We start from the raw sequence: 115343 nt of genomic DNA, 5'->3' as shown, positions 1-115343 counted from the left end.
GCCTGGGCAAATGGTCCGGGCCAGAGGTGGAGGCCGCCGCCGCCCTGACAGACCGCGTCCATGCAGAGGTTCTGAGTGCCTTCCCCGAGGCCGAGATCGTCGGTTTCCACGGTCAGACCCTGGCCCATGCGCCGCGCCTGCAAGGCACGCTTCAGGTGGGTAACGGTGCCGCCCTGGCCGAGGCGCTGGGGAAACCCGTGGTCTGGGATTTCCGCTCGGACGACGTCGCCTTGGGGGGGGAGGGCGCGCCGCTTGCGCCGTTTTTCCACTTTGCCTGCGCCAAATACATCGGCGCCAAGGCTCCGCTTTGCTTCCTGAACCTCGGCGGGGTGGGCAACCTCACTTATGTGGATCCGCGTTTTGATCGCCCCGAAGATTCTGGCGCGCTTTTGGCCTTCGACACCGGGCCCGCCAATGCGCCGCTCAACGATCTGCTACAGGTGCGGCAGGGGCTGCCGTTTGACAAGGATGGCGCGATTGCCCGCAAGGGAGAAGTCGAAGAAGGCGCGCTTGAGCTGTTCCTAGCCGAGCCCTTCTTTGCAAAGATGCCACCGAAATCCCTGGACCGGAACGATTTTGCCGAGATGGTCACATTGGTGGGCGAGCTGAGCGATGCAGACGCCGCCGCGACGCTGACGGCCATGTGTGCCGCCGCCGTTGCACAGGGGATGGAGCATTGCCCCGCGCCGCCCGAAATGGTGCTTGTCACCGGTGGCGGGCGCCACAACCCTGTGCTGATGGAGATGCTGCGCGTCTCGCTCGACTGCCCTGTGAAGCCGGTCGAGGATGTCGGCCTTGATGGCGACATGCTGGAGGCCCAGGCCTTTGCCCATCTGGCGGTGCGCGTCGCGCGGGGCATGCCGACCTCCTGTCCCGGCACCACAGGCGTGCAAGCCTGCGTGGGCGGCGGCGTGGTCAGCGTTCCGGGGGGTGGGGGAGTATAGCGCCGCTCTCATGCACCCGAATTGTTGAGCGGGTGCAAAGCGCATCGGGCCTTGAGCCTCTGCGCGGCGCTAGGTTCTTCATTTGCACTTGTAGGGAACGGTCTCCCAATACATGCGAGGGCGCAGAATGGGGACCGCCGAGGCGAGACAGACCTCTTCACCCTCCTTCAACAGGGGACGGCCACTGGAAGACTTTCTGAGGCGGGAAAGCTTGACCTTCGGCGCTTTTGGATCTTCCAACAGGCTGGCATGAACGGCCCAAACCCCGCCAAGTCTTCTGCTGACATGGTACTCCACTCCAACGATCCGGGCCTTGTGGAATTGCTCTGGAAAAGGTTCGTGCTCGCCCCACATGAGGACCGCCGCAAAGAAGGGAAGGAGCCAAGCGGATTTCGTGATTTTCCAAGGGTTCATTGGCGCGGAATATCAAACCCCGGCTCTGCCAGCTCGAAGCCTTCGAATTGAAAGCCCGGCGACACGGTGCAACTGACCAGCGTATAGTCGCCGGTCGTGCGCGCAGCCTGCCAGTGGCCCGTGGGCACGATCAGCTGCGGCGCGCCCTTGGTCAGATCTGGGGTCAGCAGGTGATCTGTCGCAGGGCCTTCATCCGTTGCAGACAGGGACAGTACCAGCGGTGCGCCCGCGTGAAAAAGCCAGATCTCGGCCGCATCGACCCGGTGCCAATGACTGGCCTCCCCGGCCTTCAGCAAGAAATAGATACAGGTGCCGGTGGGGCGACCTTCGTTTTCGGAAACCCAGGTCTGACGGTACCAGCCGCCCTCGGGGTGGGGCTGCAATCCCAGATGCTGGATAATCTCATCGGCTGTCACGGGGCCGTCTCCCATTTCATTTCGCCTCTTTGCGCTGGCAATCCCTGCCTTGCCGCATATGTTTGAGCCATGACACTGCACATCCCCTTTGACAACACCTACACGGCCCTTGGCTCGGTGTTCTACAGAAAGCAGGCGCCCGAGCCGGTCTCGCAGCCGCGCGTGCTCGCCTTCAATCACGATCTGGCGCAGCTCCTCGGCATCACGCCCGGTGATCTGCCTGAAATGGCCGAGGTCTTTGGCGGCAACCGTGTGCCGGAGGGGGCCGATCCGTTGGCGCAGCTATATGCGGGGCACCAGTTCGGCACGTTCAATCCGCAGCTTGGCGACGGGCGGGCGGTGCTTCTGGGAGAGGTCGTAGGGACCGACGGCATCCGCAGGGATATCCAGCTCAAGGGATCCGGGCGCACGCCTTATTCACGTCGGGGCGACGGGCGCGCCTGGATGGGGCCGGTGCTGCGGGAATACGTGGTATCCGAGGCGATGCATGCCCTTGGCATCCCGACTACGCGGGCTTTGGCGGCGGTGGAAACCGGCGATCCCGTCTGGCGCGAGGGCGCCATGCCGGGCGCGGTGCTGACGCGCGTTGCTGCCAGTCATCTGCGAGTCGGCACCTTTCAGATCTTTGCCGCGCGCGGAGAGCGTGAAGCACTGAAGCGGCTCACCCATTATGCCATTGAACGCCATTATCCGGGCGTTGATGGGCCGATGGGCCTGTTGCGCGCGGTGCGGGATGCGCAGGCGCGGCTGGTGGCGCAATGGATGTCGGTGGGCTTCATCCATGGAGTGATGAACACCGACAATTGCACAATTTCGGGCGAAACGATCGATTACGGTCCCTGCGCCTTCATGGATATCTACAACCCCAGCCAGGTGTTCAGTTCCATCGACCGCATGGGGCGCTATGCCTATGACAACCAGCCGGGAATCATCGTTTGGAATCTGGCCCAGCTGGCAACGGCCCTGATCCAGCAGCTTGAGGACCCGCAGGAAGCGGTTGAGGAAGCGACCGAGATCGTGCACGCCATGCCGGGGATGATTGAGCGGGAGTGGCTGTCGCGCTTTGCCGCCAAGATCGGGATCGCGAGGCCGCAGACCAGCGACATGACGCTGATCGAGGACCTACTGGAGCGCATGGCCGCGGGGCAGGCCGATTTCACCAATACCTTCCGGGCGCTTTCGGGCGAAGCCGCGCGCGATCAGTTCATCGATCCCGAGGCTTTTGACGGGTGGGCGGATGGCTGGCGCCAGCGCCTTGAGGCCGAGGAAAACCCCAAGACCCTCATGCAGCAGGTCAACCCGGCCTTCATCCCCCGCAACCACCGCATGGAAGAGATGATTGCGGCGGCGGTCAGCGGCAATATGGCACTCTTCGAGCGGATGAATACGGTTTTGTCACGGCCTTATGAGGACCAGCCGGAACACGCTGATCTGCAAAATCCTCCAAAGCCTGACGAAGTGGTTCCCGCAACCTTCTGTGGCACCTGAAAGCAGGCGCTCTCCCGCGCGGGATCGGCCTCCTGGCGTAGGCGCTCACCCCCTTGGGCCCGGCGCCGTGCTGTGCACGGCGTGCGCCCCGTCGGGGCGCCATGCCCAACGGGAGCGAGGGCATCTTCGATGCAAGCGCGACGGGCGGGAGGCTCTGACCCCAAGGATCAGGGGCGGTTGATCAGGAATACCCCTGCGGCCACCAGCGCCAGTGCAAGCCAGGCCTCGTATGTCAGCTGCTCGCCAAGTATCAGCCAGCCCATCAGTACGGCAAGAACGGGCGACAGGAAGCTGAAGGAAGCGACGGATCCGGCCTTGTAGATGGTAAAAAGCCAGAACCACAAAAGGTAGCCAAGGCTGGCAATGGCGATGGCCTGAAACAGAACGCCGGCGATATGGATCGCCTCCGGCGAGCGTAGCATCGGGCCGAAGAGTGGCGACAGCACCAACAGCAGGACGGCCGAGACCGCCAATTGGTAAACGAGCTGCGTTACGGCGGGCACCTGTGACAGCGGCGTTGCGCGCACGCAGAAGGCAATCCCGGCCCAGCACAGGGTCGATGCCAGCGCCAGCATGTCTCCCAGCACCGAGGCTCCGCTGGCGTCCCGGTCCAGCACTGCCAGCACCACGCCGCCCATAGCCAAAACAAGCCCGGCGATGCGAGGGCCGCTCAGCCGCTCTCCGGGTAGCCACAGATGTGCGGCCAGCGCCAACCAGACCGGCATCGAGTTGAAGATGATCGTCACCCGCGACACAGATGAGACGTCCAATGCCCAAAACAGGCAGATGAACTCGGCCGTGAACAGAAGGCCGACCACCAGACCCCATAAATGCGCCCTTTTCGGCAGGCCGCCATCTGGTCGGAGCCTGGGTTTGCGCAAAAAGACCCAAAGCAGGATCACCGCCAGCGCAATAAGCGACCGCAAACCTGCCTGAAACACCGGGCCAAAGCCGCCATTGGCGATCTTGATCACCACCTGGTTGAAGCCCAGAAGGGCGGCAAACCCCGTAAGCGCGAGGGCGCCCGCGGCGTCCATGGATCTCTTTTCTGTCATGGGCGCATCAGCGCCGAGCGGTATGGGACTGTCAAGCCTGACCTTTCGCCAAAATCCGCCTTCCGACGGGGACCCTCTTCGTTCTTGTCTTGCAGAGCCTGTCAAGGCGATGAAAACTGGCGAGGAAAGGAGTCTACATGCCCGAAACCACCCTGCGCGTTGCCAGCTACAACATTCAGAAATGCATCGGTCTGGACCTGCGCCGAAAGCCCCGGCGCATCCTGAATGTGCTGGAGGACATCGGCGCGCGGATCGTTCTGCTTCAGGAGGCTGACAAGCGCTTGCCGCCCCGGCCTGCTGCATTGCCGCATTTCGTGCTGAACGAGGCGGGTTGGCAGGATGTCGACTTGGGCGGGGCAGGCTCACTTGGCTGGCATGGCAATGCGGTGATTTGGAAAGGGCAGGGCATATCCTTGCGCGACAAGGGACACATTGACCTGCCGGGGCTTGAACCCCGCGGCGCGGTCTGGGCGGCTTTTGATACCCCCATTGGCCCTTTGCGGGTGGTCGGCGCCCATCTGGGGCTGACCGGGCGCGCCCGGCGCGCGCAGGTGCAGCATTTGGCACAACACATTGGAAACTGGACCGATATGCCCGTGGTCTGGGGAGGGGATTTCAACGAATGGTCGCGCAGTACGGTTCTGGATCGGCTGGCGCCGATGATGCGGTTCCTGCCGCCTGCGCCCAGTTTTCCGGCCCTGCGCCCCCTAGGCGCCCTGGACCGGATCGCCCATAGCGAAGGTCTGGAGGCGGTGCACACCGGGGTGCACAAGGCGCAGCCTGCCCAGATCGCCTCGGACCATCTGCCGGTCTGGGCGGACTTGCGGTGCGTCAGCTCGTCATTGGTTTCAGCAAAAGCAAAAGCCGCCACGCATACGCGCAACGGCTTTTGACAGATTTTGGGATAGAGGCTCAGCTGGAGCGGCGGCGCTGTCCGCTGCCCTGGCCTCCGCCCTGACCTTGGCCCTGACTCGGACCACCACGACCGCCGCCGCCGCGACGACGGCGATTGCCGCCGGGGCGTCCGCCGGGTTTGGCACCACCACCGGGACCGCCACGACGGCCTTTGGGCGCGGCTGGATCAGGGAGCACCTCCCAAGGGCGGCCCGAGGCCACGGGGATGGTGATCTTCATGGTTTTCTGGATCGCCTTCAACTCGTCCATCTCATCCGGTGCGCAGAAAGCGACGGCCTGACCATCCTTGCCGGCCCGCGCGGTGCGGCCGATCCGGTGCACATAGGCGTCCGGCACATTGGGCAGCTCGTAGTTGTAGACGTATTTCACATCCGGGATATCCAGACCCCGCGCGGCCACATCTGTTGCGACCAGAACCTTGATCTCACCAGACTTGAAGGCGGCCAATGCGCGCTCGCGCTGGCCCTGGCTCTTGTTGCCGTGAATGGCGGCAGCGGCAAAACCGGCCTTGTCCAGCACCCGCATCAGCTTTTCCATGCCATGTTTGGTACGACCAAAGACCAGGGTGCGCTCGTCCTTGTGGGCGGCGAGCAGCTCTTTCAGGAGGTTCAGCTTTTCCGCCTTTGCGATGAAGTGCACCGATTGGGTGACCTTGGCGGCGGGCTTGCCGGGAGGGGTCACCTCGATGCGCACCGGGCGCTTCAGGTAGGAATTTGCGATCTCGTTCATCTGTTTCGGCATGGTGGCCGAGAACAGCATGGTCTGGCGCTCTTCGGGCAGAAGGGCTGAGATCTTGCGCAGAGCATGGATAAAGCCCAGATCCAGCATCTGGTCGGCTTCATCCAGTACCAGGAAATCACAAGAGCCCAGGTCCAGAGCGTTGCGATCCAAGATATCGAGCAGGCGCCCGGGCGTTGCTACCAAGATGTCGGTGCCACGCGCAATGCGCTGGATCTGCGGATTGATCGAAACGCCCCCGACCACAAGACCGATCTTCATCGGCGAACCATCGGTCAGATCCCTGAGCGTGGCGGCGATCTGGTTGGCCAGTTCGCGCGTCGGTGCCAGAATGAGGCCGCGCACGGTCTTGGCTGCCGGTTTGCGGCCATATTCCTGCATGCGGGTGACCAGCGGAATGCCGAACGCTGCGGTCTTGCCGGTGCCGGTTTGCGCCAGGCCCAGCACGTCTTCGCCATTGAGGGCGTGCGGAATTGCGCGTGCCTGGATCGGGGTCGGGTCTTTCAGGCCCATGGCATCAAGGCGGGAGAGAAGCTGCTCGGGCAGCCCCATGGTGGAAAATTCAGTCAACTGTCGTCCTTTCGCGGCCCCTGCGACATGCAAAGAGCCCGTGCCGCGACCGCTGGAACCCTGTCCGGCGCGCGGTAGTGGTGGGGCAGGGACCTCGGGCAAGCTCTGGCCGAATGCCAGGCCGCTGGCCTCTGCAAACGCCCCACGCGTGATTTTGGGAACAACGGCATATCACTAGACGCCGGGATCAATCGCACCTCAGGTGCACCGGGCTGTCTCTGCTCACGCGGCAGGGAGGGATGCCTTGAGCTTCAGATGGAGGGCTTTACGGCAATTGTCAATGGCAGGCGAGGTGAAAGACGGGTGAATTGCCGGTTTGCGCGGGGATCGTCCTTCGTTACACAGGGGACCCAGTGAACAAAGAGGACCGCGATGCCAGAATCGATTATCGCCCGTTGCGAGGCCAAGGGCCTGCGCATGACCGGCCAGCGCCGCGTGATCGCGCGTGCGCTTCAGGACAGCGATGATCATCCTGACGTGGAAGAGCTTTATGCCCGTGCCAGCGCGCTGGATGCGGGGATATCCTTGGCGACGGTCTATCGCACGGTGAAGCTCTTTGAAGAGGCAGGTATCTTGGAGCGGCTCGAGTTCGGCGACGGGCGCGCACGTTACGAGGACGCTGACCGCGATCATCACGACCACCTCATTGACATCAACTCGGGCGAGGTGATCGAGTTCTGCGACCCCGAGATCGAGGCACTGCAGGAAAAGATTGCCGCCAAGCTGGGGTATCGTCTGAAAGGTCACAAGCTGGAGCTTTACGGGGTTCCCATCAAGAAACGCTGATCCTGAGCTGCAGGCCATGGGCGGGAATCAATCCTTGTGATGGTTAACATCACAACTTGTGGCTTTGACCTGCCATGAAACTGCTTGCTGTGGCGGCGAACTCTGGGCATGCCCATCCTGACCGCGCAATCCGTGCGGAGGGCTTTGGCAGAGGGCGCAGATGAACAACGTTCAGGGTATTCTCCTGGTGATCGGCGCCATGGCGGCCTTCACTCTTGAGGACATGTTCATAAAGAGCTTGTCCGAGCAGCTGCCGGTTGGGCAGATCCTGATCCTCCTGGGGATCGGGAGCGGGTCGGTTTTTGCCCTGCTGGCCAAATGGCAGGGTCATCAGATCCTGGCGCCGCGCGCCTGGAGACGGCTTCCGGTTCTGCGCGCCCTGTGCGAGGCGGTGGCAGCGGTGAGTTTTGCCAGTTCCCTTGCCCTTGTCGATATCTCGGTGGTGGCTGCGGTGTTTCAGGCCACGCCTTTGGTGATCACCATGGGGGCGGCTCTGTTCCTGGGGGAACAGGTTGGCTGGCGGCGCTGGAGTGCGATCCTGGTCGGTTTTGCCGGGGTATTGATGATCATTCGGCCGGGCCTCGCGGGTTTTGAACCGGCGGCTCTGCTGGTGCTGGTCTCGGTTGTCGCGGTCGCGGGGCGCGATCTGATGACGCGGGTGATGGACAGCGCGGTGCCGTCGACGGTGGTCAGCTTTCAGGCCTTTGCCGTGGTGATCCCTGCGGGCGCAATCCTTTTGTTGCTGACACCGGGTGATGCGCGCCTGCTGGTAGGCAATGAGTGGCTGATGATGCTGGGCGGCGTGATCTTTGGCGTTCTGGGCTACTACGGCATCGTCACGGCCATGCGGGTCGGAGATGCCTCGGCCGTCACGCCGTTTCGCTATTCGCGCCTGGTCTTTTCGATCCTGGTTGGGGTGGCCATGTTCAATGAACGTCCCGATGCCATGACCCTGGCCGGAGCAGCGCTGATCATCCTCTCCGGCCTCTACACGTTTATGCGCGAGCGGCGCCTTGCTCGCGCGGGTGTGCTCGCCAGCTGACCGGTCACGCGCGGGGGGCGCAAACTGTTGGCGCAAACAGCGAATTGTTAGCCCTAAAGGGGCGATTTTACGCACGTTAGCGATAACGAGACTGGTTTACATTCCTCTTCCGGCTGGTAAGACGCTGGCAACCAATTGCCACAGTCAGGAACCGACCGATGAGCACCATTATCGACATCCACGCCCGCGAAATCCTCGACAGCCGGGGTAACCCGACCGTCGAGGTCGACGTCATCCTCGAAGACGGCACCATGGGCCGCGCCGCCGTGCCCTCGGGCGCCTCGACCGGCGCCTATGAGGCGGTGGAAAAGCGCGATGGCGACAAGTCCCGCTACATGGGCAAGGGCGTGCTGGAAGCGGTGGCCGCCGTCAACGGTGAGATCGCGGAAGAGCTGGTCGGTTTCGACGCGACCGAGCAGGTTGCCATTGACAGCGCCATGATCGAGCTGGACGGCACCGACAACAAGGGCCGCCTTGGCGCAAACGCCATCCTCGGTGTTTCGCTCGCCGTGGCAAAGGCCGCTGCCGATTTCACCACCCAGCCGCTGTTCCGTTATGTGGGCGGCACCTCGGCGCGGGTTCTGCCGGTTCCGATGATGAACATCATCAATGGTGGCGAACATGCCGACAACCCGATCGACATCCAGGAATTCATGATCATGCCGGTCGCAGCGGAAAACATCCGCGACGCCGTGCGCATGGGTGCCGAGGTCTTCCACACATTGAAGAAAGAGCTGTCCGCGGCGGGCCTTTCCACCGGTATCGGTGACGAGGGCGGGTTTGCCCCCAATATCGGCTCTTCCCGCGAGGCGCTGGATTTCATCCTGAAGTCGGTTGAAAAGGCAGGCTATCGCCCCGGTGAGGACATCTATCTGGCGCTTGATTGCGCAGCCACAGAGTATTTCAAGGACGGTAAATATGTCCTGACCGGTGAGGGCAAGACGCTGACCTCCGAAGAAAACGTCGACTATCTGGCGGCGCTGGTTGCGGATTATCCGATCATTTCGATCGAGGACGGCATGTCCGAGGATGACTGGGACGGCTGGAAGCTTCTGACCGACAAGATCGGCGACAAGGTGCAGCTGGTGGGCGATGACCTGTTCGTGACCAACCCGGCGCGTCTGGCCGATGGGATTTCGCGCGGCGTTGCCAATTCGATGCTGGTGAAGGTGAACCAGATCGGCTCGCTCACTGAGACCCTGCGCGCGGTCGATATGGCGCATCGCGCCCGCTACACCAACGTGATGTCGCACCGCTCGGGCGAGACCGAGGATGCCACCATTGCCGATCTCGCCGTAGCCACCAACTGCGGCCAGATCAAGACCGGTTCCCTGGCGCGGTCTGACCGGCTGGCGAAATACAACCAGCTGATCCGTATCGAGGAAGTTCTGGGCGAAGTGGCCGAATATGCGGGCCGTTCGATCCTGAAGTAAGTCTCGGTTGACAGACTGCGAAAAGCCCCGTCATGTCTGGCGGGGCTTTTCCTTTTCCAAGGGGATGAGATCCTTTTGAAAGTCGCGCTTCTCTATCTTCTGTGCTGGCCCGTGCTGCGGGACTCTGTCTCGCGCCTATATTTCCTGGTTCAGCCCCACGGAGATCTGGCATTCGTCGATCTGCGCTATGCCGAACATCCCTGGAGCACCGCAGTCCATCTTGTTCCGGGAATCTTGTTCTTCCTGGTCGGCCCTCTTCAATTCTCGCCAGCTCTGCGCCGGCGGCGGCCAGCTCTTCACCGGGGCTTGGGAAAGCTGTTTATCGCAAGTGGCCTCGTCTCCAGTCTTGGTGTGATGCATATGGTGATCGTTTTTCCCGCATTGGGGGGACTTCTGACCCAAGGGGTCACCTACGCCATTTGCCTGTCGATGGTGGCGGCAATGATCCTCGCCTATCGCGCTGTTCGGCGCAGGGAGGTGATGCTACATATGCGCTGGATGCGGCTTGCCTTTGCCTTGGGGCTGACCGTCTCTACCGCGCGGATATATATCGCCCTGGCCGACGCGGTGTTTTCGCTGCCGTTCGAGCAGAGCTTTACCATCGCATCCGCCTTGGGATTGGGCACGAATTTGATCGTCGTTGCCTGTCTGGAACGCAGACCCAAGACGGTATCCAGATAGAACAGATGACCGTCTGGCGCTGGCGCGGTTTCCAGCCTGAAACGCCCCGTGCCATCTGGTGCGGGGCGTTTTTCTGGTCGGTCGCGACCGTCTTACGGGCAGGGGGCCTCGTAGTATGTGCCGTCCCCGCGGGCATAGGCGCAGGTGTTGGTCGCCTGGTTCTGGGCAACGATGGTGCCCGCAGCTGCGCCCGCGAGCGCCGCGATGATGCGCCAGTTCTTGTTGGCATCCAAGGCTTCGGCGGCGATCAGGCCTGCGGCGGCGCCTCCGGTGACACCCACGACGGTGCGCTGTTCGCTGGTGAGGTTATCGCAGGCCGTCAGCGTCATGAGGGCTGCGGCGGCAAAAGCGGTGATTTTGGTCTTCATCAGAGGTCTCCTGTAAGGTTCCTAGCAGGAGTATCGCTTCGAATATGAGGCTGTGATCTGTTCTAGATCAAAATGAGACAATACTTCTTCATTCGTACGGCGCGTTGCACTGGGTGCGGCTAAAGCTCCTTGCTCATCAGGACATATTTCAAGCGTGGCTTGAAGCGCGCACGGGCATAAAGACGCTGCGCCTGCTCGTTTTCCCGGTCGACCTCAAGGTGGATGGCCTTGATCCCGGCTTCGGCCAGGGTTTTCGGGAGTTCCGTCAGCACCTCGGTCGCGATGCCGCGCCCACGCACGGCGGGGCGGATGTAGATCTCGTCCACGAAACTGTCCATGCCGCCGAACTCCACCGACCAACTGAAGGTCACCACGATATAGCCGATGGGCGCGCGGGTGGGGCCGATGATGTAGACCGCCCCATAGGGAATCCCTTCGAGCAGCGGCGCGATGGCGGCCTCGCGTGCTGCGTCGGTCCGCTCGATACCTTCCTCTGCATGAAAGGCGGCTACCAGTGGCAGAAGCGCGCTCAGATGCTCGGGTTTGGCGAGGTGCAGTGCGGCGCTCATAGTTTGGCCAAACGCTCGGTTATGAGGGCAAAGAAGCCGTCGGCGTCCACATCGCCCATGAACATGGCATTGGGTTCGCGGTCGGTGACATCCCACCAGTCGGCCACGGTCATGCCAAGGGTCAGCTCGGACTGGGTTTCGATCTCCACGTTCACATGGCGGCCCGAGAAGAGTTCGGGCTTGAGCAGGTAGGCAATGACGCAAGGATCATGCAGCGGGCCGCCTTCGGAGCCGTACTTGGCCACATCGAAACGTTCGAAGAAATCCAGCATATCGGCGGTGAAATGGGCGGCGCGGGTATCCAGGGCGCGGATCGCCTCGACACGGGGGCGGGTGGCCAGCGCCTTGTGGGTGACATCGAGCGGCATCACCACCAGCGGCACGCCAGAGGTAAAGACCACCTTGGCCGCCTCTGGGTCCACGTAGATGTTGAACTCGGCGGCCGGGGTCACATTGCCCACCTCGAAATAGGCGCCGCCCATCAGCACGATTTCCTTGATGCGGGAGGCAATGTCGGGGGCCTTCTGAAGGGCGCTGGCGATATTGGTCAGCGGCCCCAGCGGGCACAGCGTGACCGTACCGGGTGCATGACGGCGTAGGCTGTGGATGATGAAATCGACCGCGTGCCCTTCGGTGAGTTGCAGCTCTGGCTCCCACAGTTCTGGCCCATCAAGGCCGGTCTTGCCGTGCACATGTTCGGCGGTGACCAAGGGACGGGACAGGGGGGCGTCGCACCCCGCATAAACGGGTATATCTGTGCGGCTCGCCACCTCGCAGATCATGCGGGCGTTCTTCTGGGTCAGCTCCAGGGGCACGTTGCCCGCTACGCAGGTAATGCCGAGTACTTCCAGTTCCTCGGGGGAGGCCAGTGCCAGCAGCAGGGCAACGGCGTCGTCCTGACCGGGATCCGTGTCGATGATGATCTTACGTGCAGTCATGAAAAGGGCTTTCCATATCTATGTTTCAGTCGCACTCAGGCGGGTTTGGCACGCTGGGCTTCCTTTTCGGCATCCCACAGCGCGTCCATTTCTTCAAGGCTGCTGTCTTCTGGGCGTTTGCCCATGGCGGCAAGGCGGGCCTCCACGCCTTCGAAACGGCGGATGAACTTGGCATTGGCGCGGCGAAGCGCCGCCTCGGGCTCGACCCCCAGATGGCGGCCCAGATTGGCCATGACGAACATCAGATCGCCAAATTCCTCTTCGACGGCATCCTGCGTCAGGCTATCGCGCGCCTCGACCAGTTCGGCGGCCTCTTCCTGGATTTTGTCGATCACATGGGAGGCGTCGGGCCAGTCGAACCCCACCCGCGCTGCGCGCTTTTGCAGCTTGTAGGCCCGCAACAGCGCAGGGAGGCCGATGGCGACGCCATCCAGCGTGCCTTTTTGCGCTTTTTCGGCGCGCTCGGCGGCCTTGATCGCCTCCCAGTCGCGGGTTTGCTGCTCTGGCGATTTGTCCCGCGATTCGTCGCCGAAGACATGGGGGTGCCGGCTGACCATCTTGTTGGACATGGTTGTGACCACGTCCTGAAAGGTGAAATGCCCGGCTTCCTCGGCCATCTGCGCGTGAAAGACCGACTGGAACAGCAGATCGCCCAGCTCTCCCTTCAGCTCATCCCAGGCTTCACGCTCGATCGCGTCGGCGACCTCATAGGCTTCTTCTATGGTATAGGGGGCGATGGTGCTGAAATCCTGCGCCACATCCCAGGGGCAGCCGCCCTCGGGATCGCGCAAGGCGCGCATGATCTGCAAAAGCCGTTCAATTCCGGCGGTTTCGTCGTGGATGAGGTCTGTTTCGGCCATTGCAGCTGCCCATTGATCGGTGTCAGATGCATCATCCCGAGTCTGACCAAGGAGTCCACCCCATGCCGGTCGTCAACCGCATCGCCGATTTCGCCCCCGAGATGACCGCATGGCGCCGCCATCTGCACCAGATCCCGGAACTGGCGCTGGACCTGCCGAAAACCGCCGCCTTTGTCGCCGAGCGGCTGCGCGAATTCGGCGTAGATGAGCTGCACGAAGGCATCGCCCAGACCGGTATGGTGGCAATCATCAATGGGCAGGGGCATGACGCGCCGGGCGCAAAAACCATCGGTCTGCGCGCCGATATGGACGCCCTGCCGATCCCCGAGGAAACCGGTGTCGATTATGTCTCTGGTCACGAAGGCAACATGCATGCCTGTGGCCATGACGGGCACACCACCATGCTATTGGGCGCGGCGAAATATCTGGCGGAGACGCGCAATTTTTCGGGCCGCGTCGCGCTGATCTTCCAGCCCGCCGAAGAGGCCATCGGAGGTGCTCGGATTATGGTCGAAGAAGGGATCATGGACCGCTTTGGCATCAATGAAGTCTATGCGCTGCACAATGCGCCGGGTTTGCCGGTAGGGGCCTTTCTGACCACGCCGGGGCCGATCATGGCGGCGGTCGATACCTTTCACATTTACATTCAGGGGCAGGGTGGCCATGGCGCCATGCCACACGAGACCCGCGATCCGGTGATGGCGGCCTGCGGCATTGCCCAGGCGATCCAGACTATCGTCAGCCGCAATCACTATGCGCTGCAGGATCTTGTGGTCTCGGTCACCCAGATCCACACCGGCACCGTGGACAACGAGATCCCCGATACTGCCTATATCAACGGCACCGTGCGGACCTTTGACCCGGAGGTGCAGAAGATGGTGATGCGCCGGATGGAGGAAATCGTGACAGGGCAGTCGGCCAGCTACGGCGTTGAGGCACGGCTGGATTATGAGGTTGGCTACCCGGCCACCATCAACGAGCCGATAAAGACCGATTTCGCTGCCGAAGTGGCGCGGGAAATCTCGGGCGCTGACAACGTGGAGGCCGAAGCCGGGCGCGAAATGGGCGCCGAGGACTTCTCTTATATGCTGGAGGCGCGCCCCGGCGCCTATCTGTTCCTTGGTCAGGGTGACACCGCCGGGCTGCATCATCCGAAGTATGATTTCAACGATGAGATCGCCCCCATCGGAGCCTCCTTCTTTGCCCGTCTGGTGGAGCGCGCGCAGCCGGTAAGTTGATATAAGCGTGGATAGGTGACAAGCCCGCGCCAGTGGGCTATTCCCGGCTAAAACAGGGTTAACAACAGCAGGGCAGGCCCGATGGCACTCGAAGACGCAAAGACCCAGGTGGACCAGGCCTTCACCCGCGAAGACCTGAAGGGCCTCAGTTTTGAGAACACATTCGGTGGTGCGCCGTCTTTTGCGCGTCGCCGCTACACCAAGGATCTGAGCGCTGCCGATATTGCCGTCACGGGCGTGCCCTTTGATCAGGCGGTGACCAACCGTCCTGGCACCCGCCTTGGCCCGCGCGCGATCCGCGAGGCGAGCCTTTTGCAAAGCCCCGATGCGCCTTATGGCTGGGGCTTTGATCCCCTGAGCGATCTGGCCATTGCGGATTATGGCGATCTGGCCTTTGACTATGCCAATGTGCCCGCCTTCCCGGAGACGCTGACCGCTCATATCAAGGGTATTCTGGACAGCGACACCGCCTCGGTCGCGCTGGGCGGCGATCACTACATCAGCTTTCCGATCCTGCGCGCCTATGCCGAGAAATACGGGCCGATATCGCTGTTGCATTTCGATGCCCATACCGACACCTGGGCGGATGACGATTTCACCCGCGTGGATCATGGCACCATGTTCTACAAGGCGGTGAAATCGGGGATCGTGGACCCAGCGACATCGGTGCAGGTGGGCATCCGCACCACCAACGAGGATACGCTGGGCGTCAATATCATCGACGCCCCGACCGTGCATGAGATCGGCCCGGTGGAAACCGCGCGGCGGATCAGGGAAATCCTCGGCGATCGTCCCACCTACCTGACCTTCGATATCGATTGCCTGGATCCCGCCTATGCGCCGGGCACCGGCACGCCGGTCTGGGGCGGGCTGACCTCGGCGCAGGCAGCGCGGATCCTGCGGGATATCGCCGGGATCAACATCAAGGGCGGCGATGTGGTGGAGGTCTCGCCTCCGTTTGACACCACCGGCGCCACGGCGATTGCAGGCGCTCATGTGGCGATGGAAATCATCTGCCTTCTGGGCTGGAACATGACAAACAGAAGTGGCTGAGCAGAGAATGGCTGAATTCAATCAACCGATCAGTGGCAACGATCTGGCGCGGTTCTCCGGGCCGAACACCTACATGCGCTTGCCGCAGGCGACCTCGCTTGCGGGCCTCGATGTGGCGGTTCTGGGCATTCCGATGGATATCGGCACCTCCTGGCGCTCGGGCACCCGGTTCGGGCCGAAACAGATCCGCGCCGAAAGCGCCATGCTGCGGCCCTATAACATGGCGACCGGGGCCGCCCCCTTTGACAGCCTGAATATCGCCGATATCGGCGATCTGGCGATCAATACCTTCTCGCTGAAGGACTCTCTGCGCATCATCCAGGACAGCTATGCGGCGATCCTCGGCGGCTCTGCCATTCCCGTTGCCATGGGCGGCGATCATTCGATCACCCTGCCGATCCTGCGGGCCATCGCGGCGAAGTACGGCCCCGTGGCCCTCGTTCACATTGACGCCCACGCCGATGTGAACGACGAGATGTTCGGGGAAAAGGAAACCCATGGTACCGTCTTCCGCCGCGCCCACGAGGAAGGCCTGATCGTGCCGGACAAGACCTATCAGATCGGCATTCGCGGCACCGGTTATTCGGCGCAGGACTTTGCGGAGGCGCAGTCCTGGGGGTTCCAGCACTTCCCGGCGCAGGAGCTGTGGGGGCGGCAGCTTCACAACATGGGTGCGGAAATTCGTCGCGATATCGGCAATAAGCCGGTCTATGTGACCTATGATATTGATAGTCTGGACCCGGCCTACGCACCGGGCACCGGCACGCCCGAAATCGGCGGGCTGACGACACCGCAAGCGCTCGAACTGATCCGTGCCCTCAAGGGCCTCAATATCGTGGGCTGCGATTTGGTTGAGGTGTCGCCGCCCTATGATCCTTCGGGCAATACCGCTCTGACGGCAGCGAACCTGCTTTATGAGATGATCTGTGTCTTGCCGGGTGTAACAACGAAATAGGCCAGCAAAGCGGAGCGCAGGGCGCTGCGGCTTACGTTGGCCGCAGGACTGCGCAGGGGCGTGAGGTTACATGGGACGGATGATGATGCTGGGATGGATCTTGCTGGCCGCCTTGGTTGTTGTGTTCGGCTTTATTCGACTAGCGCCGTCCGATCCGCTGGATTGGAATACCCAGCCGGAACTCTCGGAGGACAAGGAGTTTCGCGGCGGTGTCTTCCGCGTGGTGCGCACCGGGCCGGAAGGGCTTGAACGGTTCGATCGGATTGCAAGTAACGCGCCGCGCACCAAGTTGCTTGCTGGATCGGTCGACGACCAGATGGCAACCTATGTCACCCGTACCAAGCTGTTTGGGTTTCCTGATTACACCACGGCCCGGCAGGACGGTGAGTTCCTGAAGGTTTACGCGCGGCTCCGGTTTGGGCGATCGGATCTGGGGACCAACAAGGCGCGGATCGATGCGTGGCTGGCGCAGATGGATCTTGCCGCGGATACGGCCGATAACCATTAAGCCCCTCTTACGATGTGATGGCTCAGTCATGTTCTCCCGCCCGTCGCCCGCGCATCAGGGATGCGCTGCGCCCGTTGGGCCGGGCGCCGCGCTGTTGCGCGGCGAGGCGCGCCCTGCGCAAATGGCAGTGGTCTAGAGCCGCGGTAGCTTGGCGTCATTCCGGGAGTGCGGCAGGACCTCTTTGTCCAGGCTGGCAGAGGGGCAGCTTGATTGCACTTCGCGCCACATGGGCACGTTCAGCGACATCTGGCATTGCGCCATGAAGCTGCGCCCGTCCACGAAAAGGCAACGGAACTCCCCAAGCTCTACCCGCGTACCAGCCTTGTCGGTGCAATAGCAGTCGATCGTCTTGCCGCCGGGCCCGACAACATCTGCGAAGGCAGGCAGCCCAACGCAGAAAAAGGTGAAAAAAAGAACAGCTCTGGCATATTGCATGACCCTAGAATATCACAAGGAAAGTCCCGAACCAAAGCGTCCGTGGCTACCCCAACAGACTCAAGAAGCAAAGTAGGCCTTCCCCATGGTACCCGAAGATCGGCTGGAGCAAATCCTGCAACGCTTTCAATACCTTGAAGCAGCGATGGCCGATGGCGCCAGCGGCGGGGATATTGCGGCGCTAGCGCGGGAGTATTCCGAGCTGAAGCCCGTGGTTGAGCAGGTTGTCGCCTATCGCAAGCTCTTGTCGGATATGGCCGAAGCCGAAGCCATGTTGGCCGACCCCGACATGAAGGAACTTGCCGAGGAGGAATTGCCGACCCTGAAAGCGGCACTGCCCGAAGCCGAGCATGCGCTGCAGCTTTCACTGCTACCAAAAGACAAGGCCGACGCCCGCCCCGCCATTCTGGAAATCCGGCCCGGCACCGGCGGTGACGAGGCGGCGCTGTTTGCGGGTGATCTCTTGCGCATGTACCAGCGCTATGCCGAGGCGCGCGGCTGGAAGTTCGAGATCCTCGAGGAACAGGCCAGCGAACTTGGCGGCATCAAGGAGGTCACCGCCCACATCAAGGGCGATAATGTCTTTGCCAGGCTAAAGTATGAATCCGGTGTCCACCGCGTGCAGCGTGTGCCGGTGACCGAATCGGGCGGGCGTATTCATACATCGGCGGCCACCGTCGCTGTGTTGCCGGAAGCAGAAGACGTGGACATCACCATCGACCCCAATGACCTGCGCATCGATACCATGCGCTCGTCTGGCGCAGGCGGACAGCACGTCAACACCACCGACTCTGCCGTTCGGATCACGCACCTGCCGACCGGAACCGTCGTGACCTCCTCGGAGAAATCGCAGCACCGCAACCGCGAGATTGCCATGCAGGTGCTGCGCACGCGGCTTTACGATCTGGAGCGTCAGCGAATCGACAGCGAACGCTCGGCCAGCCGGGCAAGCCAGGTCGGTTCGGGCGATCGCTCTGAGCGCATCCGCACCTACAACTTCCCGCAAGGGCGCATGTCGGACCATCGCATCAACCTGACGCTCTATAAACTGGATCAGATCATGCAGGGCGATCTGGATGAGATCATTGATGCGCTGACGGCAGATGACCAGGCCCGCATGCTGGCCGAGATGGGCCAGTAGGGTGGAGCTGTCGGGCGGCACAGCAGCACAGGCCATGGCAGCGGCAGCAGCGCGGCTGCGGGCCGCAGGCGTGCCGGATCCCGCGCGTGATGCGCGTGTTCTCCTCGCTCATGCGGCCAAGATCGAAGCCAGCCGCGTGACCCTGATCGCCCCCGAAGAGCTGTCATCGGAGATTGCCGACCGCTACGAGCAGTTGATCTCCTTGCGCTGTATCCGGGTGCCGGTGTCGCATCTGATCGGAGAGCGGGAGTTCTATGGGCGCCGTTTTAAGGTTTCGGGTGACGTTCTGGATCCGCGGCCGGAGACTGAAATCTTGATAGAGGCAGCCTTGTCGCGCCCCTATGAACGGATCCTGGATCTGGGCACCGGCTCGGGCTGCATTCTCGTGACACTGCTGTCAGAACGGCCGGAGGCAACCGGGCTTGGCGTCGATCTCAGCGAAGCTGCCTGCCTTCAGGCCAGTGCCAACGCGGTTCTGCATGGGGTGGCCGACCGCGCAGATATCCGCCAGTCGGACTGGTTGACGGAGGTGTCGGGCGGGTTCGATCTGATCGTCTCCAATCCGCCCTACATTTCGCGCAGTGAAATGGACGACCTGTCGCCGGAGGTGCGCGATCATGAGCCGGAAATGGCATTGACCGATGGGGCTGACGGGCTCGAGGCTTACCGCAATATTCTGGCATCTGTAGTGCTGCATCTTGTGGAAGGGGGGCGCCTTCTGGTCGAAATAGGCCCCAAGCAGGGCGCTGCGGTGGCAGATCTCTTTCAGAAAGCTGGGCTGGGTCAGGTGCAGATCTTGCCGGATCTGGATGGTCGGGACAGGGTTGTCAGCGGTATTCGGCCGGTTTGATCCTGCTTGCACCAAAGAAATTCGTACTTTAGAAAGAAAAAGTGTCGAAAATCGCTGTGACCCTCTTGTACGGGGGCGCTTAAAATGGTTACTCAAACTGTCGCTGTCAGAGCGAGGCCAACGCCTCCCGGCGACATCAAGCCCAAAAAGTCGATGATCCGGCGCTAAGGCGCGCTCAATTGGGTCCACGACACATTAAATCAAGGCTGACGTTAGACATATGAGATCGTCAAAATCACGTTCGCGTTCCAAGTCGAACCGGAACCGCCCTGCCAATGGTGCCAATGTAGTCAACCGTGTGTTTGACAGCTCCGGCCCCGAAGGCAAGGTGCGCGGCACGCCGCAGCAGATCATCGACAAGTATAACCAGCTGGCGCGTGATGCCCAGCTGAGCAATGACCGTGTCGCTGCCGAAAACTTCCAGCAGCACGCCGAGCATTATCTGCGCCTTCTGAACGAAGCGCAGCGCGAGATCGAAGCGCGCCGCGAAGAGCAGGAACGCCAGAACCGCGAACGTCAGGCAGAGCGCGACCGCGAACGCGCAGAGCGCTTGGAGCGCCAGGAGCGGGAAGCGGCTGCAAAGGCCCAGGATCCGGCAGATGCGCCTCAGCCGGATGTGATCGATCCCCGGGAAAGCACCGGTCAGGATGCAGCTCAGGATCATGACAGCGGCCTAGTGGAAACGCCGGAAAGCAAGGATGAGACGGCTGAGCCTGCGCCCAAAAAGCCAGCGCGCAAGCCCCGTGCCCCGCGCAAGACGGCACCGAAGAAGGCATCTGACGATGCACAAGGTGATGAGGCGGCGTCGGGTGAGGCCAAGGAAGAAGGTTCGAAAAAGCCTGCGGCCAAAAAGCCCTCGCGCAGCCGGGCCAAGGCCAAACCTGAGGATACGGCAGAAGCGGCTGAGTGATCCGGCCAAGACACCAAGATCAAACCCCGGCAATTTGTCGGGGTTTTTGTTTTTCTGGCTACAACTAGGTGGTTTTATCCCGTGGGCTTCAAACTGCGGGCAAGGGCGCAGAAGGCTTCGAGGCTGACCTGTTCGGCGCGTTCGGTTGGCTGAATGCCTGCAGCAACCAGATGATCTTCGATGTCTGACGAAACCCCTTTGAGACTGGCGCGTAGCATTTTACGGCGCTGATTAAAGGCTGCGGCCACGACGCGCGACAGCGTGGCTGCATCGGCCGGGTAGCGCGGCTCGGGCAGGGCATCGAGATGCACCACGGCGCTGCTGACTTTGGGCGGAGGGGTAAAGGCGCCGGGCGGCAGCGACAGCACGATCCGCGCTTCGGCCCGCCATTGCGCCAGGATCGCCAGCCGTCCATAGGCCTTGGAGCCGGGCTGGGCCACGATGCGTTCTGCCACCTCGCGCTGAAACATCAGGGTGAGGCTTTGCCAGAAGGGCGGCCAGTCTTTTGGCGTGAGCCAGCGTACCAAAAGCTCGGTGCCAACGTTGTAAGGCAGGTTCGCCACCACACGTACGGGCGGCGTCAGGTATTCCAGTGGATCGATCTCAAGCGCATCGCCATTGATCACCTGCAGACGCTCCGGATAGGCCTCGGCGATCTCGGCAAGCGCGGGCAGGCAGCGGCTGTCTTTCTCCAGAGCCAGTACTCGGCGTGCGCCTTCAGCCAGCAAGCCACGGGTCAGGCCTCCGGGGCCGGGGCCGATCTCCAGCACATCACAGCCTGTCAGATCCCCGGCCTGTCGTGCGATCTTTGCGGTGAGGTTCAGGTCCAACAGGAAGTTCTGGCCCAGCGATTTGCGGGCCGATAGCTGATGCGTGGCAATCACGTCGCGCAAGGGGGGCAGGGTGTCGATCTGGCTCATGCCTCACCTATGCGGTGAAAGCCGGGGGCAAGGCAAGGGTCAGCGTGCATGAGGTGATGTCAGGCTGCACCAGAGGTTGCCATGCGATGCGCCATTTTTACCGCTTCGATCATGCTGGAAGGGTTGGCTTGGCCGGTTCCGGCAATATCAAAGGCGGTGCCATGATCTGGCGAAGTACGAATGAAAGGCAGGCCAAGGGTGACATTGACGCCCCGGTCGAAATCCAGCGTCTTGATCGGTATCAGCGCCTGATCGTGATACATGCAGATGGCGACATCATAGCGGGCGCGGGCGGCGGCGTGAAACAGCGTGTCAGCCGGATGCGGGCCGCTCAGGGTCATCTCCTGGCATTGCAGTTCTGCGATCAAGGGCGCAATCCACTCCAGCTCCTCTTGCCCCATGGCACCACCTTCGCCCGCATGGGGGTTTAGCCCGGCGATGGCGATGCGCGGATGAGCAATGCCGAATTGGCGACGCAGACCGTCGGCAGTGATGGCGATGGTCTCGCTCAAAAGGGTCGGCGTGAGCGCCTGTGGCACATCAGAGAGCGCAATATGGATCGTCGTCGGTACCACGCGCAGCTGTTCGCTCGCCAGCATCATCACAACGCGCTCGCGCCCAGAGAGATGAGCCAGAAACTCTGTGTGGCCGGGATAGGCAAAGCCCGCCCCGTCGATCAGTGCCTTTTTGTGGATCGGTGCGGTGCAGAGCGCAGCGGCAGCGCCGGAACGGACTAGGTCAACACCGGTTTCAATTGCAGAAATGACACCTTCGGCGTTTTTTGGGTCGGCAATCCCACTGCGGTCATGCCCTGCAAACTCCAGCTTCAGCACGGGCAGGGCATGGGGGCAGACGTTGCCGGCTTCGGACGGGGCTGCGATCTCCTGCCGGGGCACATTGGCGGGCAAGTGCCGTGGATCGCCGAGCCAGAGCATCGGTACTCTGTCTTTCAGTGCATCCCAGGCCTTGGCTGCGATTTCAGGACCAATCCCCGCCGGTTCACCACAGCTGATCGCGACCGGCGGCAGAGAGGTCATTTTTCATCGATGCGCGCGTCGGCACGCAACTGTTCAAGGTAGCTTGCAGACAGCGATTCAACCCGCTGCGCGGTCAAGGCATTGGCAACGGTCTCGCGGTTTTGGCCCTCACCCAGCTCCGCGGTGCGGCCGCACAGGCGCAACAGAACCAGCGTCTGGCCGTTGTTGCGTGTCACAGCGGTCGAAGTCTCGCCGGGATCGAGCTTTGCCAGCTCGATGGCGATATCTCGATCGATTTCGCCGGGAGCGAGGCTGACACGGTCCAGCACCGAGGGATCCTGCCCCTTTGCCACACCGTAAAGGTCGTCGCAGGTGTCTGTGCCCGCTATGATTTCCTGCGCTTTTGCAAGGGTTTCAGGGCTGCGCCCCCCTGGCAGGTAGTAGGCAGCGTATTCAATGGCGTCATAGCGCTGCGCGCGCCCTGCAACTTCGCGTAGCCCTCGCATCTGGAACAGGGCAACCGCCCCCTGCAGCGGCAGCGGCTCCGTGACCTCGCCGGTGTCGAGCGCCAGAACCACTTCCTGCAATTGCGGCGGCAGTTTTGTGATTGGCATCCAATTCAGTTCACCGCCATTTTCGCGGCTTTGGGCCGCAGAATACTGCGTTGCTGCCGCAGCAAAGGCGGCCCTGGTATTCAGTGCCGCAATCTGCTGGGCCAGATCCTCGACCTGGGGGGCGTTCTGTTCGTTGATCGGCAGGATGATCTCGGACAGAAGAACCTGCACGCTACCCGATCCGGCCTGTCCCATCGCGCGATCAATTTCTTCTTCGGTCGGGCGCGCCCGCGCCAGGAACCGCGCGCTGATCAAGTCGCGCCAGCCGATGCCGACGCGGGAAAAATCGCGCACCGTCTCGGGATCGATACCGTTTTCCTGTAAGGCGGACAGGAATTCGTTGAGCGACAGATTGGCGCGGCCAGCGAGCTCGGTCATCCCAGCTGTGACTTCATCCTCACTCGGGATGATCCCGGCTTCCTCCATTGCGGCCAGCTTCAGCCGGTCATTAATAAGCTCCTTGCGCGCCTCTTTCTCAAGGTCGCCAGGCACACGCATAACACCCATGAAGCGGGCGCGCTGTTCGAGCTCATAGTAAGTGATGGCGCTGTCATCAACGGTGATGGCGGGGGAAAACAGCCCCTGCGCCGCCGTCTGAGCAGGAGACAGGGCCAGGGCCGCACAAAGGGCGATCGCCGCGCACGAGCGGGCGGCAAGCCGCAGGGCGCGCCGGGTCAGAGGGGCCGGTGTCCGGAGGGTCAGGTATTGCTGCATGATCGCCTGTACTTCTTGTTGCCGCTGTTCACGGAGAACCCGTTCAACGCGATGGTAAACCCAAAATCGGTCGAAGGCTCAACACTTGTTGTCGATGTATAGCGTCGGTTGAGCGATACGTCGACGGTGATACACTCATTGCTGTACGCTAGGCCAACTCCTGCGCGCGTTGCGCGGGCATCGGAGATATCATAGCGCAGGCTGGCACTGGCGCGCCAGGCCGGGGAAATGTCGTAAGAGCCGTCAAACCAAACTTCGGAGGTCTCTTCGCTGCGCCCTTCTGCCGGGTCCGTGCCGAGCCAGAGGTAAGTGCTGGAAAGTGAGGCTTTCTCATGTCGCCAGTCACCGCGGAATTCGGCCTTTGAGAAGTTCAAAGATCCATTCAAAAGGCCTCGGGCGGTCAGGGAAAGACCATCGCTCAGCTTTAACTGGCCCGCCATCAGAACATCTGACGTGGTGCCACCTAGGCCGGACGTCTTGGTAAAGCGCGGGTCTGCCTTGTTTCGGAAAACCTGACCCAAGGTGGCAAAAGCCTGCCAGCCAGAGGTAGAGTAACGTGCCCAATTCAGCCCGTAGACCAGTGTCAGCCCTTCTTCGCGGGCGTCGATGGCGGGAAAGCGCGATAGCGCCAGCAGATTCCCCTGATCGAACTCGACGAAGTTGCTTTCGTCGGCGGGCACAGCATCGCCGGTCAGATCGCTCCAGCCAAGCTGCACGATTGGCTCAAGATAGTATTGCTGTCCTGACGCGCTGCGTTTGCTCATCGGAAGGCGCAGCGTTAGCGCACTGCGGGGCGCCAAACGAGTTTCGGAGTTGGCGAAATTGGCGTCATTGTAGACGGAAAACGCATCCGCTGCGGCACCGATCTGCCATTCGGCAACCAGACCGTTGGCAAAACGCCAGTTGCGTCGCCAGTCGATATCCGCGGTCAGCCGCGCCACATCGCGGCCCTGCGGCAGGGCGCCGGTGCTGGTCAGCTTCGATTTGCGCCGATGTCCATGGCCTTCGACGCTTAGCCGCATCTCGCCGCCGATGGATTGCGGGAAATATCGCCGTTGATAGGCGACATCTGCGATAGCCGAAGGGATGAGATCCTGATCCTCGCTATCGCGCAGGGTCTTGTAGTGATAGACGCCGCCCCGGAACATCACGTCGCGGCGCACCTTGGTCAGCGTCACCTCGGAGCGCAGGCGGTCGAGATCCGGAAGGCCATAGTCCGCCAGGTAGGCGTCATCCGAAACGGTCTTTAGATCAAAGCCAAGTTTCACATCACGCGGGAGCGTGAATTTCCCATCTGCAAAAAGATAGCCGCGGCTTTCGCCCGGATTGAGGTCATCACGGGTAAAGCCGCCTTCGAAGGTGATGCGCCCGCTGCGAAAGGCCTGCCGGTAGCGCGCACCCAGCGTGCGCGTCTTGCCAGACAGATAGGGCGTAAGCGTCAGGTCCTTGTGATCACCGATCCGGAAGAAATAGGGAACCTTGATCCCGGAGCCGAGGTTCGAGGTCGTGCGGATCGACGGGATGAGAAAGCCCGTCGCGCGCTCTAGTGTTGGATCTGGCAGACGAATACCCGGGAAATAGAACACGGGTACATCGTAAATCCTGAGTTGTGCATTCTCAAAATAGAGCTGTCGTGCCAGTTGATCATGGGTGACGCGCTCGGCCCGGATCTGCCACAGCGGCGGGCGCCCGTCTTCGCAGACGTGACAGGAGGTGACGGCTGTCTTGTAGAGCTGGGTGTAGCGCCCGCTGACCCGTGTCATCTGCACCGATGCCAGTTGCAGTTGCTGTTTGAAGACCATGCGGGCGCTGCTGAGAAGACCGTTCTGCAGATCCCGGTCCAGATCGGCCGCGCTGGCCAGGATGGTGACATCGCCGCCCTGGTCGATGCGGATTGGGCCTTCGATATTGAGCGTGCCGCTGGCCTGGTCATAGCTGATCTTATTAGCCCGCAGCCGCATATCACCCTGGAAGGCCTCGACATTGCCGGTCGCAATCAAAGTGCGCTGAGGCGTTATGTAAACGCGATCTGCCACCAGCATGGCCGGCGCGGCTGTCTCGTCGGGGGCAGGGGCAGTCTGCGCTTGTACCGGGGCGCCGAAGCCGAGCCAGGGCAGCAGCACTGATAGGAGTAGGGCGCGGCGCATGTTATCCGTCCTCGGCATGAAGCAGCAGTCCCATAGTCAGCATGATCGAAGCCACCGGGGGCGCCCAGGCGGCGAGGGCCACCGGAATCTGACCATTCTCGCCGAGAACCTGTGCAAAGTTGCGAATGAAATAAAGACCAAAGCCAAGCAGAACCGCCGTCAGGACCGCCAGTCCAGTTCCGCCGAAACGCGTATGCCGCATGGTGAAGGCCGCCCCAACAAGGACCATGGCCACCAGGAAGAACGGCCGGGCAAGCTCGGTCTGGAGCCACACTTCGTAGCGCTTTGTCGAAAAGCCCGCCGTGGCCATGTCGCGGATGGTTGAGGGAAGGTCATAGACTGAGATCCCGTCAGATGTGCCAAGGCTGTCCCGAATGCGGTCACTTGTCAGGGTTGTGGGCAGGATCAGCACGTCATGATCGGCGGAATTGCTCTCGGGGTTGAGGCCTGCGGCAAGAGGCCAGACCTTCGCTTGTCGCAAAACCCAGTCACTGCCCTGGAGCTTGGCGCTGTGGGCTATGATCTGACGGACCGGCCCCCCGTCTGGCGCATAATCGTGAATGGTGACATTCAATAGGGTGATGTTTGCAGCATCGTCCGCATCAATGCTGTCGGCCGTGTAGCCCGTTGCGTGAATGACGGACTGACCGTTGGCGCTGCCCTGGCGCAGCCACAGCCCTTCGCCCGAGAGCGACAAGGCAGAGGGGCCGCCATTGCGATAGGTGTCAGACAGGTTGCGGAATTGGTTGGTGGTCGCCGCTACAATCGGGTTGAGCGTGCTGACCGCAAGAACCCCGATCAGCGCTGCCACAAGCACTGGAGCGGCAAGGGCGCGAATTCCGGAGCGGCCTATGGCGCGGGTCACGACCAGCTCGCTGCTGCGCGCCAGCCCGACGAACAAAACGATGGTTGTCAGGATCATGATCAGCGGCAGAAATTCGCTGAATGCCGCCGGAGCGTTCAGCAGTGTCAGACCGATCAACTTGCCTGCGCCGAGGTCGAGACTGTCAAAGCGCCGGATCTGCTCGTTCAGGTCGATCAGGATCACGAGCGTCATGAGAACACCTGAAATTACCAGGAACCACTGGGCAAAGCGTTTGGCATAGTAGAGATCGAGTTTCATGCGCTGAGCCTTTTCCCGATGAACCGCAGGATGCCTTGGGCAAATCCAGGATTGGTCGCCAGCTGGAGGAATCCCACCCCTATGACAAGGCCTGTCAGCGCGGGTAGATAGATCAGCGGCCAAAGCGACGGGACCTTCAGAACAGGTTCAGAAACCACACCGCGCATGCCTTCGACAAGGATCAGAACCAGGAAGGCCAGAAGCGCCTGTCGCCACACGCCGAACCTTGAGAACGTTCCCAGCATCAAAGCGGCATAACCGATCAGGGATACGGCCACACAGATGACGGCGCGTGCAAACCTCAGGTGCAACTCTTCATTCTGAACGCCCGGGCTATAGCCGTCCCGCTCTGTGACCGCAGCCTGAGCGAACATCAACTCGCGCGTGGGAATGGCTCGGATGTTGCGGATAGGATTGTCGGCCTTCTGCGACAGGGAACTGATGTCATACGAAAAGTCCGAGAACACGGTGGTGGAAAGCTTTCGGTTGTTCTCGTTCAGCCTCTGGGCCATGCCGTCGACCATGATCAGATGGGCTTTTTCACCGTCGCGCAGCAGAAAGGCTCGTGCGCCGGTGTAGGTCACGGTCTGCTCCGGGTTGCGCCGGTCGGACAGGAAGACATCATGCAACGTGCCATCGGGGTCGATTTGGCGGATATAGAAGGTCACACCGTCTGCAGGGTGCAAAAAATTCCCTTCTGTCAGCAGCTTGGCAGTGACGTTTCGGGCGACCTCCCGTTCCCTGACCTGTAGCTGGCCAATTGAGGCGGGCAACAGAAAGTGTGTCAAAGCTGACATCATCAGCGCCGTGATCACACCAAAGGCCAGCGCCGGGCGAGCCATCTGCCAAGGGCTGGTTCCGGTCGCTCGCAGGACCGTCAGCTCGCTCTCGCTGTTGAGACGGTTTGTCACCCAGAGCGTTGCCGCAAATGCAGCCACCGGCAGAACCATCCGGATAAGGTTCGGAAGCCCGAGGGCGGTGAATTCCAGGAAAACGAGCGCCGATTGACCGTCACCAATCAGCCGGTCGAACAGGACGACGGCCCGGTTCAACCAGAAAACAGCCACAAGAATTAGCGCAAAGAAGCCGAAGAACAGCAGGTATTGCGACAGTACGTATCTGTCGTAGCGTGACACCCGATCCCCCCAGATCTTGCCATTGTCGTTTTGTCGCAGCTTAGAGGAATTGTCGGGCGGGGAAAACTGCAATCTGCTCCGTGCCCTGGCAATGCTGCTCTGCTCGCCGGGGCATGTGACCTGCGGGCTGGTAAAGCTGCGTTTCAAAAGGTAGCTGTTGCTGCAACACGCACAGACCGACAGGAGCTAATGTGATGAGCCGTCTGATTCCAATCCGTTTCGATGCCTATGAGAGCCAGCAACTGGCCGATGTAACCGGGCATGTGGTGGTTCTGGTGACACCCGACGGTGGTCTGGACCAGGCGGCACGTAGCGCCAATCGTCTGACGAAAGGCGCCATTGCCCGGCTGCTGGACGCTGAGGCGTTCACATCGGCCAAATCGGGGCAGGTCTTTACCTTGGCCTGGCCAGCAGGGCTGGCGGCAGAAGCGCTGCATGTGCTGGTGCTGCCGAAACGCGTGGATCAGACTGAGGCGCGCAAGGCCGGGGCGGAACTGGCCAAGCGGGCGGAAGGCAAAGCCCTGACCGTTATGGCGGGCAATATGAACCGGACCGCCGATCTTGCCATGGGGATTGCGCTCAGAGCCTATGGTTTTGACGTCCACAAGACCAGCTCCGAGAAAAGCGATCAGGGCAATGTGGTGATAGCCCACAAAAAGCCCGAAGAAACCGCAGCCGATTTCGCGCCGCTTCTGGCAGTCGCCGAAGGCGTGCATATGACGCGCGATCTGATCAATGAGCCTGCCAATGTGCTGAGCACCAGCGAATTCGCGGCCCGTATCGAGGGGCTACGCGATGTCGGTCTTGAGGTGGAAATCCTCGAAGAGGCGGACCTCGAAAAACTGGGCATGCACTGCCTTCTGTCCGTCGGGCAGGGCTCGGTCAGCCCCTCCAAGGTTGCCGTCATGCAGTGGAAGGGCGGTGCCAAGGATGCCGCTCCGCTTGCGCTGGTGGGCAAGGGCGTGGTCTTCGATACCGGAGGCATTTCGCTGAAACCGGCGGCCGGCATGGAGGACATGACCATGGATATGGGCGGCGCGGGCGTCGTAACCGGCACCATGAAGGCGCTGGCCCTGCGCAAGGCAAAGGCCAATGTCGTTGGGCTGGTTGGCCTTGTGGAGAACATGCCCTCGGGCAATGCCACGCGTCCAGGTGACGTGGTCAAGACCATGAAGGGAGACACGGTCGAGGTCATCAATACCGATGCCGAAGGCCGTCTGGTGCTGTGTGATGTGCTTTGGTACGCGCAGGAGCGTTTCAAACCGGCCGGGATCATCGATCTTGCCACCCTGACGGGGGCGATCATCATTGGCCTTGGGCACGAAAACGCCGGTGTGTTCTCCAACGATGACAAGTTCTGCGACAGCTTTTTGAAAGCTGCCGGTTCCGAGGACGAGGGCGCCTGGCGTATGCCCCTGGGCAAAGCCTATGACGACATGCTGAAATCGCGCATTGCGGATATGAAAAACGTGGGCGGACGCCCGGCTGGATCGATCACTGCTGCGCAGTTCCTGCAGCGCTTCATCCAGGACGGCATGCCGTGGATCCATCTGGACATTGCCGGCGTAGCCTCGGTCAAAAGTGACACCTCATACGCTCCGAAAGGCGCGACCGGCTGGGGTGTGATGGCGTTGAACCGTCTCGTGCAGGATCGGTTCGAGGCGGAATGAGCCTGCCATGGGGGCTGCCTTTTTTTACCACCTGACGCGCAGGCCGCTGCAGGAAACGCTACCGGTTCTGCTGGAAAAGGCCCGCGGCGCAGGATGGCGCATCGCGGTGCGCGGACGCGATCCTGAACGCATGGCCTGGCTGGATGAGCGGCTGTGGCTGGGCGGCGATGAGAGCTTTCTGCCGCATGGTCTGGCAGGTGGTCCCCATGATGCGCTGCAGCCGATCCTGCTGACAACAGCAGCCGAGGCTGCAAACATGCCGGTCTGCGTAATGGCCGTAGATGGGGCAGAGGTGACACCGGATGAGGTGCAGGCGCTTGAGCGTGTCTGCATCCTATTTGATGGAACCGATCCCGAAGCCGTGCAGCATGCGCGGGGGCAATGGAAAAAGCTCACCGATGCGGGCTGTTCGGCGCAATACTGGTCCGAGGAAAGCGGGCGCTGGGAAAAGAAGGCGGAGAAGTAGACCAGTGCTGCGCCGGCGCTCAGGAGGCTATGCCTCTGGTGGCATCGGGCCAGATCAGGAAGTCTGAATTGACGACCACTTCCGCAAAGTGCTCCACCGGCTTGCCGAATAGATATCCTTGCAGATACGTGACGCCGATGGCGTGTAGCAGTCGGGCTTGCTCGATGGTTTCGACCCCTTCAGCAACGGTATGCACACCAAAGCGTTGGGCGATCATCACACTGCCCTCGATGATGGCGCAGCGCTGGTCGTCGATCTGCTGGACAAAGGATTTGTCGATCTTGAGTGCTGAGATCGGCATCTCATGCAGGCGCGACAGGGATGAATAGCCCGTCCCAAAATCGTCAATATGGATTTCGATGCCGAGCGAATGCAGATCGTTCAACACTCCGATGATGGTATCCTGATTGCGCGCATCGAAAATGGTTTCGGTGACTTCCAGGATCAGCATGCTGGTGGGCAGGCGGTACTTTTCCAGGTAGCCAAGGATGAACTGTGCAAACCCCGGAACCACCAGCTGCCGGAGCGAGATGTTGAGTGCCAGCCTTATGGGCGAAGCGCGCCCCAGTTCCTCGACGTAGGAGGCGAGCGCGGTATCAACGACGAATTCGCCAATGTGGACGATTTCGCCGATGTCTTCGGCGACGGGAATGAATTCCTCCGGGCTGACACGTCCAAGGATCGGATTGTCCCAGCGCAACAGAACCTCATAGGAGTGGATCGAAAAGTCATGAGAATGCACCAGCGGCTGGAACGCCAGATGCATTTCCTTCGCGCGCAGGGCGTGTTTCAGGCGCTGGGCAATGATCAGGTTCCGCTCCTGCTCTGCCACGAGATCAGGCGTGTAAAGAAGCGTGCCGCCACGCCCCGTGCGCTTGATTTCTCCGGCGGCCAGATCGGCAGAGCGGATGGCCTCGCTGACCGTCACCGGGTGAGGTTTCGAAACGGATAGCCCGGCGCTGAAGCCCACAGACACCGTGCGGTTGGAAAAGCTGATCGGCTTTTCGACAATGGCCCGCAGTTGTTCTGTGTATTCTAGGCCGATATCGGCGCAGCGCTCTTCTGGCACGGCCAGCAGGCCGACAAATTCATCTCCGCCCCAGCGGCAGAAGGCCGAATACTCCGGTGCGGCAGCGGTCAGGCGTTCACCAATCTCGGCCAAAACACAATCGCCTGTTGCATGCCCCATCCCATCGTTGATCTGCTTGAACCTGTCGAGATCGATAAAGATCACGGCAAAAGCATATCCGTTGGGAATTCGACGTTGCTGTTCCTCGACCCACTGGATGATGCCGCGGCGATTGAAGAGCTGAGTGAGGCTGTCATGTTCGGCCAGCCGTTTCAGATCGCTGGTGCGCCTTTTGACCCGATCCTCCAGAGTCACGTTGAACTCGGTCAGAGCTTCCTGCTGTACCCGAAGATCATTAATCAGAGCGCTGTTCTTCAGCTCCAATTCAATTGAGTTGCGCAGCAGCTTGTGATTGCGCGTATGGGCCCCCAGCATGACGCCGCCAAACACGATGACCAGTATCGCGAGCACTGATTGCGGTACGGGCATGAGCATAAGCTCCACGGTGGTCACGGCCAAAAGCGCGCTGATATAAAACCGTCCACTCTTGATCATTGGGGCAAGCAAACCCGCGGCCCCAGAAGCCATGGCCGAGACGACAATGATCGCGAAATACATCAACTCGTTGTTGCCGCTGTGCAGCGCCATGTGCAGAAGACCGCCCCAGGTCAGGCTGCCAACGACAACCCCAGCGAAGTATCGGCGGGCTGCGCCAAGCGCCACTTTCGAATCAGGATCAGATTCGCTGGAGAGGTGCCGCGCATCGCGTTGTCCGATAACGGCCCGGATTGTCGATTGAAAGATCAAGAAGAGGATCAGCGCATCGACAACACCGGTGTCTGCGTCGTTCAGCCAGAACTTAAAGTAAAGACCCAGCCCGCAGGCCAAATTCACGATGATATTGGAGGTGTATCCCTCATAGGCATGGGTCAAAAGGCGGATTTCCACGGCGCGTTTCAGCCCATCGCAATGGTGACTGAAGGCGCTGGGATCTTTTGCACCGCCTTGGTTCTGTTTCGGACTGTTCTCCGACACCTCTATCAACCTTCGTACCAACCCCATCACCGAAGCAGCGCGTCTGGGCAAAAGGTAACCCTGCACTTTGCCAAGCAGACCGTGGCGCCGCACGCAGTCCCACCGCGCTGTTGTTTTCCGTGTTAATGGCCGTGGGTTATTTTTGTGTTGATATTCGGTTTTTTCGATATTGTGCCCTATGCGCGTCCCGACACCTCACTGCGTTAGCCGTAGTGGGCGACGGGTGTGCCGGCAATCGCGGCCATGTTCAAGAGTCCCCGTGCAGTGATCGACGGGCTGACAATATGAGCGCGGTTGCCCATGCCCATCAGGATGGGGCCGACCTCCAGCCCCCCGGACCGCATCTTGAGAATATTGCGCACGCCGCTGGCGGCATCCGCATGAGCAAAGACCAGTACATTTGCAGACCCGTCCAGACGCGAATTCGGGAAAATACGTGCCCTCAGGTCTGTATCCAGAGCGGTGTCGATGTTCATCTCGCCCTCGTAGACAAAGTCCCGGCGCTTGCCGTCCAAAATGTCGATGGCAGCTCGCAGCCGGGTGCCAGTGTCACAGTCGATATTGCCGAACTGCGATTGCGAGCAGAGTGCGATTTTCGGTTCAAGGCCAAAGCGCCGTACGTGCCGTGCGGCGCCGAGTACCGTCTGGGCAATCTGCTCGGGCGTGGGTTCGATCCGCACTTGGGTATCGGCTATGAATAGGGGGCCGTCTTCGAGGATCATCATCGACAGGGCGCCATGGGGGGCATAGGTGCCGCCACCCAAGACCTGGTTGACGTAGTTCAGATGCCAGCGGTATTCGCCAAAAGTGCCGCAGAGCAGGCTGTCCGCCTCGCCGCGCTGCACCATGATGGCGCCGATGGCCGTGGTGTTTGTCCGCATGATCGCCTTGGCCAGATCCGGGGTCACACCGCGGCGCTGCATGATGCGGTGATAGCTGTTCCAATAGTCATAGTAGCGCGGATCGTTCTCTGGGTTGACAATCTGAAGGTCGCTGCCGGGGCGGATGCGCAGGCCAAGCTTTTCGCAGCGGGCCTCGATCACATCGGGGCGTCCGATCAGGATCGGCGTCTCGGTGGTTTCTTCCAAAACCTCCTGGGCGGCGCGCAGGACACGCTCATCCTCCCCCTCGGCAAAGACAATGCGGCGGGCGGCGGCGCGGGCTGCTTCGAACACCGGTTTCATAAGCAGCGCCGATTTGAATACGGTCTGATTCAGCTTGGCGCGATAGGCCGCAAGATCAGCAATCGGACGGGTGGCGACCCCACTCTCCATGGCGGCGCGGGCCACGGCAGAAGAGACAACCCCCACAAGCCGCGGGTCAAACGGCTTGGGGATTAGGTAGTCGGCACCAAAGGTCAGTTGCTCACCCTGATAGGCGGCTGCCGCTTCGGCAGAGGTGGTTCTGCGGGCCAGCTCCGCAATGCCTTCGACGCAGGCGATCTGCATCTCGTCGTTGATCTCGGTTGCACCCACATCCAGCGCCCCGCGAAAGATGAACGGAAAACAGAGGACGTTATTCACCTGGTTCGGAAAATCGCTTCGGCCGGTTGCAATGATCGCGTCCGGGGCGATTTTGCGCGCCTCATCGGGCATGATTTCAGGGTTCGGATTCGCAAGCGCAAAGATGATCGGGCGCTTGCCCATCCTGGCCACATGGTCGGGTTTCAGAACATTCGGGCCGGAGAGGCCCAGGAACAGATCTGCGCCCTCGATCACGTCATCCAGAGTGCGCAGATCGCTGTCTTGCGCAAAGGCGGATTTCACCGGGTTCATGTCCTCGGTCCGCCCTTCGTAGACCAGCCCGTGCAGGTCGCAAAGCCAGATATTCTCGCGTTTCACTCCCAGCTTTACCAGCATGTTGAGGCAGGCAATACCTGCCGCGCCGCCGCCAGTCGAAACCACCTTGATGTCCTCAAACGCCTTGCCGGCCACATGCAGCGCGTTGCGTGCTGCGGCGCCAACGACGATGGCCGTGCCGTGCTGATCGTCATGGAAAACCGGGATGCCCATCCGCTCGCGGCAGAGCTTTTCAACAATGAAACAGTCGGGGGCCTTGATGTCTTCCAAGTTGATGGCGCCGAACGTGGGCTCCAACGCGCAGACCAGATCTGCCAGGCGCTCCGGGTCGCTCTCATTCAGCTCAAGATCGAAACAGTCGATCCCTGCGAACTTCTTGAACAGGACCGCCTTGCCCTCCATCACCGGTTTGGAGGCCAGCGGGCCGATATTGCCAAGCCCCAGAACCGCAGACCCGTTGCTGACGACGGCCACCAGGTTTCCGCGCGAAGTATAGCGCGCGGCATTCGCCGGATCTTCCTTTATCTCCAGGCAGGCCTCCGCAACCCCGGGGGAATAGGCCCGCGCCAGGTCACGTCCGTTTGCCATCGGCTTGGTCGCGCGGATCTCAAGCTTTCCGGGAAGGGGGAGTTCGTGGTATCGCAGCGCGGCGTCGCGCAGGTTGGGCGTATCGGACATGGGTCACTCCAGAACTGATAGTTTAGCGTTAAACTATATTTGACGTCAGGGAAACAGGGATTTCACTGACTTCGGTGTGATGGGCACATCCTTGCACATCCCTGGCAATCGGATCACTGTGCGAGCCAAAAGACGAAAAAGTCCGTGAGGGAGAGACGAATGGCCGAGACCATCGCCGAGATGCGCCTGCCGACAACAGAGCTGCGGGACGATATTCCATTCTATACCAAGGTTCTGGGGATGAAGCTGGATATGATTTACCCGGCGGATGATCCGCGGATCGGGGTCTTTTCCGGCCACGGTCTGCGCCTGAGGATCGAACGCGGCGCACCCGAGGGCCCTGGCACCCTGCGGATCCTGACCGATGACCCCGACGGGTTTGCGGAAGGCAATCGTACCCTGACGGCTCCGAATGGCACCAAGATCGAGATCGAGGAGCGCCACCCGCCGATGGTGATGCCCGAGACGGTACATTCCTTCGTGGTGCGCAGACTGAAAGATCAGGCGCCCTGGATCATCGGGCGGGCAGGCATGCATTACCGCGATCTGGTGCCGGATCGTCTGGGTGGCTCGAGCATCGCCAGCCATATCCGTATCCCCGATGGCGGCCCGGTGCCGGATATGGTGCATTTCCACCGGGTCGGCTTTCAGCTGATTTTCTGCATTCATGGTTGGGTCGATGTTGTCTATGAGGATCAGGGCGAGAAGATGCGCCTGACCGCTGGCGATTGCTTCATCCAGCCGCCCGAGATCCGCCACCGTGTGCTTGAGGCCAGCGACAACGTGCAGGTGATCGAGATCGGCGTTCCGGCGGAACATGTGACCGAAATCGATCACGAGATGACCCTGCCGACCCCCCATTATCGCCCGGACCGCGAATGGCAGGGGCAGCGTTTCGTCTACAATCAGGCCGCAGGCGCGGACTGGGTGCCATTCCGCTTGCCGGGGTTCATTTGCCGCGACACCACAATCAACGCAAACACCAAGGGCGTCGCTTCGGTCCAGGTGGTGCGCCCCGGCGACGGGGAGGGCGCGGGCAGTAGCCCTTGGGCCAGCCATGACACCGATATCCTGTTCACCTTCGTCATGTCCGGCAGCGTCACCCTGCACGGCGAGGGACGAGAGCCTTACGCTCTGGAAACCGGCGATGCCTTCGTGATACCTCCGGGCATGAAAACCCGCCTCAGCGATGCCTCCGGAGATCTGGAACTTCTGGAGGTCAGCCTGCCGGGGAGCTTCACCACAAGCCTGGAGACATCATGAGCCTGAAAGACGCTGCCACCGCCGTTCGTGAAAACGCCCATGCGCCCTATTCCAACTTCAAGGTGGGGGCCGCCATTCGCGCGGCCTCTGGCACGGTCTATGTGGGCTGTAACGTCGAAAACGCGGCCTATCCGGAGGGGACCTGCGCCGAAGCCGGCGCGATTGCCGCCATGGTGGCCGCGGGCGAAAAACAGCTGACCGAGGTCTATGTGATCGCCGATTGCCCCGATCCGGTGCCCCCGTGCGGGGGCTGTCGCCAGAAACTGGCGGAATTCGGGGCAGGGGATGTGCCTGTTACCATGGGCACCATGCAGGGGGCTGAGCGGCAAAGCACCATTACCGACTTGCTGCCCGGCGCCTTTCAGACCTGCCACATGGACGGGACCTGATCCCCTATGGATGCCCGTGCGATCAATGCTGCCCTGCGCCGGGGTGAAACCCCCAGTGACGCCGACCTCAGCTGGTTCGCCGAAGGGCTGGCCAGTGGCGCCGTCAGTGATGCCCAGGCCGGGGCCTTTGCCATGGCGGTCTGCCTGCGGGGCCTCAGCACCGAAGGGCGCCGTGCGCTGACGCTTGCCATGCGCGACAGCGGCGATGTTTTGACATGGGATCTGGACGGTCCAGTGCTGGACAAGCATTCCACAGGCGGGGTGGGGGATTGCGTCTCGCTGTTGCTGGCGCCTGCGCTGGCGGAATGCGGGGCCTATGTACCGATGATCTCGGGTCGCGGGCTGGGGCATACGGGCGGAACGCTCGACAAGATGGAAGCCATCCCAGGTGTCTCCACCAACGTCACTGAGGAGCGCTTGGAGGAGATGATGCGCGATGTGGGCTGCGCCATCGTGGGGGCCACATCGCAGATCGCGCCGGCGGACAAGCGGCTTTATGCGATCCGCGATGTGACGGCCACGGTCGAAAGCCTCGATCTGATCACCGCCTCGATCCTGTCGAAGAAACTGGCCGCCAGCCCCGATGCGCTGGTGCTGGACGTGAAACTCGGATCTGGCGCCTTCATGAAATCCATCGATGATGCGCGCGCGCTGGCACAGTCACTGGTCGATACCGCCAATGCGGCGGGCTGCCCCACATCGGCCTTGATTACCGACATGAACCAACCGCTGGCGCCCTCCCTGGGTAATGCGCTTGAGGTGGCCGAGGTCATGCGCGTTTTGACAGGCGAAACCTTCGGCCCCCTTGGGGAAATCACCGTTGCGCTGGGCGCGGTTCTGCTGGTGCAGGCCGGTTTGGCCACAACACAGGAGGCCGCCGTCGAGCGCCTGACCGCGATCCTGCGGGATGGCCGCGCCGCGCGCCGCTTCGAGGCCATGGTGGTCGCCATGGGCGGGCCAAGCGATTTTGCCACTGACTGGCGGCGTGTCCTGCCTGAGGCCAACGTCATCCGCGAGGTCGCCGCACCAAAGACGGGTTATATCAGCGCCATCGATGGAGAGGCGCTGGGCCTTGCCGTGGTGCGACTTGGCGGTGGGCGTATGGTGGAAAGCGATCCGGTCGATCCGTCGGTTGGTATGTCGGATATGCTCCGGCTCGGAGCCAAAGTGTCGCGTGGCACGCCACTGGCGCGCATCCATGCCGCCCGGGAAGAGGCTGCCGACCGCGCCGCCGCAGAGCTTGTTGCTGCGATCACCATTTCAGCTAAGGCCCCGGACTTCCCACCACTTGTCTACGAAAGGATCACCTGATGGCCCGCGCCTTTCTCGTTGTGATGGATTCCGTTGGCATTGGCGGTGCACCGGATGCGGAGCGCTTCTACAACGGTGACTTGCCGGATCTGGGTGCCAATACGCTGGCCCATATCGCCCAGGCCTGCGCCGAGGGGCGCGCTGAAGAGGGGCGGAGCGGGCCGCTGAACCTGCCCAACCTGAACCGGCTGGGCCTTGGTTCTGCCATGCGGCTGGCCTCATCCGTTCCCTTTCCTGGGCTTGATGCGACGCCCGAAGGTCTGTGGGGCTGCGCCGCCGAGGTCAGCCCCGGCAAGGACACCCCCTCGGGCCATTGGGAGCTGGCGGGCCTGCCGGTGCCCTGGAACTGGCATTTCTTCCCCGATACGGACCCGGCCTTTCCCGAAGATCTGAGCGATTTCGTGGCACAGGCGGCGGATGCACCGGGGATCCTCGGGAATTGTCATGCCTCGGGCACTGATATTATCGCGCGCCACGGGGCCGAGCATATGCAGACCGGAGCGCCGATCTGCTATACCTCAGCCGACAGCGTCTTTCAGATCGCCGCCCATGAGGAAACCTTCGGACTGGAGCGTCTGTTGGATCTGTGCCGCGTGGTGGCGCCGCGCCTTCATGAGATGAAAGTGGGCCGGGTGATCGCGCGGCCCTTTGTCGGCAAACCCGAGACGGGTTTCACGCGCACCACCAACCGGCGCGATTTCGCCATTGCGCCCCCGGCAAAGCTACTCACCAACTGGGTGCAGGAGGCAGGGCGCAAGGTTCATGCCATCGGCAAGATCGGTGATATCTTCACCATGAGCGGTATCGATACCCTCAAGAAGGGCAGCGATGCGGATCTGATGGGGCATCTGGCCGAAGCCATCGATACGGCCGAAGAGGGCAACCTCACCTTTGCCAATTTCGTGGAATTCGACAGTCTTTATGGCCACCGCCGCGATATCTCGGGCTATGCTCGCGCGCTCGAATGGTTCGACGGCGAGATCGGCAAGCTGCTGCCGGGTTTGCGCGATGGGGACGTCATGGTGCTGACGGCGGATCATGGCAACGATCCATCATGGCCGGGAACCGATCACACCCGTGAACAGGTGCCGGTTCTGGTTGCAGGCTCGGGGCAGGCGGGTAGCATTGGCGCCCGTGCCTTTGCAGATGTGGGCGTTTCGGTGGCCAGCCACCTTGGCGTATCCAGCGACGGGCCCGGGCGCAGCTTTCTGTGATCGCTTTGCCCTTCCGGCTTGCCTGTCCGGGGCAAGGGCGCATAAGAGGGAGCAACGATTTCTGCAGGAGAATGCCGTCATGTCCGAACATCTGACCGTTGTCGATCACCCGCTTGTGCAGCACAAGCTGACCCTGATGCGGGATAAGGGCACCTCGACGGCGGGCTTCCGCCGCCTTCTGCGCGAGATCACACAGCTCTTGGCCTATGAGATCACCCGCGAAATGCCGCTGACCACCACCACCATCGACACCCCGATGGAAGAGATGGAAGCGCCGATCCTGGCAGGCAAGAAATTGGCGCTGGTGTCGATCCTGCGGGCAGGAAACGGGATGCTGGATGGCGTGCTGGAACTGATCCCCTCGGCCCGCGTCGGCTTTGTGGGCCTTTACCGCGATGAAGAGACCCTGCAGCCGGTGCAATATTACTTCAAGGCCCCCGAAGGGCTGAAGGATCGTCTGGTGATCGCGGTCGACCCGATGCTGGCCACGGGTAATTCCTCGGCGGCGGCGATCGACCTCTTGAAGGAGGCTGGCGCAAACAATATCCGCTTCCTGTGTCTTCTGGCCGCGCCGGAAGGGGTCGCCCGCATGAAAGAGGCGCATCCGGATGTTCCGATCGTGACGGCTTCACTGGATCGTGAACTCAATGAAAAGGGCTATATCATGCCGGGCCTTGGCGATGCCGGTGACCGAATGTTCGGCACCAAGTAAGCATCTATCGGCGCCCGGAAGCTTCGGGCGCCGCTGCCGCATTCCCGGATGCTGTGAGGCGGCAACAATTTCCGGTATTGGCAGCAGATTGTCCCATGGCCGGGTTTACTCAAAATTCATTTTCAGGCATCGTGCGCCCATATGTTGTGGGGCTCAGTCATGAGAATAACAAGAATTGTCGCGCTCGCCATCATTGCAGGCACTTTGGGATTGCAGGGCGGATCACAAGGGGCCGAAGCCCAAACCCTGCGCGCGGCAGGTCCGCCGGCCGAAATTCCACCTGCGTCCTATAAGGGGAAGCAGTATGTCGACAGCCGAGGCTGTATTTTCATTCGCGCGGGCATCGACGGCAATGTGAACTGGGTGCCGCGCGTCACCCGCAGTCGCAAGCAATTGTGCGGCTATCAGCCTACCGTGGTTGAAGGGGCTACCAAACCCCGCACTCAAACCGCCCCCACATTCGAGGTGATTACCCTGCCGGGAGCGCAGCAGCCCGATGCCACCGATAATAAGGCTGCCGCCAGCGTCGCAACTGCTGCTTCCCGCCCGGCGCAGCCTCGGTCTGCACCGGCCGCAGCGCCAACTGCAGCCCCTTCTGTCGTGACAACGGCGAAACCGCGTCGCACGGCAAGCACGACAAGCGCTACCCCGGCCCGGGTGACCGCACCCGCGCCGCAAAGAGTGGTGAAACCTGCTCCGATCGTGACAGCGCCATCCCCTGTGATGGAAGAGGAGGCACCAGCGGCCGCAGGTTGCCCCGGTGCGTCGGCGCTCAGTCAGAAGTATATCAATTCAGGTCCGAATGTGCGCTGCGGCCCGCAGACGGAATCTCCCATTACCTACGGGCGCGACGACCGGAATTCATCCCTGCAACTGGCGCCCAACACCCGGATCCTGCCGACCCATGTTTATCAGGAGCGGCGCTACACCACGGATATCGAAATTCCTGAGGGTTATCGCGCGGTCTGGGACGATGATCGGCTGAATCCACATCGGGCCGAGCGCACAGCCGCACCTGCCGCAATCCGCCATCAGTCAATTGTTCCTCCGGGCTATGTGCTGGTGGAGCGGGACGATGATCGAATGAATGCCATGCGCGGGCGGGGGACGCCGGAAGGCGATGCCCAGATGGCCGAGATCTGGACAGACACTGTGCCGCGAAAACTGGTGCGCAGGCCGGTTGATCGACAGACTGTTCGTTTGAGCGGTGCAGCCGCGCAAAATCCTGCCGCAGATGCGCGCGGCCCCCTGGTCATGCGTCTTTCGACCCGCTCAGGGCCGACTACATCCGGACCTGAGGCTGATCCGTCGCCGCGTCGCTACGTGCGCGCGGCGACCTTTGCAGACGCGGAGGCTGCCCGCGCTGCCGCGCAGGTCCTTGCTCGGCGTACCGGACTGCCTGTGCGTCTTGGAACGGTCACTCGCAAAGGGCAAAGCTACAAGGTGGTTCTGGCGGGGCCGTTCGCGCAGGCTGGCGCCGGTGAAGCGGCGTTGGTGGCTGTTCGGGGGGCGGGATACCCAAAGGCACGGCTCAGCAAATAATACCCGCCGCGATGATCTAGCGGGTCAGCACCAGGGCACGGTTCTGGATTTCAATGCGGGACCAGCGTTGCAGGTAACCCATGCCCAGAAGCGATTTATCCATATCGCCACTGTTGACCCAGACCCGTACGCCCTCGTCAGTTATGCCCCCTAGCGACATTTCCTCCACCCAGGTGGAAGCGGTGCGCACCTCTCCGTTTGCGGTCTGCGCGCGCCCCAGGTAGGCGAGGTTGTCGGTATCGATCCCGGCGCGTTCAGCATCTGAACGGCTCAGCACGACTTGACTGGCGCCGGTATCCACGAGGAAATTCACCGGAGTTCCGTTGACCGATAGAGTAAGGTAGTAGTGTCCATCCGGCGCAAGAGGAACCTCGACACGGCCCTGATCCGTCATCACGCTTTGCTGGGGCATGACGGTCTGGCGTATGTCGCCCCAAAGCCCGTAGGCGGCAATGACACCCAGAAAGATGAAAGCCCAGATCGCAAGGGATTGAACGGTTTTGCCAAGTGACTGCCGGTTCTGCACAAAGACCCAGGATCCCACTGCCAGGAGCAGCAGAACCAGATAGATGATCCGTGCGGTGTCCATATTGCTCATGCTGGTGCCTCCTGATCCTTGATGTAGGAAGTCTGGTGCGGGTTCCTAGTCCCCTGGTCCTAGCCAGCGGCAAAACCAAAAGCGCGCAGGCCGTCTAGCACAAATTGCACCGACAGCGCCGCCAGCAGCATGCCCAGAAGGCGCGTGACCACATTGATGCCGGTCTTGCCCAAAAGCCGCTCCAGAACGCCGGAGACCATGAACATCACAAGCATCAGTGCCAGCACGGCGAGGACTATGCTCATCACCAGGGCGAACCCCTCGATCCCCGGTTTCTGACCTGCCAGCAGGATCACAGTTGCGATGGACCCCGGTCCGGCGATCAGCGGTATGGAAATGGGAAAGACGGACGGGTCCTCCACTTCGGTGGCTTCCTCGCCCTGGTTTTCGCGCCGTTTGGTGCGCCGTTCGAACAGCATATCAAGCGCGGTCAGGAACAGGAGGATCCCGCCTGCCACGCGAAAGGCGGGCATTGAAATGCCGACGAAGGCGAGAACCGCTTCGCCAAAGAGGGTAAAGAGCGCGAGAATGAAGGTCGCCGTGAGGGAGGCCCGGATCGCCACGCCGCGCCGCTCGCGCGGGGTCATGCCTTGCGTCAGCGCCAGAAAGATCGGGGTAAGGCCAATGGGGTCGATGATCACGAACAGCGTGACAAAGGAAGTGATCAGAAAGGCCGTGTCGATCATAGGGCCTCGGCCTTTTCCAGTTTCTCAAGGGCGCGCATCCAAAGGGTTTCAGCGCGCTCCAGCGCCTCGATCACCTCGGCGTGCTTGGCCTGCCAGACGCGGGCCTCGTCCTTTTTCTCTGCCTCATAAAGTTCCGGATCGGCCAGCTTGATGTCAAGCTTGTCCTTCATCTCGGTCAGCTTGTTGACGCGGTCCTCGGCTTTGCGCGCCTCTGAGCGCAGGGCCAGCATGGCATCGCGCGAGGGGCGTTTAGGCTTGGGTTTGGGCGCGGCGGCCTTGGGTGCCGGTTTTTCCTTTTCCAAGAGAAGCGCGCGGTAGGAGGGCAGATCCCCTTCATAGGGCGCAACCGTGCCTTTCGACACCAGCCAAAGCCGGTCGGCCACAAGGCTGAGCAGGTGCATATCGTGGCTCACCAGAACCACCGCGCCGGTGTAGGCGGTGAGCGCCTCAACGAGAGCCTCACGGCTTTCGATATCAAGATGGTTGGTCGGCTCGTCGAGGATCAGAAGGTGCGGTGCATCGAGCGTAGCCGAGAGTAGCGACAGGCGCGCCTTTTGCCCGCCTGAGAGGCGCCTGACCTCGGTGTCGGCTTGGTTTGCCCCCAGACCAAAGCCCGCAAGGCGGGCACGCAGCTTGGCTTGGCCTTCCTCGGGGCGTTCGCGCTGCAGGTGCTGAAGGGGCGTTTCGTCGATATAAAGCTCGTCTACCTGGTGCTGGGCAAAGAAGCCGATGCGGAGCTTGCCGGATCGGGTGATCTTGCCCGACATCGGCTTTAGCCGGTCCGACAAGAGCTTTGACAGGGTCGATTTGCCCTCACCGTTTTTGCCGAGTAGCGCGATGCGGTCGTCCTGATCGATGCGCAGGTTGAGCTGCGACAGGATCACCGTGTCTCCATAGCCGACCGATCCGCCCTCCATCGCGATGATCGGCGGTGACAGCTCTTCGGGTTCGGGAAAGGTGAAGACGGTGCGCGCGGCATCTTCGGGGGCGCGGATGGTCTCCATCTTTTCCAGCATCTTTACCCGGCTTTGCGCCTGTTTGGCCTTGCTAGCCTTGGCCTTGAACCGGTCGACAAAGGCCTGCAGATGGGCGCGCTGCGCCTCCTGCTTCTTGGCCGCCGCAGCCTGATTAGCGCGGTTGGCGGCGCGCTGACGGGCGAACTGGTCGTAGTTGCCGCCATAGTAGATCAGCCCGCGATCCTCCAGATGGAGGATGCCGCCGACCGAGCGGTTGAGCAGTTCGCGGTCATGGCTGATGATGATCACCGTATGGGGGTATTTCACCAGATAGGCCTCAAGCCAAAGCGCGCCTTCAAGGTCCAGATAGTTGGTCGGCTCATCCAGCAGCAAAAGATCGGGCTGAGAGAACAGCACCGCCGCCAGGGCCACCCGCATCCGCCAACCGCCGGAGAAATCGGCGCAGGGACGTTGTTGGGCGTCTTCGTCAAAGCCGAGACCTTTGAGGATCGAGGCGGCGCGCGCCTCAGCCGACCAGGCGTCGATATCGGCAAGGCGGGTCTGCACCTCAGCAATGCGGGTAGGGTCCGTCGCCGTTTCGGCCTCCGACATCAGGGCGGCGCGCTCGGTATCTGCCGCCAGAACCGTGTCGATCAGCGACACATCCGAGGCGGGTGCCTCCTGAGCAATCCCGCCGATCCGCGCCTTTGAAGGCAGGGTGATACTGCCCCCCTCAAGCGACAGCTCACCTTTGATCAGGCGAAAGAGCGTGGTCTTGCCAGTCCCGTTGCGCCCCACAAGGCCCACCTTGTGGCCGGTGGGAATGGTGGCGCTGGCCCCGTCAAAGAGGGGGCGGCCTTCGACCGAGTAGGTAATATCCTGAATGCGTAACATATCCGCGCTCATAACAGAGGCGTTGGGGGCAAACCAGCGCCATTAAACGCGGCGTTCCAACTGGTCCTCGCCGGGGGCGCGTGCTAGCTGGATCACATTGAGACAACTCATGCCGGTGATCTTCCCATGCGTCCTGCGCAAACCGCTCCTCATATCGTCACGCTGATCTTTGGCACCGCCCTGTCGGTGCTGTCGCTCAACATGTTCCTGCCGTCACTGGCGCGGATCGGAGAGGATTTTCAGGCCGACTATGGCCTCGTGAACCTGTCGATTGCGGGGTATCTGGCGATCTCGGCCGTGTTGCAACTGGTCATGGGGCCCTTGTCGGACCGGTTCGGGCGACGCCCGGTCATGCTGTGGTCGATCATGGTGTTCGTGCTTGCCTCCATAGGTTGCGCCACGGCGGAGTCGATCTGGGTCTTTCTTGGCTTCCGCCTGCTGCAGGGCGCGGTGGTGGCGGGGCAGGTGATCTCGCGCGCGGCGATCCGGGATATGCACAGCGCCGAAGAAGCCGCGAGCAAGCTGGGCTATGTCTCCATGGCGATGGCGCTGGCGCCGATGCTGGGGCCGATGCTGGGAGGCTTTCTGGAGATGGCCTTTGGCTGGCGAGCGGGCTTTGTACTTTACACGGTCCTGGGCCTTGGCATGCTGGCCCTGGCCTGGGGCGACTGGGGGGAAACAAACACCAACCGTTCGGCTACCTTTGGCGCACAGATACGGACCTACCCCGAGCTATTGGCCTCACGCCGGTTCTGGGGCTACAGCCTGTGTGTTGCTTTCTCGATTGGCGGGTTCTTTGCCTTCATCACAGGCGCACCCCTGGTTGCTGCTGCGTGGTTTGACCTGAGCCCCGCCATGGTGGGCCTTGGGATCGGGATCATAACCAGCGGTTTCATGGTCGGGAATTTCATCACCGGGCGCGTGGCGGGGCGGGTGCCGCTTTTGACCCTGATCATCGCAGGGCGTATCAGCGCAACCCTTGGCCCGCTGGGCGGTCTGATCCTTTTTGCGCTAGGGCAGGGGTCTGTTCCCGTCTTCTTTGGCTCGGCGATCCTTGTGGGGTTTGGCAATGGCCTTACGATCGCAAATGCCAGCGCGGGGTTGATGTCGGTGCGCCCTCATCTGGCGGGCAGTGCCTCGGGCTTGTCTGGGGCCTTGTCAGTGGCGCTTGGTGCGGTGATCACCTCTCTCACCGGCGCGCTGGTGGAGCCCGCGCTTGCCCCCTTTACGGGCATGGGGATCATCCTCTGCTCCAGCCTTATGGCCCTGTCTTCTGCGCTATATGTGCGCTGGGTGGACCTGCGCGAGCCTTTGCCGGACACCGTCTGAGCCCATCGGACCAGAAACGCCGGACCAAAGGCAACTCGGCCCTTCCCAAGCGCGCGCAGGCATGTTAGGCGGCGCGCCAGATATCCAGCGTGGGATATGCCCGCGCCCGCACTTTGAAATGGAGAACACCCGATGGCTCTGGAACGCACCTTTTCGATCATCAAGCCCGATGCAACCCGCCGCAACCTGACCGGCGCGATCAACGCCAAGTTCGAAGAAGCTGGCCTGCGCATCGTTGCTCAGAAACGCATCCACCTGACCAAAGAGCAGGCAGGCAAGTTCTACGAAGTGCACGCTGAGCGTCCCTTCTATGACGAGCTGTGCGAATTCATGTCCTCCGCGCCGATCGTTGCGCAGGTTCTGGAAGGCGAAGGCGCCATCGCGAAAAACCGCGAGATCATGGGCGCAACCAACCCCGCCGACGCGGCTCCCGGCACCATCCGTGCCGAATTCGCAGAATCGGTTGGCGAAAACTCCGTCCACGGCTCCGACGCACCAGAAACCGCAGCGGTTGAAATCGCATACTTCTTCTCCGGTCTGGAGCTGGTCGGCTAAGGCAGATCTTTCTTGACCCGAAGTTTGGGCCGTGCAGGGCAACCTGCGCGGCCTTTTTCTTTGTTTGGAAGGATCTGCTATCCCCGCCGGGGAATGACACCGATAACGTCCAGTTCGCGCTCCAGACGGGATAGGCCAGCCGTCTCGGTGGTGGCCATCACGTTCTCAGCCTTGATCTGATCGAACCGCTTGCGCAGGGCTTTTTTCTCTTCACCCTTGCAGTCGTTCCAGGGGCGACCTTGAAGGCCCATGACGAGCACGTAATAGCCAATGAAATGCGGACGGCTGCCTGCCTGCAAGAGCCGCGCATAGGCGGCATCGGCGCCCAGTTCCCGCAGTTCCTCGGCGGTATGTATCCCCGCGCGGGCAAATGCCTCTTCCGAAGCGGGGCCAAGATTGCGAATGGAAGAAATGGATGTGGACATAGGGAGAACATAAGCGCCTTCTGCGGCTGTGTCACGCTGGTTGCGCTGCGGAATTTCTCCGCGCGGTGATTGACAGTCACAAACCTCTGGATGACCGTGCCATGCGTTCTGGGAGGAACTGACGTGACAAGACATCCAACTGCCGAAGAGATTAAGAGTTTTGACCTGGCCAAACCGCCAGAGGGATTCGTCGAGGATCCTTTCCCATTCTACGATGCGCTTTTGGCCCATGCGCCAGTGTTGAAACAGCCTGACGGATCGGTGCTGTTGTGCCGCCACGAGGACCTTGACCGGGTTTATCGTGACACCACTTCGTTTTCCTCGGACAAGAAGGCCGCTTTTGGCCCCAAGTTCGGCGAGGGATCACCTTTGTTTGAACATCACACGACCTCTTTGGTGTTCTCGGATCCCCCGCTTCATACCCGCGTGCGCAAGATCATGACTTCGGCCCTGACCCCCCGCGCCATCGCCAAGATGGAGCCGGGTCTGGTCGAAACCGTGGATCATTTGCTGGACGCGATGTCGGGCCGGGCGGAGGTTGACCTGATCGAGGATTTCGCCTCAACAATTCCGATCCAGATCATCGGGAATCTTCTGGATGTCCCGATGGAAGAGCGCGGCCCCCTGCGGGACTGGTCCCTGGCCATCCTCGGTGCGCTGGAGCCATCGCTAAGTGTCGCTCAACTTGAGCGTGGGCATCGCGCGGTTGACGAGTTCAAGGCCTATCTGAAAGATCTGATCGCCCGTCGCCGGGCCAACCCGGGCGATCCAGAAACGGATGTTCTGACCCGGCTTATTCGGGGAGAGGGCGCCGACGCGCAGCTCAGCGAGGTCGAGCTCATTCAAAACTGTATTTTCATCTTGAACGCGGGCCATGAAACCACCACCAATCTGATCGGCAACGGTCTGGCCTTGCTACATGATCACCCTGATCAGTTGGTGCGGCTCTTGGCCGATCGCGATCTGATCAAACCGGCGATCGAGGAGATCCTGCGGGTGCGCTCTCCTAACCAGTTGGGCAACCGGGAAACCACGCGCATGGTCGAGATCGGCGGCATGACGATTCCGCGCGGCACCAACCTGCATCTGGTGATCGGCGCGGCCAACCGTGATCCGGAGGTTTTTGCCAACCCGGGCACCTTCGACATTGCGCGCAAGCCAAATCGGCACCTTGCCTTTGCGGGCGGGCCGCATGTCTGTGTCGGACTGACCCTCGCGCGCCTTGAGGGGAAGATTGCGATCGAACGGTTCCTGAAACGGTTTCCCGAATATGCTCTTCTTCCGGGCCGGGTGCCGGGGGGGCGCATTCGCTTTCTTGGATATGCTGCGCTGCCTGCACGCCTCCGCTGAACCGGCAAAACGTTTTCCAGCTACGCAAGGACGTTTCTTGAAAGGCGTATGCTGCCTATCCTTTTGAACGCGCCGCGGCGCCCCATGGATAGGAGTATTGCTGGCGGCAAACGGGTACTACAGAGATATCGGCATCCGGAAGGAATACGTCATGATCTACCCAGTGGTACTCGCAGGCCTGCAGGGCGAGGCGCAACCGACAGACAGCGCTCTGCCACCACATTTCTGCGCGGAGGCGGCAATCGAAAGCCGGTTTCAATCGGTATTGAGAGGTCTTGACCATCCGCTGTTTGCGGCACCAACTGTTGTCGCGTGCGAGGCCCACCGCTTTGTGGCAAGACAGCAGATGGACGCGGCTGGTGTGAGTGGGGATCTGATCATAGAACCGTGCCACACCAAGACAGCGGCCTTGCTGGCTGCGCTTGCCCTTCGGTTCCAACATGACCCCGAAGCTTTGTTGCTCATCCTGCCTGCACATCATGCCGAGGTCGAAGATGATGCGTTCCGTAGGGCCATGGAACAGGCGATGCCTGTTGCGTTCCGGGGCGACATGGTGCTGGTGACCGGGAACCAGAGCGGTCCATACGGTCATGTGCGCGCCTTGTCGCGCGTCCGCAGCGGTCAGCCCGTTCAGGCGTTGTTCTCCGTCGGCGTCTCTGAGATATCGCGTGACCCGCAGAGCTTTTGCAGTGCTGGCGTTTATCTGGTGCGTGCCGGGAGCCTGCTTGCCGCATTCAAACGCTACGCGCCACGGTTTTTGCAATCGACAAAACGGGCGGTCGCAGAAATGCGCGCGGGCGGTGGATTTCTGCGCCTTGCCTCAGAGGCCTATGGGCGCATCAACCCCGAGAGCTTTGAAACAGCGATCCTCACGCGCATGGAAACCGTGGTAGCGATCTGCGCGGATGTGGCTGCAGATGAACGAGCCATCTGGGAACGGGATCTGGCACTTGAGCAGCGCAACTGGGCTCTAGAGGGGCTGCAGGCATCTGCCAGTACCCTGGCCGCTTAACGTAGCGCGTGAATGCGCGCGGGGTTGAGCACAAAATAAAACGTATTCTGCCCGCGCCTTCGAGGTTCCGGCCTCCCCAGTCGGACAGCGCTACGGCAGAGCGGACCCCGCAGGGCCACAGAAGGTTGCTTTGCGGGGGATCGCGCTTCCAGACGGTTAGGCAAAGGTTTTAGAAGAGGCCGGCTTCCTTGGCAGTAAGTGCTGCCTGAGTGCGGTTTTTTGCGTCCAGCTTTTTACAAAGGGTGCGTACGTGGAGCTTGATGGTTACTTCCTGCAAGTCCAGCTCGCGCGCTATTTCCTTGTTCGAAAGTCCGCGGCACAAGCCGTCCAGCACCTCGAGCTCACGCGGACTGAGCCGTTCGGCGAGAGGATGCGTTGCAGATGTACTTTCTGCCCGCATCAGTTCTACCGGAGCGTAGACTTCCCCTGCGCTCATGAAACGAACGGCATTGAGGAGGGACTGGGCACCCATGGTCTTTGGAATAAAGCCGATGGCACCGGCGTCCAGGGCCGCCTTGGCAGTATTGGCAGGCGCGCTGCCGGATAGGATGCCGACCCCTTTTCCGCCGTTTGCCGAAAGCGCCTTTGCAAGACCATCAAGGCCCATCATCCCCGGCATCTGATAGTCGAGGAGAACAAGATCGAATGGCCCTTCGGATGAAATCAGGTCCATGGCGCCAGAAAGATCCGTCGCCAAAGAGACCTCAGCTCCGCCTTCATTTCTGAGATAGGCTGATATCGTTTCCCGGACCATGTCATGGTCATCTGCCAAAAGAATACGCATTTATTTCCTGAGTCTTGATTAGACGTCGAGTGCCCACGCTACCCCAAAAGGGTTTCATAAGTATCAACTTCTGAGTTTACTGCCTGAGCGGTCAATAGTTAAGTCGCTTCGCGATAGCTGGTTCATAAGCTTGGGAAGACAAAGGCAAAGATGTTTAAAATCAGAACGGTCCAGATGTCCACAACCCTAAAATGAAAGGTGTTCGTTTCCTCGACCTATCCGAAAGGATAGGAACATATCCGCAGGTGCTGGTGTCAAAAGGAGCCGCAACTGACATAGTGCGCGCTAACTGAACAGGTCTCAGTCACAAAGGAGTTTTCCATGATCCGTTTGAGTAGCCTTTTGTTTGCACTCGCCCTGCTGATGTGGCCCGGCGCCGCCCCCATTGCTCAGGCCGCGTCGGATGGCCCGGTTCTGCTGACAGTAGAGATCAAGGGGGATGATCCGCAGACGCTGGCCTTTACGCGCGCCGATCTTGCCGCATTGGGAGAGACGTCTTTTGAAACAGAGACAATCTGGACATCGGGCGTTCAGACCTTCACCGGCGTGTCCTTGCAGACGTTGGCCGCACATCTTGGTGTGAGCGAGGGTGTTCTCGAAGCGCGTGCGATCAATGACTATATGGTTGAGGTTCCGCTTGCAGATGCAGTCGAAGGTGGGCCGATTGTTGCCTATCTGCGTAACGGTCAGGAAATGTCGGTACGTTCAAAGGGCCCCCTTTGGCTCGTTTACCCTTACGACAGTAATCCTGCGTATAAGTCGGAAGCGGTCTACTCCCGAAGCATCTGGCAGTTGGAGCGGATCGACGTCCAACGGTAAGATGGAGGATCCGTGACACAGCAGACGGATTGGCGTTTTCCCCTGGCATCGCGCTGGGTTTTGGCGGCTGCACTAGTTGTGCTGCCGCTTTTGACGGTTCAGTCCGTTCGCCTGGGCCATCAGGTGCTTTTGCGGCTCGAAGGATTGTCGACTGCTGCCACTGACAACATGCAGTGGGTGATGTCCCAGGCCGAGGTGGAGCATCTGAAGCTTGAAGCTGCTGTGCACGCCGTTCGCGAGGGCGCCGATCTGCCCCACTTGCGCCGCAGGTTCGACATCTATTACAGCCGCATTGCGACGATCGTCGAAAGCCCTCTATTCGAGGAACTGCGTCAAAGCGCGACTGGCGGTGCTCTTTTGCGCGAGCTGAGTGGACGGCTGGATCGGATGGCTGAACTTATCGATGTCAGTGACGAACAGCTGTTGCAGAACATCCCTCTTGTCGAAACCGAACTGATCACCAACGGGGATGAGGTGCGCGAACTTGCGCTCTTCGGAGTCGTCATCCAGGTCGAGGGAACCAAGGCCAAGCGCCTGAAGCTGTTCAGTATATTGTCCCAGCTGGCCTGGGTTGTGCTGGGCCTTTTCGTTGTCCTTGCCATAACCGCGTTGATGCTCGCCCGGATGTACAGGCGGGGCCGCCTTCTCGCCGAAGACCGCAGCCGCGCCGCCTCTCGGATGGAGGCGATGATTGCCTCTTCGCTGGATGCAATTCTTGTGGTCGACCGTGAGGGCCGTATCCTAGCCTTTAACGGGGCTGCAGAAGCGATTTTTGGCTATAGCAGTGCTGAGGCGATCGGCCAGAAGATGCAAAACCTCATCATCCCGCCGCATTTGCGCGAGGCCCACGACCGGGGCATGAAGCGCTTTCTTGAAAGTGGTGAGACACGTGTCATCGGTGCCGGGCGCGTCCAGCTCGAAGGGCTGCGCAAGTCGGGCGAGGTCTTCCCGGTAGAGCTGTCCCTGTCCATCAGTCAGACAGGCCAGGATATGGTCTTTGTCAGCTTCCTGCGTGATATATCCGACCGCATGGCCGCCGAAGAAGAACTGCGCACGGCCCGCGATGATGCTCTGGCCGGCGAGCGGGCCAAGGCAAACCTCCTGACAGTCATGAGCCACGAAATGCGTACCCCTCTGACTGGCGTGCTTGGAGCAATCGACCTTTTGGAGGATACTGAGCCCAGTCATGAGCAGGCCCGCTACCTGCAGGCCATGCGTGTGTCCGGAGAGCTGCTGTTGCATCACGTCAACGATGTCTTGCAATTGTCGCGTCTGGAGGCAGGCGTCGATCCCGAGAAGATCCGCGTTTTCGATCTGCAAGAGCTGGTCGAAGGGCTTCTGGAGAGCCAGCAGGCCATGGCGCTTAGCCGCGGAATTGATCTGAGTCTCCATTGTAGCCTTGGCGCATCTTCCGTTGTGGCGGGGCGCCCGCGTGCCATCCAGCAGGCACTGCTTAACCTCATCGCCAATGCGCTGAAATTCACCAAGGAAGGCGCCGTCTCGGTTGATATCCAACGCATTGGTGAAACCCATCAGGTCGAATTCCAGGTCGCGGATACAGGCCCCGGTATTCCAGAGGAGGACCAGCAGCGCATTTTCGAAGACTTCACGATGCTGGATGCGAGCTACCGCCGCGGCAATGAGGGAACTGGGCTTGGCCTTGCGATCACCCGCCGGATCGTTCTGGCAATGGACGGTCAGATCTCCTGCGAAAGTGAAGTGGGGGAGGGCAGCCTGTTCACGATGTCTATTCCCTTGCCGATGGCCACCGCCCCGCTGGACATGCCCGATTCTGCTGCGCACCCGCAAAGCGGATCTAGTGCAGTTCTCATTGTAGAGGACAATGATATCAACCGCTTGTTGCTGGAACAGATGCTCGTGCAGCAGGGGCAGGATGTCACCTCTGCCGCCGGTGGCCTTGAGGCCGTCGAAGCGGCAGAGCAGGGCAGCTTCGACCTCATTCTGATGGACATCAGCATGCCCGAGGTCGACGGGATCGAGGCCATCCGCCGGATTCGCGAGCGCAAGCTGGCTGAAGGTACCGACATTGTGGCCCTGACGGCCCATGCAGCACCCGAAGATCATGCCCGCATCTTGAAAGCAGGCTTTGCCGAGGTCATCACCAAGCCCATCAGCAAGCGCGAACGGGCTGACCTGATCGCGCGCAGAGCAGGCAAGACACCAGCGTTGGCCGATGAGCCGACAAACGAGAATATCGTCCAGTTCTTCGAGGCTTTGGGGCCGGAACGCGCCCGCGGTTTCCTGGTGACTTTCTGTCAGGATGTTTAACGATTGCGCGCAGACCTGTCGACAGCCCCGGAATTGACAGCCGCCCTTCGGCAGGAAGCGCATCGCCTTGCAGGATCTGCGGCCGTTTTGGGGCTGACCAGATTCCGTGAGTTCATGCTGCAGATCGAAATGGCGGAAGAAAACGAAGTTCGCGATATGGAGTTGCTGGCAGAGATTTGGAGCGAAGCTGAGGGCTTTCTCTCGCTGCATATGTGTGCCTGAGAACCGCTTTTCCAAATCGTGGTGCAGCATGACGCTGGCGATATTCGGTTCTGAACACAAGGTGTTAGGGGATCATGTTACGCTTTTTGAACCGGGTTGAAAAAACCTTTGAACAGGTGCGATTTTCCTCTGGACGGCAGAGGTGCGAAATTCTATACCACGGCCACCGTTCCGGCGTAGCTCAGCGGTAGAGCAGTTGACTGTTAATCAATTGGTCGTAGGTTCGATCCCTACCGCCGGAGCCATAAAAAGCCCTTAAGTCGCAAAGACTTGAGGGCTTTTTTGTTTTTTGGGTCAGGGGCAGATTTTGGGTTTAGGGGCACTTTGGGGGCAGTTCTTCTCAACTGCTGGCGTGCCACCACAACTAGTCTCAATACTTCCTGGCTTTCACCGAAGTCGAAACTACCACCTTGCCTGAAGCCGGAAAATCGATAAGCTCAGTCGGGATAGTTATCTTTTCTTCTTCTTTTAGAACAAGGTGCTATGCAATGAAAGCTAGCTATGAGGACCTGCGGACTGTCAAACAGCTTGTGAACGAAACCCCCTTCCTGACTGAGCAAAAGCTCCGTTGGTATATCTTCAATGCGGAGACGAACGGGCTTCTCTTCGCGATCGTGAAAATCTCTAACCGGGTTTATATCGACCGCGTTGCATTTGCAGATTGGGTGGAAAGCCATCGAATGGCCCCAGCCAACAATTGAACTGAAGCGATCTACATTCCGTAGCAGCTTGAAGGGACAGCCCTGCCGAAAGGCAGGGTTGTTTCCTTTTGAAAGATAGGGCCACTCAGACGAGCGGCCCTTCGATTGGGAGGTCGCCTGATCGACCGAAGCCTGACAGGCGATACAGTTTTTTCGACAAAACGTCGAGGTATCTGCTCAACCAGGTGAGCATCTGTAGAGCTTATGTGTTGCCGCTCAAACCAAGGCTTATCGGCAATTTGTTTCTTGCTCAGTCATTCCTTTACGTTTGGTCAGTTCGAACTGGAAGCACGCCTCACTATTCCCAAGCCAGGTGCCCGCACCAACCGAGTGCCTGGCGGAAAGCTCGCCTTTCCATCCAAGAGGAATTTCGAACAAACGGAAAGGAAAGCCAGATGAACAAAAAACATCAACACTTTGACAGCCTAAGAGACGCGAAAGCTACACTAGCTCAACAAGTAGGTACGGTTGAGATTAGCTTTTTCAGGTCTCGTGAGAACCTCTCAATCTACCGCGTGCGACGGGCAGGAAGCACACACTTCTTCGGCAGCCTTTATGAAGGGCCGGACGACTATCTCTTTATCTGCTTACCAAACAGGCGTTAGGTCGAAGCTACGCGTCTATCTTGTTGCTTTTTTCAGAAGGTGTAAAAGCGCATCTTCTCCAACAGTGAAGCCGTTTTCCTGCGCGTATCGCCAGAACCGAGTCTTTGTTTCGGTTTTCACGCTGATATTTAGCTGCGCAGTTCTGTTGGTCGCACGAAGACTTCTGGCATCAAACGCCGCCATTCCCTTAACTTCACGTGAAGTAAATCCAACATCGTTGGCGATTTCTTGCATTTGGCGGTTAGAGGATTTGTTCTCGCGGCGTAACGGCTTCATTTCGGAAACTTTGTCCAATGGATCGCCATGCGCACCAAAGGTCTTAGGTCGTTCTCTACTCATGCCGCCGCCCTTTCCTGTTCTTGTATGGCTTCTGTAACCGCTCGTGCGAAGGCTTCGGCGTTTTCGATTGCCGCAGTTGGATTTGACGCCTCTCTTGGCGAAAGGTCATAAATCGTGCCACCCAGCTGCATTACCGCACGAAATGCCGCCCTTTCAGTCATCTCAACAGCTAAGCGAGGAACCCCAGCTTCATCCAGGTCTTTTTGAATATGTCTGAGGTCCTTTGACCTAATTGCGGGGTTTGTGCGGGTGAAAAATACCTTGTAAGGGATAACCCTCCTGAATGCTTTTTGCTCTCTTTCAATCAGGCCGATAACTCTAGAGGCTTGGTCAGCATCCAGTTGACTGCCTTGCATCGGGATCAAAACCAAGTCTGCCCTTCCAATTGCATATGAAACTGCCATGTTTGCAGAACCCTCTAGGTCCACGACTACGAACGCGCTTTCTTCAGATGCCCTGTCGATAGCATCGGTTATGGAGTTTTCATTCACGCCGGAAACAAGCTGCAAGTTCTTTGGGACATGCTTCTCGTCGCGACAGTACCAAGTGGACAATGGTTGATTTGGATCAGCATCAAGCAACGAAACGCTTGCGCCTCTGCGCGCCACTACTTGCGCGAAGACAACAGCTGAAGTGGATTTGCCGACACCGCCTTTTGAGTTTGCGAATACTACAACAGGCATCCTTTTTCTTTCTTTTTTCTTTTCATTTGACCATGTGAGCAATCAATTCTCCAAGACGGGAAGAAAAAAATCGTAAGATCGTCAGGTTTTCTGAACAGCCTAGGTGGCAAAATTGCACTACCTAGCAAGCAGCAATCAGATTTGTGGTAGATGCCTAGTGACTAACTAGGCACTAGCTTACCGGATGTATGATCTGTAGGCAGCCATGCCCCCCTAGCTGGATATTAGGCTCTCTGAGTTCGTGACACCGTAGACCTCGATACCCCCATGATGCGTCCAATTTCGGCGTTGCTGATCCCCTGGTTGCGCATCCTCAAAACTTCAGCTCGTTGGTGTTTTGTCAGTTTCGGCTTCCTTCCCAGTCGCCTCCCTTCTGCCTTTGCCCTGGCTCTGCCCTCTGCCGTACGTTCCGCAATCAAGGAACGTTCAAATTCAGCAAGGCCACCCAGTACTGTTAGTATCAAACGCCCCGTCGGAGTAGTTGTGTCGGCCCATGCGTCCGATATCGATTTTAGGGTTGCTCCTACTGTTTCTAGGTGATGGACGATTTCCAAAAGATCACGGGTTGATCTTGCCAGTCGATCCAATCGAGTAACAATCAACACGTCTCCTTCGCCCAAGGCTGCCAAAGCCCTTTGCAACTCTGGTCGATCGGATTTGGAACCGCTCTCCTTTTCGCTGAAAGTGAGTTCGCAGCCAAACTCGCCAAGCTGATCAAGCTGAGCGTTCAAGGCTTGGCCCGCTGTCGAGACGCGAGCATATCCGACTTTTTTCATCAGACAATTATGCACGTAACTTTTGCACGCGCCAAGCCTTTGTTTTAATTGAATACATTCATCCGTGCATAAGTGTTGATTTTTGCACGCTTGTAGAATGCCTATGTGCTTGGCCAACCGAAGCCAAATCGGGGCAAATAGTAGCTCTTGTACAGGTACTCTAGGTCCGCCTCCCATTCGGAAATGGCATCTGCAAGTCGTACTTTTCCACGACGCTTTGCATTACGCGTAAAGGCCGCAATTGCCTCTGCCAGTTTTTGCAGCCGAGCGGCACTATTTGGCTTACCCCATTGATCATAGTACTGGATACCGCCGTACAGTGGCAGCGTACCTTCTACCACACGATCAAGAATAGCCCGCCGAACGCCAACTGGCTGACCGTTGGTGCGTCCAACACGGTATTCCATATAAGCTAACATACCTACATCTGGCGCGTTCCCGATTTCGAATCCCCCTGTTCCCCTGTCGGCTTCTGTGCTGGGCCATTTGAAGTGATCCGGGTTTAGACGAATATACGGAAGCCTACGTTCCCACTCCTTTTCTACTGCCACAATGATACGTTTTGCGGCTTCGTGTTTGAAACGTTGTTCTGGGTCTCCTACGCGCTGCACATTCTGCACCCAAAGCGCGAACAGCCTTTCCAAGCTCGCTGTCGGAATCCCTTCGATGATGGATTTTTCTGCACCTAGTATGTTGGCGCGCCTCGGTTTCGGTACAGCAGCAGTAGTCGCTTTCTTCTTAGGAGTTTTGACCCGGCGCGATGCCTTACTAGCTTCCTTAGCTAGGTCTCGCTTTGCAGTTGTTTCTGGAAACTCTACGGTACCGCCGGACATCAGCACTTGAATACCATCCGGCGTCAGAGAAATAACTGCCTGAAGTTTCCTAGGATTTGCGGGCTTTGGCCGCCGTTCTTGCACAACCAAGCCAGCCTGTTTGAGATGAGCAAATGCTAGATCGAAATTTGCCTGAAAGGAGTTCTTGCTACCCACAGGGTTAGAAACGGAGAACCCGTTGGGCGGCACACCAAATGATTTTGCCACATCTTTGCGAAGTTCACGCCAAGCTGTGTGATCATGCCGGATATGCTTTAATATCGGCACTGCAAGCTCCTGAAAAGTGGGAACTTTGAATGAATTCACCGTATAACTCTCGCTTACTCTAAACGCTACAATATCGTCCTTGTCCTGGATTACTGCACGCTACTTCTTCAAGCGGCCAGCATTTTTCTTAAAATTGCATTGGTAGCATTCGGCTTGAATGTTGCTGATGTCATTTGAACCACCATGGTAAACTGGCACGATGTGTGCCTTGGTCCAGACATGCTTATAGCGCTTGTCGGGCCTTGCTGGTATCTCACACCATTCCCGCTTGCACTCAGCACATCGCGGAGACGCTGCTAGGAGGGTCTCCCACTCTTTCTTGGTGTGCGATCCGCCGTTCGCTTTGATGCGCTCTGCGCGCCGCTTGGCGCGCTCATTGCGGCAATCCATGCACCTGTTCCAAGAATTGAATCGCGTGCCACCGCATTTCGTACACGTTCTCACGCCCTATGCATCCGCTCAACGAGGTAGTGAAGCCCCAGCAGGGTCACGACGAGAAGACTTGAGATAATCCATACGTAAAGCCCCCAAGCAACGTATCCGGCTATGCTCAACAACGCTTGCGCCCAGGCCACAGAAGATTGCACGATCGTCATGTGGGCTTGGACAACACCAAAAACGTAAAGAACGATTGCCAGAGTTGCACAGTATCCAAAAAGGATGGCGAGGAACCGCCGTCTGGTGAGAGTTTCCTTGATTTCATCACCTTTGCGCACGGTTGTTAAAGTGGGCGCACGCCCTTTCATAACCTGGTCAAGATTCTCGTTCGAAAAGCTCGACACCGCTGCGAGCGCTGCGATGTAAAACCCGACAAGGATACCCATCAGCGCATTGATATCCCCAATCATCTTGTCTTTGTCGAACGACAGAAATTGATCCCCCCAGAACTGGTACCCACCGTAAGTCAATGCAAACAAAACTGTCGGATAAACCCATTGGTACCAATAGATGTCGGGGCTACGGAGGCGAAGGAACGAGAAGACCGTAAAGACCTTGGTGTGTTTTTGAAGAGCCATGTCAGTCGCCTACATTGTTGGCGACTTCGAGCATCTTCTGAATCATATCGTGCCGGAACGCCTCGTAGCGCTGCGTCAAAGGTGGATCAAAGTCGTTAACGATTTCGTTCTGAACAAAAGCCTGTTCGAGGATTTCATCACCATTGTGGTGGACCTCCGTACGTTTGATTTGTCCGTTAGCAGCTTTGATCCTTACGAAAATCTGCGTGTCGTCCGCGCCGCCGCGAAAACCTCCTAGGAAACCACCAATTCGACCGAAGATTGTGCGCGCTTGATCTTCCGAGACTCTCTTTTTCACTTCCCACCTGGCCTCATGGACAACCTCTTCGACGATTGGATCTTCATCCAAGCCGTCTTCATGGTTTTCTTCGTGGCTGATGAACTCGATGTCCTGAAGCGTACCCGTTCTCAGCGCTTCCCGGATCGTTCTGGACTGGTGCCCATCGATTTCAAAAACAGGTCGAAACCGCTTGGGATTACCATCGTCATCTTGCACTTCCTTCTCGTACAGGGCGCTTTTGCAAACCCAGGCTAAATGATCTTTGACTGAAGAAAGATAGATGCCAGGCACCTTCTCGATCATAATCAAGTGCCGACCATGCTGATCTGGTGTTTTCCTGATAAGGATGTGCGCGGCATAGTGCCCGCCTTCTTCCTCATCTTTTTCTATGTCACGCGTTTCAAGCTGACCTGCCCCCCGAAACTTCCCTCGTTCTGATGTAGAGTTTGCTCAACCTTTTGAAGGAGCAAACGAATGCGAAAGAGCCGTTTCACCGAGGCGCAGATCATCGGGATGATCAAGGAACAGGAAGCCGGGATGCCGACCGCAGAGGTGTGCCGCAAGCACGGCCTCAGCCAGGGCACCTTTTACAAATACAAGTCGAAGTATGGCGGCATGGAGGTTTCCGACGTCGCCAAGATGAGGTCGTTGGAAGACGAGAATGCCAAGCTAAAGCGGCTGCTGGCGGACACAATGCTGGACAATGTCGTGCTGAAGGATTTGCTGGGAAAGAGCTGACGACGCCAACTGAACGGCGGGATGCAGCGTTGAGGGCGATGCGGGATCATGACATCTCGCAGCGCCGAGCGTGCAGGCTCGTTGGCGTCGATCCCAAAACCGTCAGGCGCGAACGCCCGCCCGACAATCCTGAGATTCGCAAGGAGATGAAAGCGGTCGCGGCCAAGCGCCGCCGATTTGGCTACCGGCGGATCGGGGTGATGCTGGAGCGCAAGGGAATGATCATGAACCACAAGAAACTGTATCGGCTGTACACGGAGGAAAAGCTGGGCGTCAGGCGACGAAGGGGCCGCAAGCGGGCGCGCGGCTCACGGACGCCGATGCCGGGGGCGCCGAGACCGGGGGAACGCTGGTCTCTGGACTTCCTGTCCGACACGTTCGGGGCATCACGCCGGTTCCGTATTCTGGCGGTGAACGATGATTGCTGCCGCGAGAACCTTTGCCTGATGGCGGATACCAGCATCTCAGGTGCCCGTGTCGCGCGGGAACTGGATGCCCTGGTCCGGCTTTACGGCAAACCGGCCAGTATCGTCAGCGACAACGGCACAGAGTTCACTAGTCGAGCTATCCTGAAATGGGCGAACGACAACGGCGTGGACTGGCATTACATTGATCCGGGCAAGCCCCAGCAGAACGCCTTCATCGAGTCCTTCAACGGCAGTCTCCGGGACGAGTTGCTGAACGAAGAGATGTTCGACAGCTTGGAGGATGCGCGGCGAAAGCTGGCCCTCTGGCGCTACGACTACAACAACGTCAGGCCGCACTCATCGCTCGGAAACCAGACACCCGCAGAAGCGCGCCGGACGCTTGAGCAATTTGAGGGCTCCGCGTCCGGCGCGCTTGCCCAAACTGACGACGAAGAATATGAATACCAGACCCGCAAACTCTCGTTATGAATGAGGGAGCCCCGGGGGGCAGGTCATCCGCAACATCAAACTTACCGTCCCGTGGACGGAATGAAATTTCGATCTGCCGCTCTTTGTAATCCGCGTCCAGAACCTTTTGGCCACGAAAGACAGCGTACAGCGAAGTGAGACGTTGTTGTCCGTCAACAATGAGACGGGCAGCTGTGTTGTGCTGCTTGGTACCGACGCCAATTTGTTTCACGCCGGTTTCATTCGTGTTCTCCCAGAACAGAAAATACCCAACCGGAAATCCACGGTACATTGAATCAAACAGATCACGCACCTTGGCGTTCGACCATACGAATGGTCGCTGTATGTCGGGCAAAGCTATGTCGCCTAAATCAATGAAATGCAAAAGCCCGTCGAGGTCGTAATCGACCCGTTTGAAGCACGTCTTCAGTTCACTCACTGCCGGTCCTTTTTCTTAGTTTTGCGCTGGCAGGATCATAGATATAGCCCGCTATGGTTCGGTCCTTGATCCGTTCGACAGCTTCATCGATGATAAACATCGGTACTAGGAACCATTCACGCGGCGTTACCGGATGTCCGAAGCGGTCTTTTATTTCGACATCGAGCCGCGCGGATTCAAAAATTCGATGAATTAGATTTTCTAGCTTCGTCCTGTTTATGTTGTAGAGTTCATAAGTGGCAACGACCTCCACCTCCGCCATCAGGAAGGTTGGATCAAGCTTGGCATTCGCTATACGTTTTTCGACCGTTCCGCTCGTCACGCCGATTTTGTGAAGCACATCGCGATGTTCAGCGACGGTTGGGTGGTCAGATTTGCTGCGAAGTACATAGATCAATCCACTCGCCAAATCGTCGTCGTCAGTTTCCGATGAAAACAGAGGGCCAGGACCGCTAGGATCAGTAACAATCCGACTTGTTTCATCCTTGTATAGAGCTCTTTGCAGCGAGCGAAGCAGGATGTTGCTCTCTGTGCCATTTGAGTAAATCACACGCAGCCTGGCGTCTGTCTCTCCGTTTGGTGCTCGAATTTCTTCTCCAACCTCAGCGACATACAAGGTTTGACCGCTCAGGATGAAGAACTCACCTTTCTTAATGTCTGCTTTGAGGAACCCTGCTTGTTTTCGAATATTTCGGGTCGTGCGCACGCCCACATCCAAGTCGTTCTGAACCTCTGTGAACAAAGGCTTGAACTTGGCGAAATCTTCGCAGCGCTCTCGATTGGCAATTTCTTCAGCGGCCTTTTTCTCAGCCGTCGAACGAACATGCTTCAACTCGGTTATCGGTGGAGCTTCTAACTCTATGCCTAGCTCGGCCAAAAGCGCGTCATCATCCAGGTCTTCGGCATCGCGGGCGGGAGTAGGTGAATTACCAGATAACAGGCCAGTGGTATCCATTGGCTCAACCAACTCCCGGCACTCTTCAAGCTCTTTGATGCGATCCAACCGAACGGCATACAAGCGCTCAAAGATATCACGATCTTCGCCATGTTCAGGCAAGCGCCCATGTTCTTCGGAAAACCGTTGAATCTCTTCAAAACCCGCAATGATGCGTTCCTCGCGGGGTGTTCGACTAACAACTTTTTTTGCTTCGACCTCGACACCGAGTTCCGCCAACAGCGCGTCGTCTTCTTGCGTAAATTCTCTAGCCATTTGCGGCCTCCTGCTTCATGCGCGCGAGGTACGCCACGCCTTCAGCCATTTTCTTTTCCCAGGCATCCGGCGAAGTGATTGAGGGCAAACGGCCACGTTCTTGCTTGAACTTAACGGCCCTACGAGCCAAATCTCTCGCCTCTTCCGGAGTTAGTTGCACCTTCTTAGCCGATATCACCGCTGCGACTTGCTTCAAGCTTTCCTCGCTCATGGTTTTCGCCAAGATTGCATAAGCTTCGCCGAAAGGATTGATCCTATCGATCAAATCAATATCGAGCTCGCGAACATCCATTGCGAACTTTCGGACGCCATCGATCAATGCGGTGTTTCCAGTGGTCTCACCTTCTTCCGCAGTCGATAAGGCTACTTCCTTGGCCTTCTGCGTGAGATTCAAGGCGGCAATAGCATGCTGCCGGACGGCTTCCTGGTCTTCAGCGTCCAGTTCAGGGAATTTTGCACCAACGATCTTTCCCATACGAACCTGGGTAAGCTCTTCCGGCACTAACTCTTCATCAAAGAGGCCGCGCTCAATGGCAGTCTTATCTTGTACAAAAGCTGTGATGACTTCGTTCAAGTCTTCCTGGCAAATACGTTCGGCTTCTTTGCTCTTGGGTGCAGCAAGGCCCTTGATTTCGATTTGGAATTGTCCACTTTCCTCATTGAAACCAACGTTCTCCTTATCCGGATCGTACCCGCCTTCGCCATAATCGAACCCTTCGACAGGCCCGCTCGCTTTGGTTTTCGGAGTAAAGTTGAAACGGGGCGCAAGAACTTGCTCCATTAGCAAGCTGGCTGCGATGGCCTTCAACGTATCGTTCACCGCCTCTGTCACCGCCTCTTCAGCGGCGTCTGGCTCTGCAATAAGGTTAGTGAATCTTGCGCGGGTTTTGCCTTCAGCGTCACGGGTCGCGCGACCGATGATTTGCACGATCTCCGTGAGACTTGCCCTATAACCTACCGTCAATGCGTGTTCGCACCAAATCCAGTCGAAACCTTCCTTGGCCATACCCAGGGCGACGATGATATCAACGTGATCCCGATCATCCTTGTGCGCGGGGTCCTTGAGAGCCGCCGATACCTTGTCGCGCTTGGCCGCTTCATCATCCACTAGATCAGCGATTTTCAGCACGCGCCCTTCGGGCGTTTTGACAAGCTGAAAACCAGTTTCTGAGTCCGTGCCTTGCCAATCACCTAGAGCGTCAATGATGTGCTCCACCTCTCGGTGCTTATCCTTAGTGCTCTCGCGCGAATTTACATTCGGGATATGCACGATCGTTTTCTCGTTCGGATCAAGGACCTTCAGAATATCGTCGGCATAGGAACCCGAATAGAAGAAGTATCCAATATCGAGCGTTTTCAGGTATTTGTACCCATTCAGCTGCTCATAGTAGGTGTAGGTAATCGTGTCGAATTTGGCTTCGTTCTCAGGCAAAAGGATCGGCACGGCATCGCCCCGGAAATAGCTGCCGGTCATGGCCACGACATGCACCTTGTCGCGGGCGATGAACTCATTGAGCTGAGAGCCAAGAATGCTGTCTTCGCTGGCTGAGACGTGATGGAACTCGTCTACAGCGACCAAGCGGTTATCAAACGCTTCGACGCCAAGCTTCTCGACGGCAAAGCGGAAAGTGGCATGAGTGCAGACCAATACTTGGTCGCCACTCTCAAGGAACGCACCAACCGATTTGACTTTGCCACCATCCGTGCCGGGTGAGTTGCACAGGTTCCATTTTGGTTCGACGGTCCAGTCCGCCCAAAAGCCGAAATTGCTCAGTGGCTCGTCGTTGAAGCTCGATCCGATAGACTTCTCGGGCACCACTACGATCGCCTGTTTGAGCCCTTGGTTTTGCAGTTTGTCGAGCGCGATGAACATCAGCGCGCGGCTTTTGCCGGATGCAGGCGGCGACTTGATCAGAAGATACTGTTCGCCCCGCTTTTCATAGGCACGTTCCTGCATTGCCCGCATGCCCAGCTCGTTTGACTTGGTTGAGCTGCCGTTTTGGGCGTAGGTTACTGAAACTGAGGGAACATTTTTAGTCATTGAATATCCTTGCTATCGAAATGGGCCTCAAAGGCCGCGATCGACCCGTAGGTATCTTTGATCCGAGAAGAGGCTTGATGCATATACTGCTGTCCATCTTCAAGTTCCCAGCCGTGGGCTTCAAACATGATTTTGTAGCTGCCCCCAAAATGGGTTTTAGCGATGCGGGAAATTGCCTTGGCGTCACCGCCTGGTTCGTAGGTTGCGCCCATCAAGCCGCCCCCTTTTTTGTCATTTTCGTGTATAGCTCGAAGAGTTTCTCCAGCCGTTCGGTGTCGTTGCGGAAGCGGCGACCGATGTAGATACGTTCAAGCACCTCGTCGTTACGATCATGGGCGGCGCGTAAGTTGGCGGGCATCTTCTCCGGGTCGTACAGATCAGCGATGGTCGCGGGGAAATGCGCTTCACGCGCCAGAAGGATGTCCTCGGCGCAACGCTTTAAGTCTTCCTTGTTTTTCTCAGTGAGTTTTGGAACGGGAAAGGTATTCCAACCAAGAGTGTTAGAATAACTGAAGCGCATCTCCAATCGCACACAAACGGTTCCAATCCACACCCAGTGCAGGCGCGATGCAACTAATGCCATATTCCATAAAGGGGCGTCGTAAAGCGCGTATACCTTATTTGTTACAGTCTGACTGTCACTCAATAAACCACATGGGAGATACGGGCGGTTTTCTGACGAGATAGCAGCTATCGCAATAGTGTGAGATTTCCCAATGTTCATTTCTCTCATTTGGTGCGATCTAGTCGCCATGTCATTGGCGCTTTTGTCTCGGCTCGCAAGCCGCATAGCGCGAACACCCTCAACTCTCTCACGGATTGAAACAATTTCCATCGCTTCATCAAGGTGTTCATCCTCTATCCAGAGAACATATCTTCCCTTGCCCTGAATAAACTCTTCAGATCCATATATCCGGCGAATGAAGCGCTCGCGTTGTCTCTTATCAAGCCCCAACTGTTCCACCTCATCGAGGCGCAAAAGCAAATTACCACCATCGACAGGCTTATTACCGAAACTCATATCTGCAACTTGGGTAAGCGGCTTTCGGGATTTTTGGACGACAATATCAGCACCGGCAACCAAATAGGCGTTTATGTTTGTGGCCTCTCGGCTAACCGTTTCTCCATTTTCATTTAAAGAAAAGAGTTTTCTTTGTGGTCCCGAGTTATTGGATATCCCAACGATTACAACTGTGACACCAGCATTGTGACTAGCAAGGTTAGCCCATTTAAAACTGGTATGGGCAAACGCAATCTCGTGTTCAGATTGAAAAATTAAAGGCCACAAGATGGGAACTTGTTGTCCCTGGCATATCGAATTCGTGGAAACAAATGCGGCGACGCTCTTTGTATGCGTTCCAAAATCAGTTGCCTTCATGAACCAACCCGCAACATAATCAAGCGATTTCCAACTCTTGGTGCGCCCTTCAAAGATACGCTTCAGGTCTTCCTTTTGCTCCGCGGATTGCCATGTTGAGCCAAGGTAAGGTGGGTTCCCACATAAATAAGTCTCACCACCCTCGTTCTCGAAGTCGATCTGCGCCTGTTCGAGCGGCGACATAAATAGATCTTCGGCGTGGTGTTTTACTCCCGTTCCCGTAGGGGGACAGATGCTCAACCAATCAAGGCGCAGGGCATTACCGCAGGTAATCCAGTTCATGGCGTCCAGCGGCAGGAATTCTGCCAGAGCTTCCTTTTGGCCGCGATAGGTCACGTCACACTGATATTCAGCAATGATCAGCGCCAGCCGCGCGATTTCGGCGGGGAAATCGCGCAACTCGATGCCCCGGAAATTTGTCAGTGGAATTTCGGTCCGCCGTTCGGCCTCGCCACGACGTTCATTGATCTCAGCCTCAATCGCCCGCATTTCTTTGTACGCGATAACAAGGAAGTTTCCGGACCCACAGGCCGGGTCAAAAACCCTGATTTTGGACATGCGGTTGCGCAGATTGAGAAGCTTGCGAGGGTTGTCCCCCGCTTCCTCAAGTTTCTCACGCAAATCATCCAGGAAAAGCGGGTTCAGAACCTTCAGGATGTTCGGGACGGACGTGTAGTGCATTCCAAGTGCGCCGCGTTCCTCATCATCCGCAACCGCCTGGATCATCGAGCCGAAAATATCCGGGTTGATCTTGGTCCAGTCCAGACTGCCGATGTGTAGCAGGTAGGACCGTGCGATCTTGGAGAATTTTGGAACGTCCGTGCTGCCTGAAAACAGCCCACCGTTCACATATGGGAAAACGTTTGCCCAACGGGCAATATTCGCAGCGGCGCGATCCGCTGCCTTAGTGTTCATGGCACGAAACAGCTCACTGATCACCTCATGGGTGTTCGAGCTGTCCTTTTCGCTCATACGATTGATCGTGCCGGTGAACTGATCTGGTTCGTTGAAAATATCGGTATCTTCGGCAAAGAAGCAGAAAATCAGTCTGGCCATGAAGTGGTTCATGTCGTGGCGGCGAGCCTCTGTGCCCCATTCCGGATTGTCCTTCAGGAGCTCAACGTAAAGACGATTGAGGCGTCCGGTCGCCTTGATATCGAAGGCGCTTTCGCGGATTTGCTTGACCGTGCTGATCCCGGCCAAAGGCAGGAAGAAACCAAAGTGATCTGGGAAGTCTTTGAATGCGCAGGCAATCGTCTCTCCAGTTGCAAGGTCTTCAGCCTCAAGATCGGCACCATCAGTCGCCAGGACGAATTTCGCTTTGGCCTTGGCTGTAGCTGGGCTCGCTTTCAGCGCGGTTAGAGTTTGGGAAACCGTTTCATCATCACAGACTTTGAGATGGATGTTATTAGTCTGAAGAACGCCACCCAGGTCGGACTTATTAGATGAACCGGTGCGCAAACGTTTAATCGTTGTTGCCTTGTTTCCAAATGCCTCCAAGAAGGCATAGGGAAACTCGGCCTCGTCAAATGGCTGCTCGGCCAGGGCGGAAATTGCCTCTTCGATTTCAACGGCGTTCACTTGTTGCTTCCTCGATTTTCGTTCTTCGCAGATTGGGACTGCGTTGCTTGTGTGCGCTCAACATACTCCCGCATAAACTCCCGAAGTACCTGGGCCGCAGGTTTGTCCTGGGCTTTACAGGCTTCTACGAAGCTTTCTCGCAGCTCGCGCTGCACGCGTATGCGGAGACCGGCGTCTTTCATCCGCTGAAAGTGTACCCAATGGATACACATCTGTAAAATTCTTACTTGAGTTCCGCCCTTTCACAGGAAAGAAGGCCAAACTCATTTCTCAGCCGGTCGGACAGGTCTGATTCCTCTACGATCGAACCATCGGAGAGTTTCAACAGGAACAGATCATTGTGACCTGCGGCTTCCGTGTCGATCGGCGCATAGCCTGGCTTACACCGCCTGACTCGCTCCCTGAGACGCCTAAACGCCTCAAAGGTCCCCTTCTCACGAGCACCCTCCAGAACATAGTTGGAACAGCTCTTCTTGAAGATACATCGCTCCCGCAAGGATGTCGGGGCGACCCGCTGGTACAGCAGGATCGCCCAGATTATGGGATATCTCACTTGCGGAAGACGGCTACGGAGAAGGTCTTTTCGTAAGGGCTTGTCGCACCGAACCCGAAGCAGCCATTGGAACCAGGCACAACAGTGCTGTGGTTTTCTAGACCCACGAACTCCCACCCCGCGTTTGCCTCGGCAGAAATGACCGAGTCCAGACTGGAAGCGACGCCGGTCGTCGGGTCTTTCCGGTCTATCGGTGGCTCAAATGGTACGCACTTGTAGTCCATAAAAGAATCCTTCTTCTCGTATTGCGTGAGTACCCTTGCTGCTCATTCGCGTCAGGTCAACGTTGAATAGATCGGTAAAACGAAAATAGCCTCGGTGATGCGAGGCTATCTTCAGGAAGTCCATGACCTGAACAAACAATTGGTCACGTTAGGTCTTATTATACCCAAAAGACCAAAAAAACGAAAGCTCCCAGTTGGGAGCTTTCTTGATTATTGCAGATTAGTTATCGTCAACCGTTGTAATTGCAATAGCCGGGCTTGCCGCACCGCTTGCGATTGCCTCAGTTGCTTGCGTCGCTGCAATTGCAGTAACCGCTCCGTAACCAGTACCAGCACTAGATGCCGCTGAGAAGTTTGTTAGGTTAACTTCAATTCCGTACTCACTGGCACCACCGATTGTCGTAATTTTCGCTGGAACGTTGGCAATTGAAAGTACGTCAGTCGCAGAAGCAAATGAAGCGCCAGCTACATCCAAAGATGAGCTCTTCAGCACGACATGAGCAACTTCACCATTTTCAATCAAAGCGTTGTTGCCGGCAGCGTCGGCTGCGAAGCTTACAGGAACGGTAACTGTGTTTGAAACGAGGTTTGCGACATCGTAAACGATTGTCATGCTCGCTTCGAGTGTTCCCGGAGTTTCACCAGCAGCAGCAGTACCATCTAGTGTAATCGTGTTAACTGATACAGTAGAAGATGCTGCGGCCGCGTTGTTTAACAGGCTTGACGCCGTATCTACGGCTGTCATTCCGAACTCCAAAGTAAATGTACGAGGACCCATTTGAACAACAGCTTCATCCAGCTCACCGTGAGGTCCATCTGCGGTGTAATCCCAGCCATCTGCATCCATCGTAAACGCTGCCGTCGAAACGGTGAAGTTATGGGCCGTTACATACTCATCTTCGTCAAGACGTTTGTCGTTATCCCCGTCGAACCAGGCCAGCGGCACAAAGTCAAAACCGTTAGGAACGTCGTAGAAGGTAACGTCTTCAATTGTCGTGTCGCTTGCTTGGCGAGACGATTTGAAAGTCGTCACGTATGCAGGCTTCTCAGGAATTGTTGTGTCAAACAGGCCAACCGTAATTTTGCTTGTGCCTGACGTAAAACCTGTCACGCCATCGAAAACGCTAGACTGCACTTCAAGAGCCACGTCACCGACGTTCGAGCTGTCCACGTTCTTTGAGATCGTCTGAAATGCTGGCAAGCCAAGGAACGAGATCGCTGTAGCATTTTCAGCTGCTGAAGACGACGGCAAACCCAGGTTCAGAGTAGGAAGCGAAAACCCACCGGATGTTACGATTACTGGCTGCATTGGCACGTTCCCGGCACCCGCAGCACCCATTACTTCGGTGTCTACCGAACCGGCACCACCACCGAGGTCAGCATCACCAAGAACAAGCACGGAATTGCCTTCATGAGCAAACAGCTGGCCGCTTGCCTCAAGATCATCAAGAATGTCCTCAACCGGAATACCTACTGTCGTTGAAGACAGCTCTAGAGTAGAAAAGTGTACGATGGCTGTCTCATATTCACCCACCGCTGGCTTTTGAAGTGAATAGCGCGAGCCATTTGTCTGATCGAAGAAATCTACTGTTTTAGTAGAGTTCGCGCCGATGCGGTTGTTTGGTTCATAAATCGTGACGCGCGTCCCAAAATAGTTCGTCGCATCTTCTACAAGTTCAATCTTTTCAACTACGCCATTGAGCGAGAGTTGGGCGTTGGCAGAAAAGCCAACAAATGCCGTAGATACAGCAATAGCGGCAGTCGCCAAAATTTTCATTTTGTTTTTCATTATTACTCCCTGGGAAATTAGTTGTTGATAATGTTGAAGCCGCCCAAAGAGTCTGACGAGTCATCACACGCCGTCAGAGAAAAGCTGGCAACAACAATAGCAGACAATGCAATTATTGTTTTTATTGATTTCATTGGTATATACCTTTCATTTAAAATTTGCTTAATTCAAATTTTGAGGCATTATATTCCATTTATTGAATTGATAAAAGAATTTATTGAATTTTGTGAGAACTAGCAAAGCCTTATACAGCGCTGACTTATGGAACAGCATTGATGAAAGACGCGAGAAATTAGGGATCAATGTCTCGGATTTCTGTAGGAAAGCAAGGATAAGCCGGGTTGCTTATTACAACCAGCGCAATGGTGGTGGCATGCACCCTCAAACCAAGAGAAAGCTGGAGAACTTATTGGACAGGCTAGAGAACCGACTTGAAACTCCTGAGATCGACTGAGCTCATCGAGTCATCGCTCTGGTTCGTGTTCAGTTTCCTGCGTGCGCTCATATAGGATTTCATAGTAGTCCCGCACCGTTTCGTTGCGCAGACCCTTTGACGCCTTGCGGCGCTCTGAATCCAACGTTTCTTCCCACGCGCGAGCCAACTGCTCCTTCTCGTCCTCGGCGAGGTCAGATCGCCAGATTTCCTCTTCTGTAAGCTGTGTCACGATTGACTGACGCTCACGCCACAGCTCCATTCCACGTTTCCGGCGCTGCTCGCGATGGCCTATCTGGGCGATCGCTTCATTGTATTCGGCTTCGGATGCACCAAGCCGCGCGTGAAGCTCCAGCTCGTCATGTTGGTTGATTTCCCACTGATTTCTCAGACGTTCCAACTTGCGGTGCGCACGCGGCATAGACTTTGCCGCCTCATTGGCTTCTTTGCGTCCCTTGGTTCGGAAACCAAGGAACTTCCAGCCCTTCTTCTTGCCGACTGTATCCAAATCGATTTCGTCAAAGTTCTCCCCTGCTTTGAGACGACGGTCGATCTCTGACCAGGCGGCTTTCGGGTTTCGGTACAGATGAGAACAAACGTCCTCAAACTCCCGGTTGGCCTTGCCAATGTCCTCCGCAACACGTTCCTTGACCCACTGGACACGCCGGATGGCACGACGATCCTTGGTGTGGCGTTGCGCGGCTTCAGTGGCCCGTTTTTCGCGGTCTCGGAAATACGCGTAGCGATTGGCGGCTAGAAGAGCGTGTTTGAGGCGCGCCTCAGACTCGGCTTTAGCCTGAGCCTTCTGGCGATCATCGTCCTGTTCGAGTTCATCAAGGATGGACTCGGGGCGTTCTGCATCTGGTGGCTCCAGTTGGTCGGCCACCTCACGTGTGAGGTCCCGATCGATTTCATAATCCTCCCAGGATTCCTGAAAACGGTTTTCGAGCCGATCCTGGCGGGCATGCTTCCCGACCTTTGACAAGGTCATGAAGTGCTCACCATCGGTTATGCGGAACCCTTGGCCTGCGCGCCTGAGATGCAGGCCATGCGCGTCCAGTCGGGCTTCCAGGTCAGCCCAGCTGGTGGCGTCTTTGAAGTGGGTTGTGATGTCGCTGCGAATGCGGCGCATCTCTGTTTCGGACCACTTCGCAAGCGGCGTGTCGCCTTCACGTTCGGCCCGGAGTTTTTCCTCGCGAGATGCTTCCTTTTTCCGGTCAGGGTCTTTCTCGCCTTTGCGCAGTTCCTCCAGATCGGGCCTATCCACGATCCGGAGCCCCAGCTCCTTCTCTTGGCGCTCAAGGCTTTCCATGATCCGGTATACATCTCGCCACGGGTTCCAAGCCCGTCCACTATCCGGGTGTACGGTGTTGACGACCACGTGAATATGAGGGCAGTCGCCGTCGTCGTGCGCGACGATCAAGTGCTGATGCTCTGAGAGGCCAAGATCAGCGAGTAGCGTCTCAGCCACCTGCATCTGCACCTCTTTCGGCGGCTGTTCGTCCGGTGGCCAGCTGATGGGCAGATGGTACACCGGCTTCTTCACGCGACGCGAAAGCTCCGCAGTCGCCTGCATGATTCCAGCCACAACCATAGGGTCATTGTCTGGAAGATTGCGGGCTTCTGACCAGATCACGCGATGGGGGTTTTCTTCACCCTTTCTGCCTTCATGCAGATAGCGGAGAAGACCTTTGAACCCCCGCCCCTTGTAGGGGTTGCCGATCATGGACAGAACGGACGGAGCGTGGCCGTCAGGTCATGCAAAACTGACAGCAGCTGTTTCTCAGGAACATGCTCGCCTCTGTTGGCCTGACGGGCGAGGCCATTGAGCCGGGTCCCTTCGTGGACCATCAGGGTAATGACCTCTGGTGCGATCGTATTGGGTGCGGCTTCGTCCGAAGTCCAATGCTTGAGCGCGCCGGTCACGCGCCTGAAGACATGCTCGATGTGCTCGGCACCGTCGATGCTGCCATTCTGGGCGTGGCCCAGGAGCTGGTTCAGATTGGTCGCCACGGCGTTCAATTGACGGATCAGCTCCCCAGCTTGCACGTGGGGTTTTTGCCGGAGCGGCTTACCTAGGGCAACGCTGCGAATGAATGCAGACAGGGTGACACCCGCACGTTCCGCATTGGCGGAAATACGTGCGCGCTCGGACGGCGTGACCCAGAAGGTCACTTGCTCGGTTCGGCGTTGGTGTGCGGGTTTTCCGGAACCCTTTGGTCGTGCCATTCATTCAAGCCCTCTGCGGCGCTTGAGCAGACAAGGTGATTCCCTTGAGACGTAAGGCGTAGCCGGGTCGAATGGGGGTAATATATCCTGTACAGAAACAGTTTTTTCTGTACAGATATACTTCCTTGCTCCTCAAAAGAACGCTACGCGAACAACCTGTATTGTCAACTTATGAATTCTGTACAGAATTTATTCTTTTGTAATTCTGACACAAGAACTTAGCCATAGGCTCCAATATCCGGCAATAAATGTCAACACGCTTGGCAACATGTCCCTTGTAGCCAACAGACTTCAATCAGAGCCAATGTCAGTTCTCACTAACCCACCGAGCCATAAGAAGTTGCGACGGAAATCACACGACGCCACCAAATGAGGCGTTGTATGGCCAATGGTGACCAGCGCGACAAGTGAACTACGTGGTCGAAAATTGACCACGTATCCGCACGGGGTTGGCCTATACGAAATGAGAGACGTGGCGCGTTCAACCTGGCCAACCTCTATGCGGTCAATAAGGAAACGCGGATGAGCAATTGGGCAAGTTTGAGTTACAGCAACAATGCCACCTTCGGTGAGCGTATTTTTGTGAACATGCCCTGGCGGGCAAACACCGACCGAAGCAACAAGCTGACGGCCTGGATCGCGCCGGTTATCGGTCGGGAAGACGAACCGGGCGCATGGAGGTTTCGCGCCAAGTCAGGAAAAACCGACCTCCCGGAACACCAGACAACTGAGCTTCTCGCAGGTGTTTTCACCATGATCGCAGGGCATGGATACGCACCGGAAAAGATCAGTTTCACTATGCTGGCAACTCTGGCTCAGCGCCCTCAACACCACATTTCTCCCGAACACAGAGAAGCTGCAAAGCGACACATTGCGAAGCAAAAAACGGATGATCTGGATCTTACCGATCGTCTCAACGCCGATCTCTCGCAGTAACGATCAACAGCTGCTTAGCCAGCCATTTCCCAAAAGACTCCCGCACAACCGCTACGAGAGACGCGTTTCGCTGGATAAGAGATCGCAGCCCGGATAGTCTCGGTGAAAACGAGAATTTGTCGGAGCAGTTTTTTGTCAGGTAACATGTCATTTCTGACGCGCGTGATGTACCGCGTATCCAAGTCCTTTCGAAAGAGTATGGACCGAACTTGGGAAGAGGGCCAAGGAACGCCTCCTCCCTGGACAGCGGTCGGAATGCGATTTCACACTGCTCTGAAAGAACGCGACGAACTGATCGCCAACCCACCGCCGATACATGGGGACGCGCGCTTCTTGGGCCGGGAAGAACTCAAGGCCATTGAAGATGAAGCGCTATCGATGAACAAAAACAGATTCGGTGGTCGAAACGGGTGCATGATCCTTGGTAACGGCTTCGCCGTTGATGACATTGATTTCATTCCGACGGTGGCATCAATACCACCGGGACATCTACTCACCATCGCGGCAACCCGTTCCGGGAAAGGCACAAGCCATATCGTCCCGAACCTTTTGATGTACGCCGGTTCCTTGGTCGTGATTGACCCCAAAGGTGAAAACTATGCGCTGACCCATGAAGAGCGACGGAAGGAAGGTCGCGTTATTAGAATCGACCCTTTCCGCGTCACCAAACCGTTTGACCCGGTGTCACCCTTCTCAGCCTGCAATCCGATGGAATTCATCGAAGGTGAAAGCGAGGCCAGGCGGCTGGCTTCCTTGCTGCTTGGGGACGCGCCCAAGGGCGAAGGCAAGTTCTGGCACGAAGAGGCGATCAACCTGATGTCGGCGGTGATCCTGGCCTGCGTGTCAATGGGCCGGGATCAGATCAACGACGTCAGGGAGGTTTTGACGGCGTCCAATGTATCGATAGACAAGAAACCATCGAAGCTTTCTGAATCCTTGGAGCGGCTTGCCAGCAAATCCTCCCAACCTGGAGCCAAACGACGGCTGCAAAGCTTCGTTGGTTATTCTGAAAAAATGCAATCCAGCATTCTCGCGACGATCAATGCGGGAATGAGCATCTGGGACACTCCCGAGATAGCGGAAGCAGTCGAACGCACGGACTTGCCTTTCGGCAATCTCAAAACGGAGGTGGCCACGATTTACGTGGTTCTCCCCTTCGACAAGATGGGCGACTACGGAGCGTTTCTGCGTCTGATGGTTGGCCAGTTCTACCAGGCCATGATAAAGGGCGCTAAAGCCGAGGGCATTCCAGTTGCCTGCATCATCGATGAGTTCCCGGCTCTGGGCTCAATGAAAGAGCTGGTGCGTGCCCTTGCTGAAGTTGCCGGTTATGGCGTCCGGTTCTGGCTGTTCGTCCAAAACCTTTCACAGCTCAAAGCTCTGTATCCAGACGACTGGAATACCATCGTTTCGCAATGTAGCTCGCTATGCGTTTTTGGTGTGACCGACGGCGAAACCGTAGAATGGCTTGGAAAAGAGCTGGGAAATGAGACGCGCGCTGTCCCAGTGCCCGGCGTCAATGTAGGCGGTGCCGGTCGCGATGCTGATGGTGTGCTCAATGTGAACGGCGGCGTGAATGGTGGCGTTCAGCTAGCGGGCGTGCCCCTTCTGTCACCCGGAGAAATTCGGGAACATCTCGGAGTTGGTAAGCCCTGGCAAGTGATCTTCCTCTCGGGGAAGCGCCCGCTGTTGGCAACACGGATCAACTATTTCAACGATGATCGCCTCAAGAACATGGCAGGTAGTTTTGATAATCCGGAGCGCCTCGCCATATCGAACACCTTACGTGACACGGAATACTGGAAGGGTGAACCGGAGGGGTTCAAGTACGGAATTAGGGACGCCAACGACGATGCTTGAAGAGCGCGATAGCCACCTGAAGCTGACGACAAGTCATAAGAAACGCACCGTAGCCGCGCCCTGGTTTCTGACCGGTTTGGGCGATCCCTATCAACTGGAAATCTTGCCTGGTTCGAAAGCCTGTTACGATCCCAACAACAAAATCCTGCACGTTCGGGACAACGAGCGCGGCATCTCCCATACTGTCACGCCCTCGGTGCGGGTCAGGCTGGACCATGAGCAAGATTTTCACGACATTGACTTCATTGACCTGGAGGACGCGACGCAAAACCTGGCCGGTGTCTACATCAATGAAGGTGTTCTTAGCTTCGAAGATCACAATCGTTTTGAGTTTTCAAATACTTTGATGTTCCAAAGCGTATGCAGGCTTCTGGCCTCACCGGTCTTCAATCCCTGGACGGAATTGCCGCGTATTAGAAACGAGAACGCCTTTTATCAATGCGATCTAGCGACAGGTGAGCTTTGGCTGAATCCAGAGATGGAGGACGCCCCAAAGAACGTGGACAAGGTCCATAGTCATATTGTCTACCTCAGTTTCGAAACCTCCGAACCGATACCTTGCTGGAACAAAGACACGCGGCACGACGATATTTTACCGCCTGGCAGGTATGATGCGGAGGTTATCAAATCCGACCACGATACTGGCGACGTGATCACCATCAAGGCTGATGGATGGACCGCTGATCGATCAAACCTCTATACGTTTCACATCCCCTTTGAGCCCCTGTACGAACTCATACAGAGCGGTGCTGTTCCAGCGGGAGATTTTGGCTACCGCGTCCCCTTTGATCCGCGCGGGCATGCAGACATGGCTTTGAGGGCAACACAGCCACCTCCAAAGGGTGTCTTCGGAAAGCTATTCAAACGCTGAGGTCCCCAAAAAAGAAAATTGTTCGTGCGCCTACAAAGAAGGGAACTCGACGGCGGAGCCGTCGAAAATTTCAAAAGGGGCGTTTCCGCCCCAATCCGTTCCTTTAGCGGTTCCAAAAGATATGCAATTGTTGGTAGCCCGTTTCGATGGTGAATACATCGCCGCCAAGTTCTATGTCGCGGCCCATCGCCTCGTAGTCGATGTAGAAAGACAAGCTTTCGGGCACTTCGTTGGTGTCTTCGGTCAACTCTCGTGCAAAATCGGCAAGAGCTTCATATTCTCCAGCATAGTCTTCTTCCAGCGCTTTGGTTGCTTGCTCAACATCGCCCTGAAAGTTCTTCAGAACCGCCGCGCCAAGCTCGCCGTGTTCTTCGATGAAGATAGCCAGCTCGTGGGTGCTCTCAATGCCCTGGTATTCGCTGATCCGCAGCGACCCAAAGTTCATGTAATCATGAATGGCCCATTCTTCGGCCACCTCGTCAAGCGGTGTGACCTTCAGCATATCCCTCACGGCCTGCCAGATATCCTCGATGTCTTGGGTTGCGTCGATCCAAACACCGTGAAGGATACCGTTGTTGTAAGCTGCTAGGTCTGCAACGTAGATTGCCGGGTTTTCCATGTTCCTTTTCTCCTTAATTTTTCGGTTGCGCATGTTGCAACCGACGCCTCGACGGCGAGTTGTGGGGAGGCAAAGGCACAGGCCGCGACAGGTGGAGGGGGATCACCCAGCCTGCACGGATCGAAGAGAAGGAAGGATGGGGACACCGCCAGTCGCGCCAAAGGGCAGCCTTGACTGCGCCAGGGACGAAGTCCCTTAGCAATCAAAGGAAAGCAAGTGTGCTTTCCGTTTTTTCTTTTGTTTGTAATTTATTACGTGGTATCATTCACGCAATGAACACTCAAAAATTCGAGCTTCTAGACCGCGGCGCCTTTTCGGCGCTGACTTTGCATCAGAAGAACGAATACCTTCAAAAACTGACCGCACGATACATGGAAGCAAACGGGCGCTCGCCGATCGAGCTCTCACGCGAAGCACTCAGCAGATTGCGACGCTTCTATAGCCGCCGCTCAATGGCAGACTTGAAACTGGAAAAGATGACAGATCGGGAAATGGCCAGCGCCCTTTCCAGAGTGGCGAACGCCGTGGGACAAGGAGACCTTGAAAAGCGCATTGAGAGTGAAATTCCGCCGACCTCTGAACTCAGAGCGCCACCTATCGATGATGACCAGCTGATGTTCTTTGTTCCAAACATCCATGACGCGCCCATCAAAGATGACGTAAACGTCATGGACGTCGCGCCCTTCTCGCTGAGTAAGACCAAGCGAGAAGGTAAAATCCGCTACGACTTGAAGGATAGCTCTATAACCGTAACAGGCGGCTCCGACAGCGGAATGGCAAACGCCTATGACTACGACATTTTCATCAATATGGTATCCTACCTCGCCGAAGAAATGCGCACCTACCGCTTGTCCCAAAAGAAAGGCCGGAATCCATCTTTGCCAGCCAAAGTATACTGCCCGACTGCTTCGCAGGTGCTAAAGTTCTGCCGACGAGGTAACGGTGGGAAGCAGTATGTTGAACTGGAGAACGCGCTCGACAGGTTACAGGACACACGGATCAAGATAACGAACTTTAAACCTGGCGCGCGAAGGGAAACCGAGACGTTTTCTTTAATTGATCGGTATAGGGTGCTCAGTCGCACAACCAGTGACAGGATCGATCACATCGAAATCATCATTCCGGATTGGGTGTATGAGGGCATCGTAAATGAATCTGGTTCCGCCAGCATACTTACGCTCAACCCCGACTATTTCCTGATCAAAAAGCCGACTGCGCGTTTCATCTATAGGCTGGCCCGCAAAGCTGCCGGACAAGGTGAAGCGCACTATACACTGAAAGATTTACATCACCGAAGCGGCACGACGATTCCTTTCCATAAATTCCGAAATGCGGTTGCCGACATTGTAGATCGCGCTGAAAACGAACCATTCCCGGACTACGAGCTGAAGTTAATACCGGGTCGCGAGTGTCAGGTTCTTCGTATCTGCCGACGCCCCGTTGCATAGCTAAAAGATGCAGGCGAAACCGAAGCGCATAACACACATCTAAAATTTTTGACAAATGCCGTACATCATTCCTATTTTCATGACAAAAAATCCTAAAAATCCGCCCCAAAATCGAAAAGCCCACATAATATACTGAATTAGAAAGACATTTTGAAGTTATTCATGTTTTCAACAAAGTGAAAGTTTGGATTTTTGTCAAAGACCGTACATCGTTCTGATTGGGCCGTACATCATTCCGTCAAGACCGTACATCATTCTGTCAAAGCCGTACATCATTCCAAAAACACATCACTAGTTATTGAAACACATCAGGAAATTCTTCTTAAAACTAATAAAACTTCTAAAACTCTTAAAACGCACCTAGCGGTGCTTGATCAAATTTTTTTGAAAATAATGGTTTTCTCCCCCCATGATCGGTTGGTTCGGGGGGAACCATCGTCAGCCCTGGAGGCATTGCTGGCAACAACTGGCAAGAGTAGCTTCCTGTTGATCCGACGGGCTTGCCGTCTAAGGTCAGCACAATCGACTTTGAAAAAGGTGCATCTCGCGCCGCAACGGGCCTCCCTGATGCGTTGAAGGGTATCTGTAGCTGGGTTTGTGCTAGACAGGCCATGAAATAATCTGAAAGCCCGCACAAGCGTTTCTATTTTCAGTAAAGACGACTGCCGCCCCAGACCGGGGCGGCCTATCACCGAAAATGAATGGCTGCCTATGCGGCAGCCGATGTGAGTTTTTCTTGCAGGCCAGCGAGGAAGTCCGTCGCCTTGGCGGCTTGACTCGCTGCGGTAAAGATCGCCTTCTTGTCGGCCTTGAGGACCTTGAGCCAGTTTTGGATGTAGGCCGCATGATCGGCACGGGGCTCCAGCGTGATCCCAAGGTCGGCGCAAAGGAACGCAGCACCCAGCTCAGCTACGAGCTCTTCGACGGCGTAGGCATCATCACCAAAGCGCTTTCCAAATCCACGATCACAGCGTTTGGCGTTGCCGGTCCAGTGAGTCAGTTCATGCAGGAGCGTTGAGTAGTAGCACTCGGTTGCACTGCTTGTTTCAGACCCGGTAAAGCGATCTTTTTCAGGCATCTGGATATAGTCTCCGTCACACCCGTGAGGCAGGCGGTAGTAGGCTTGCGTGCCGCCGTGGCGGATGTTTGCACCTGTGGCCTGGATGAAGGCGTCGGCCTCTTCGATCACTTGCACCGGGTCCTTGGGTTCAGGAAGTGCTGGGGCTTCGAAGCCATCGACCTGATCGGCATTGAAGACGTAAGAGGCGCGAGCCATCATGCGCTTGCCCTCTTCGGTCTCGCCGTTTTCCAGCTGCTCTTCGACCGTGAATTCCTTGTAGAAAACAACCAGGCTGGATTTCTCGCCCTTGCGGACCTGGCAACCCTTGTTCTGCCACTGGCGATAGGTGCCCCATGTGCCAGTCGAAAAGCCCTGTGCCTGCGCTGCGGCCCAGAGACTTAGGACGTTGATCCCGCGATAGGCATTGCTGGTGTCGATGTTGACGGGGCGGTTGAGGCCCTCGCCGCTGCGATGCCAGGGCATTTGCCAGTCACCGGCTCCCTTTTCGATTGCGGCGATGATGTTGTTGGTCACTTGCGTGTAAACGTCTGCGCGTGCGGTTTTCATGGTCTCTCTCCTTGTTTCTGGGAGCCGCGCCCATCGCGGCTGTCCGATGGCGACCGAAGAGGCAGGGTCAAAGACGGACGGCGCACCCGGAACGGGCTGGAGAAAAGCGACAGACGGAGAGCAGGCTGTTTCTTGTTTCGCGAGGAATGATGAAAATCAGGGGATGAAACTGACGGCGAACCGTTGCACCGAACGTCGTCCCTGCCAGGTCACGCCAGATAGAGGACAGCTCGTTGGGAGCGGTGCGAGACAAGGGCCTAGAGAGGCCAGACATCCACGCGGAAGCTTTCCAAAGAATCCCACAACTTCTTCAGAACTATGAGAAAACCTAGTGACTTGAAACAAATGCCCGATACAGCTCCACAGCCAAATCGACCGTCAAAATCGACATCCGATCAGCAACCCAAGGGGCAACTTCAGTATGACTGCGACGCAGGAAAGGCACCCTGAGATTTCGAGCCATTGGGACAACCAGCTATCAGCAGACTGGTGCCAGCGCATCCCTGGCGACGGCCCTTGATTGTCTTTCAAGGGAGACCACCACGGCAGAACCTCGCGCGGAGAACTCTGACCGAAGAGGGCTTTGGATATGTGGCGTAAATGCGTCTGTAAGGCTCGTCAGTTGCGTTTCAAAGGTCTGTGGCATCCCATGACTATCAGGGGACACAGAATTGATCTGAGAGGCCGTTTGAGCGGCCTTCTCATTCAAAGTCAAAACATCTTACCGTCGAGCTCTTCAGCCAGCCCCTTTTTGTGATCGGCAGACAGGTGTGAATAGCGCTTCACCATCTGAAGGGTCTTGTGGCCCAACATATCAGCAATCTCGATCAACGACTTGCCCTGCATGGCCAAATAGCTGGCGGTGCTGTGTCGCAGATCGTGAAACCTGAAATCGGTGATCTTCGCCTTCGAAACCGCGTTCTCCCATGCTTTGCGGACATCCACCGGCGCGGCCAAGTCACGCCTAGGGAATAGGTAGCGCCTAGGCGCATGCGAAAATTGCGCGTCGTACAGGTCGTTCACAAGACTGATCTGCGTGTCCATGAGTTCGGCAAGGTGCCCGACGATCGGAACGGATCGCGTATCACCGTTCTTAGTGTCTCGAAGGACGGCCATGTGCCGAGCCAGATCGATATCCGGCAAGGTCAGCCCCATGATTTCGCCCCGGCGGCAACCGGTGGACAGGGCAAACACAACGATCGGATAGAGCTGCGTGTTCGGGCTTTCACGGCAGGCGTCTAGGAGCCGCCCGCGTTCGTCGTCTGACAAATACCTGGTGCGCTCATTCCGAAGCTTGGTCACACGTTCAACGCCGTCCATCGGATTAACGCCAAGCCACTTCCAGGAGCAAGCTTTCTTGAAAAGCATATCCAGCGCGTCGCGATAGTATTTCAGCGTTCGCTTGCTCTTGGGCTTTGTCTTTTCGCCATTGCCGCGTTCGTCCGGTATCGCAGCCAGTTCACCCATGAGCTTGGAAACCTGCTCTGTCGTGATGAACTGCAAGCTGTAGTCACCAAGTTGGGCACGCCAATACCGTAGCGCCGTGCCTGAGCTACGCTGAGTACTCTCAGCCAGGTTCGGTAGAACTTCACGTTCGTAGCGGTCGATCACGTCGGCAAACGTCTTGCGTTTGGACTGAGTGCTGATCGGCTGGAACTGGCCTGACTTGATATCGCTCTCGGTCTTTGCCGCCCATGCTTTGGCGTCCGTGAGGCGCTTGAAAGTCTTCTTCTGGCGGGGGAAGCCTGCGACGCGAACGTCAACCTGATAGACCACACCCTTCTTGCGCTCGCGCTTCTCGATTGTCGCCATATCTGCCTCCATATTTCGCGTCGCGCCCAGTCAGCCCAAACGCAGGGGCAGATTTTTTAGGGGCACTTTAGGGGCAGTTTCTATCGAAAATTGCCCCCAAACGTCAATAAGTGACAACAAGCGAAAATCATCAAGCTACTGTTTTAATTGTGTATATTTGTTGAACACTATTGAGATTTATAGGCATCCCTCCGACTGTTAATCAATTGGTCGTAGGTTCGATCCCTACCGCCGGAGCCAAAATCTCATAGAGATTACAACACGATAAAGGCCGCTCAATTGAGCGGCCTTCGTCGTTTTTCGTAGGCTCTGCAACAACTCTACAACATTGTCATTGAACCGGCGATGCATCAGACTCTTTGAATTGAGCAGTTATCGTGCCACCACGCTTAGCGCGTTGGAGAGCGCCCCACAGTGGCGTTCCAAAGGCGGCTTGCTCATCTGCAATGCGGAATAGTTCGAAAAATCCGGCGCTGCTGACAACAGCCATAGCTTCATCTCCGGTCATTTTTCCAACGGCGGGGAAATCTCCACAGAGCGTGATAGCCAGATCACCATCGTCATCTGCGCCGAACTCAATATACTCACAGGAGAAGCTCTTAACGGGGAAGTTCATTTTCATTGTGTGGCCCTTTCTCGGCTCATAGGGTGGTTAGTAAGTCCGATATGGAGGAAACTTTGTGAGCGCGCGTGTCTGCCCCGGTGACGGGAACGCCAACAACTCAGATGAGCGGATAGCCATCCACCCCGAAGACATGGCGAAGGCGGTCGAACTGGGGATTGTGCCTGATGAAGTTGTTGCGGCGGGTAAAACCCACGTCACACAGGACGAGATGCACCTCTACTCCACTCTCGACGAAACCAACTTCATGTCTACTGGAATGACTGCATGGCGAGCGATTGCGTTCGCATTGGAACGCGACCTAGACCTGCCGAATTGGGTTAAACAGTATCTTTCTAATGTCGCCAATGGGATCGAAGATTGGGCCGCGCTGAATGAGCATGATCCTCCCCCACTGAAGTGGTCCGCCGTTATGTTTAGGAAAACGGAGGATCAGAATGGCTACGAAGAGACACAAGCCGGAAGAGATTGTCACGAAGCTGCGGCAGGTTGAAGTGCTTGTCGGGCAAGGCATGGCGCGGGCGGATGCGATCCGCGAGGTTCGCATTACTGAGCAGACCTATTATCGCTGGCGCAAGAAATACGGCGGTATGGGAACCGACCAACTCAGGGAACTGAAGCGCCTCCAGAAAGAGAACGAACGGTTGAGAAAAGCCGTCTCGGATCTGACTTTGGACAAGCTGATCCTGGCGGAGGCGGCAAAGGGAAACTTTTGAGCCCCGCTCGCCGCCGTGCCTGCATCGATCACGTTCGCACCCGGTTCCATCTGTCCGAGAGACGCGCCTGCCGTGTCTTGGGTCAGCACCGATCCACGCAGAGGAAGGTGCCGCATGGCCGTGCCGATGAGGAGCGTCTGGTCGCGGACATGGTCGAACTGGCGCGGCAGTATGGCCGTTACGGCTATCGTCGGATCGCGGCTTTGCTGAGAGATGCGGGCTGGGAGGTGAACGACAAGCGGGTCGAGCGCCTATGGCGACGAGAGGGGCTGAAAGTGCCAATGAAGCAACCGAAGAAGGGACGGCTCTGGCTTTATGACGGATCCTGTGTCCGGCTGCGCCCTGAGTATCGCAACCACGTCTGGAGCTATGACTTTGTCCACTGCCGGACGGAGGACGGAAAGGTCTTCCGGACGCTCAACATCTTGGACGAGCACAGTCGGGAATGCTTGGCGATCAAGGTGAAGCGCAAGCTGAACTCGGGTGACGTGATCGATGCCTTGAGCGACCTGTTCATCATGCGGGGTGTGCCGGATTACATCCGGTCTGACAACGGCCCGGAGTTCGTGGCTCAGGCCGTTCAAGATTGGATCAGGGCCGTCGGCGCCAAGACCGCCTACATCGCGCCCGGGTCACCTTGGGAGAACGGCTACTGCGAAAGCCTCAATGCCAGGTTCCGCGATGAACTGCTCAACGGAGAAGTCTTCTACAGCCTTCGGGAAGCGGAAATCCTGATCGAACAATGGAGGAAACACTACAATACCAAACGACCACATAGTGCCTTGGGCTATCGCCCTCCCGCCCCGGAAACCATCATCCCGATGGACCCGAGACCGGTCATGCACTAACAATCAAAACGGACCACTCAGGTGGGGCTGATCACTCGTCCGCCTGCGCAATGCGCCGCCTTTCGGTGGGAAGTCAGAGCTTGCCATTGACGGCACGTCCATCGGTCGCGTGGTCTCGGACATGCTCTGGGATCCAGGCGTCGATCACAAAGCGGTGCAAATGACGGGCGGGCAGGATTGGTCGAAGAAGGGGTCGCGGTATGTGAACGCAGGCAAAACCTTCATGATCGAAAATCTCGCCGTGCTGTTTGCGTCGGGTGATCTCAAATTCGCCCCTGACTTGCCTCTGCGCGATGAGATCGAGGCCGACCTGGCTTCCTTCGCGACGACGACAACGGCGGCGGGCAATCAGATCATCAGCCAAAGCCGCAGCGTGGGCGGACACGGCGACTTGGGCGTTGCGCTGATCCTCGGCGGGTTCGCCTCGCAATATCAGCAAGCCGGCCTCGCCGTGCAGCAGACCCTTCGCGGGTGGTGGTGAACGCGTCTCTCGTCGCGCTCGCCAAATTCACTTGGGCCGATGTGCCTTGAGATCGACGAGATCGATTCGATCAAACTGGAGTTTTGTCCAATTCTTGGCGCTCCAGAACGCTGGATCATTTCCGGTTACATTGGGTGTGGTTATGGAAAAAGGAGACCCACCAATGACCAAGCTACCCAGCAATCACCCTCATTATCGGAAAAAGAAGAAAGTTCAAAAAGAGTTCTACAACCTTCTGGTTTGGGAGGGCTACATGTCGCTCTTTCCGCCGATTATTAGAACAGACAAACGATGGCTAAAGACAAGAGCACGAATTGTGCGGCAAGCATTGGAGTTCGGCTTTGATGTGCCGGAGCCAATGGTGGGCAGCATCAATATCCAGCGACTGCCGCCATCTTCACCGCACTGAACGCGGCCAGCGTTTAAGCGCCTCGATCAGCCAAAAGCCGTTCAAGCTCTGCTTCCGCCTCCATCCGCTTTGCGTGGCGTTTGCGGGCCTTTTCGTAGGCCTTGCGCGCGCCGTCGGGTGAATTGGCGAACATCCGGTTTTCCTCCCGGTACTCGCGCGCCGTCCGCGACACGTTGATCTTCTTGCCGTCCTGAACGTCCTTCATCATTCGGTCGGTGAACCATTCGAAAACGTGGTCGAGGTCGTAGCTCCAACCGTCTTGCTGCCCGGTCTCCTTGTAGAACCCAAGGTCGTGAGCAAGTTTGGCTTGATCGCCGTTCTCCAAGTCGTATTCGGCCACGACGACCGCCGACTTTTGCACGTAGGCTTTCACCCACTCGGGCAGGTCGGTCCCTCCGATGTGATTGGACAGAAGCTGCCACGCCTTCTTGGCGTCGCCGGGTTCGAGGCGCGCGGCCTCTGCGAGTTCGTCCAAGTTGGAGTTTTCAAGCATGTTTGCCGCTCCAGCAATTTTTTCCCGGTCGCATTTATTAGGCGTGGGTATAGCAGAAGGAGACCCACCAATGACAAACTTCAAAATCGAAAATGTGCAGCGGGCGGTTGAGATACTTGCGGCCGCGCCCGCAGGCGAGACTATTTCATGTAGCCTGTATTCCATCTTTATCGAAGGGGCAGAGCTTAACATTTACGAACCCGACGACGTGGAAGTTATCACCATCCTTGCGGCGAACAAAGAAATCGGGTTCGCGGCCAGTTACTTTGAGCATGTTGCACAGGTGATCCGCGAAGCTCAGGCTGCTCATGGCGAGGCTTGGCAGAGAAAGGCGGCGGCATGAACATCCTGAACCCTGCCGAACTCGGTCGAAACGACCTTTTACGTCTCGCAAACGCACTTGCGAAACACGGTGTCACTGAGATTGTTGTCCATCGTGGCGACGACGTGCAACACCTGCGCGCAGCAACTGCCAACAAATGGCAAACTACACGGCTTGTCGGCTCAGAAATCGAACGAAAACGAAGTGTGACGATTCCACCAGAATTTCACTGATATAACGGGGCGGCAACAATGTCGCCCCTTTTATTTTCGCAACGCGGGCGGCTTTTGGGCCGCCCGTTTCATTTGTGTGCAGAGACCCCGAAAAAACGCCCGCTGATGGGTTTCTCCGTGTTTTGGGCTTCACTATGCCCACCAGCACGTACCCCGCCGCAGACGCGCGCTGAGGGGTGGTCAAGCATTTATTCGAGAGCCTAAGTGCAGCAGACATGGCAATCGACTTGTGCGCTGTCTGGCAGTAAGGTGCCCCAAAACGAATTGTTGAGGGGCTACAGGCAGATGGCAACAGTTAGGGCAATATTTCAACCTCTTGCGGGAGGACAGCAGCACGCGCCGCAATTGGTGTCTCTGGCACAAGAGCCTTGGCTGGATCGGCTTATCATTTCTTCTGCATTCTCAAACTCAGCAGGTGTCGCGGCGGTCTCTGCCGCTCTCGCCCCTGTTGCGGGCGTATGCCGCGCCTTCATCGGCGTCAGGAACGGTTCAACGACTGCACAGGCAACCGCCGCTTTGTTGAAGCTGGGCGTGGAACTCTATGCGCTCGACACAGCCACTAGGGGCCGGATTTTCCATCCTAAAGCCTTTATTGCAACCGGCCCCAATCAGGCACGAGCCATCGTTGGCAGCGCCAACTTGACCCATGCGGGGCTGTTCAACAACATCGAGGCAGGCACGGATATGGAACTGGACCTTGCTGATGCCTCGTACAAAGCGTTCGTTGACACCATGTTGGACGGATTTGATGACCTCATTGCCAACCATCCGCAGCACTGTTTCAGAATTGGTAGTGGTCGCGAAATTGTCGATTTGATGAAGCAGGGGATTCTTGAAGATGAGCGGAAACCCAGGACACAAACTGCGTATGGATCAGGTAAGCAAGGTGCCGCGACAAGCAAGCCGCCTATCAATCTTCCGTCAAAGTCGTCGCCGGTGAAATCGAAGCCAAAGAAACCCAAAGTCGGCATGGCAACACCAGCTGTCAATCTTCCCTCGCCACCACCGATCTATGGTCAATTGGTTTGGTTGAAACCGAAGCTGCCAGCCTCGGATCTTCAACTAAATGCAGGGCACGCGCCCGGAGTACTTCGGCTCACGCAAGCGCGATACAAGGTTAATGGAAAGGTGATTGACCAAAAGTCGTATTTCCGTAACCAAGTTTTCTCGACGCTGAACTGGACCTTTGATGCAACCGCTCAGAAGTACGTAGCTGTTGCGCCTACCTCGCTAATCATTGCGGGGGTCCATGTTGGTGATTTCGATTTGCCTTTGAGTCACAAGCCTGCATGGGAGGCAGGGCAAGGAAATTACACGACTGGACTGCATTGGGACAACGCCACCACCCATATTAAGCACATCGGCTTGGTTGGGCGCGAACTGAAACTGTACCAACCTGCGGCGGTCGGCGGACGGTATGTAGTGGAGATCGACTAAGTAGGCAGGCGGTGTCGTCTGTCGCGCAGAGTGGCCCACGCGGCCAGCAGGTCCATTTGCTCTGCCTTGGTCAGCGCGCCCAACACCGCCTCTGACTGCGCCTCTAGCGTGTCAGCCACCGTGTCTTCGCGGACCATGCGGTCGAGGCTTTCCACCTCTGGGACAATCGAGTCCGGGGAAGGCAACAACAGCTTCTCGATCTCGCTAGGCACGAGTTCGAGAACGCCCCCACCATAGTGCCGCCCTTCAAGTTCTGCGCTGAGGGCGGTCAAGCTGTTGTAGAAGCCATAGACCAGCGCATCGGCTGTGCCGCGCAAGGCTCGAATGCGATATGCGGTGTCGGTCGTGTATGCGCCCGCACGATTGAGGATCAGCCGAGGCGTGTCGTGGCTTCGCTTTAGCATTCCCACTTCGGTAGCGTAGACGGAAGGCACTGTATACCACGGGCTGCGGATGCGGCATTTATACCGCTTGTGTAGGTCTTCACGCTCGCCAGCAGCAATGTAGGCGCGTCCCTTGGCGCTCTTTTCGACCGAGGTATCGGGCATCCAAAGGAAGTTCGTGGGCTTGCCTGTGGCGGCATTCCGGGCGTGTTGAGCATCATCGTAGATCACACCGGGGCAGTGGTCGCTGCGACCAAACATAGGGTGCGTCCACTTTTCCAATCCGTTGTGCTTGACCACTTCGTCGGTGACGAGGAAAAACTTGTTCGCCCCAGTGACAATGCCCACGTCCACAGTTGCGGCGTCTGAAAAGCGGCAAAAACGATCATCGGCTTCCACGGCATCGAGAATCGCAAGAGTCGCGGCAGGGACCAACGCGCGGGTCCACTTGCCCTGAACAGTCTTTCCGTTGATTGCCCTCGGGGCGTTGAACACTGCCTCTGGGTCTTCTAGCAGGAATTCGCGACCGGACACACGGAGAATGCCCAAACCCTCGCCGTGGGTCTCTGGTGTGGCCTTCTTCTCGGCCATCAGCAGCACCGCGCCCTGTAGGGTGCCTTCGAACCAAATTTCCTGCGGGTCCACAATCACCATCCGGCGGCACTGCTGTCCGAGATAGGTTCGCAGCGACTGCGCGTGCATCACGTGGACGATTTCCGACGGGACCACCATCGCCAATCGCCCGCTGGGGCGCAGCAGGTCCATACACGCCAGAATGAATGGAACCCATGCGTTGGTGTGCTTTGTGAACTTGCAGCCGAGGCGCGTGAATACCCGTTCGGCATTGGCTTGGAATTCTGCTGGAAGGTATTGGTACCGAATGAAAGGCGGGTTGCCTACAACCGCATCGAATTGGCCGGGTTCCGCATCGAGTGCCCATCCGAGGAAGTCTCGGTTGTGGATTGTGCAATTCGGTAGGCCACGCGCCGATGCCTTTGCGGCTTCTTCGGGAGATAGCTCAAAGGCCGTGACCGTTGCGTCGGACCCCTCAAGCGTTGGGAAGAACGCGCCGTCACCGCAACTCGGTTCGAGTACGCGGGTTCTGCTATTCGGGGCAATCCATCGGGTCAGGAATCGGGCAAGGTCGCTAGGCGTGTAATATCCACCGCGTAACTTCTGTTCTGATTCCAAGGCGATGAAGTTCATAATGTCTGCCCCTGTGTCTTGTTCTTATTGCGTTCCCACGGTTTACGATTGGTGAACTGCTGACGTTTTATCGCAAACCAAAGCCAATCGCCAACCATATTTGGTAGTGCATCCTACGATGCCATACCGAATGTCGCTTGTCCGCACTGGCATAGGGGTTGACCAACGAATGTCGGATGCGTTGCAAAGTCGTTGCAAAAACAAAAAACCGCCCCAGAGGGCGATCTTATTACTCTCTTGTTATTTAAGAGAAATTTTGGCTCCGGCGGTAGGGATCGAACCTACGACCAATTGATTAACAGTCAACTGCTCTACCGCTGAGCTACGCCGGAATGGTGCAGGCCGTATAGCGAGAGTGATCTTCCTCGTCCAGAGGGGGGCTGCAAAAAATTGAAAATTTTCAGATCACGGGGTGGCAATACGGCGATCACGATGATTGCATTGAATTTCTGATTACCCCAACAAACCAAAGGCGGTGGTTGCGGTCAGGCCGTTTTCAGGGGCGACCCGTGATTTCCCCATGAGGTCAATGAGATGTGCCAACACATTGCGCTCGGCGGCCATCAGGAGGGCAGGGGGCGTCTCGGTGTAGATCTGGCGAGCCAATTCACCGGGGGTGGCCGGGCCTGCTTCCAGAGCGTTGAGGATTGCGGCCTCCCGCGCTTTGCGGTGGTTGATCAGCCAATCAAGTCGGCCCGACGGATCCTCGATCGGGGCGCCGTGGCCGGGATAGAATACCCGCCAGGGACGCGCGCGCAGTCTGCGGCAGGAGGCCATGAAATCCGTGAGGTCTCCGTCTGGGGGCGACACAAGGGAGCTGGCCCAGCCCATCACATGGTCGGCGGTGAAACAGGCATCCTCTAGCGCCAGGGCGATATGATTGCCCAGATGGCCGGGTGTATGCAGCACTTCAAGCGACCATCCCTCGCCGGTGATCGTCTCTCCGTCCGCGACTTCGATGTCGGGCATGAAATCGGTATCGATGCCTTCACCGCCGCTGTTTAGGCCCTGGTCCAAAAGCTGCGTCATGACGGTGCTTCGTCCGGCAGTGGCGGGTCCAAATCCCATGACCGGAGCACCGGTCTGCTGGGACAATTCCGCTGCAAGGGGCGAATGATCCACGTGGGCGTGGGTCACGATCACATGGGTGATGCGCTGTCCCGGCTCAACGGCTGCCAGAATCGCATCCAGATGCGCGTCACTCAAGGGGCCGGGGTCGATGACCGCAAGCCCGGTTTGACCGACCACATAGGTATTTGTGCCGCGGTAGGTCATAGGAGAGGGGTTCGGTGCCAGAATGCGGCGCACACCCGGCTGCAAAAGGTCCGCAACGCTCGGAGTGGGATTGAAATCGTCTGGGGCCTGCATCTGTTTTCTGCTCCTTCACCAAATGGTGGCTTGTCGCCGGATGGTCGCTTCACACTGTGACGGCACACCTGTAGGCTTAGCGCATGGTGTTGCAAAGGCTCAAACAATATTCCCCGCGCAGCCTCTATGGTCGTGCCGCGCTAATCCTGATCGTGCCTATCGTCTCGTTGCAGTTGGTGGTCTCTGTCGTGTTCATAAAGCGGGACCTGGAGGATGTGACGACGCAGATGACGGCCACCGTTTTGCGTGAGGTCAACCTGCTGCTCCAGCAGGGTGGTAGTGCAAAGGGGCAGCCGGAGTATTTGCTGCGCCTCGCGCCCTTTCTTCAGCCTTTGCAGATGGAGGCCGACTTTCTGCAAACGGGCGCCCCGGATCCCCACGATCATCTCGCCTGGTACGAGTTCTCAGGCCGCGTGGTTCGGGACAAATTAAAAGCGGATCTTCCCGGTTTTCTGGCCGCCCAGTTTCCTGACAATCCCAGGGTGCACATTTTTGTGGATACTGATCTTGGGAGGCTCGAGCTGCAGATCGACAGGCGGCGCCTGACTGCCGCGGCGCCGCACCAGTTGATCGTTACGATGGTCTTTTTTGGTCTCTTCATGGCGTTGATCGCCTTCATATATCTGCGCAACCAGCTGCGCCCGATCAAAAGGCTGGCCGAAGCGGCCGAGGCCTTTGGGCGGGGGCGGATGATGCCGTATTCTCCTCGTGGCGCAACCGAGGTCCGGGCAGCGGGCAGCGCCTTTGTGGATATGCGGGCCCGTATCGAACGACAGATCGAGCAGCGCACGCTTATGCTGTCCGGGGTCAGTCATGACCTCCGAACTCCGCTGACGCGTCTGAAATTGGGGCTTGCGATGCTGGATGAGGAAGACGCCGAACCGATGTTGCGGGACGTGGATGAAATGCAGGCGCTTCTGGATGCGTTCCTTGATTTTTCCCGTGGGGCCTCGACCGGCGAGCCGGAGCGGGTCGATCCGATCGCCATGGTCACGGGTATCGTCGAGGACTGGCGGCGGCAGGGAAAGGACGTGATGCTGGGTGAGATCAGCGGTTCAGGGCAGGTGATGCTGCGGCACCAGTCCATGCGCCGGGCGGTTGAGAACCTGATATCCAATGCGGTGCGCTATGGCACGCGCGCACGGGTTGCGGTGACACTGACCGAAAAATCCCTGCGTATCCGGGTCGAGGATGACGGCCCCGGCATTGCCCCTGACCAGCGAGGAGAGGCTGTCAGACCATTCACGCGCCTTGATAGTGCGCGCAATCAGAACCTTGGGTCAGGTGTTGGGCTTGGGCTGGCGATTGTTGTCGATGTGGCGCGGGCTCATGGTGGTACGCTGCGCCTGAGTGAGAGCCCCGAGCTGGGAGGCTTGCGGGCGGACATCGTGATCGCGCGCTAGAGCGCTGCGAGTGTCCTTGCGACATGGCAGGGATGACCTCTTGTCCGCGCCTAGAGCCTTTTGCTCTGGGGCATTGAAACCGCCTCATGGACCGGCCAATAGGGCTCAGGCAGGGTTTCAAACCCCGGTTTCGCAAAGAGGTAGCCTTGCATCAGGTCGACGCCCAAGTCGTAAAGAGCGCTGTATTCATCCTCAGTTTCAATGCCTTCGCAGACGATGAGAATGCCCATTTCCTCGAGCATTCGGATGGAGTTGCGCACGATCGCCTGCTTTGCCCGCGAGGTGTCGATCCCTCGGATCAGGCCTGCATCCAGCTTTACGACGTCGGGCTGGAACATGGTCAGTAGTTTAAGCCCAGAATAGCCTGCGCCAAAGTCATCAATCGCCGTCTTGAAGCCAAGACGCTGATAGGTGGTCAGGATGTCGAGGATCTTTTGCGTGTCGACCTGCTCCGTCTCGGTGAACTCGAACATGATGCGATCGACGGGGAAACCGGTTTTTTTCGCAACCTCAAGGGTCAAGCGAATGCACGCTTTGGGGTCGTAGACGGCATTGGGTAAAAAGTTCATCGACAAGAGCGCACCCTCGCCAGCCAGGTCCAGCTCCGCAGCCAGTTCGATCGACGTGGTCCTGCATTTCTGGTCAAAAGCATAAAGGGTGTCTGGCGTCACCTGCCTGAACACATCGCGCGGGCTGGAGCCGTCCTTGCCGCGCAGGAGCGCCTCATATGCGAAGATCTTCTGCGCCCCGATGGCGACCATGGGTTGAAATGCCATGGTGATCGGCACGTTGAATTTTGCACCGTTTTTGCAAGCGTCGCACTTTTTTCGCGTCACGGTAAGCTCTCCTGGGGCACCGACATCGCTCAGGTTCTAACGGCTTTCTGTAAACAAAGGCTTAGGAATGCCACGCACGCCAAGAGGCTGGAAGTCCGGTGCCATCGTCAAAATATGGCATCGGCCCGAGCCCGAACGGCACTTGCGGCGATGTGAGGCCCAAATGGAGCGGAACCTGCAAAGTCGGCTCAGACAGTTTCGTCCATCGGGTCTTCTTCTGTGCCCAAGGGCTCTTCAGGAAACACCAGGTCCTCTGCCGGGACCGACATGAGCGTCATGACATCCGGCGTGCCCGCAGGCGGTGTCACCGTGACCGGATTGGTCTCGGACCAGCTAGCCAAAGAGCGGCCTCCAGCGGAGCCCGGGTCGATATCCACCAAGGCCTGCGCCTCGTCGGTCAATCCACCAGTCACAGCTTCCGGGTTGGCGCCGTCGCTATTGATCACCAGAGAGATGTTGGTCAGGTCCAGATCCTGCAAGGTAAGCGCCCCGTCATCGGACCAAAGGGTGAAGTTCACAGCGTTGACCGCACCTTCGGTGCTATCTGCCACCTGGCCAAACTGGACGTGCGCATCATAGGCGTTGGCAACAGCCGCGCCATTGTTGAGGCTGGTTTCCCCATTGGCCGTGGCGCTGTGCCCAGTAACTGGCGGAGAGCTCTCATTTGGATGGAAGTTCAGATCATCGGCACGGCTGTCGTCCCGGAGGTTGAAGAAAAGGCCATCAATGTCTGTGACCTCTCCGTCATAGGAGTTGGGAGAGAGCGAAACAAAGAGCTGGCCCTGCGAGGTCTCGGTTACCTCCACGTCGATCTGCCGTTCGTCGCCAAGCGTGAAGTTGATCGTGGTTTTCCCATCATCGACGACAGTTTCGTCGCCACCGGTTCCGCCGCTTCCGCCTGTGCCGCCGGTTCTGCAACTGCCGTGGCTCCCGGAGGTCCCACCGCTGCCCGCTGCACCACCGCTGCCGTCTGTTCCGCCGCTGCCATGGCTTGCGCAGGCTTCTTCATCCCTTTCGTGATGCCACCAGTGCTTGCCACCATTGTTGCCTTTGTACTCGCCCTTGCCGTGATCCCCTTTGCCGCCCGAGGAGCCGTGACCCGAACCGCTATAGGACCCAGAGCCGCAACTGTCTGTTCCTCCAGACCCTTTTGAGCGACCGAGGCCATGGCTGCCGTGCCCGGTAGAACCACCGGTCCCACTGCCGTTTTCCGCGTCTTCTTTGTGATCATGTTTGCCCCACCAGGATGTATGGTGGAGGTCTTTTCCATCAAAACGGTCCGAAAGGTGTTTGTCGTACCAACGGGCAAAGTGCTCTCCGCGCACGCCGCCATTGTGGTAACTGTCGCTGCCGCAGGCTTCTCGTCCGCTGCCTTTACCCCAATTGTGTTTGGAAAAATGCCCCCAGCGCATCTCTTCACCCCCGCTCACCGAAACTGCAGCATTAGGGCACGAACCGAAAAGGTCGTGCCGCGCGAGAGGCAGGTTAGGCAGTGGAGACAGGGCTCGCCATTCTTTGGCCGTATTTTGGTTAAAATCTCGATCAAATTGAAAGAACCCGGAAACAATGTCGATATTCCGGCCGGGTTTGTGGCGAAACGGAATATCGGGAGAGCGCGGAATCCCTGAGAGACCTGAGAATCGCTCATAGCTTTGCCTTTGTTTGTCCCGAAAAGAGCCTCGTTCCACTGGCATATGAAACCGACAAGTCCGGCTGATGGAGAAAGGATCGCGGGGTGGCTGACGGTGGTAGCAATGATCGGATGGCCTATATCGCGGCCACGGCCGAGGCGGTTCTTGGGCAGGTTCCAGATCACATTTCCGCGCCGGGCGGGGCTTCCCGGTCCTCGCTTCGGTTGCATTTCGGCGAGCATACTGTGATCGCAACCCTGCGCCCTGAGTTCCGCAGAACGCATCTAGAGGCGCATGTGCTGGGTCAATTGGCAGAGCACTGTGACGATGTTCCAAGAGTGTTGGGCGTGAGCGGCGATGTCATGTTCCAATCGGACACCGGTGTGCATCGGCTTAATACCGAAATACTCGAACATGGGGGCGATGATCAGGTGGAGCTGGCCGCCGAAGCTGTGGCCGCCATATTCCGCATCCATGCCGCTTCACGAAAAACCGAGCTGGCCGATTTCCTGCCGCATCTGGGGTCAAATCCTGACTGGATCTCCTCTTTTGTGGACTCAGTGCATGCGATGGAGCCCTATTCACTGGGAATCTCAGCCGGGTTTGACAAGACTGCGGTTTCTGAGTTCATGGACTTTCCCGGTGTCCAGTTCCTCAAATGGGACTGTCGCTCCGGCAATGCCGCCATCGGTGAAGATGGCTATTTGCGGTGGTTCGACTTCGAATATGCGGGCCTGCGCCATGGTGCCGAAGATCTGGCCTGGCTCATCGCGGATGAAACCTGGCCGCTGGCCCCGGATGTCATGGCAGATGTTGTGATCGATTGTTTCGATCCGGGCTGCGGGCATGATATTGCGGAGTATATGGAGTATCTGTCGGTCTACACGACGCTCCATTGCGTGCAGCGGCTCAAGCTGATCGAGCGCGAGGTGAAACGGCGCGGCTGGCTGCGCAAGGCGCGCGTGCGCGAATATGATGACGCAGGGGTGCATCCCGATTTTGCCGTGCAGCTGTGCCGGGTAGGGGCCTATTACTCGGCCCAATCTGCCTTGACCGCCCCGCTGACCCGGAATTTCGAGGCAGCCGAGCAGAGTTTTGCCTCGGCCTGATCTCCGCCTGGAGAGGAGGCGAGCGTTGGAAAAAGGCTACAGCCCCATCTGCCGCACCGCCAGATCCCGCATGATCTCTTCGGAGCCACCGCCGATGGCCATGACCTTCACCTCGCGGTAGACCCGCTCGACCCGGTTGCCACGCAGATAGGCCGCGCCGCCCAGGATCTGCATCGCTTCCGAGGCACAGAACTCGCAGGCCTTGGTGGCAAAGAACTTGGCCTTGCTCAGCTCTGCGACCGGCATCGTGCCTTGATTGACCTGCCATGCAATTAGCCAAAGCGTTGACTGAACCGCATCGATCCGGGCCGACATCTCGGCGATCTTGTGGCGGATCACCTGATGCTCGATGAGCTTTTTGCCAAAGGTTTCACGTTCTTGCGCCCAGGCGATGGAGTCCTCTAGGCAGGTTTTCATCATGCCGAGGACGCCTGCAATCAGGTTGATGCGCTCCATGTTGAAATTGTTCATGATGGCGATGAATCCGCTGCCTTCCTCCCCCATCATGTTGGTGGCAGGCACGCGCACCTCGTCCAGGAAAAGCGTCGCCTGATCGGCACACCACCACCCCATCTTGCGGCTCATTTCGCTGCGGCTGAAACCGGGCGTGTCGGCCTCGACAAAGAAAAGAGAGATCCCTTTCAGGCCCGCGCCGCCGGTGCGGGCGGGGATCACGAAATAGTCGGAGGTCATCCCGCCGGTGATGAAGGCCTTGCTTCCGTTGATGACCCAGTGATTCCCGTCCCGTCTGGCGGTGGTCTTGAGACCCGCCACATCCGAGCCGCCGCCGGGTTCCGTGACGCCCAAGGAAGAGCCTTTGCGGCCCGAAATGATCTCAGGCAGGACGCGCGACTTTATCTCTTCATGGGCCAGGCGGGCTATGGGCTCGATCGAAATGGTGCGCCCGGCCATGGCAGCTGTTACGCCGCCTGCGCCGCAGCGAGCCAGTTCCTCGCTATAGGCAATGCGCATGAAACAGTCGTCAAAGCCAAGGCCGCCGTAGGCCTCGTCAATGCCGAACCCCCAGACCCCGAAAGCGCCAATCTTCTGATGCAACTCCCAGGGAATCGCGCCTGCTTCGTCCCAGTCATCGCAATAGGGCTGAATTTCGTTCGCAACAAAACTGCGGAGGCTGTCCCGAAAGGCACGATGTTCATCGGTTTCAAAGGGGTTCTTCATTCTGTCCTCCCGGGTGTGCCCGCGCCGCCAGATGCGGGGTCATGATGCGACCGAAAAGGTCCACCATTTTTGTGATGATTTCCGGGTCGCGCTCATAGGGGGCCTGGCTGTGTAGCCCCCGCATGAAACTGCGGCAGATCGACCAAAGCAGGGCCAGATCTTCGCCAGAGGGCGCCGAATAGAGGTTGGCGATATTGCGGTTGAACGTGTCGTTGTAATCCCAGAGCGATGGTGTGATGCGATTGCGCAGGGCCGCGTCCGTGCGCGAGGCCACTAGGATCTCCATTACGGCGCGCCCCTCCCGGGTGTTAATGACGCGCGCCCAAAGATGGTGGAGCTCGCCGGGCAGGTCATCGCCTTGTGCCCCCTTGCGCAGAATGTGGCCCGTTTCTCCAGCCTCTTTCGGCCCGCGCACGGGGGCGAGGAGGTGTTCCAGCGTGCGCACCATCATCTCTTCCTTGCTGGGAAAGTGGTGGGTGAGCGCCCCGCGGGATACGCCCGCGGTGGTCTGCACCCTGTTGATCGAGGTTTCCGCATAACCAAACTGGTCAAGGCAATCCGTCACGGCATCGTATATCCGCAGTCGCGTGCGGTCAGCTCGGCTCGGCTCGGGGGATGTGACGTCAGGTTTATCTGGGCTCTTTGCCGCCATTTCGGGTGCCAATTCTGGATCTGAGGGCCTATCGTGCTGTGGAATCGTAAAACAGAACGTTCGGTCGGTTCAATCCGCTTGGAAGACAACCGACGCAGCGGAAGTTCAAAGGGAGGGACACACACCGATGCAGCAAGCAGAGGATTTTCGCGCCGAAAGCCGCGCACTGGCGGCCATTCTCGAGGACCTGCCGGAAGCGGATTTTCACAGGCCCACATTGTTCAAGGACTGGACGATTGATCACGTGATCGGTCACTTGCACCTCTTCAACGTGGCGGCCGAGACGTCTCTGCAGGGCGAAGAGGCCTTTGCCGCGTTTATCGGACCGATTGTGCAGGACATGCAGTCGGGCAAGACGATCCTTGAGTGTCAGTTCCCATGGCTGAACGGGCTGTCCGGGCGTGCGCTTTTCGAGGCTTGGAAGGATGGCGCCGAATCCTGCGCCGATGCCTTTTCCGCTGCCGATCCCAAGGCTCGCGTCAAATGGGTCGGTCCGGACATGAGCGCGCTGTCGTCGATTACTGCGCGGCAGATGGAGACTTGGGCGCACGGTCAGGAGGTCTTTGATCTTTTGGGACTGGAGCGGGGTGAGCAGGACCGGATACGCAATATCGCGCATCTTGGGGTGGCGACCTACGGCTGGACCTTCCTCAACCGCAAGGAAGAGGTCCCCGAACCTGCACCTTTCGTGCATCTTATCGGGCCATCAGGGGCCGTGTGGACCTGGAATGAGGGGCAAGACGGCAATATGGTGCGCGGTTCTGCGGTTGAGTTTGCGCAGGTGGTGACGCAGGTCCGCAATGTCGCGGATACCGATCTTGAAGTGATCGGCTCAAATGCGGCGCGCTGGATGGAGAACGCACAGTGTTTTGCCGGCCCCCCTGAAACGCCCCCGGCCAAGGGGGCACGGCACAAGAGCTAAGGGTGCCGTGATATCTGGCAGCACTCCCGCGTAGGGTCGGCCTTTTGACAGAAGCTTTCGCCCATTGGGCTCGGCTTGCGGGCTATGCGCGTGCGCTTGCTTGCGCGGGAGCGCTCTGTTTTCCCGGTTCGCAGAGGTCACCATTTGTCGTGCGTTTCTTCACCTCATGATCTGTGCTTTTGGGACCAGTTCAAGCCTCGCGTTGCCGCCAGGCGCGCGTGAGACCAGCAAGGCACATGCGTTCAGCATCAGCTACCGTCACAGATAGCCCTTGGGCCTCCATTGCGACCACATAGGGGGCGGCATGCTCCTTGGCGCCGATGATTGCCAGATTCTGTCCCAGCCAGTAGGGACGAGATGCCGCCAGTTCTGCGCCCAACAACGCCCCCCAGACCATCCCGGCCGTGTCTTCCGGGCTGGCTCCGTGCACAACGCGCGCGGCGAGGGCTTCCGCCAGTCGAGCGGCGGTCAGCTCTGGCCTTGATATCGTGTCAGCGGCCGTCAGTGCAATCGATTGAGCGCTCCAGTCATCGGATGCCAGACCGTTAGAAGCAAGTGTGGCACTGGCTATCCCGGTGGTCAGGAAGCTCTGAAAGCTCACGACTTCTTCTGCGCTGATCAAGGCCCAATGTGTGGTTGCACCCGCCAGGCAGATCACGCCCTCCCAACCGGGATTGAGCAACAGGAAGCCGCTGATCCGGCCGGTTTCATGGCGTATCAGGGCGCTGGGTGAACTCTGTGACAGGGCGGGCACAACGTGAATGGCCTCAAGGGCAGGCGGAAGGGCTGTCTGTTCACCTGTGGGCATGGCAGCGGTTTTGCACGCATCGGGCCGACAGGGCACCGACTGTGTCGGCCCGCCATCCAAACCACAGGCAAAAAGTGGAACAGCGGAGTCTGCCTCCAACGCAAGACAAAGAGACGTGTAGATCTGCGCAAACTCGGGATCGTTCAGAGCGCCTGAAAAGCGCGCCTGTTTGCGCAGTTTTACGCTGTCGCCTGAGTTGGCCCAAAAGCTCCAGTCCAGACCGCGGGCCTCTGCAGCTATCCAAAGCGATGAGCGATTTTCAGGTTTGCTGGTGTGTTCCATGTCGGTCGAGAACTCCCTGATGGTCTGGATGCGCCTGGTATCGCGCCACCACGCAAAGCTGGATGGCGACATGATTGGATCAGGCTTCTGACCTATCTTAATGTGTATGCCAATATGCAGAAAGGTACCGTTGCCTATTCCATCAGGTAGCTCGGTGATCGGATGGCCTGTCGGTAGTGCCATTGTTCTTGCGTCCAATGCGCGGCGGCTGGGTTATCCTGACAGTATCGCCTGTGCGGGCGGTCGGACCACCGGCGGTTTACTTACCAGGATTTTCGAATGGAAACGCGCCAATCATCGGAAAATGCTGTTTTCGTGCATTGCGCCACGCAGCGCCTGCAGGAATTGAATTTTTCGTTGGCTGCAGTTTTCGCGGATGTCCCTGATGCAGAGCAGCTTATCGCGCAACCCGAGCCGGTGACTGACCTGCGTTCGATTTGCCGGTTATTTTCCCGGGCCTCCGAGCTGAGCCGCGATGATCTGTTCGGGTTTGAGCTTGCAAAACAAACGGATTGGCGCGAGGCGGGGCTCCTTGGCTATCTTTCCCTTTGCGCTTCAGATGTTGGCGACTTCTGGGAGGTGCTATCTGAGTTCACCGGGCTTTTTGGTGAGAGGTTATTCTTTGATACTTCTGAGCTGAAGGATGCGGGAGCGATAACCTGGGGGCATCGGGACTTGGAGGATTCTGATCTGGCGGCGCAGTACCATCAGTTCCTTGCCGCATTACTGATCTCGACGGTCCGCCGCGCCACGCAGCGGCAGATCGTTTTGAGGAAAGTCGCCTTCACGCACGCACCGGTGTCGAACCGCACCGAACTCGACGAGTTCTATGGCTGCAAGGTCATATACCATGCGCCACTCAATCGTTTAGACTTCTCACCGTCGGACAGGACTGTTGCACTGGTGACTGCAGATCCTCGTTTGCATCGGATATTGAAGAAATCCGCGATCGCAGATCTTGGCACGCTCGGGCCAAAGCGGATGGAACTGCCAGAGCAGGTGCGTCAGCGTATCGCCCAAAGGATCGGAGCAGATAACCTCTCCTTGGAGCAGGTCGCGGCGGATCTCGGGATGAGTTCACGAACGCTGTCGCGCAAACTGGATGACTTTGGGACGAGCTATTTTGAGATCCTGGAAGCCTTGAGATTGCAAATGGCGCAGAAATATCTGAGCGAAACGAATTTGAACCTTGCGCGGATCTCAAATCTGCTGGGCTATCGCAGTTTGTCCTCCTTCAACGATGCCTTCAAGCGATGGACAGGGCATAGCCCAGGCCGTTTTCGAAACAAGGGTTGACCTAAACCGGCGCATTCTGCCCGGAGGGCACGTCTTCAGCGGGAGCTTTGTCCCTGAGAGCCTAGCGAGAAGAGACTCTAAACAGGGGGCGGTCAGCTCTGAGCAGATGCTGCCGACATGCACTGCGATTGATTCTAGTAACTGGAAGTCGCTGCGCTGGAAACAGTTGATGAACGCGCTGGTGTATTGTTTCGCCTTGCTTGGCGCCGGGTGCCAAATGTGGCCGCTCTTAACCCTTTTCCGCTAAATTTGGGCATTTTTGTTAAAAATGTACTAAAGTTGGATGGACGCAATTTCGTTGGTCTTCTGAACCGGTTCGGAGGATGTGGTGCAGCGGGAGGTGCATGGGGGTGCATCTCACTGATCCTACCAAAATGGATGCGTTATCTGGCGAGTGTTGTGCCGGGCAAAGCAGTGTAACCAGTTCCGCAGGGCGCGGGGCGCCGAAGTGTTCCTCGGCGATTTAAGGGGGAGTGAATGAGAAACTTGTTCAACAATGGATTTAAAGTGAACCAGCAGTCCCTGTTCATTGGTTTGGGAACGCCTCACAAAGGGAGGGCGCTTTGTTCAAACGAGGGGCCCATAAATAACGTCTTGTTTGATCAAAGTATGTCGGAAACGCCAGTGGGCCAACGCCTGTCGTCCGATGTTTCAAGGCTTCACGCCCGGCCGAAGGCCAACCCAGGCCTCTACCAATTGTTTGGAAAAAGAAGCCTCGATCTGGCGCTGACGCTGCTGTCGTTGCCTGTCGTCCTGCCGATCATGCTGTTCTGTGCTCTTGCGCTCATGGTCGAAGGTGGGGCTCCGTTCTACACGCAGGAACGCCTTGGTCGGAACGGCAAGCGGTTCCGCATTCTCAAACTCCGCACGATGGTCCGGGATGCTGATGCTCGGCTCAAGCTCTACCTTGCGCAGGATCCGGCCCTGCGGCATGAGTGGGAGACCACGCAAAAGCTCAAGAATGACCCGCGCATCACCCGTATTGGCCGCATTTTGGGCATGACCTCGCTAGATGAATTGCCGCAACTGTGGAACGTGATCAAAGGGGAGATGAGCCTCGTTGGTCCACGGCCAATGATGACAGACCAGGAGGCTCTTTACGGCGATGCGACAGACTATTTTGACCTCAAGCCCGGTTTGACCGGCCTGTGGCAGGTTTCCGCGCGCAACGAGAGCACCTTTGCTTTCCGCGCCAAGCTGGATTCAGAATATCGCCGTAGCCTCGGGCTCGGGACGGACCTTGGGCTGATCGTGCGCACCTTCGGTGTCATAGTGAAGGGCACTGGATATTAATCCTTTGTTGTTAGGAAGCGAATTGTCCGTCAAAGCGCAGCAAACCGGACAAAGGGTCCTCAGCCTCCCAGCTGTTTTCGATCCAAGGAAATGGTAATGTGCGGGCTCGGAGTTATCTGGCGAACGGTGCAGTTCTGTTTTCACTCAAGCCAGATCAGTGCGCGCGAAGAAGGTGATAGTGTAGGGAATGACGCAACAGGGCTTCAAAAGGTTTCGCCGCAGGACGCAAAGGTCGTCCACGGCTTCTGACCCCAACATGGAAATTTTGCACGAGGCTGAATCAGCTTATCAGCCTGCGGAATTTTCGGGCGGTGGCAGGGGAAAGGCAGACCCCTACGCCAAATCCGAAGAGGCGTTTTTGCTGCCGGCAAAACTCCCGCCGCTTTGGGACAGACTGCCCTTGGTTCCCTTTGATGCGGAAAATCCTGTCGCGACTGCTGTGCCATTGGTGTCTGCCTGGCGCAATGCACCCGCTGCGCGGGCGTTCGATCTGCTGCGCACGCGGCTCTTGCAGACGCTCAAGGCACGTGGATGGCGTAGCATAGCCGTCTGTGCCCCAACAACAGGCTGCGGGACCACCTTTACCGCCGTGAACCTGGCTTTGAGCCTTGCGCGTGTTGCGTCCAGCCGAACAGTGCTGATGGATTTCAACTTTCGCACGCCCGGCGTTGCCGCGGCACTGGGTCTGGAGGCGCAAGGGGATCTGCCGCGGTTCCTTACAGGGGAGGTGCCAATCGAAGAGGCTTTGCTCCGGCCGCTTGAGACACTGGCGCTGGGCCTAAACGCAGCACGTCCCGAAAATGCGGCCGAAATCCTGCACGATCGCCGAAGCGCCGCGGTTCTGGACGACATGATCCTGCGCACTGAGGCGGAAACTGTGCTGCTCGATCTGCCGCCGCTTCTTGAATATGACGATGCCGCTGCGGTTCTGGCGCAGGTCGATGGTGTGCTATTGATTTCTGATGGCACACAGACCACCGCCGCGCAATTGGCAGCCTGCGAGCAGATCCTCGCCGGGCAAGTGCCGCTGCTGGGTGTGCTCCTCAATCGCGGACGTGGTGCAAATGGCCTTGCGGCCGTCGCATAACTTTCGATTGGCGGCCAAAGTTTTGCCCTTTTACCATGATCAAAAGGCCTGATCGGGCCTTTAAAAGACCAGCAAAGCCACGTCAACTCAACGGGAACAAAAGAGACGCGCAATGGGCTCCATCCACTCGCTGCAGGATTTTCTGGACATGCTGCGTCGGCGCGCAGTTCTTATTCTTGTGGTGTTTTGTCTCGGCTCTGTAGCATCGGTGTGGTTCGCTGCCCAGCAACAGCACCTTTACGAAAGCTCCGAAGTCATCCAGGTGGCCCAACCCACCATCGCCGACGATCTGGCCAAATCAACGGTTGAGGGATCGACCGCACGCCGGATGCAGTTGATCGAACAGCGATTGATGGCGCGTGGCTCCATCCTAGAAATCGTGGAGACCTTTGGCCTATACGCGGACCTTCCCGATCTAAAACCATCTGAACTGGTGGCTCGGGTTCGCGAAAACGTGTCCATCACCGGTGTGGCCGCAGTGCGGGAAGGCTTTGCAGATGATGGCACCATTGCCGTTCTCACGATCACGGCCCGCATGCCGAGCCCCGAACAGGCCCGAGACGTTGCTGCGGAATTTGGCCGTCGGACGATCGAGTTGAGTGTGAATTCCCGCATCGAACAGGCCCGTGAGACGCTCAATTTCTTCTCAGCAAAAGAACAGGCCCTGGCAAGGGACTTGCTGGCGTTGGAGGATGAGGTCGCTGCTTTCCGGGCGGAAAACGATGTCGCTCAGCCCGGAGCGCTGGAGTTTCGTCAGGCGGAGATTGCGACCTTGAACGAAGCCTTACTGGATATCGCCCGCGAGGAGATCCAGATCCGCCGCGCTGCGGATCAGGCGGTTGCGACCGAAAGACCTGCCACGGCGCAGCGGATGCTGGAGGAATTCCAGGAACAGCTGGCGACTCTTTTGGCACAAAGTGACCTGCTGAAACAGCGCAAGGCAGAGTTGGAGCAAACTCTTGAAACAACGCCCGAGGTCGAGCGCCAGTTGGCGGCGTATGAGCGGCGCCGTGATCAGTTGCAGGGGGAGCTGGATATTGTGCGAGCACGCCTCAACGAAGCCGAGATCGGCTTTCGCCTTGAGACATCCCGCCAATCCGAGCGACTGACCATTCTGGAACCGGCCGCCTTGCCAGATTATCCAGTGACCGGAGGGCGTAAGCGCAAAGCGGGACTTGGCGCTGTGGCCAGCCTTATGTTGGGTATGGTGATTGCCTTCCTGATGGATATGCACAAGCCCGTCCTGCGATCTGCGGCCCAAATGAAGCGCGAAACCGGCTTGATGCCGGTCGTGACAATTCCGACTGTGAAACAGCGACGCAAACGGGACTAACGTCCCCGGCCTTCTCATCTCAAGGCGCGAGAGCAGCAATCAGAGTCTGAACCGTGGTCCAGTGCCAGGCCAGTGCACCACCCCCAAACACCACCACGGACAGGGTGCAAACAAGGTCATGCCACGGATCCCATGCTCCGTGGCGACGGGCAAGCCAGATCAGAACAGGGTAGGCGGCGACCATCGCGAGACCTAGGGCCACAATGCCACCGGGTAGACCGAACCATAGCGTGCCGAACAGAAACAGTCCCGTCTGCAACAGCGCCCGGCTGGCCGTAAAGACAAAGAACGCCCTGCTGTCCCCGGCGGCCAGCGCGGCCTGATCATAGGTCATGGTGATCACGGCCGGAGCCAGCGCAAGTGAGATCAGCACGATCATCACGCCGGCCTGCTGGTAGCGCGCATCATACAGGAGTTCGGTCAGCCACGGGCCGATCCAGGCCATTGCAAGCAACATCGACAGAATGACGGCGCTGAGCCCGGCGCGCAGCATGCGATGCTTGCGTCGGTTCTCGGGAGGACCATCGGCAGGCTTGTCTCGATAGACGGGGATCATCAGGCGCTGATTGACGGCATGGCCCAGAAGCATGGGGAAACTCGCCAGGAAATAGCCGATATTGTAGATCCCCAGCACATCCAGCGCCACAAAGCGTCCCAGGATGGCGCGGTCGCCTTGCGAGGTCAGAAACCAGAAGGCTGTAGAGAGGAAAATCCACTTGCCAAAACGGATCAGTTCCTTGGCTGCCTTCGGCTCCCAGCGAAAACGGTTCCTTTCTCCGGGTAGGCCATAGTGTGTAATCATCAGTTTCGCGCCAGCCTGAATGACGCCGCCCAGCACCAGCGCCAGCACCGACTGTGTTGCCCATGCCAGCAAAACCATCATGCCCACACCTATGGCCTGAGCAGCCAGATCGAGGGCCGTGAGCCTTCCGACAAGAAGATGTCGATGCGCGGTTTCGATCCGGGTTGGGTTGAAGCCAGCGATCACCAGGGCAATCCCGGCAATGGGTAGGTAGAGCATCAGATCGGGCGCGTCATAAAGCCGGGCAACTGGCCATGCCAGCACGAATGTCATCGCCCAAAGGCCAAATCCCCTGATGACCTGGATCGTCCAGGCGGTATTGAGGAAATCGGGATCGTCACCGCGCGGGTTTTGCGCGATAGCTGGGCCGATACCCACGTCAGAAAAGAGCGACAGTCCTACTGTCACGACAGTAATCAGAGCCATCAGGCCGAAGGCTTCTGGGAACAAAAGCCGCGCCAGGATCAGATTGGCGGCAAGGCGCAGGGCCTGACTGCCGCCGTAGCCGATCATCAGCCAGGACGCCGAACGCAGCACCCGCGCCAGCAGGCCCTGTCCGGAAAAAGCGGCAGCGTGCTTTAGCATCCCGGTTCCTTGATGTACTGGCCGAATAAGTCCCCAGCACGCTAGGCAGCGGTAGAGACGAGGTCAATCCGATTGCCCCGGTTTTCGGGCGCCATGGGTGCTAGCCGCTTGAGCGGCGCTACAATAGGGGCAGAAAACCTCAATTGATGCAAAGGCGTGGCCTGTATCCGCATGGCTCTAGGCAGGGCAATTGTCAGAGTATAACCTGCCGCAAAAGATGGCGCCCGTTTGGGTGCCTTAGATCAGGCGGGGCAGGTTTTCTGTGAAAGTTGGCTATATTCTGAATACTTATCCGCAGCCTTCGCATAGTTTTATTCGCCGCGAGGTACAGGCGCTGGAGCGGCAAGGGATAGAGGTTCTGCGTTGTGCCATGCGCGCCAGCGAGGCGCCTCTCGTGGATGCGGGCGACCAGGAGGAAGCGCGCCGGACCCACTATGTATTGAAGGCCGGATGGGCAGGGCTTGTCCTGACCCCACTGCTGTGCGGGCTGACAGCGCCACGGAGGTTTCTGCGCGCGTTTGTGCTTGCGCTCCGCCTTGGGCGTGCATCGAGGGTAGGGAGTCTGAGGCATATACTTTATCTGGTGGAGGCCGCTTACGTTGCCCGCCGGTGCGCAGCACAAGGCGTAGAGCACATGCATTCGCATTTTGGGACCAACGCAAGCGCCGTCGCGATGCTGGCACATGAACTGAGCGGTATTCCCTACAGCTTTACCACTCATGGACCGGAGGAATTCGACGCCCCCCATGCCCTTTCCTTGGGAGAAAAGGTGAACCGGGCAGCTTTTACTGTAGCAATCAGCAGCTTTGGAAAAAGCCAGCTCAGCCGATGGGCGGATTTTGGCAGTTGGGACCGCATCAAGATCGTACATTGCGGGATCGAACCCGAGCGATTTGCAGACCCGGCCCCATTGCCCGATGCACCGCTTCGCCTTGTGGCGATTGGGCGGTTTGTCGAGCAGAAGGGCCAGATGGTGCTGATCCGCGCCATGAAACGGATTGTTGCAGCGCGGCCAGAGGTGCACCTCACGCTGATCGGCGATGGTGAGATGCGCCCGGATCTTGAGCGAGAGATCGAAACCTCGGGCCTTGGCGCAAATGTCACCCTCACGGGCTGGCTGGATGAGGCGGGGGTGCGCGCCGAGCTTGCGACTTCTCATGTTCTGGTGATGCCCTCCTTTGCCGAAGGGCTTCCCATGGTGGTGATGGAGGCAATGGCCGCTGCCAGACCAGTGCTTGCCACTTACGTGGCAGGTACGCCGGAGCTGGTTGTCGCAGGGGAAACCGGCTGGTTGATCCCCGCGGGCGATGAGAGTGCATTGGCGGAAACGGTGCTCGAGATTGCAGGGCTTCCCAAAGAGCAGTTGGCGGCAATGGGGAAACAAGGGCGGCTGCGGGTTCTGGAACGTCATGACAGCGACAAAGAAGCGGCAAAGCTAGCCTTCTTGTTCAGAAAGTCAGCAGGCTAAGGAAAACCTGGGGGTGGAGGGCTGCCGCCGTCTTCATCCCGGCAAAGCCGGGATCGCGCCCGTTGGGCAAGGCCCCGCGAAGGGCAAGCCCCTTGATGACGTCACGAGGGCCTGAAGCGGCGGCTTTACCGGGCAGCTTCCAACACACGCCAGCGGGGGTTGTCATCGCTGAGGGTGCGCCGCGCGCCCCAGCTGCCCCATTTGCCTGGGGCTGCAACATCCGCGTAAACGCCAAACAGGGCACCGCCAAGATCGACCCAGCCTTTCAAAAGCTGCTCGTAAAGACCGGCCATTGCATTGGTGTAGTTGAAGTGGGTGAAAAAATCAGTCAGCTCTTCATCCTCGACCATGGGGCCAATGCCGACGACATGACTGCCGCCCTCATACATGATCAGGTCTAGGCTATGTCGGTCCGCAACCGCCTTGTGATACGGCAGAACCCGCCCCAGAAGATCGGACAAAGTATCGGCGCTGTCGCCGCTCAAGAGCCCGTCTTGTAACTCCAATGCTGCCTGGGCTGTTGCCACATCGTACTTATGGACATCCACAAAGGCTTCGGCATCCGCTCCTCGCAACCCTTCGGCGCGTGCTGCGTCCCGTGCCCTGTCGCGGCTGTCGGACAGCCAGGCACGTACGATGGGCGCGCGCTCACGCAGACCGAGTATGCCGCCAAAATAGCCCGTTACAGCATAGGCATCAAAATACTCCGCAGGCGGTTTGTGGTGCGGCTCAGAGGCAACCCAAAGCGGCGCAGTGAGAACCTGTTCCTCTAGCCCCAGCCACCCGGTCTGGCTGGAGATGACGCGCACAAGCCGTTGATCGGCACTGTTTGCGAAAGTCGCGCTCCAGATCTGTGATACCTCGGCGGCCCGCCCGCCGTAATACTGCATCCAGAGATTTTCGCCCCGCCAGCGCGCGCGTGCTTGCTCTTCGGCCCATTGCGCCTGCTCGAATTGCCAGTTCCAGACCTCGTTGGAATACTCCACATAGGCGGGCAGATCTTCGTCCAGCCGCTCTTTTACCAGTTCCGCGAAATTGCGGATGTAGCTGTCGTCGGCCATGTGGGGCATGTTGAACCATGGAGCGGCGCCAAGTGTGTTGGAGAGCTCGATCATGATCTCTGCCGGGACGCCCTTCATCGCCCAAGTGTAGTCCGAGGGGCGGGGGCGGTCTTCCCATCCGACCTGAGTCGAGTCGTTGGTGTCCATCCAATCCATGAAACGCAGCGCTTCGAACCCGTCCAGCATGTCCAGCCACAGCGGGTTGAAGCGCGCGCCCGCTGCAAAGGCAGCAAGTTGGTCTTCGCGCACCACGGTGATGTCCCGGACATAATCGCCACCGCGCCCGGTGCGCTGGATGCGGATCTCGACCGGGCCGGGGCCGGGGCTGTAGTCGAATGATACCTCGCCCGTGCCGTATCGCACGTTTTCGGCGCGCCCGGATACTTCGACAATTCCAGTGCCCTTGAACCGCAGCACATATCGCCCGGCCAGTGATCGCGCCTCTGAAGGCAAATCAGTCAGGATCACGGTTCCGATAGAGCCTAGCTCCGGCGGCAGGGCCGTGGGCCAGCCGTTTTCGTCAAGATAACCTGCAGCGGCCAGATCCTGATGGCTGACCCCGCCCCAGCGACCCGGCAGGTGTCCGATCCACGGGCGCGCGGTCTTGAAATGATCAAGGAACGGCACCTGCGGGCTCCAATCGGCAACACCCATCAGGTTCATGGCCATCGGCTGTCGCGGGGGCGATTCATGATCCTCGCTGACCGCAGCCGCCCGGACCATCGGGGCGGTATCATTCAGCCGCGGCAGAACCGGCTCTGTTGGCAAAGGGCCGGGATCAGGCGGAAGAGCGGCAGTGCGCACATCGTTTCCCTTGGCAGCGGCCCAGGCGATCTCCTGCAGTCGACGTGCAAGGTCGGCTGAAGGAACGCGGTATGTTTTGCCCCAACGCCCTTCAAGTTGTTGTGGCAGGCCGATTGAGGTTTCTCCTGTGAGTACAGAGAATTGCAGGAGGCTGACAAAGTAAAACCCGATGGTGTTGGGGTGGATGTCGTCAGCGAACACATCCGAGATATCCGTTAGGCCGGGAACGGTTCCGGCTCGGATCGCATCGTCAAGCCGGGCCATGGCCTGACCTGCCGGCAAAAGGCGTAGATCGCCGCCGGTCTTGGCGTTCACTGCGTCGACAACGCCCTGCCAGCGCGGCAGATCCTGCTCCAGCCTATCTCGCCATGGGGTCTCGTCCCCGCTGTCAAAGGGGATCTCGACCCCCGTTCCGCTGTTCAGACTGTGCCAGGTTTCCTGAAGGTAGATCACTGAATCGGGGTTCGTTGCCTTCGCGGCCTGATAATACCGCGTGACCGCCTCCTCGGTGTTGCTCCATTGAAGGTGGTTGGCCAGCGGAATGGCCTCCGTCAGGATTACCGCATCGACCGGCTGCTTGAGGCGCTCCGCTGCATTGACCCCCTCGGCGCTGTCTCCGTGCTCCCAATTGTAGCTGAGCGGAGCGCCATTGATGATCTGTGCGTCGACCGTCGCCGAAGGCTCTGTTTGGCGCAGCAGGCCCTCCAGCATCACGGGGTTGTCCGGACCGAACAGCGAATGGCCCACCATCAGGACCGAGGCAACTAGCGTCTCAAAGGGCATCAGCCTTGGCCTGCCTCCGCCAGTCCCGTGCGCGGAAGCGCACGCACGACCTGCCAGACGGTCTCCTGTATCTGTCTCGCGGCTGCCGGGGAAAAGGCCGTCGCGGGCGCTCCATCCGGGAGGGTGAGGCGATGCGGCAGACCAACGGGGGATCTGTGGTAAAGGACGGCATAATGGGCCAACGCTACAACATACGCGCCCAAGTCGTTGATGTGGATGGTATCTTGTTCGCCCTCAGGTGTCTTGGCAAAGAGCTCTGAAATATCCGTTATTCCGTCGATTTGACCTGCTTTGATCGCGCGCGCGACGGCTGCCATCACCTGTCCGGCCGGGATCAGGTAGACCGGACGCTTGGGGTTGCGGCGACTGTCGGAGCCCAGCACTTTGCCCAGCCAGAGCCGCTCAAGATCCCCGTCAATACGAGCCTCCCAGCCGTCCGGATCGTCCAGATGATGCCAGGTCTCGTAAAGGTAAATGCGGGTATCGGGCGCTCCCTCACGGGCCAGAGCAGCCCAGCGGCGCATATACTTGGCTGAGCCGAAGTATTTCACCGCATCGCGCAACTCGACCATCTCGGTCAGGACGACAGCGTCATAATCCCCCGATCCAATAGCCTCTTTCGCATCGCGCCAGACAGGCGGCACGTTGACCCGATCAAAGTGCAGTATCTGCTCATCCGGTTCCCAATGCTGTTTCAGAGAAGTGCCGGAGCCCAGTTGACTGTTCCAGCTGTGACCTTCGGGAGCAAGTTGCGCCAGCATATGCGGCATCACCGACCCGACCAGCGAATGCCCGAGGTGGTATACTTTGAGTGGCGCCTGCGGCGCGGTCAGCGGGGGCACAGGGAAGGGCGCGGCCTGTGCTGTCATGCCACTCCAAAGACCATGCAAACAGGTCGTCAGTGCCAAGATCAGAGTCTTTTTACCCATTCCTCACTCCCCAAGCGAAGCTGTCGTAAAGATTATGCCCGCTCCGATGACATAGGCACCTTTTATTGCAGATCCACGTTTGAAAGGCGGTTGATCCGCGGTGAAACGGGCGATGAAATCCCCTTTTACCCCGGACGTGTGAACATCAGCTTCGATCTCCAACTCCATGCCATCAAATCCAAAATAGGCCTGGCTTATCGTGTGCTGGCACTTGTATGCTGCTTCCTTTGCCGAAAAGAGCAGTTTGCCCATCTGGCCAGGGTTTTCCTGCTGCGCCAGCCAGCTCAGTTCACTTGACGTGCAGATCGCGGGGCGCAGGTCTTCCTTTAGGGGGGTATCTTCCTCCACATCGATACCAACGGCTCTAAGCGGCGACACAGGAGTCACAGCGGCTATTGCGCAGCTGTGCGTGTGAGTGATGGATCCGGTGATCCCCCTGGGCCAAATGGGGGCGCGGGTCTGAGCCACCGTGATGGGCCGCGGTATCTGGCCTAAATCACGCATGGCTTGATGAGCCGCCGCGCGCCCTGCCGCAAACTCGCGGCGACGTTTGTCCACGGCACGCGGGCTGAGGCAGGCCAATTCCTCAGCAAAAGGCGTTGGCACCTGATCCATGGGGTGGAAAGCAGCAATGGCTACGCCGGGCCCGAAAAGCGGCCGGATCAGGTCCAGCCGCTCTTGGGTCAAGGTATGCGGGCGCAGCTGCGTCTTTGTGCTCATCCGGTTCGGGCTCGGCGGTTGGCACGCATGGCGCGCCGCTTTGACATGGTTTCGGACTTTGCCGCCTCGGCGGCGGCAGTCTCTGCCGTGTCTATCGGATTCGGTTCAGCTTGCGAACCGCCCGTCAGGCTTTCTACATGCTCTGCCAGCCCGGCCAGCGTTGGGAAGCGGAATATATCGGTGATCGACAGCTTCGGCACATCAAGCGCGGTGCGAATATCCCGGTGCGCCTGAACCGCGAGCAGAGAATGGCCACCAAGGACAAAGAAATTGTCCTGGGGGCCGATCCCGTCGAGGCCAAGGATCCGTCCCCAGATCGCTGCAATCTTTGCCTGCGCACCGGCCTTTGGCGCAGCTGCGGCTGTCGGCGCCGTTACGCGTGCCGGTTTCGGGTCGGGCAGGGCCTTGCGGTCGATTTTCTTGTTCGGGGTCAGCGGGAAGGCATCAAGCGTGACGATGTGACCGGGCACCATCACATCGGCCAGACGGGCGGCAAGCGCCTGTTTCAGTGCAGCCTCGTCGATCACCCGGGAGGCCGTGACGTAGCCGACGAGCTGCTCTCCGGTGCCAATCTTTCGGGGCATCACGACGGCGCCGGTAATATCAGGTTGTGCTGCAAGCGCGGCTTCTATCTCCCCGAGTTCTATGCGCTGTCCGCGGATCTTTACCTGATGATCGCTGCGACCCAGGAAATCGAGCCGCCCGTCCTCACGCCAGCGCACCAGATCACCAGTGCGATACATCCGGCCACCATTGAACGGATCGGGGACAAAGCGGTCCTCCGTCAGCTCTTCGCGCTGCCAGTACCCGGCCGTGACGCCATCGCCAGCAATGAACAATTCCCCCGGTGCACCAATGGGTTGTAGGGCGCCTTTCGCGTCAAGAACATAGACTTGTGTATTGGCGATGGGCGATCCGATGTCGGCAACGCCTGAGGGGGTGCCATCAAGGGTTTGCATTGTGGACCAGATAGTGGTCTCGGTCGGTCCATACATGTTGTGGATCGCGCCCGGACCCGCCTCGCGCAGATCGCCCACCAGATCGCCGGGCAGCGCTTCCCCTCCCACCAGAAGGTGCCGGAGATGGGGCAGCACCATGCGCGCTTCGTCGTGCTGCATGATCATGCGCGCCATGGAGGGCGTGCATTGCATATGGCTGACATCGTGGCGCAGGATCTGCGCCGCCAGCGAAAAATCATTCGGATCAATTTCTTGCGGCGCATTTGATAGGCGCAGAACCTCTGCCAACGGCTTAAGCCCATCGAGCACCACCTCCGGCGCGATGCCGTAGTCGATGAGGCAGGCGATCTCGTCGACGCCAATGCGTTTCAATTGCTCCACACGGGCGATGCCGTCCTGCACCGTGCCGAACAGGCCTGAGTCTTCGAAATAGCGCTCAAAAGCGAAATCGAGGATCGCGTCCAGCTCTTCTTCGGAGAGGATGCCAAGGTCCATCTCGAAAGGGTTGTTCACGCCCTTGGGTTTCTTGAAGGCCGGAAAGGCCCAGGCATATTGCTTGATGAGGCCCGCAGCAGAGCGCAGGTAATCCTTCATCGGCTCACGCGCGGTCTGTCGCGCTTCTTCGCGGGTATCTGCCAGGTAGGTATGCAGCATCAGCGTCACGGTGAAATCCGCCGGGTCGTGACCTGCACTGCGCAGGGCATCGTGATAGATACGGATCTTGCCCGCTACCTCGTCAATGCTTTGGCCCAGAAGGTGGGTGAGGATATTGGCGCCGATCTCTCCGGCTTCGCGCCATGTATCGGGGTTGCCTGCGGTGGTGACCCAGACTGGCAGCTCCTGTGACACCGGGCGCGGCTGGGTGATCACCGCATGGGTGCCGCCGTCCTTGCGCGGGAAGGCGACCTCATCGCCACGCCACAGTTTGCGCACGGTCTCAATCGCTTCATACATGGCGGGCTTGTTGGCGGGCGGCGTGTTCTCCGGGCGCAGGATGAAATCATCTGGCTGCCAGCCGGCGGCAAAGCCGATGCCCGCGCGCCCTGCTGTCAGATTGTCGATCACCGCCCATTCCTCGGCGATGCGGGCAGGGTGGTGGAGCGGGGCAACGCACGACCCCGACCGCACCCCAAGGTTCTGTGTCACCGCCGCCACCGCCGCCCCGGTAACCGAGGGGTTCGGGTAGGGGCCGCCAAAGGCGTGGAAATGCCGCTCGGGTGTCCAAACCGCGTTGAAGCCATGTCTATCGGCGAATTTCGCGCCTTCCAGCAGCAGGTTATATTTGCGCGGTCCAGGGCCGTCATCGTTGCCCCAATAAAACAGGTTGAAGTCAATTTTCCGGTCAGAGATGGCAATTGGACCGTTGGACAGCTGCAGGCGGCTTTCATCGCTGGACAGCACCAGTTTGAAGCCGCGCGACAGGGTCCAGAACAGCTCAAGCACCGAGATGTCGAAGGACAGGCTGGTCACGGCCAGCCAGGCGTCTCCGGGCTGGTGGGGAATCTTGGCATCCATGGCGGCAAAGAAATTCGCCACGTTGGCATGGCGCACCATCACGCCCTTGGGGAGGCCGGTGGAGCCGGAGGTATAGATCAGATAGGCCAAATCCTGGCCGCTTGCGCCGCCATCGACGGGCGTTTCCCTCGGATTGGGCGCCTCAGGTCCGTCCAGAACCAATATCTGCGCGTCAGAAGCGGGAAGACTCCCTTTCAGCGTCTCTTGCGTCACGATCACCTCTGCGCGGCTGTCAGAGATGAAATGCGCGATACGGTCTGCCGGATAGGCCGGGTCAAGCGGCACGTAGGCACCGCCTGCCTTCATCACCGCCAGTGCGGCCACCACCAGATCGGGGCTGCGAGAGACATAGATACCGACGTGGGACCCTGGTTTTATGCCCATCTCCTGCAGCTGTGCGGCGACGCCATTGGCGCAGGCCTCCAGCTCTGAGTAGCTGAGGCTCCGATCTTCGAACACCAGCGCGGTGGCGTCTGGCGTGCGGGTTGCCTGAGCTGCAAAGGCTGCATGAACGGTATGGTCCAGGTCCACGTCCACGCCGGTCTGGTTCCAGTCTTCCAGTATGAGCCGTCGCTCAGCTTCCGGCAGGATCGGCAGGTCGGCAACGCTTGCATCGGCAGCAGTCGAAGAGGAAATGGCCTCCAGAACCAGTTCCAGCCGCGCGGCGAGCAGCGCTGCGGCCTTTTGGTCAAGCTGGGCACCATCCACGTGGAGCGCAACAGCGCCATTCGCCCAAGAAACGGTGAGCGCGGATCCCGAAAGGGCCGCATCCCGTCCCATGGACAATCCGACGCCCGGCTGATCCTGTGGGGAAATCTCGGGCGCGCGGGCGACCAAATCCTTGGCGAAACCGCCGTATAACTTAGCCTTTTCAATGCCCTGAGAGGCTTTGTTCAGAGCGTTTAAAATACTGTCCGTGTGATGGGCCTGCAGGGGTACCCAGCCGGAGACGATGTCGGCCAGCGGATTCATATTCTCGGTCGAAAGAGCAATGTCGCAGGTTTCAACACCAGCGCTGCGTAGGGCGAAGGTCAGAACAGCCGCTGTGATATGTGCGTCGTTCAAACCTTCGGGCGCCTTGATGGATAAACGCTTGACGCCCTGGTCAACGGTTCGGCGTGCAAGTGGCACTGAAGCTGGCTGCATGGTGGCAAGGGCACGCCGCCAATGGTGTTCGCCCTTTTGCGTCGCAGCAAGGGCGGCAGTGATTTCATCTGCTTGGGCGGCGTCCCGGGTGGGAAGGACATCGCCCGCATTGCAGAGATCGAGGGCGGGAACGGCGCGCCCGGCCGGATCGCTAAATCCACCGAGGCGCACAGCACCAGTGAAACAGGCCACGGTCAGCCCGTCATTGCTGTTTTCAAGCACGCAGCCCGGAGTGCCTTCGCCTTCGACCGCTTCTGCCCGCGACACCAGATAGACCTTGTCATCGATGGCAATCTTAGGGGCACAGAGTGGGTTCCAGTAATCCCCGAAGTCAAGCGCACGAACAAGCCGGACAAGCTCTTCTGCCGGGCGTGAAAAGTCCAAAAGCGCACCGGCTACAGGGCGGTCTGCGCGGGCGTAATAGCTGCGCTGGCTGAGATCCTGCGGCTGACGGTTCAGGCTACCGGTCTCAAGCTGGTCGACCACCTCGCCAAAGCTGTCCATTGCCGCCGCATAGCATTTGGAATTTAGACTGAAAGCGGTTTCATCCGTCGCAATGTCGAACAGGCGCTGCGCGATGATATCGCCTTCGTCGATGCCGCCTTCGATCATGTGCCAGGTGATACCGTAGTCCTGAGCGCCTTCGATCAAGGCCCAGTTCGGCGCATTGAGGCCAGCGTAGCGCGGCAGCGGACCATCGTGAAAGTTCACCGCGCCTTTGGTAGCCCGTTGAAGGACCTGATCCGGAATGACGCGAAGATTTGCAATGGAGAGGAGCCAGTCAAAATCATCTTCCAACGCATTCAAATCATTCGGATTCTCAAGAACTGCGATGCCCTTTTCGGCAGCCCATTTTCGGATCGAGCCGTCTTGCGAGACGATGGCCGCGATCTTGTGGCCACGCGCCAAAAGCGCATCTCCACAGCCAACGGCTAGGGATTCATTACCAATGATGACCGATGAAAATGAGGTCATTTCTGCTCCTCCGGGAAGGGGGGGTGAAGGCGCGTTTCACGAATGGAAGTCTTTGGGCGGAGCATCGCGCGCAGCGCGT

105 protein-coding genes, 2 tRNA genes and 1 pseudogene (2 of these 108 only partly in view) are annotated in these 115343 nt (G+C 58.4%); 51 read left to right on the top strand and 57 right to left on the bottom strand.

Translation table 11 applies throughout. From position 1 onward, the window contains the following. On the top strand, nt 1-944 hold the 3' portion of the coding sequence (locus tag INS80_RS18000) for an anhydro-N-acetylmuramic acid kinase (protein WP_192966935.1). Its footprint begins 175 nt before the window's first position; only the last 944 of its 1119 coding nucleotides appear in the window; the start codon falls outside the window, past its left edge; its stop codon occupies nt 942-944. A gap of 410 nt (nt 945-1354) precedes the next feature. Here the strand turns inward: INS80_RS18000 and INS80_RS17995 are convergent, their stop codons facing one another. Beyond that, nucleotides 1355-1774: a cupin domain-containing protein gene (locus tag INS80_RS17995; RefSeq protein WP_192967339.1), complete on the bottom strand. Its 420-nt coding sequence runs from the start codon at nt 1772-1774 to the stop codon at nt 1355-1357. Nucleotides 1775-1843: 69 nt separating this feature from the next. Here INS80_RS17995 and INS80_RS17990 point away from each other — a divergent pair, with 69 nt between their 5' ends. Then, the gene (locus tag INS80_RS17990; RefSeq protein ID WP_192966934.1) at nt 1844-3262 is read left to right on the top strand and encodes a protein adenylyltransferase SelO; all 1419 of its coding nucleotides are present in this window, start codon (nt 1844-1846) and stop codon (nt 3260-3262) included. Between the two features lie 167 nt (nt 3263-3429). Here INS80_RS17990 and INS80_RS17985 read toward each other — a convergent pair whose 3' ends face one another. Further along, nucleotides 3430-4317, bottom strand: coding sequence for a DMT family transporter (locus INS80_RS17985; protein WP_226892665.1), 888 nt, complete (start codon nt 4315-4317; stop codon nt 3430-3432). A gap of 137 nt (nt 4318-4454) precedes the next feature. Between INS80_RS17985 and INS80_RS17980 the strand changes: the two genes are divergently transcribed. Further along, nucleotides 4455-5210: an endonuclease/exonuclease/phosphatase family protein gene (locus tag INS80_RS17980; RefSeq protein WP_192966933.1), complete on the top strand. Its 756-nt coding sequence runs from the start codon at nt 4455-4457 to the stop codon at nt 5208-5210. 19 nt (nt 5211-5229) lie between these two features. Here the strand turns inward: INS80_RS17980 and INS80_RS17975 are convergent, their stop codons facing one another. After that, a complete protein-coding gene (locus tag INS80_RS17975; RefSeq protein ID WP_226892664.1) occupies nt 5230-6540 on the bottom strand; it encodes a DEAD/DEAH box helicase in 1311 nt (436 codons plus the stop codon). Between the two features lie 372 nt (nt 6541-6912). Here INS80_RS17975 and INS80_RS17970 point away from each other — a divergent pair, with 372 nt between their 5' ends. The 4 genes from INS80_RS17970 (at nt 6913) to INS80_RS17955 (ending at nt 10482) form a co-directional block, all read left to right on the top strand. Next, a complete protein-coding gene (locus tag INS80_RS17970; protein WP_192966932.1) occupies nt 6913-7326 on the top strand; it encodes a Fur family transcriptional regulator in 414 nt (137 codons plus the stop codon). 160 nt (nt 7327-7486) lie between these two features. Further along, entirely contained in the window at nt 7487-8368 is an 882-nt protein-coding gene (locus INS80_RS17965; protein WP_192966931.1) for a DMT family transporter, read from the top strand. Between the two features lie 158 nt (nt 8369-8526). Beyond that, on the top strand, nt 8527-9801 hold the full coding sequence (gene eno, locus INS80_RS17960) for a phosphopyruvate hydratase (RefSeq protein WP_192966930.1): 1275 nt from the start codon (nt 8527-8529) through the stop codon (nt 9799-9801). 75 nt (nt 9802-9876) lie between these two features. Then, on the top strand, nt 9877-10482 hold the full coding sequence (locus INS80_RS17955) for a DUF2306 domain-containing protein (RefSeq protein ID WP_192966929.1): 606 nt from the start codon (nt 9877-9879) through the stop codon (nt 10480-10482). A gap of 92 nt (nt 10483-10574) precedes the next feature. On the opposite strand, the gene INS80_RS17950 is transcribed toward INS80_RS17955, so the two are convergent. The 4 genes from INS80_RS17950 to mazG all read right to left on the bottom strand — a co-directional run bounded on the left by INS80_RS17950 (nt 10575) and on the right by mazG (nt 13217). Then, entirely contained in the window at nt 10575-10850 is a 276-nt protein-coding gene (locus tag INS80_RS17950) for a YMGG-like glycine zipper-containing protein (RefSeq protein WP_192966928.1), read from the bottom strand. Nucleotides 10851-10969: 119 nt separating this feature from the next. After that, on the bottom strand, nt 10970-11419 hold the full coding sequence (locus tag INS80_RS17945) for a GNAT family N-acetyltransferase (RefSeq protein WP_192966927.1): 450 nt from the start codon (nt 11417-11419) through the stop codon (nt 10970-10972). Further along, nucleotides 11416-12357: a nucleoside hydrolase gene (locus tag INS80_RS17940; RefSeq protein WP_192966926.1), complete on the bottom strand. Its 942-nt coding sequence runs from the start codon at nt 12355-12357 to the stop codon at nt 11416-11418. Before INS80_RS17940 ends, INS80_RS17945 begins: the two co-directional genes overlap by 4 nt. Nucleotides 12358-12392: 35 nt before the next feature. After that, the gene (mazG, locus tag INS80_RS17935; RefSeq protein WP_192966925.1) at nt 12393-13217 is read right to left on the bottom strand and encodes a nucleoside triphosphate pyrophosphohydrolase; all 825 of its coding nucleotides are present in this window, start codon (nt 13215-13217) and stop codon (nt 12393-12395) included. A gap of 62 nt (nt 13218-13279) precedes the next feature. Here mazG and INS80_RS17930 point away from each other — a divergent pair, with 62 nt between their 5' ends. The 4 genes from INS80_RS17930 to INS80_RS17915 all read left to right on the top strand — a co-directional run bounded on the left by INS80_RS17930 (nt 13280) and on the right by INS80_RS17915 (nt 16971). After that, entirely contained in the window at nt 13280-14455 is a 1176-nt protein-coding gene (locus INS80_RS17930; protein WP_192966924.1) for a M20 aminoacylase family protein, read from the top strand. Between the two features lie 81 nt (nt 14456-14536). Beyond that, nucleotides 14537-15508, top strand: coding sequence for an agmatinase (gene speB / locus INS80_RS17925; protein ID WP_192966923.1), 972 nt, complete (start codon nt 14537-14539; stop codon nt 15506-15508). 7 nt (nt 15509-15515) lie between these two features. Next, a complete protein-coding gene (gene speB / locus INS80_RS17920) occupies nt 15516-16463 on the top strand; it encodes an agmatinase (protein ID WP_192966922.1) in 948 nt (315 codons plus the stop codon). A gap of 70 nt (nt 16464-16533) precedes the next feature. Then, the gene (locus INS80_RS17915; RefSeq protein WP_192966921.1) at nt 16534-16971 is read left to right on the top strand and encodes a DUF1499 domain-containing protein; all 438 of its coding nucleotides are present in this window, start codon (nt 16534-16536) and stop codon (nt 16969-16971) included. Between the two features lie 132 nt (nt 16972-17103). On the opposite strand, the gene INS80_RS17910 is transcribed toward INS80_RS17915, so the two are convergent. Next, nucleotides 17104-17406 (bottom strand): hypothetical protein, encoded by a 303-nt coding sequence (locus INS80_RS17910; RefSeq protein WP_192966920.1) that lies wholly within the window; start codon nt 17404-17406, stop codon nt 17104-17106. A gap of 85 nt (nt 17407-17491) precedes the next feature. Here INS80_RS17910 and prfA point away from each other — a divergent pair, with 85 nt between their 5' ends. From prfA to INS80_RS17895, 3 genes are all read left to right on the top strand, one after another. Further along, nucleotides 17492-18547: a peptide chain release factor 1 gene (prfA, locus tag INS80_RS17905; RefSeq protein WP_192966919.1), complete on the top strand. Its 1056-nt coding sequence runs from the start codon at nt 17492-17494 to the stop codon at nt 18545-18547. A gap of 34 nt (nt 18548-18581) precedes the next feature. Then, on the top strand, nt 18582-19397 hold the full coding sequence (gene prmC, locus INS80_RS17900; RefSeq protein WP_255430533.1) for a peptide chain release factor N(5)-glutamine methyltransferase: 816 nt from the start codon (nt 18582-18584) through the stop codon (nt 19395-19397). A gap of 220 nt (nt 19398-19617) precedes the next feature. Next, nucleotides 19618-20307: a DUF4167 domain-containing protein gene (locus tag INS80_RS17895; RefSeq protein ID WP_192966917.1), complete on the top strand. Its 690-nt coding sequence runs from the start codon at nt 19618-19620 to the stop codon at nt 20305-20307. 74 nt (nt 20308-20381) lie between these two features. On the opposite strand, the gene rsmA is transcribed toward INS80_RS17895, so the two are convergent. Genes rsmA through lptF form a run of 6 tightly spaced genes read right to left on the bottom strand, consistent with a single transcriptional unit; the run spans nt 20382 to nt 27938 of the window. Then, complete coding sequence (gene rsmA / locus INS80_RS17890; protein WP_192966916.1) at nt 20382-21227, bottom strand: 16S rRNA (adenine(1518)-N(6)/adenine(1519)-N(6))-dimethyltransferase RsmA; 846 nt, start codon at nt 21225-21227, stop codon at nt 20382-20384. A 59-nt stretch (nt 21228-21286) separates the two neighbouring features. Next, nucleotides 21287-22264: a 4-hydroxythreonine-4-phosphate dehydrogenase PdxA gene (pdxA, locus tag INS80_RS17885; protein ID WP_192966915.1), complete on the bottom strand. Its 978-nt coding sequence runs from the start codon at nt 22262-22264 to the stop codon at nt 21287-21289. After that, the gene (locus INS80_RS17880) at nt 22261-23532 is read right to left on the bottom strand and encodes a peptidylprolyl isomerase (protein ID WP_192966914.1); all 1272 of its coding nucleotides are present in this window, start codon (nt 23530-23532) and stop codon (nt 22261-22263) included. The genes pdxA and INS80_RS17880 overlap by 4 nt, the downstream gene beginning before the upstream one ends. Then, complete coding sequence (locus INS80_RS17875; protein ID WP_192966913.1) at nt 23517-25679, bottom strand: LPS-assembly protein LptD; 2163 nt, start codon at nt 25677-25679, stop codon at nt 23517-23519. Before INS80_RS17875 ends, INS80_RS17880 begins: the two co-directional genes overlap by 16 nt. Before the next feature lies 1 nt (nt 25680). Further along, nucleotides 25681-26802, bottom strand: a complete 1122-nt coding sequence (gene lptG / locus INS80_RS17870) for an LPS export ABC transporter permease LptG (RefSeq protein WP_192966912.1) — start codon at nt 26800-26802, stop codon at nt 25681-25683. Then, nucleotides 26799-27938: an LPS export ABC transporter permease LptF gene (lptF, locus tag INS80_RS17865; protein ID WP_192967336.1), complete on the bottom strand. Its 1140-nt coding sequence runs from the start codon at nt 27936-27938 to the stop codon at nt 26799-26801. The genes lptG and lptF overlap by 4 nt, the downstream gene beginning before the upstream one ends. 194 nt (nt 27939-28132) lie before the next feature. Here lptF and INS80_RS17860 point away from each other — a divergent pair, with 194 nt between their 5' ends. Together INS80_RS17860 and INS80_RS17855 are read left to right on the top strand one after the other, a co-directional pair. Beyond that, nucleotides 28133-29608 carry a leucyl aminopeptidase gene (locus INS80_RS17860; RefSeq protein ID WP_192966911.1) on the top strand — a complete coding sequence of 492 codons (1476 nt, stop codon included), beginning with the start codon at nt 28133-28135 and terminating at the stop codon, nt 29606-29608. A 7-nt stretch (nt 29609-29615) separates the two neighbouring features. Next, nucleotides 29616-30074, top strand: coding sequence for a DNA polymerase III subunit chi (locus INS80_RS17855; RefSeq protein WP_192966910.1), 459 nt, complete (start codon nt 29616-29618; stop codon nt 30072-30074). 19 nt (nt 30075-30093) lie between these two features. Here INS80_RS17855 and INS80_RS17850 read toward each other — a convergent pair whose 3' ends face one another. Continuing rightward, nucleotides 30094-32178, bottom strand: a complete 2085-nt coding sequence (locus tag INS80_RS17850; protein WP_192966909.1) for a putative bifunctional diguanylate cyclase/phosphodiesterase — start codon at nt 32176-32178, stop codon at nt 30094-30096. Between the two features lie 203 nt (nt 32179-32381). Continuing rightward, nucleotides 32382-34655 (bottom strand): NADP-dependent malic enzyme, encoded by a 2274-nt coding sequence (locus tag INS80_RS17845; protein WP_192966908.1) that lies wholly within the window; start codon nt 34653-34655, stop codon nt 32382-32384. Between the two features lie 159 nt (nt 34656-34814). Between INS80_RS17845 and INS80_RS17840 the strand changes: the two genes are divergently transcribed. From INS80_RS17840 to INS80_RS17815, 6 genes are all read left to right on the top strand, one after another. Next, nucleotides 34815-35918: a cupin domain-containing protein gene (locus INS80_RS17840; RefSeq protein WP_192966907.1), complete on the top strand. Its 1104-nt coding sequence runs from the start codon at nt 34815-34817 to the stop codon at nt 35916-35918. After that, nucleotides 35915-36307, top strand: coding sequence for a cytidine deaminase (locus INS80_RS17835; protein ID WP_192966906.1), 393 nt, complete (start codon nt 35915-35917; stop codon nt 36305-36307). The genes INS80_RS17840 and INS80_RS17835 overlap by 4 nt, the downstream gene beginning before the upstream one ends. Before the next feature lie 6 nt (nt 36308-36313). Then, a complete protein-coding gene (locus tag INS80_RS17830) occupies nt 36314-37618 on the top strand; it encodes a thymidine phosphorylase (RefSeq protein WP_192966905.1) in 1305 nt (434 codons plus the stop codon). Continuing rightward, nucleotides 37618-38832: a phosphopentomutase gene (locus INS80_RS17825; RefSeq protein WP_192966904.1), complete on the top strand. Its 1215-nt coding sequence runs from the start codon at nt 37618-37620 to the stop codon at nt 38830-38832. The genes INS80_RS17830 and INS80_RS17825 overlap by 1 nt, the downstream gene beginning before the upstream one ends. Nucleotides 38833-38911: 79 nt before the next feature. Next, nucleotides 38912-39544 carry a uracil phosphoribosyltransferase gene (upp, locus tag INS80_RS17820; RefSeq protein ID WP_065273288.1) on the top strand — a complete coding sequence of 211 codons (633 nt, stop codon included), beginning with the start codon at nt 38912-38914 and terminating at the stop codon, nt 39542-39544. 159 nt (nt 39545-39703) lie between these two features. Next, on the top strand, nt 39704-41086 hold the full coding sequence (locus tag INS80_RS17815) for an SPOR domain-containing protein (protein ID WP_192966903.1): 1383 nt from the start codon (nt 39704-39706) through the stop codon (nt 41084-41086). Nucleotides 41087-41102: 16 nt separating this feature from the next. On the opposite strand, the gene INS80_RS17810 is transcribed toward INS80_RS17815, so the two are convergent. Genes INS80_RS17810 through INS80_RS17800 form a run of 3 tightly spaced genes read right to left on the bottom strand, consistent with a single transcriptional unit; the run spans nt 41103 to nt 44220 of the window. Further along, nucleotides 41103-41684 (bottom strand): retropepsin-like aspartic protease family protein, encoded by a 582-nt coding sequence (locus INS80_RS17810; protein WP_192966902.1) that lies wholly within the window; start codon nt 41682-41684, stop codon nt 41103-41105. 59 nt (nt 41685-41743) lie between these two features. After that, complete coding sequence (locus INS80_RS17805; protein ID WP_192966901.1) at nt 41744-42370, bottom strand: MarC family protein; 627 nt, start codon at nt 42368-42370, stop codon at nt 41744-41746. Beyond that, nucleotides 42367-44220: an ABC-F family ATP-binding cassette domain-containing protein gene (locus INS80_RS17800; protein WP_192967335.1), complete on the bottom strand. Its 1854-nt coding sequence runs from the start codon at nt 44218-44220 to the stop codon at nt 42367-42369. Before INS80_RS17800 ends, INS80_RS17805 begins: the two co-directional genes overlap by 4 nt. 126 nt (nt 44221-44346) lie before the next feature. On the opposite strand from INS80_RS17800, the gene INS80_RS17795 reads away from it, so the two are divergent. Continuing rightward, entirely contained in the window at nt 44347-45549 is a 1203-nt protein-coding gene (locus INS80_RS17795) for a multidrug effflux MFS transporter (protein WP_192966900.1), read from the top strand. 132 nt (nt 45550-45681) lie between these two features. Further along, a complete protein-coding gene (gene ndk, locus INS80_RS17790; RefSeq protein ID WP_192966899.1) occupies nt 45682-46104 on the top strand; it encodes a nucleoside-diphosphate kinase in 423 nt (140 codons plus the stop codon). A gap of 77 nt (nt 46105-46181) precedes the next feature. Here the strand turns inward: ndk and INS80_RS17785 are convergent, their stop codons facing one another. Then, entirely contained in the window at nt 46182-46529 is a 348-nt protein-coding gene (locus INS80_RS17785; RefSeq protein ID WP_192966898.1) for a TfoX/Sxy family protein, read from the bottom strand. 123 nt (nt 46530-46652) lie between these two features. Here INS80_RS17785 and INS80_RS17780 point away from each other — a divergent pair, with 123 nt between their 5' ends. Together INS80_RS17780 and INS80_RS17775 are read left to right on the top strand one after the other, a co-directional pair. Next, entirely contained in the window at nt 46653-47879 is a 1227-nt protein-coding gene (locus INS80_RS17780; RefSeq protein WP_369411433.1) for a cytochrome P450, read from the top strand. A gap of 151 nt (nt 47880-48030) precedes the next feature. Beyond that, nucleotides 48031-48891: a glycosyltransferase family protein gene (locus tag INS80_RS17775; protein ID WP_192966896.1), complete on the top strand. Its 861-nt coding sequence runs from the start codon at nt 48031-48033 to the stop codon at nt 48889-48891. 169 nt (nt 48892-49060) lie between these two features. Here the strand turns inward: INS80_RS17775 and INS80_RS17770 are convergent, their stop codons facing one another. After that, entirely contained in the window at nt 49061-49675 is a 615-nt protein-coding gene (locus INS80_RS17770) for a response regulator transcription factor (protein WP_192966895.1), read from the bottom strand. Between the two features lie 321 nt (nt 49676-49996). Here INS80_RS17770 and INS80_RS17765 point away from each other — a divergent pair, with 321 nt between their 5' ends. The 5 genes from INS80_RS17765 (at nt 49997) to INS80_RS17750 (ending at nt 53706) form a co-directional block, all read left to right on the top strand. Next, nucleotides 49997-50494: a putative pterin-binding protein gene (locus INS80_RS17765; protein ID WP_226892663.1), complete on the top strand. Its 498-nt coding sequence runs from the start codon at nt 49997-49999 to the stop codon at nt 50492-50494. Between the two features lie 12 nt (nt 50495-50506). Continuing rightward, nucleotides 50507-52783, top strand: a complete 2277-nt coding sequence (locus INS80_RS17760; protein WP_369411432.1) for a hybrid sensor histidine kinase/response regulator — start codon at nt 50507-50509, stop codon at nt 52781-52783. Nucleotides 52784-52786: 3 nt separating this feature from the next. Next, the gene (locus INS80_RS19505; protein WP_369411431.1) at nt 52787-53005 is read left to right on the top strand and encodes an Hpt domain-containing protein; all 219 of its coding nucleotides are present in this window, start codon (nt 52787-52789) and stop codon (nt 53003-53005) included. A 170-nt stretch (nt 53006-53175) separates the two neighbouring features. Then, nucleotides 53176-53250 (top strand) — tRNA-Asn (locus INS80_RS17755). A gap of 243 nt (nt 53251-53493) precedes the next feature. After that, on the top strand, nt 53494-53706 hold the full coding sequence (locus tag INS80_RS17750; RefSeq protein ID WP_192966894.1) for a DNA-binding protein: 213 nt from the start codon (nt 53494-53496) through the stop codon (nt 53704-53706). Nucleotides 53707-54326: 620 nt separating this feature from the next. Here INS80_RS17750 and INS80_RS17745 read toward each other — a convergent pair. From INS80_RS17745 to INS80_RS17715, 7 genes are all read right to left on the bottom strand, one after another. After that, on the bottom strand, nt 54327-54650 hold the full coding sequence (locus tag INS80_RS17745; protein WP_192966893.1) for a hypothetical protein: 324 nt from the start codon (nt 54648-54650) through the stop codon (nt 54327-54329). Continuing rightward, entirely contained in the window at nt 54647-55375 is a 729-nt protein-coding gene (locus INS80_RS17740; RefSeq protein WP_226892662.1) for a division plane positioning ATPase MipZ, read from the bottom strand. The genes INS80_RS17745 and INS80_RS17740 overlap by 4 nt, the downstream gene beginning before the upstream one ends. Before the next feature lie 182 nt (nt 55376-55557). Continuing rightward, nucleotides 55558-56109, bottom strand: a complete 552-nt coding sequence (locus tag INS80_RS17735; RefSeq protein WP_192966892.1) for a recombinase family protein — start codon at nt 56107-56109, stop codon at nt 55558-55560. 101 nt (nt 56110-56210) lie between these two features. Continuing rightward, complete coding sequence (locus INS80_RS17730; protein ID WP_192966891.1) at nt 56211-57248, bottom strand: hypothetical protein; 1038 nt, start codon at nt 57246-57248, stop codon at nt 56211-56213. A 60-nt stretch (nt 57249-57308) separates the two neighbouring features. Beyond that, nucleotides 57309-57599 (bottom strand): HNH endonuclease, encoded by a 291-nt coding sequence (locus INS80_RS19500; RefSeq protein ID WP_192966890.1) that lies wholly within the window; start codon nt 57597-57599, stop codon nt 57309-57311. 50 nt (nt 57600-57649) lie between these two features. Continuing rightward, complete coding sequence (locus tag INS80_RS17720) at nt 57650-58225, bottom strand: hypothetical protein (protein WP_192966889.1); 576 nt, start codon at nt 58223-58225, stop codon at nt 57650-57652. 1 nt (nt 58226) lies between these two features. Next, nucleotides 58227-58808 carry a hypothetical protein gene (locus INS80_RS17715; RefSeq protein WP_192966888.1) on the bottom strand — a complete coding sequence of 194 codons (582 nt, stop codon included), beginning with the start codon at nt 58806-58808 and terminating at the stop codon, nt 58227-58229. A gap of 171 nt (nt 58809-58979) precedes the next feature. On the opposite strand from INS80_RS17715, the gene INS80_RS17710 reads away from it, so the two are divergent. Then, nucleotides 58980-60139, top strand: a protein-coding gene (locus INS80_RS17710; protein ID WP_192966887.1) for an IS3 family transposase whose coding sequence is annotated in 2 segments (ribosomal slippage) — nt 58980-59229 and nt 59229-60139 — 1161 coding nt in all. Because the reading frame shifts where the segments join, the coding sequence is not laid out codon by codon here. Between the two features lie 61 nt (nt 60140-60200). Here the strand turns inward: INS80_RS17710 and INS80_RS19495 are convergent. The 10 genes and pseudogenes from INS80_RS19495 to INS80_RS17660 all read right to left on the bottom strand — a co-directional run. Beyond that, nucleotides 60201-60557: pseudogene (locus INS80_RS19495) on the bottom strand (DUF262 domain-containing protein); the annotation flags it as partial. Next, complete coding sequence (locus INS80_RS17700; protein WP_192966886.1) at nt 60550-61767, bottom strand: GIY-YIG nuclease family protein; 1218 nt, start codon at nt 61765-61767, stop codon at nt 60550-60552. The pseudogene INS80_RS19495 and the gene INS80_RS17700, both read right to left, overlap by 8 nt. After that, nucleotides 61760-63808 carry a DEAD/DEAH box helicase gene (locus tag INS80_RS17695; RefSeq protein ID WP_192966885.1) on the bottom strand — a complete coding sequence of 683 codons (2049 nt, stop codon included), beginning with the start codon at nt 63806-63808 and terminating at the stop codon, nt 61760-61762. The genes INS80_RS17700 and INS80_RS17695 overlap by 8 nt, the downstream gene beginning before the upstream one ends. Further along, the gene (locus INS80_RS17690) at nt 63805-64020 is read right to left on the bottom strand and encodes a hypothetical protein (RefSeq protein ID WP_192966884.1); all 216 of its coding nucleotides are present in this window, start codon (nt 64018-64020) and stop codon (nt 63805-63807) included. The genes INS80_RS17695 and INS80_RS17690 overlap by 4 nt, the downstream gene beginning before the upstream one ends. Then, a complete protein-coding gene (locus INS80_RS17685; protein ID WP_192966883.1) occupies nt 64020-66767 on the bottom strand; it encodes a class I SAM-dependent DNA methyltransferase in 2748 nt (915 codons plus the stop codon). The genes INS80_RS17690 and INS80_RS17685 overlap by 1 nt, the downstream gene beginning before the upstream one ends. 223 nt (nt 66768-66990) lie before the next feature. Continuing rightward, nucleotides 66991-67320, bottom strand: a complete 330-nt coding sequence (gene yidD, locus INS80_RS19490; RefSeq protein ID WP_192966882.1) for a membrane protein insertion efficiency factor YidD — start codon at nt 67318-67320, stop codon at nt 66991-66993. Then, a complete protein-coding gene (locus tag INS80_RS17675; RefSeq protein ID WP_192966881.1) occupies nt 67317-67544 on the bottom strand; it encodes a hypothetical protein in 228 nt (75 codons plus the stop codon). The genes yidD and INS80_RS17675 overlap by 4 nt, the downstream gene beginning before the upstream one ends. A 220-nt stretch (nt 67545-67764) precedes the next feature. Next, nucleotides 67765-69333 carry a hypothetical protein gene (locus INS80_RS17670; RefSeq protein WP_192966880.1) on the bottom strand — a complete coding sequence of 523 codons (1569 nt, stop codon included), beginning with the start codon at nt 69331-69333 and terminating at the stop codon, nt 67765-67767. 464 nt (nt 69334-69797) lie between these two features. Further along, complete coding sequence (locus tag INS80_RS17665) at nt 69798-71492, bottom strand: relaxase/mobilization nuclease domain-containing protein (RefSeq protein ID WP_192966879.1); 1695 nt, start codon at nt 71490-71492, stop codon at nt 69798-69800. Further along, complete coding sequence (locus INS80_RS17660) at nt 71489-71995, bottom strand: plasmid mobilization protein (protein WP_192966878.1); 507 nt, start codon at nt 71993-71995, stop codon at nt 71489-71491. Before INS80_RS17660 ends, INS80_RS17665 begins: the two co-directional genes overlap by 4 nt. A 522-nt stretch (nt 71996-72517) precedes the next feature. Here INS80_RS17660 and INS80_RS17655 point away from each other — a divergent pair. From INS80_RS17655 to INS80_RS17645, 3 genes are all read left to right on the top strand, one after another. Further along, nucleotides 72518-72931: a hypothetical protein gene (locus tag INS80_RS17655; RefSeq protein ID WP_192966877.1), complete on the top strand. Its 414-nt coding sequence runs from the start codon at nt 72518-72520 to the stop codon at nt 72929-72931. A gap of 255 nt (nt 72932-73186) precedes the next feature. Then, nucleotides 73187-74791 (top strand): type IV secretory system conjugative DNA transfer family protein, encoded by a 1605-nt coding sequence (locus INS80_RS17650; RefSeq protein WP_192966876.1) that lies wholly within the window; start codon nt 73187-73189, stop codon nt 74789-74791. Beyond that, on the top strand, nt 74784-75662 hold the full coding sequence (locus INS80_RS17645) for a hypothetical protein (RefSeq protein WP_192966875.1): 879 nt from the start codon (nt 74784-74786) through the stop codon (nt 75660-75662). The genes INS80_RS17650 and INS80_RS17645 overlap by 8 nt, the downstream gene beginning before the upstream one ends. 103 nt (nt 75663-75765) lie before the next feature. On the opposite strand, the gene INS80_RS17640 is transcribed toward INS80_RS17645, so the two are convergent. Continuing rightward, on the bottom strand, nt 75766-76281 hold the full coding sequence (locus INS80_RS17640) for an antirestriction protein ArdA (RefSeq protein WP_192966874.1): 516 nt from the start codon (nt 76279-76281) through the stop codon (nt 75766-75768). A gap of 218 nt (nt 76282-76499) precedes the next feature. Here INS80_RS17640 and INS80_RS17635 point away from each other — a divergent pair, with 218 nt between their 5' ends. Beyond that, nucleotides 76500-77729 carry a replication initiator protein A gene (locus INS80_RS17635; RefSeq protein WP_369411430.1) on the top strand — a complete coding sequence of 410 codons (1230 nt, stop codon included), beginning with the start codon at nt 76500-76502 and terminating at the stop codon, nt 77727-77729. 709 nt (nt 77730-78438) lie between these two features. On the opposite strand, the gene INS80_RS17630 is transcribed toward INS80_RS17635, so the two are convergent. From INS80_RS17630 to INS80_RS17620, 3 genes are all read right to left on the bottom strand, one after another. Then, nucleotides 78439-79356, bottom strand: a complete 918-nt coding sequence (locus INS80_RS17630) for an ArdC family protein (RefSeq protein ID WP_192966873.1) — start codon at nt 79354-79356, stop codon at nt 78439-78441. Between the two features lie 711 nt (nt 79357-80067). Beyond that, nucleotides 80068-81168 (bottom strand): tyrosine-type recombinase/integrase, encoded by a 1101-nt coding sequence (locus INS80_RS17625; protein ID WP_192966872.1) that lies wholly within the window; start codon nt 81166-81168, stop codon nt 80068-80070. A 331-nt stretch (nt 81169-81499) separates the two neighbouring features. Beyond that, the gene (locus INS80_RS17620; RefSeq protein ID WP_192966871.1) at nt 81500-81790 is read right to left on the bottom strand and encodes a hypothetical protein; all 291 of its coding nucleotides are present in this window, start codon (nt 81788-81790) and stop codon (nt 81500-81502) included. Nucleotides 81791-81848: 58 nt separating this feature from the next. Between INS80_RS17620 and INS80_RS17615 the strand changes: the two genes are divergently transcribed. From INS80_RS17615 to INS80_RS17600, 4 genes are all read left to right on the top strand, one after another. Further along, on the top strand, nt 81849-82283 hold the full coding sequence (locus INS80_RS17615; protein ID WP_192966870.1) for a hypothetical protein: 435 nt from the start codon (nt 81849-81851) through the stop codon (nt 82281-82283). Next, nucleotides 82228-83354, top strand: a protein-coding gene (locus tag INS80_RS17610) for an IS3 family transposase (protein ID WP_192963700.1) whose coding sequence is annotated in 2 segments (ribosomal slippage) — nt 82228-82492 and nt 82492-83354 — 1128 coding nt in all. Because the reading frame shifts where the segments join, the coding sequence is not laid out codon by codon here. The genes INS80_RS17615 and INS80_RS17610 overlap by 56 nt, the downstream gene beginning before the upstream one ends. A gap of 121 nt (nt 83355-83475) precedes the next feature. Then, nucleotides 83476-83835, top strand: a complete 360-nt coding sequence (locus INS80_RS17605) for a hypothetical protein (RefSeq protein ID WP_226892661.1) — start codon at nt 83476-83478, stop codon at nt 83833-83835. 163 nt (nt 83836-83998) lie between these two features. After that, nucleotides 83999-84244: a hypothetical protein gene (locus INS80_RS17600; protein ID WP_192966869.1), complete on the top strand. Its 246-nt coding sequence runs from the start codon at nt 83999-84001 to the stop codon at nt 84242-84244. Between the two features lie 13 nt (nt 84245-84257). Here the strand turns inward: INS80_RS17600 and INS80_RS17595 are convergent, their stop codons facing one another. Continuing rightward, entirely contained in the window at nt 84258-84737 is a 480-nt protein-coding gene (locus INS80_RS17595) for a hypothetical protein (RefSeq protein ID WP_192966868.1), read from the bottom strand. 70 nt (nt 84738-84807) lie between these two features. Here INS80_RS17595 and INS80_RS17590 point away from each other — a divergent pair, with 70 nt between their 5' ends. The 3 genes from INS80_RS17590 to INS80_RS19365 all read left to right on the top strand — a co-directional run bounded on the left by INS80_RS17590 (nt 84808) and on the right by INS80_RS19365 (nt 86729). Beyond that, entirely contained in the window at nt 84808-85080 is a 273-nt protein-coding gene (locus tag INS80_RS17590) for a hypothetical protein (protein WP_192966867.1), read from the top strand. Beyond that, a complete protein-coding gene (locus INS80_RS17585) occupies nt 85077-85292 on the top strand; it encodes a hypothetical protein (RefSeq protein WP_192966866.1) in 216 nt (71 codons plus the stop codon). The genes INS80_RS17590 and INS80_RS17585 overlap by 4 nt, the downstream gene beginning before the upstream one ends. A 285-nt stretch (nt 85293-85577) precedes the next feature. Continuing rightward, complete coding sequence (locus INS80_RS19365) at nt 85578-86729, top strand: phospholipase D family protein (protein WP_226892660.1); 1152 nt, start codon at nt 85578-85580, stop codon at nt 86727-86729. Here INS80_RS19365 and INS80_RS17575 read toward each other — a convergent pair. From INS80_RS17575 to INS80_RS17565, 3 genes are all read right to left on the bottom strand, one after another. Beyond that, entirely contained in the window at nt 86726-88318 is a 1593-nt protein-coding gene (locus tag INS80_RS17575; protein WP_192966865.1) for an N-6 DNA methylase, read from the bottom strand. The two genes, INS80_RS19365 and INS80_RS17575, sit on opposite strands and share 4 nt — an antisense overlap. Before the next feature lie 257 nt (nt 88319-88575). Then, nucleotides 88576-88650, bottom strand: a tRNA-Asn gene (locus INS80_RS17570). A gap of 121 nt (nt 88651-88771) precedes the next feature. Further along, the gene (locus INS80_RS17565; protein WP_192966864.1) at nt 88772-89686 is read right to left on the bottom strand and encodes an MBL fold metallo-hydrolase; all 915 of its coding nucleotides are present in this window, start codon (nt 89684-89686) and stop codon (nt 88772-88774) included. A gap of 83 nt (nt 89687-89769) precedes the next feature. On the opposite strand from INS80_RS17565, the gene INS80_RS17560 reads away from it, so the two are divergent. Next, on the top strand, nt 89770-91089 hold the full coding sequence (locus INS80_RS17560; protein ID WP_192966863.1) for an ATP-binding protein: 1320 nt from the start codon (nt 89770-89772) through the stop codon (nt 91087-91089). Nucleotides 91090-91139: 50 nt separating this feature from the next. On the opposite strand, the gene INS80_RS17555 is transcribed toward INS80_RS17560, so the two are convergent. Further along, complete coding sequence (locus INS80_RS17555) at nt 91140-91865, bottom strand: EAL domain-containing protein (protein ID WP_192966862.1); 726 nt, start codon at nt 91863-91865, stop codon at nt 91140-91142. A gap of 248 nt (nt 91866-92113) precedes the next feature. Beyond that, nucleotides 92114-93355: a hypothetical protein gene (locus INS80_RS17550; RefSeq protein ID WP_192966861.1), complete on the bottom strand. Its 1242-nt coding sequence runs from the start codon at nt 93353-93355 to the stop codon at nt 92114-92116. Nucleotides 93356-93660: 305 nt separating this feature from the next. On the opposite strand from INS80_RS17550, the gene INS80_RS17545 reads away from it, so the two are divergent. Beyond that, nucleotides 93661-94665, top strand: a complete 1005-nt coding sequence (locus INS80_RS17545) for a hypothetical protein (RefSeq protein WP_369411429.1) — start codon at nt 93661-93663, stop codon at nt 94663-94665. Between the two features lie 36 nt (nt 94666-94701). On the opposite strand, the gene INS80_RS17540 is transcribed toward INS80_RS17545, so the two are convergent. Then, entirely contained in the window at nt 94702-95844 is a 1143-nt protein-coding gene (locus INS80_RS17540) for an acyl-CoA dehydrogenase family protein (protein ID WP_192966860.1), read from the bottom strand. After that, complete coding sequence (locus INS80_RS17535) at nt 95828-96496, bottom strand: TetR/AcrR family transcriptional regulator (RefSeq protein ID WP_192966859.1); 669 nt, start codon at nt 96494-96496, stop codon at nt 95828-95830. The genes INS80_RS17540 and INS80_RS17535 overlap by 17 nt, the downstream gene beginning before the upstream one ends. 127 nt (nt 96497-96623) lie before the next feature. On the opposite strand from INS80_RS17535, the gene INS80_RS17530 reads away from it, so the two are divergent. Further along, nucleotides 96624-97418, top strand: coding sequence for a TIGR03084 family metal-binding protein (locus tag INS80_RS17530; protein WP_192966858.1), 795 nt, complete (start codon nt 96624-96626; stop codon nt 97416-97418). Between the two features lie 190 nt (nt 97419-97608). On the opposite strand, the gene INS80_RS17525 is transcribed toward INS80_RS17530, so the two are convergent. Then, entirely contained in the window at nt 97609-98508 is a 900-nt protein-coding gene (locus INS80_RS17525) for a 2-dehydro-3-deoxygalactonokinase (RefSeq protein WP_192966857.1), read from the bottom strand. A 279-nt stretch (nt 98509-98787) separates the two neighbouring features. Between INS80_RS17525 and INS80_RS17520 the strand changes: the two genes are divergently transcribed. From INS80_RS17520 to INS80_RS17505, 4 genes are all read left to right on the top strand, one after another. Beyond that, nucleotides 98788-99804: an AraC family transcriptional regulator gene (locus INS80_RS17520; RefSeq protein WP_192966856.1), complete on the top strand. Its 1017-nt coding sequence runs from the start codon at nt 98788-98790 to the stop codon at nt 99802-99804. 486 nt (nt 99805-100290) lie between these two features. Further along, a complete protein-coding gene (locus INS80_RS17515; protein WP_226892659.1) occupies nt 100291-101097 on the top strand; it encodes a sugar transferase in 807 nt (268 codons plus the stop codon). A gap of 256 nt (nt 101098-101353) precedes the next feature. Continuing rightward, nucleotides 101354-102184: a CpsD/CapB family tyrosine-protein kinase gene (locus tag INS80_RS17510; protein ID WP_192966855.1), complete on the top strand. Its 831-nt coding sequence runs from the start codon at nt 101354-101356 to the stop codon at nt 102182-102184. A gap of 112 nt (nt 102185-102296) precedes the next feature. Beyond that, nucleotides 102297-103517 carry a GumC domain-containing protein gene (locus INS80_RS17505; protein WP_192966854.1) on the top strand — a complete coding sequence of 407 codons (1221 nt, stop codon included), beginning with the start codon at nt 102297-102299 and terminating at the stop codon, nt 103515-103517. A gap of 19 nt (nt 103518-103536) precedes the next feature. Here the strand turns inward: INS80_RS17505 and INS80_RS17500 are convergent, their stop codons facing one another. Next, nucleotides 103537-104904 (bottom strand): oligosaccharide flippase family protein, encoded by a 1368-nt coding sequence (locus INS80_RS17500; protein ID WP_192966853.1) that lies wholly within the window; start codon nt 104902-104904, stop codon nt 103537-103539. 262 nt (nt 104905-105166) lie between these two features. Here INS80_RS17500 and INS80_RS17495 point away from each other — a divergent pair, with 262 nt between their 5' ends. After that, nucleotides 105167-106372 (top strand): glycosyltransferase, encoded by a 1206-nt coding sequence (locus INS80_RS17495; protein WP_192966852.1) that lies wholly within the window; start codon nt 105167-105169, stop codon nt 106370-106372. A 125-nt stretch (nt 106373-106497) separates the two neighbouring features. Here INS80_RS17495 and INS80_RS17490 read toward each other — a convergent pair whose 3' ends face one another. The 5 genes in view from INS80_RS17490 to INS80_RS17470 are tightly spaced (at most 3 nt apart) and all read right to left on the bottom strand, a layout consistent with a single transcriptional unit that may run on beyond the window. Further along, the gene (locus INS80_RS17490; protein WP_192966851.1) at nt 106498-109020 is read right to left on the bottom strand and encodes a hypothetical protein; all 2523 of its coding nucleotides are present in this window, start codon (nt 109018-109020) and stop codon (nt 106498-106500) included. Next, the gene (locus INS80_RS17485) at nt 109020-109949 is read right to left on the bottom strand and encodes a hypothetical protein (protein ID WP_226892658.1); all 930 of its coding nucleotides are present in this window, start codon (nt 109947-109949) and stop codon (nt 109020-109022) included. The genes INS80_RS17490 and INS80_RS17485 overlap by 1 nt, the downstream gene beginning before the upstream one ends. A gap of 3 nt (nt 109950-109952) precedes the next feature. Then, entirely contained in the window at nt 109953-110669 is a 717-nt protein-coding gene (locus tag INS80_RS17480) for a 4'-phosphopantetheinyl transferase family protein (protein WP_192966850.1), read from the bottom strand. Further along, nucleotides 110666-115264 carry a MupA/Atu3671 family FMN-dependent luciferase-like monooxygenase gene (locus INS80_RS17475; RefSeq protein ID WP_192966849.1) on the bottom strand — a complete coding sequence of 1533 codons (4599 nt, stop codon included), beginning with the start codon at nt 115262-115264 and terminating at the stop codon, nt 110666-110668. The genes INS80_RS17480 and INS80_RS17475 overlap by 4 nt, the downstream gene beginning before the upstream one ends. Then, nucleotides 115261-115343: the 3' end of a glycosyltransferase family 2 protein gene (locus INS80_RS17470; protein WP_192966848.1), read on the bottom strand. Its footprint extends 970 nt past the window's final position; the window shows 83 of its 1053 coding nt (coding positions 971-1053); the start codon falls outside the window, past its right edge; the stop codon is at nt 115261-115263. Before INS80_RS17470 ends, INS80_RS17475 begins: the two co-directional genes overlap by 4 nt.

It is taken from the genome of Phycobacter azelaicus (assembly GCF_014884385.1).
GTDB classification, from domain to species: Bacteria; Pseudomonadota; Alphaproteobacteria; order Rhodobacterales; family Rhodobacteraceae; genus Phycobacter; species Phycobacter azelaicus.
This window is presented reverse-complemented; position numbering and strand designations above follow the sequence as displayed.

Bases quoted from the DNA above. Each gene is read 5' to 3' on its own strand.
- INS80_RS17990 (WP_192966934.1), top strand. From the start codon at position 1,844: ATGACACTGCACATCCCCTTTGACAACACCTACACGGCCCTTGGCTCG.
- INS80_RS17985 (WP_226892665.1), bottom strand. From the start codon at position 4,317: ATGACAGAAAAGAGATCCATGGACGCCGCGGGCGCCCTCGCGCTTACG.
- INS80_RS17980 (WP_192966933.1), top strand. From the start codon at position 4,455: ATGCCCGAAACCACCCTGCGCGTTGCCAGCTACAACATTCAGAAATGC.
- INS80_RS17970 (WP_192966932.1), top strand. From the start codon at position 6,913: ATGCCAGAATCGATTATCGCCCGTTGCGAGGCCAAGGGCCTGCGCATG.
- INS80_RS17965 (WP_192966931.1), top strand. From the start codon at position 7,487: ATGAACAACGTTCAGGGTATTCTCCTGGTGATCGGCGCCATGGCGGCC.
- eno (WP_192966930.1), top strand. From the start codon at position 8,527: ATGAGCACCATTATCGACATCCACGCCCGCGAAATCCTCGACAGCCGG.
- INS80_RS17950 (WP_192966928.1), bottom strand. From the start codon at position 10,850: ATGAAGACCAAAATCACCGCTTTTGCCGCCGCAGCCCTCATGACGCTG.
- INS80_RS17945 (WP_192966927.1), bottom strand. From the start codon at position 11,419: ATGAGCGCCGCACTGCACCTCGCCAAACCCGAGCATCTGAGCGCGCTT.
- INS80_RS17940 (WP_192966926.1), bottom strand. From the start codon at position 12,357: ATGACTGCACGTAAGATCATCATCGACACGGATCCCGGTCAGGACGAC.
- mazG (WP_192966925.1), bottom strand. From the start codon at position 13,217: ATGGCCGAAACAGACCTCATCCACGACGAAACCGCCGGAATTGAACGG.
- INS80_RS17930 (WP_192966924.1), top strand. From the start codon at position 13,280: ATGCCGGTCGTCAACCGCATCGCCGATTTCGCCCCCGAGATGACCGCA.
- speB (WP_192966923.1), top strand. From the start codon at position 14,537: ATGGCACTCGAAGACGCAAAGACCCAGGTGGACCAGGCCTTCACCCGC.
- speB (WP_192966922.1), top strand. From the start codon at position 15,516: ATGGCTGAATTCAATCAACCGATCAGTGGCAACGATCTGGCGCGGTTC.
- INS80_RS17915 (WP_192966921.1), top strand. From the start codon at position 16,534: ATGGGACGGATGATGATGCTGGGATGGATCTTGCTGGCCGCCTTGGTT.
- INS80_RS17910 (WP_192966920.1), bottom strand. From the start codon at position 17,406: ATGCAATATGCCAGAGCTGTTCTTTTTTTCACCTTTTTCTGCGTTGGG.
- prfA (WP_192966919.1), top strand. From the start codon at position 17,492: ATGGTACCCGAAGATCGGCTGGAGCAAATCCTGCAACGCTTTCAATAC.
- prmC (WP_255430533.1), top strand. From the start codon at position 18,582: ATGGCAGCGGCAGCAGCGCGGCTGCGGGCCGCAGGCGTGCCGGATCCC.
- INS80_RS17895 (WP_192966917.1), top strand. From the start codon at position 19,618: ATGAGATCGTCAAAATCACGTTCGCGTTCCAAGTCGAACCGGAACCGC.
- rsmA (WP_192966916.1), bottom strand. From the start codon at position 21,227: ATGAGCCAGATCGACACCCTGCCCCCCTTGCGCGACGTGATTGCCACG.
- pdxA (WP_192966915.1), bottom strand. From the start codon at position 22,264: ATGACCTCTCTGCCGCCGGTCGCGATCAGCTGTGGTGAACCGGCGGGG.
- INS80_RS17880 (WP_192966914.1), bottom strand. From the start codon at position 23,532: ATGCAGCAATACCTGACCCTCCGGACACCGGCCCCTCTGACCCGGCGC.
- INS80_RS17875 (WP_192966913.1), bottom strand. From the start codon at position 25,679: ATGCGCCGCGCCCTACTCCTATCAGTGCTGCTGCCCTGGCTCGGCTTC.
- lptG (WP_192966912.1), bottom strand. From the start codon at position 26,802: ATGAAACTCGATCTCTACTATGCCAAACGCTTTGCCCAGTGGTTCCTG.
- INS80_RS17860 (WP_192966911.1), top strand. From the start codon at position 28,133: ATGAGCCGTCTGATTCCAATCCGTTTCGATGCCTATGAGAGCCAGCAA.
- INS80_RS17855 (WP_192966910.1), top strand. From the start codon at position 29,616: ATGGGGGCTGCCTTTTTTTACCACCTGACGCGCAGGCCGCTGCAGGAA.
- INS80_RS17845 (WP_192966908.1), bottom strand. From the start codon at position 34,655: ATGTCCGATACGCCCAACCTGCGCGACGCCGCGCTGCGATACCACGAA.
- INS80_RS17840 (WP_192966907.1), top strand. From the start codon at position 34,815: ATGGCCGAGACCATCGCCGAGATGCGCCTGCCGACAACAGAGCTGCGG.
- INS80_RS17835 (WP_192966906.1), top strand. From the start codon at position 35,915: ATGAGCCTGAAAGACGCTGCCACCGCCGTTCGTGAAAACGCCCATGCG.
- INS80_RS17830 (WP_192966905.1), top strand. From the start codon at position 36,314: ATGGATGCCCGTGCGATCAATGCTGCCCTGCGCCGGGGTGAAACCCCC.
- INS80_RS17825 (WP_192966904.1), top strand. From the start codon at position 37,618: ATGGCCCGCGCCTTTCTCGTTGTGATGGATTCCGTTGGCATTGGCGGT.
- upp (WP_065273288.1), top strand. From the start codon at position 38,912: ATGTCCGAACATCTGACCGTTGTCGATCACCCGCTTGTGCAGCACAAG.
- INS80_RS17815 (WP_192966903.1), top strand. From the start codon at position 39,704: ATGAGAATAACAAGAATTGTCGCGCTCGCCATCATTGCAGGCACTTTG.
- INS80_RS17810 (WP_192966902.1), bottom strand. From the start codon at position 41,684: ATGAGCAATATGGACACCGCACGGATCATCTATCTGGTTCTGCTGCTC.
- INS80_RS17805 (WP_192966901.1), bottom strand. From the start codon at position 42,370: ATGATCGACACGGCCTTTCTGATCACTTCCTTTGTCACGCTGTTCGTG.
- INS80_RS17800 (WP_192967335.1), bottom strand. From the start codon at position 44,220: ATGTTACGCATTCAGGATATTACCTACTCGGTCGAAGGCCGCCCCCTC.
- INS80_RS17795 (WP_192966900.1), top strand. From the start codon at position 44,347: ATGCGTCCTGCGCAAACCGCTCCTCATATCGTCACGCTGATCTTTGGC.
- ndk (WP_192966899.1), top strand. From the start codon at position 45,682: ATGGCTCTGGAACGCACCTTTTCGATCATCAAGCCCGATGCAACCCGC.
- INS80_RS17785 (WP_192966898.1), bottom strand. From the start codon at position 46,529: ATGTCCACATCCATTTCTTCCATTCGCAATCTTGGCCCCGCTTCGGAA.
- INS80_RS17775 (WP_192966896.1), top strand. From the start codon at position 48,031: ATGATCTACCCAGTGGTACTCGCAGGCCTGCAGGGCGAGGCGCAACCG.
- INS80_RS17770 (WP_192966895.1), bottom strand. From the start codon at position 49,675: ATGCGTATTCTTTTGGCAGATGACCATGACATGGTCCGGGAAACGATA.
- INS80_RS17765 (WP_226892663.1), top strand. From the start codon at position 49,997: ATGATCCGTTTGAGTAGCCTTTTGTTTGCACTCGCCCTGCTGATGTGG.
- INS80_RS17750 (WP_192966894.1), top strand. From the start codon at position 53,494: ATGAAAGCTAGCTATGAGGACCTGCGGACTGTCAAACAGCTTGTGAAC.
- INS80_RS17745 (WP_192966893.1), bottom strand. From the start codon at position 54,650: ATGAGTAGAGAACGACCTAAGACCTTTGGTGCGCATGGCGATCCATTG.
- INS80_RS17735 (WP_192966892.1), bottom strand. From the start codon at position 56,109: ATGAAAAAAGTCGGATATGCTCGCGTCTCGACAGCGGGCCAAGCCTTG.
- INS80_RS19500 (WP_192966890.1), bottom strand. From the start codon at position 57,599: ATGGATTGCCGCAATGAGCGCGCCAAGCGGCGCGCAGAGCGCATCAAA.
- INS80_RS17720 (WP_192966889.1), bottom strand. From the start codon at position 58,225: ATGGCTCTTCAAAAACACACCAAGGTCTTTACGGTCTTCTCGTTCCTT.
- INS80_RS17715 (WP_192966888.1), bottom strand. From the start codon at position 58,808: ATGATCGAGAAGGTGCCTGGCATCTATCTTTCTTCAGTCAAAGATCAT.
- INS80_RS17700 (WP_192966886.1), bottom strand. From the start codon at position 61,767: ATGGCTAGAGAATTTACGCAAGAAGACGACGCGCTGTTGGCGGAACTC.
- INS80_RS17695 (WP_192966885.1), bottom strand. From the start codon at position 63,808: ATGACTAAAAATGTTCCCTCAGTTTCAGTAACCTACGCCCAAAACGGC.
- INS80_RS17690 (WP_192966884.1), bottom strand. From the start codon at position 64,020: ATGGGCGCAACCTACGAACCAGGCGGTGACGCCAAGGCAATTTCCCGC.
- INS80_RS17675 (WP_192966881.1), bottom strand. From the start codon at position 67,544: ATGGACTACAAGTGCGTACCATTTGAGCCACCGATAGACCGGAAAGAC.
- INS80_RS17670 (WP_192966880.1), bottom strand. From the start codon at position 69,333: ATGAAAAACAAAATGAAAATTTTGGCGACTGCCGCTATTGCTGTATCT.
- INS80_RS17665 (WP_192966879.1), bottom strand. From the start codon at position 71,492: ATGATCGGCAACCCCTACAAGGGGCGGGGGTTCAAAGGTCTTCTCCGC.
- INS80_RS17660 (WP_192966878.1), bottom strand. From the start codon at position 71,995: ATGGCACGACCAAAGGGTTCCGGAAAACCCGCACACCAACGCCGAACC.
- INS80_RS17655 (WP_192966877.1), top strand. From the start codon at position 72,518: ATGAGCAATTGGGCAAGTTTGAGTTACAGCAACAATGCCACCTTCGGT.
- INS80_RS17650 (WP_192966876.1), top strand. From the start codon at position 73,187: ATGCGATTTCACACTGCTCTGAAAGAACGCGACGAACTGATCGCCAAC.
- INS80_RS17645 (WP_192966875.1), top strand. From the start codon at position 74,784: ATGCTTGAAGAGCGCGATAGCCACCTGAAGCTGACGACAAGTCATAAG.
- INS80_RS17640 (WP_192966874.1), bottom strand. From the start codon at position 76,281: ATGGAAAACCCGGCAATCTACGTTGCAGACCTAGCAGCTTACAACAAC.
- INS80_RS17630 (WP_192966873.1), bottom strand. From the start codon at position 79,356: ATGAAAACCGCACGCGCAGACGTTTACACGCAAGTGACCAACAACATC.
- INS80_RS17625 (WP_192966872.1), bottom strand. From the start codon at position 81,168: ATGGCGACAATCGAGAAGCGCGAGCGCAAGAAGGGTGTGGTCTATCAG.
- INS80_RS17620 (WP_192966871.1), bottom strand. From the start codon at position 81,790: ATGAAAATGAACTTCCCCGTTAAGAGCTTCTCCTGTGAGTATATTGAG.
- INS80_RS17605 (WP_226892661.1), top strand. From the start codon at position 83,476: ATGCTCTGGGATCCAGGCGTCGATCACAAAGCGGTGCAAATGACGGGC.
- INS80_RS17600 (WP_192966869.1), top strand. From the start codon at position 83,999: ATGACCAAGCTACCCAGCAATCACCCTCATTATCGGAAAAAGAAGAAA.
- INS80_RS17595 (WP_192966868.1), bottom strand. From the start codon at position 84,737: ATGCTTGAAAACTCCAACTTGGACGAACTCGCAGAGGCCGCGCGCCTC.
- INS80_RS17590 (WP_192966867.1), top strand. From the start codon at position 84,808: ATGACAAACTTCAAAATCGAAAATGTGCAGCGGGCGGTTGAGATACTT.
- INS80_RS17585 (WP_192966866.1), top strand. From the start codon at position 85,077: ATGAACATCCTGAACCCTGCCGAACTCGGTCGAAACGACCTTTTACGT.
- INS80_RS19365 (WP_226892660.1), top strand. From the start codon at position 85,578: ATGGCAACAGTTAGGGCAATATTTCAACCTCTTGCGGGAGGACAGCAG.
- INS80_RS17575 (WP_192966865.1), bottom strand. From the start codon at position 88,318: ATGAACTTCATCGCCTTGGAATCAGAACAGAAGTTACGCGGTGGATAT.
- INS80_RS17565 (WP_192966864.1), bottom strand. From the start codon at position 89,686: ATGCAGGCCCCAGACGATTTCAATCCCACTCCGAGCGTTGCGGACCTT.
- INS80_RS17560 (WP_192966863.1), top strand. From the start codon at position 89,770: ATGGTGTTGCAAAGGCTCAAACAATATTCCCCGCGCAGCCTCTATGGT.
- INS80_RS17555 (WP_192966862.1), bottom strand. From the start codon at position 91,865: ATGGCATTTCAACCCATGGTCGCCATCGGGGCGCAGAAGATCTTCGCA.
- INS80_RS17540 (WP_192966860.1), bottom strand. From the start codon at position 95,844: ATGAAGAACCCCTTTGAAACCGATGAACATCGTGCCTTTCGGGACAGC.
- INS80_RS17535 (WP_192966859.1), bottom strand. From the start codon at position 96,496: ATGGCGGCAAAGAGCCCAGATAAACCTGACGTCACATCCCCCGAGCCG.
- INS80_RS17530 (WP_192966858.1), top strand. From the start codon at position 96,624: ATGCAGCAAGCAGAGGATTTTCGCGCCGAAAGCCGCGCACTGGCGGCC.
- INS80_RS17525 (WP_192966857.1), bottom strand. From the start codon at position 98,508: ATGGAACACACCAGCAAACCTGAAAATCGCTCATCGCTTTGGATAGCT.
- INS80_RS17520 (WP_192966856.1), top strand. From the start codon at position 98,788: ATGGAAACGCGCCAATCATCGGAAAATGCTGTTTTCGTGCATTGCGCC.
- INS80_RS17510 (WP_192966855.1), top strand. From the start codon at position 101,354: ATGGAAATTTTGCACGAGGCTGAATCAGCTTATCAGCCTGCGGAATTT.
- INS80_RS17505 (WP_192966854.1), top strand. From the start codon at position 102,297: ATGGGCTCCATCCACTCGCTGCAGGATTTTCTGGACATGCTGCGTCGG.
- INS80_RS17500 (WP_192966853.1), bottom strand. From the start codon at position 104,904: ATGCTAAAGCACGCTGCCGCTTTTTCCGGACAGGGCCTGCTGGCGCGG.
- INS80_RS17490 (WP_192966851.1), bottom strand. From the start codon at position 109,020: ATGCCCTTTGAGACGCTAGTTGCCTCGGTCCTGATGGTGGGCCATTCG.
- INS80_RS17485 (WP_226892658.1), bottom strand. From the start codon at position 109,949: ATGGGTAAAAAGACTCTGATCTTGGCACTGACGACCTGTTTGCATGGT.
- INS80_RS17480 (WP_192966850.1), bottom strand. From the start codon at position 110,669: ATGAGCACAAAGACGCAGCTGCGCCCGCATACCTTGACCCAAGAGCGG.
- INS80_RS17475 (WP_192966849.1), bottom strand. From the start codon at position 115,264: ATGACCTCATTTTCATCGGTCATCATTGGTAATGAATCCCTAGCCGTT.